A 115343-nucleotide genomic window follows, 5' to 3' on the forward strand; every position below is an offset into this window, starting at 1 on the left:
CTTGTACACTCGTTGTATCCAATGAAAGGATGCCTAGATACGTGCCTTTATACATCCACTTGTCAACCACTTTTATTGTTACTCCCCCCTCCCCCATCAGCAACGAGCTCCCTACAAAAACTTTTGAATAGTTACCTTCAGCATAAGAACCTTATTTTCAGTAGTCTTATATTTTTCAACCTTGTAAGTTTAACCGCCAGGCACTGATTTTTTCTGTTTCATTTGGTTAAAAACCGCTCTCCACTCTGTTTTGTTCGAAGTGATTGCAATTACCGGTATTCTTCGCTGCTTTATACTCTAAACCCGTACCAACAAAACACTTCTGGATCAGTTGCCTCTAAAATAGCATCCCTTCCCCAGTTGATAACCCTATAGACTTTGTTATATCGCAAAATATTGGCGCAAATCTTTCCTGCAAAGATACTAGGCCCGCCATCTCTCTTCAAACCAATTCCAATAATTATTATTATTAGCAGAAGCACTTTTATTAGGATAAAACGAGAAAACCCCCTTATGAAAGCGCATTCATTTTTAACATGTCGCAAATTGACTAACAGCTTGCGTGCAGTCATGCAACATCACCATTAACGGAACTTAATCACTCCCTTCATAAGATGATGGCACATATAAGGTATAGTTCTCCTGCCGTATGAGCCACTAACACTTTGACCATCTGCTAGCACTGATTCTTTTGGTACAGGGTCAAATACCTTACATACTCATAATAAACTAATTGCCAATAAATTGCATAATTTTTTCATGTTTTTTTTTCCTCCTTAAATCTACTCATTCTATTTTAATTTCTAGAAACTACGAAAGAGTTACAAAGAAGTGTCCAGTAGCTGAATTTTTTTACTTCGATTTTGGCCATACAGTTTAATTCTGACCTATTGTAAATATTAAAACAGACTTCCAATCAGATATATGTAAGTAAGTCTAGAATGGGTATTAAACTAAAAAATAAAGCCATCATAAGTGATTTTAAGTGACTTAAGATCACAGGGCGAAGTTAAAGGGGACATTACTGTCGGATTTTTAGTCCTAATAACGAAGCGAATTGTATCGCTTGAGACGTTGATACTATACACCCTCTTAAGTTGTCTATTGAAACAGTTAAAGAATCAAAATCGGATGAGCTAATATCAATTCCTTTTAATGGTGTCTCATCAAAGTTTGCGCCATTAAGGTTGCATGACAGAAATTCTACTTTTTTAAGCTTACAGGCAAAAAGGTCAGCGTTTTTTAACCCAGCATTATCAAAAATCACCTTTTCAAGTTTTGAGTCACCGAACGTAACCATATTAAGAATTGATTCCATAAATCTTGTATTACCGATATAAGACTCTGTTAAGCTGCTGCCAAGTAACTTACAATTAAGAAACTCAACTCGATTCATGGAGGCATTACCCAGATTAGCATTGGATAAATCACAATTCTCAAAGCGTACATCAGTAAGATCAATTCGCCTAAAATCCGTATTTGTGAAATTACAATTCCTAATCACTGTTTTATATAGTCTCACTCGATCAAGTACTTCGTTGGCAAATTCTGAATCGGTAACCATACACATTTCAAATTCCGGATCTTCTTCGTAAAAAATATCTGTAAATCTCTTTTCAGTTAGATCTTCAGGGATCTTGGGTGTGTCAAGCTTCACTGTATACCTACCTACTTTCAAAAGAATAATTCATTTATAAGTTCTTTAGATACAAACTTAAGGGAACATACGTTCTTTTTCAAGACTTGACTTTTAAACATTTTCTGATACATAGGATAATCAATACGCATATCTTAAATGAAATTGTTTGTCCAAGAAATCCCCTTATTATAGTTAAATGGGACCTGAATTCAGAGTAGCTACATCAAGCATTAGACCCTTGTTAAAAGGAAGGTCATAAAGCCAACGATTGTTTCCCCTAATGAAGACATATATATTGAATTTAAACGCAAACTTACTCATCATCCTTTCACCATTGAATAATAGACTGATTATGAAATGGTAACCTCAAAGGATATGACAAAAGAGAAAATAACCTCACCATCCAGGTCGTGGACAAGTAAGATGGGCAAGAAAAAGAACAGCTCAAATAATGTACATTTTTTCTTATTATGATGTTTAAAGAAAACATCGTTTCTTTATGATGATACACCGATCGATTTCTAATCAGTTTAACCTCCCTTTAAACGCTTATTGTCTATATTCTATTGATTATTCCAACATTCAAAAAAAGACATCCCCAAATAGGATGTCTTTACACTCTGTTTGTAAGTAACCAAGTACAATTACCCGACAGAGCTTTCTGTCTCTATTCTTGGCTTGCGACGTAACTTTACTTGATAATAGGTCGTTTTGTTTTTAATAATAAATTCAGGGATTCCGCCTCTATGGGCATGGGCATCTTTAAATTCTCGACTTTTCATCCAGCCTTTAAAGCCTGTTGGATCTTCCCATCTTGTAACAATAGTTATTTCTTCATAGTCTTTCGTATTTTCCGTTAACATCACTTCTAAACCAACGAAGCCCGGCATCGTTTCTACCTTACCTTCTCGATTAAATCTCTCAACAAACATATCAGCATTTCCTGGTTGAAGGTGAACAGTATTTGTTACAATATACATCTCAGGTTCCCCCTTAAAATTGATTTGGTTTAATTAATGGCACTTTACCATCAAATATTACATCAGCATCAAGTTTATATACTTTTTTAAGTAATTCTGCATTTAGGATATCCTTGGGGAGACCGGTTGCGACAATTTCCCCTCCTTGCAGAACTACCATTGAATCACAATACATCGCTGCATATTGGAGCTCATGAAGTACCATGACAATGGTCATTTTAAACTGTTGATTCAGTTCTTTTAGCAATGACATCAGTTCAATTTGGTGTCCGATATCCAAGTAAGTCGTCGGTTCATCCAAGAGCAAAATATTCGTTTTTTGAGCAAGTGCCATCGCAATGCGGACACGTTGCTGTTCTCCTCCCGATAATGTTTGCACAAGACGATCGCTCATATGAGTAATACCAGTTACCTTCATTGCCCAATCAATGATTTCATTGTCTTCTACGTTCTCACTTTTCATCATTTTTTGATAAGGTGTTCTTCCATATGCAACCATTTGTCGCACTGAGAACCCCGGCATCCCCTCCTTTAGTTGAACGAGCATAGCTAACTCTTTCGCTAAATTCTTTCTTGTATAGTTATTGATACTCTCATGATTTATAAGAATGTCTCCTCGGTTAGCGGATATAAGTTTCGCTACCAATTTTAATAGTGTCGATTTACCCGATCCGTTCGGTCCGACAATCCCTGTAATTTGCCCTGTTGGAAATGTCAGATGGATATCTTTCAACTGAAAATTCCCTTGCTTATACGCGACTTGCTGCAAATCAATCATGCAGAAACCCTCCTCTTCCTCAATAAATAAAGAAAGAATGGTGCACCTATGCAAGCGAGCAATATGCCAACAGGTAATTCAATTGGGTCAAACAATGTTCTTGCTACAGTATCGGCAAAAGCTACTAAACTAGCTCCACCTAGGATTGAAAATGGTAAAAGATAGCGATAATCTTCACCAATAATTAATCGAATCATATGAGGTACGACTAGACCAACAAAACCAATTAACCCTCCAACACTGACAGCGGTTCCTGCTAAAAAAGAAGCCAGCAATATCATTTGTAATCTTGCCCACTCTACATTTTGACCAAGTAGTTTTATTGTTTCGTCACCCAAAAGCATAAGATTCGCTTTTTTAATAGCAAAAAAAGAAAGCAGTAGACCAATAACTGCATATGGCAACATGAATTCAAGATGATACCAACTGCGCCCATTCAAGCCACCAGAGAGCCACGAGAGAACAGCTTGCACGCGATCACTATAGATGACCATAACACCATTCATTAAAGCACCTAAAAGGGCATTCATTGCCACACCTGCCAGAATAATTTTCACTGGAGAAGCGCCTTTTTCCCATGCTAGTAAATAGATGAGTATCGTTGTTAGAAATGCGCCAATAAATGCACCTGCCGGCAATAAATAGCTGTAAGCAGGAAAAACGAGCATCGTTATGACAGCAAGTAAACCGCCACCAGCAGAAACACCAATAATCCCCGGGTCAGCCAATGGATTTTTCATCACACCTTGCAACAAAGCCCCCGAGGCAGCAAGACATGCGCCCACTAATAAAGCAACTAGTACCCTTGGTAAACGTAAATCGAATATAATCGTCTGATACATTTCCACCCCATTTCCTTGAAAAGCTTGGAGGATTTCAACTAACGGTATAGAAATGGCTCCGAAGGAAATACCTGCATAGACAGATAGTAGTGTAAGCATAATTAGGACCACGAAAGTCAACACGACTTTCTTATTTTTAACTACATTCAATGACGGTTCACTTCACTTTCAACTTCTCTGAGAGAAAACTGACTGCTTCCACAACCCTTGTGCCAGGATTTGTACCAAATAGGTCAGCCGGTAACACTTCAATTCTGCCGTTTTTCACAGCTTCAATAGAGTTCCAAGCTGCATTTTGTTGCATTTCTTTTATAAACCCATCCCTCACCTCTTCGGGATTCCCGTGGGTCATTAACATGACAAAGTCAGGATTCGCTTCAATAATTCTCTCCGTATTGATTTGTGCATATTGTGGGAAACTCTCTAACGCTTGATAATCTGCAGCAATATTCTCACCGCCTGCATGTGTTAGGATATCCCCACTTAAAGAATTCGGTAGAGCGGCCATATATGTTCCTGGCGCACCATAAACAAGTAAAACGCGAGCTGCAGTCGATGGCTGTTCTACCTCTTTTAACCTCGTTTCTAGATCTGACTTTACACTCTTCGCCTCTTCTTCTTTATCTAACATCGATCCATAAAGTGAAATTTGATTCATAATGTCTTCAATTGAATTTGCTTCCGTTAAAATCACCTCTGCTCCTAATGATTCCAATGAAGGTACATCTTTTTCATTCAACGTTCGATTGGCTAATATTACGTCAGGTTTCAGTAATGCTATTCTCTCTAAATTAACTTCATGTGTAGAGCCAATTTGTTGTTCTTCCTCGGCTTCTTTAATCCACGTATCGGCATTCGGTCTGCCAACTACCTTCTCTCCTAATGAATAAATAATATCGACATCACCATTACTTAATGCAGCTATTTTAGTCGGCTCCTCAACAAAACCAATTTCCCTACCAGCAAAATCTTCTATTGTATATAACGATTCTACTGAAGAGGAGACCGCATGTTCTGTATCTTGTACGCCACAGCCTACTAAACTAATGGATGTGCCAAGCAAAAAAGCGCCGAACCATTTTCTCATCACTTTTTATCCCCTTTCTACTAACTTCGCATGGACAACGAGCCTTCCTTCTGTTCGATCTAAAGAGTAATCACAAGTTGAAAGGGTGACAATTCTATCATTTCCTGTTATTTGCACATCTGTCTCATGTACAGATTTTTCCTTTAACGAATGAATAAAGTCGCCATATTCTTTATCAGATGAAAAATCTGTATCAATATAATAAAAATCAGTCTTCGTTTGATAAACAGAGAAAACTTCCAAATCATAGCCTTGATAAAGCGTATCGTAATAGATGACTTGGTGCTTATTAAAGAAAGATGAATCCAAATACTTCTTCAAACCAGCGAACATTGTACCATCCTTCATTCGATGTCCATATATGACCGTATTAAGATCCTCCTCATCGCTGATATTATTGCGATAATCCATGAAGATACTTCCAGCTCTAGTTTCTTCTCGCAAGTAATTTCTTGTTAAATAGTAGTCATTATCCCGTGTCTGTAATATCGGATAATCAATCGCTGTATCGTCAACCGTAATCCAGCCTATAATATCTTCATTTAATTCTTTTAATGGTTCAAACTGCCCTCTTAATCCCGTTGTTTGCGTATTTGGCTCATGTTCATCTGCCCGATAAATCTCTTGCACATTATTCATGTTTTGCCTGTTCTCATAATAGTCATAAAAAATGATAAAAAGTTGTGAACCAGCATAGAGGAAAACACCAATAGCCAAAAGGTTAACTAATGTTTTGAGCATTTTCATTGTCATGTTCCTAAAGGAACTAAATACAGTCCCGTACGAATATTATGCTCTACACAAACATCTACGCCATATATATCTTTAATTAAGGATTCGTTGACGATTTCTTGGGGCAGACCAGATGCAACAATTTCACCATCACACATGACAATAAGCTGATCAGAATAGCGTACTGCCTGATTAATATCATGAAGAACCATCACAATCGTTAAACCGTATTCTCGGTTAAGTAATTGAATCAGCTCTAATAATTCCAACTGATAATACATATCCAAATACGTTGTTGGCTCATCAAGGAAAAGCATTTTTGTTTTCTGCGCTAACGCCATCGCTATCCAAACTCTTTGCCGTTCCCCGCCAGATAATTGATTCAACGGCCGTTCTCGTTTGTCTTCAAGCTTGGTTAATGAAATTGCCCAATCGATGACTTCCTCATCCTCTAAGGACAACTTTTGAAAGGCTCGCTTATATGGTAATCTACCAAAAGCAATGAGCTTCTCTACTGTTAAATCTATCGGCGCTTCATTTTGCTGGTAGACTGTTCCTACTAACTTTGCAAACTCCTTTGGTTTAAAGGTGTGTATTTGTTTGCCATCGATCATTATCGATCCGGATGTCGACTTTTCATCTCTTGCTAATAAAGATAATAGCGTTGATTTACCGGAACCGTTAGGCCCAATAATGGTAGATATTTTCCCTGCTGGAAAAACCCCAGTATTGTCTTTTAATATTTGTTTTTCTTTATCGTATGAAAATTGAATGGATTTAAATTCCATAAACTTTATCACTCTTTCTTAATAGAAATATTAAGAACGGCCCACCGATGACAGCCATAATCGTCGAAGCTGGTATCTCTAGTGGAGCGATTAGCGTACGACCTAGTGTATCAGCCGTCAAAATTAATAATGCACCTGCAATAGCAGAAAATGGGATTAATCTTTTATGGTCCGTACCGATTAATTGCCTAGCAATATGAGGAACGAGTAAGCCAACAAATACAATGACTCCGGCAACAGACGTTGCAACTGCAGCTAAAAGTACAGCGATGGCTGATATCATTATTCTTGAGACATTGACATTCATACCTAAATTCTTAGCCTTTTTATCTTGCAATGCCAATAGATTACACCATGGGCTGACTAAGAATGCTAGCACGAGACCAAGAATGCCATACATGACAATGATTTCAACCTCTGCCCATGTTTTCATTGTTAACGTAGAGCTATTAGATGGACCGAGTGCGATATTGAAATAACTGCAGATCATTAAGAGTGCTTCTCTTAAACCTGTAAACATTGCGCTAACAGCAATACCCGTTAAAATTATACGTAAAGGACTTAATCCTGATTTCCAGCTCATAGAATAAACGAGAAAACAAGCGATACTTCCCCCAATGAAAGCAAATAACGGCCCACTTATATATAAGCCTGGAAGAAACAACATACCAAACAAAGAAAAGAAGCTCGCCCCGGCCGAAATCCCGATGACCCCTGCATCAGCTAATGGATTCCTCATCACTGATTGAAACAGCACACCCGCTACTGATAGGGCCGCACCAGCAAACATTGCAACGATAATGCGGGGATAGCGTAAATCGCGAATGACAGCTACTTCCTCATTTCCTCCATAAAACAGGTCCATTATTAATTCTTTGATCGTGACAGATACACTTCCACTTAAAACAGAAAAGCCCGTCACTACTAACAAAAGAATGGTCACGATTACAAAATAGAAATTTTTTTTATTCATAAGCTTCTTCCTTTTAATCTACGTATAGTATGTCTACAAGCTCATCAAGTGCGTTTGTTACATTCAAATTAGCGGTTGTGGCAAATAAAGGTTCCCTCAGATCGTATACGCGATTATTTTTAACTGCATTAAAATGTTGCCAAATATTATTGTCTTTGAACTCACTATTAAACATTTCAACTACTTCATCGGGCATCCCATGTGATAATCGCAAAATGACATCAGCATCTGCTTCATGTAAATACTCTGTATTTGCTGATATATATTCTTCGTTAAAGCCCGTAATCGCGTTCTCACCACCAGCAACCTTCACTAAATTACCTACATAAGAGTTTTCTGTTGCCACTAAATAGCTACCAGGAATCCCGAGTAAGATTAGTACTTTTGGAGATTGATATTGTGCGGTTTTTTCTTGTATCTCTTCAATTTTACTTTCAATGTTTTGAGATAGAGCTTCTGCTTGAGCTTCACGATGATATGTACCTCCTAATTCCTTGATTGTTGTGATCATACTTTCTACACTTTGAAAGTTGAGGAAATCTGTTTCAATTCCTGCATTTACAAACGAGTCCTTCAAGTCATATTCTAATGTAGTCACAGATAACACTTTATCGGCGTTTAATGTTTTAATGACCTCCATATCAGGCTTCATAGGATTTCCAACCTCGATAACATCTTGATATCGTTCAGGTAGTGGAAATGAAGTGGTAGGTATACCGACTAAATCCAGCTCCAGTTCGTTCATCACTTCTGCTATAGCAGTAGTTGTTGCAACAATTCTTACTTTTTCCTCTTCTGTTTGACCTTCATCTTTCGCTTCCTTCTCTTCACCTGCAGTCTGTCCGCCTGCACACCCAGCAATGAAAAATAATAGCATGATGCAAAATGTTAGTTGAATTCTTTTCATAAGAAACCTCCAAATGGGACTGCTGTTCAAAATGCGAACAGCAGTTTATTACTAAATTCCTTACATACCCATTCCTTTTAATCTGTATTTTCTAAATAAATAGAATCCAGACAAAAGAAGTAATGCTGCATAAATGCCTACTTGAAGATAATTTAATGAATCACCTGTTTTTACATTGGTTACATTTTTTTGATTATCTTTTGGTTGTTCTTGATTATCATTACGGTCAAATGGCAAATGACTATCATTGTTATTTCCACTTCCGCTACCCTTATCTTCCCCAGGAGTGATTGGAGGGGGTGTTTGACCATTACCATCATCCTCAATTTCGACATCCAAGCTCGATACATCTAACACAAACCGAACAGGATAAAGATGTGGGGCACCAATGGCTTCGATAGCAGCTACATATGTTTCTTGGATTGCTTCGATATCAACTGATAGTACACGTTCTCCTGCCTCTTCGTCTCTACTTATTTCTTCTAAAGCAACGGTTTCACCAGCAATATCAAATTCGATTGTCCCTAACGTATCTAGCCCCGTCACTTGTGTAAATTGCAGGGAATACTCACCGTCATTTACAGTTAATAAAGCTTCATCCGCAAAATACTTCGCAAATTTTGATTCCGTATCAGAATCTACACCAAGAATAGATAATGGTAATGGATACTCACCATCTGCTAACACATCATCATTTGGTGCTGGCTCATTATCACCCGGTTCCTCTGTGCCTGGTTCTTCAGTTCCCGGATTCTCTCCTCCAGGTTCTTCAGTTCCTGGATTTTCATTTCCAATCGGCTGGATGCTGTCTACATCATACTCAAGTGCTACATCATGAGTACTACCATAAGACATAACCATACGTAAATTAGTCAATTGGTTCACATCTGCTATTTGGAATTTAACTAGTTTTGTTTGTTCTGCAGCGTTCTCACTTACTACTTCTACATCTTCAAAAACATCATTTAATTCTGATTGAAGTTTAGTAATTACATGACTTGCCCCTAAGTTGAAAGAAATATAAGGAACACCATTTGCAATCGTTAACGTCGCTGGGCTTTGGAAAAATCCTGCCCAATTTGCAGGTGCTTGTTGCCCATCATATAACACTTGATAATTGATTGTATATTGACCATCTGCTAACTCTTCATTTCCTGGCTCTTCAGTTCCCGGTTCTTCTGTGCCTGGCTCCTCAGTTCCCGGCTCTTCTGTGCCTGGCTCCTCAGTTCCCGGCTCTTCCGTGCCTGGCTCTTCAGTTCCCGGCTCTTCTGTGCCTGGCTCCTCAGTTCCCGGTTCTTCTGTGCCTGGCTCTTCTGGTTTTGGTTCATCAGGTTGATCTAATTCAACTGTTGTAATCGAATTTTCATCAAAGGAAAGTTGAATGGTATGGGTTCCGTAAGACATGAATAATTTCACATTTGTTGACTGATCCAGTCCATCAACAGGAAATTGATATACTCTTGAAGCCTGGTCTTCACTTACAACTTGGGCATCTTGATAGGTACCATTGGACTCTGTTTGTATCTTTTGCATTACTTGGTTGGCACCATTAATTTTTATTGTGATGCTTAATGCTCCATCTTTTGCTGTTAATGATGCAGGATTTTCAAAAAAACTATTCCAGCTTGCATTAGGCTGACCATTATATAGAATTTGATAATTAATGCTATACTTCCCATTTGCTAAATCTTGCGCAGCATTTACTTTTATTGGTGAGGCATTTTGTAAAACAGCTAAAGCAAGGACAAATAGTGCAACTGTTACTCTTAATATGCGTTTCATATTTAACCCCTTTTTATTTGTTTTTGATAAGTGAATAAAATAAATAAAGCTGCACCGATAGCTAGTAGAACATAAAGTTGAACATTGTCTCCTGTCTCTGGATTAGCTACAACTTCTTGTTCTTGATTCTGGCCGCTGGTATTATTATCTTCTTCACCACCAGATGAAGCAGGTGCTGTTTCTTGATTATTCGTTGCCGCCTCAATTAACTTTGCATTCGCTTCATCAAAAGACAGTCTAATAGAATACCAGTGATCATAAGAGGCATCTGCAACGACATGAATTTTTGCATTTACAGGTTGAGAAATACTATTTACTGTAAACTGAACTGTTTCATTTTCACCGCTAGTTGATAGCACAGATACATTTTTTGAGTCAACTTGGAAATCTTTAATCATGCTGCTCGTTGTTGTTAATTGGACCGTTATTTTGCCACCTTCTACTTTTACTTTTGCTGGCTTTGCAAAATACCCATCTGCCATGGATGCTGAGCCACTATCTGGTTTAATAACTGAGTACGACACAGAATATGTACCATCAGTTAGTGCAGCTGACGTATGTAGGGCTGGAGTAATGGCTAAAAATACAATTACTGATAAAAGTAGAGCCGAAATCTTTTTGACTAACAAGTATATACCCTCCTCTATATAATTGATTATCATTCTCAATTATATTGAAATAAAAAAACTTATCTTCACCCTTATACAATAAGCCATAGCAATTTAATTGATTATCATTCTCAATGTTATACAAAAAAATAATATGCCTCCTTCCCCTTTATGGACTAGGTAATTAGGATGATGACCGTTACAACGTAATTGTAGTTGATAATGATTATCATAGTCAATTGTTTTTTCGCAAATATTTAACATTTTTTTCACTTCTTTCGTTCAACACCAAATATTGGTCTGTATTTTGGTCGAATGTATACTACCCTACTTTGTCAAGCAGCACATTACTATCTACTTGATTTCTAAGCTAACATACTCACCTTCCATAGATAGTAAGTAACTTATTTGTGACTTTCCCTTATCCTTCTTAATCATCCTATTTTCTTAGATTTATTTCCTATTCCGGATCTAAGCGATACGAATGATTTTGCCCAGCTCTCATTTCCGTCGTATTCCTGAGTGATGCGCCAAAATGACTATGGCTCACCTTACAACAAAGATAACAAAATGAAGATATTGTTTTATATGGTGTATGCTAGGTTCTCCTGTTTCTATGTCTGGTACTGAAGTAAATATATTTAGTTTTTTCAGCCGCTATTATCTCCACAAAAAACCCTTTAACAACTAATGAATAAATAGTGGTTAAAGGGTTTTTAAAACAGTTAGTTTCCTTGGAAATTTGGCTTTCTTTTCTCTGCAAAGGCTTGTAATGCTTCTACTCTGTCTTTTGTAGGCAGTAACACTTCATAAGCTTTTCTTTCTATATGTAATCCTGTATGTAAGTCAGTATTCATTCCTTGTTTTACAGCAAACTTTGCTTGTTTAAGTGCGATTGGGCCGTTATTAAGCATTTTACTCGCAAATTGTATGACTGTATCGAACAATGTATCTTCATTGCATACCTCATTTACGATACCGTATTGCTCTGCTTCTATGGCTGATAATCTCTTTGCTGTGAGTATTAATTCCATTGCTTTTGTTTCACCAATTAAGCGAGGAAGCCTTTGCGTCCCTCCCGCTCCAGGAATAATAGCTAGACCTGTTTCAGTTAAGCCTACCTTAGCTACATCCGCCGCAAATCTAAAATCACAACATAGAGCAAGCTCTAAACCGCCACCAAACGCAAAACCATTAATAGCTGCAATCGTCGGCTGAGGCAACTCTGCAATCACATTAAAAACGTCCCCCATTTTATATAGGTTTCGCCTTACTTCCTCATCGGTAAGATTTCTTCTTTCTTTTAGGTCTGCACCAACACTAAATGCACGATTGCCTGTCCCAGTTAAAATAACTACTCTCACCTCTGGGTTTGCTCGAACATTTTCTACTTGCTGTTGTAGCTCAATTAATGTTTCATAATTAAATGCGTTTAACGCATCAGGACGATTTAATTTTATTGTAGCAATATAATCGTTGATATCTAATTGAATGTGTTCCATACTCTAGCTCCTTTTCATATATAAAATATTCATAACAATATTCGCCACTAAATCATGAAAACCCTTTCAAATATAAAACAAAGCCATTCACCTATAAAAAATTCAAAAGAAAAACTAGCCTTCCTTATGAAGAAAAGCTAGTTACCTTCTTTATAAACCTTTAATATAGTTATCTACGACTTTGTTAAAAACATCAGCTTCCTCTAGAAAAGGACAATGACAACTTTCCTCAAATATATGCAGCTTTGCATTCGGTAAAGCATTTAAAAGATGCTTGCCTGCCGCTACTGGTATCAACTTTTCTTCTTTACCAAAGCATAGAAGTGTGGGAATGTCGTAATCGGGTAGAGAGCTGCGATAATCAACGACTGATTGATCAAACAGAATAGCACTTGCAACGGAAGCAGGTAATCTTGTCGTTTCTTCAAGCATCCAATCTAGCTCGCTTTGACTTAATTCTTTTTTAAACATTAGTGGAATGAATCCTTTTAAAAAGGCTTTTTGGTCTCTTTGCACTTCTCTCATAAAACTAGTTAAAGTCTCCATATCAAAGGCGCCTATTGAGAAATCAGGCCATTTAAAATCGGAGGCAAGTTCATCTACAATAACTGTCGATTTAATATGTTTATCACCAAATAACTTTAAGTACTCCCATATGACAAATGCCCCCATCGACCAGCCAATAAGGGTCACATTCTCTAGTTTTAAATTTGTGATAAATTGTCTAATATCTTCGGCATACTGTGCAATGGTATGGCCATGATGGACTTTTTCTGATTGACCATGTCCTCGTAAATCTGGTATTAGCACACGATAATCAGTCTTAAAGTATTCTATCTGCTTTTCAAAGAATCGACCACTCATCCATACACCATGAATAAAAATGACCGGTTCACCATTACCTACATCTTCAAAATAAATACTTGTACCGTCACTTAATTTCATTATTGTCACATTATCAACCCCCATTTAAAAAATTCAATGATAATATAATCTATGCCTCAATCCTTAAAAGTAGTGGCAAAAACAATAGCTAAAATTTAACTTCTCGGAGCTATTATGCAACGCTAAATTTCGAAAAAACATTGTATCTCATAGTTTTTTCAAACAATTAAAGGAGCCGAACAAACAGGAGTTGTTCGGCAAAAAATATATTTACACTTATTTTAGTTGTAATTCCTTCATAGACAATAAAGAATGCAGACGATTTAATTCTTTATCTAATCTTTCCTTTACATGATTTTCGACAAAAAAACGATGATCTTCTGTTCTTTCAATCTCTTTATCTAAAACATATACACCCTGAAGGACTGTTTCTGCTCCTAAACTGGATATAACTGGTTTCAATGCATAATCAATCATAAGTAAATGTCCGAATGAGCCCCCTATCACAAGCGGTAATACAGATTTATCAACGAAGCCTTTTTGAGGTAATAAATCCAAATAAGCTTTTAGTACACCTGTATAAGACGCTTTAAATACAGGTGTTAATATAATTACAGCATCTGATTTTTCTACTTTTTCATTCGCTGCGATAATTGCCGGGCTATCAAATTTGGCATGAATTAAATCTTCAGCAGGTAATTCCCTTACTGTAATTTGCTCATATGACACGTCCTTTTTGTTTAAAAAGGCAATCGCTTCTTGCTCTAATCCGTTTAAACGGGAATTGTTTGATGTGCTTCCCGATATGATTACAACATTTGTCATCTTCAGACGCCTCCTATTTTGTAACTGTCAACTTACTAAATTTTTTACCATAATGATGCTCTGGCAAATGGTCATACCCAAATAAATTCTTTCTTAAAGTACCTTCTTCATACTCTCTTCTTACGAGCCCCCTATCTTGTAGGATTGGAATGACATGCTCAACGAACTCTTCGAATGTACCTGGAGTGACGGCATATGCAACGTTAAACCCGTCAACTCCTGTCTCTTCTTTCCATCCTTCTAATTGATCAGCAACAGAGTGTGCTGTACCAACAGCCACTTGACCCATCCCGCCAACACCAACAAATTTGGCAATGTCATCGACCGTCCAACTCTTTGTAGAATCTATATTCGTAAATGTTTCAACGATTGACTGAATGGCGTCATTTTTAACGTACTCGATTGGTTGATTTGCTTTATACTCTGAGAAGTCGATACCACTCCACCCCCCAAATAACGCTAATGATCCTTCATAACTAGCATGGTTTTGATAGTCCTCATACTTAACTCTAGCATCTTCCTCTGTTTCACCGATAATAGGCGTGACGAGAGAGAGAATCTTTACTTCACTGGGGTCTCTCCCCTCCGCTCTTACTGCTTCCCTAATTTTATCGACTATTACTTTACCGGCTTCTTTTGTGGGCACACTTATAAAGACCAACTCTGCATGTTTAGCAGCAAACTTTCTCCCTCTTGTAGATGCACCCGCTTGAAAAATAACCGGTGTCCTTTGCGGAGAAGGTTCACATAGATGTGCCCCTGGCACCTTAAAATATTTCCCTTCATGGTTAATATCGTGAACTTTACTTGGATCTGTATAGAGCCCTTTTTCCTTGTCTAAAACCACTGCGTCGTCTTCCCAGCTTTGTTCCCACAGTTTATATGTGACATCTAAATATTCATCAGCTATCTCATAACGTTCATCATGGCTGATTTGTTGATCTAGTCCTATATTTAGTGCGGCACTATTTAAATAAGATGTGACAATATTCCAACCTATTCTTCCTTTTGTTAAATGATCGAGAGTGGACATCCTCCTTGCAAATACATATGGATGTTCAAAACTAGTTGAAACCGTTAGACCAAACCCTAAATGTTTTGTTACTTGCGCCATTATAGGAACAACGAAAGCAGGATCTTTAACTGGCACTTGTACCCCTTGTTTAACCGCTGCTTCTCTAGAATTTTGATAAACATCATATGTACCAAGCACATCTGCCAGGAAAATGGCATCAAAACGTCCCTTTTCAAGTACTTGAGCCAAATGTGTCCAATATGATATGTCTTTATAAGTGGAAGATTGATCATCCTTATGTGTCCATAGTCCTGGTGATTGATGCCCAGCGCAGTTCATATCAAAAGCATTGAGGTACATTCTTTTCGCGGTCATTTTTAATTCTCCTTTAGTGATCATATTTTATAAAAAACTCATCAAGTGCTTTACTTAAACCACCTTTTCCAAATTTGATTCTCGTTTTATTGTTTCGATTTTCAATTTGATTCGAGGCAAAATCCAAAAACGCGATGACGAACAGTCTCCTAACAATTATTGAATGCAACCCTTTGTCATAAAGCGATTGTTCAACCGTATGGAAGATTCCTTTATTAATATTAAAAGATTGACAACACCATCTAATAAAGTGAAAGTCAGGTAGATTCAAGTACATGCAGCCTGATAGGTTTTTAGCTACATTGGGTGCTTGATTACTAATTGTTGACTGCATGTAACTCACTCCTTTTCATTTGCTCCATTCCATCATTTTTTATTTTGTTGTTTCTTTTTCAGAGCAAATCGTTTCTTCTCGGTAATGTCAATTTGGGTAATATCCCCTTCGTGTTCAGTAATGGTGACACAACCATATTCGAGTTCCTTTAATGTTGTGAGAATGGTATGAATTTTATCTTGATCAATGTGTTTTTCCATAAAATTCTCCTTTATGGGACTTATTTTAGTCTTTTTACAAGCTCCTCTATTTCTGTAAGTGTTAACTGTTCTAATTCATGTCGCTTGAACTTTATTTCATCTATAGTAAACATAAGGTTGATTAAGGTTTTGTTTTCTCTTTGCTATCGCTTTTTGTAAAAACTTAGCCAACCTCTTTCCCCCCCCACTCGGTGTTCTTTTTTTCTTCATTCATCGTATCTAGAAATTCTGTTGTATCCTGAATAATTTTGGTCTGATCATAATCCATGGATGCTACATGGTATGAGTTGTAAAGGACTCGAAGCCATTTATGATCTGTTTGAATTTCGATAAAAATACGATCTGTATTCTCTGGAGGTACAACATGATCATGGATAGACTTAAAGCATAATATTGGGCAATGAATTTGAGATAAACTTTTTCCTGCGTCACTCATTACCTTTTGTAAAGAGTGAACTGCTTTTACCGGAATATTATCGTAAGTAATTTCATGTATAGTCGGATTTTTGATATCTGGGCTACCTTCGTCAATATAGTGTTTCTCATCGTAATATCTTAAATACTCGTAATCTGGTAATGTCAGTGCAGTATTAATTAGGATCAGTCCATCCAGCTCTCCATATTTCTTAGCTAACAACAGCGCTAATGCACCGCCCATAGATTGACCTAAACAATAGACTTGTTTGCACTTCTCCTTTAATTGCTTATAAGCTGTAACAACATCATTGAACCAATCATCATAACCATATAACTCTAAATCTCTGCTTTTTGTTCCATGTCCCGTGAGCCTTGGGGCATGAACAGTAAAACCCCTATTTGCAAGTTCCGCACCCAAGTCCTCAATGCTCTGCGGTGTTCCAACAAAGCCATGAATGAGGAGAATACCAATGTCCCCACCTTCATAATAAAAAGAATCTGCACCTGGTATAACTGTTGATTCTACTCTTTTCATTTTTTCGTCCTCCTTTATATTGCAACATTTTGGTGGACAATGGTTGACTACCATTGCCGATTTTTCCCGTTGATGTAAATCTAGCTGCACTACTGCCTTTGGAGGTCCAATCAGCAACTTTAATTCCAACTTAACAAATAGGTTTAATCAGTTTAAAAACAGCATTTGTATAGAGGAGATCATCCCTTGGTGATTAAATCATGCAAAATAAAAAACCTCTTCTGACAAGAAGAGGTTAAAGTTCCGTTCTTTATCTCTCCTTATCTTTCAAGCAACAGCTTGCTGGAATTGGCACAGTGCAATAAATTGCCTGTTGCCGAGGCTTCAAAGGGCCAGTCCCTCCACCTCTCTGGATAAGAAAAATCATATTAAATTTTATATCATTTACTCTATAATATTTATCAATATTTGTCAATTATTTTTTAAAAATTAAGATGATTTACTCATTCGCCCATCCATTCTGGCTTATGAAAACCTTTAAAGTTCTCTTCAATTACTTTTGCAAATTCCTCCGACTCTATGGCTTCAATGATATCCTTTGCCATTTGGGCGTCTTTATCTTCTTTACGAACAACAATCCTATTTTGGATTTCCTCAGGAATTTGATCCCGATAAATTGCTGTTGTTAAATCTAATCCTGCAGCAACCGCAAAGTTACCATTAACAGCAGCAAGATCAACTGATTCAAGAGACCTTGGCAGTTGGGCTGCATCTACTTCATGGAATTTCAAATTTTTCGGGTTAGATAATACATCATTTACTGTTGCATTGACTGGGTTTATATCATCTTTCAATTCTATTAAACCAGCATCACGCGCAACTGTTAATCCTCTCGCTAAGTTTGTAGGATCATTAGCAATGGCCATCGTGCTTCCATCTTTCACTTCTTCAAGGGAGTTGAATTTTTCTGAATAAATACCAATTGGAGCTGTAGGAACAGAAATAATATCTACTAGATCCATCCCTTTTTCAGTGTTAAAATTCTCTAAGTACACTTTATGTTGAAATAAATTACCATCCAAATCTCCACTATCTAAAGCAATATTCGGTTGAACATAATCATTAAATTCCTTTACTTCTACTTTGTACCCTTTTTCCTCAAGTAGTGGTGCTACACCTTGCTCAAGCATATCACTATAAGGAACTGTCGCCCCTAAGACCATCTCTTTCTTTTCTTCGCCGGATGAACCTGATGTCCCACATGCACTTAAAACAGTGCAACAAGTCAGTACAAAAAATAATAACCAAACTTTTCTCATACCCTTCACCTCTTATTTTAATTATTTATCTTTTCACCTTTACGATATTTACTTCCTGGATGACCACTCGGTAAAAGGGGCGAGCCATGAGTAAAAAGCTTTTCTCTTAACGTACCCTTTTTGTATTCCTTTTTATATAAACCACGTTCTTGTAGAATCGGAATAACAAGCTCAATAAAATCTTCCAAATCTGCTGGCGTTACTAAATGATTTAAATTAAAACCATCGACACCAGAGGCTTCAAACTGATATTGAATTTGGTCTGCTACTTCTGATGGATTGCCGACAATTATATTGTCTCTATCTAATCCTTCTAGTTTTGAAATCGCTTCTTTAATCGATAGTTTTTTCTTCGCATCTTTCGTTAATGAAGCAGCTTTATAATGCCCATGCTCTGTAGCTTTAAATTCAAATGGGTTATCTAACTCATCCTTTGTAAATTCCGCAACATTATAACCGCTTGCGCCCCCAAACTGTGCTTTCGCTGCATCTGCACTCCATAATTGGTTGTATTCAGCAAATTTCTCTTCCGCTTCTTCAGTTGTCTTACCTACGATGACTGTTAGGAAAGTGAATATTTTAATATCTTCCGGATTCCTGCCATATTCTTCCGCTTGTTTTCGAATATCCTCTGTATAATGTCTTACTCTTTCAGGTGTTGGCCCACCTACAAATACACATTCTGCATGTTTTGCTGCAAAAGCACGTCCTTTAGGAGAAGTCCCTGCTTGATATAAAACAGGTGTTCTTTGTTGTGACGGTTCTGTTAAATGCGGTCCTTCGACATCAAAATATTCTCCTTTATGGTGAATTTCATGGATTTTCTTACGGTCGATTAATACCCCTTGTTCTGTATCTTCTATTACTGCTCCATCTTCCCAGCTTGATTCCCACAGTTTATAAACGACATCCATATATTCATCGGCAATTTCATAACGCTTATCGTGTTTGATCATATCTTTGAAACCAAAATTTCTTGCTGCATTAGGAAGATAAGAAGTAACGATATTCCATGCCACTCTTCCTTTTGTCAAATGATCTAATGTGGAAAACCGTCTTGCCTGCCCAAAAGGTGGCTCATATGTTGTACTCACCGTTAATGCAAATGACAGATGCTCTGTCACTGCTGCCATAGCAGGGATGACAAACGCCCCATCATTAACAGGAAACTGTAATCCATCGTTAATTGAAGGTTCTTTACTTTCTTTATACGTATCATAAACACCTAATACATCCGCAAAAAAGACAGCATCGAATTTTCCCTTCTCGAGTGTTTTGGCTAATTCCATCCAATAATTAATATCTTTATAGGCACGATGTCGTTTGGAATCTTTATGCTTCCATAGCCCATGAGAATTGTGCATTGCACTTGTCATTTCAAAAGCATTCAATATCATTTGTTTTTTATAACTCATACTGCCATTACCTCCTCTAATACTTCTACAAAAGAAGCATAATAATGTATTTATCAATTGTGCTAAGAATGTTTATCGCTTTTGGTGGTCCAATCAGCCATAAAAAAACCTCTTCCAAAAAGGAAGAGGTAACGTACGCTCATAAATTTTTCATTCTCTTCCTATCTTTCAAGCTAAATGCTAGCTTGCTGGAATTGGCACAGTACTTGCAATGCTAAGTCTGTTGCCGAGGCTTCGTAGGGCCAGTCCCTCCACCTCTCTAGATAGTGGTTATTTAATTGATATAGTTACTCTAAAATATTTAGAATCTTTTGTCAACATGTTTTTTAACTTATGCTTCCTGATTTTCTAGTACCTTTTTCTTAAGAGCACGTCGCAGTATCTTTCCTGTTGTATTCTTCGGCAATTCTTCTAAAAATTCTATAGAGGAAGGAATTTTGTATTTGGCTAACTTTTCTTTACAATAAGTCAATAAATGTGCCTCTGTTAAATTTTCAGTTTTAGGTACAATATAGGCTAAAACTTTTTCTCCTGTATTCTGATCAGGTACACCTAAAACAGCCGCTTCTACAATGTCAGGATGGTCATAAAAAACCTCTTCTACTTCCCTTGGATACACATTATAGCCACCAACAATTATCATATCTTTCTTACGGTCAACAATGTAGAAGTATCCTTCTTCGTCCCTCTTAGCTAAGTCACCTGTATATAACCAATCTTCCTTTAAACAGGCAGATGTTTCTTCAGGCATTTTGTAATATCCTTTCATAACGTTAGGGCCTTTCACAACAAGCTCCCCTACTTCACCTACAGCGACCTCTTCTCCTAATTCATTAACTACTTTATTTTCAACATGAATAATAGATGTGCCAATCGACCCCGGTTTCCGTGGACGATCTAGTGGGTTAAAGCATGTGACCGGAGAAGCTTCTGATAAGCCATAGCCTTCAGAAATAACCACATTGAATTTCTTCTCAAAATTTTCTAACAATGCAACAGGAAGTGAAGCACCTCCAGAAATACATAATCTCATAGATTGGAAGACACCAGGGTTGCCTTCAGGATATTGATAAAGAAAATTATACATTGTAGGCACGCCGGCAAAAACAGTTGGCTTGTATTTTTCCGCTAAACGGAAAATTTCTTTCGGACTAAATTTAGGGTCTATTAAGATTGTTGCTCCACTTATCAGAGGTGCATTCAAAGCAACAGTTAAGCAAAACACGTGAAACATAGGTAAGGTTGTAATCACCGTGTCACGTTCATTAATTTGCAAATAGTCCGCGACATCACTCGCATTACTATACAGGTTACGATGAGTTAACATGGCTCCTTTAGGTTTGCCTGTTGTTCCTGATGTATAGAGTATAATCGCGACATCATCGGGTGTAACATCTGCATCAACAAATGTTACATCTCCATTGGAAACAAGCTCTGAAAACGATTTCAATTTAGGAAATACCGACTTATCTCCCAGAGCTGGAAGTCCACTTGTTTGACCGGTTTCGCAGACAATATAATGCTTAATATCTGTTAATAAATGATGCATTTTTTCTGCTAATGGTAATAATTGCTCAAGCATAATCACCGCTTTTACATCACCATCTCTTAAAATATAGCCAATTTCTTCAGGCGTATAGATAGGGTTTATCGGTATGACCTTTGCTCCTAGCTTTAACGCACCATATAAACTAATAACAAAATGCGGCGAATTACCAAGTAGCAAGGCAATATGATCACCTTCTTTAATACCTAATGACGAAAGTCCTGATGCAAACCTTGTTACTTGTTCATCGAGCTTTGCGTATGTACATGCTTGATCCATAAAATAATACGCATTTTTTTCCCCATTTTCTAAGGCAATCTTGTGAAGCTGACTTGTTAAATTCAAGTTTCTCCCTCTTTTCTGAATGAATAGTCATTCATTTTTATAATATAAATTTTCTAAATTTATTATATTAAAAGAAATTTCAGGATTCAAGTAGTCTACGGAGATCTACTCTATTTTTTTCTTTATAAATAAAATAAAAAGCATAAAAGTTCTTCATCCTAAACGGTGAAAATACTTATATGCCTTAGTAAAAACAGACTGATACAGCTCTAATAAACTAAATTTACAAAGTCTTCTATAGTGATATTACCGAAATAATGTTTTATATTTACACCAGCTAGCGCCTTTTCAATTTCACTTTTTTCGTAGCGGATGCCTTCTAACTTTTCTTCAATATCGGTTACATCTCCGACACCAAAGAAATCACCGTAAATTTTACATTCAGTAATTTGTCCTTTTGTTACATTCAGTCTAATGTCAATAGAACCCACTGGGAATCTTTTAGAATGCTCATAATCAAATTTTGGTGACTTGCCATAGTTCCACTCCCAATTTTGATATCTTTGTTCTGAGATTTTGTGAATTTCTTCCCAGTCTTTTTCTGTTAGGCGATATTCACTTACTTCACTACCTTCAAAAATATGATGTAAAATTAGCTGTCTAAATTCTTCGATAGAAATTTTTTCAGTTAAAAATTCAGAGATGTTTGCTACCCGGCTACGAATAGATTTGATTCCTTTTGATTCAATCTTATCCTTTCTCACTTTAAGTGCAGAGACAACATTTTCAATTTCTGAATCGAGCATTAATGTTCCATGGCTAAACATTCTCCCTTTTGTAGAGAACTGTGCATTTCCAGAAATCTTTCTCCCATCTACTGTCAAATCATTTCTACCGCTTAATTCTGCATTTACACCTAACTTTTTTAGAGCAGTAATTACTGGTTCAGTGAATTTTAAGAAATTATGAAAGCTTTCGCCATCATCCTTTGTGATGAAACTAAAGTTTAAATTACCAAGATCATGGTATACAGCACCGCCACCAGATAAACGGCGCACCACATGCAGTCCATTTTTTTCAACGTATTCTGTATTGATTTCTTCAATCGTATTTTGGTTTTTACCAATTATGATAGATGGTTTATTTATGTAGAACAATAGATATGATTCATTAATATCTAAATTCTTCAACGCATATTCTTCAATAGCTAAATTAATGCGAGGATCTGTAATTCCTTGATTATCTATAAATTTCATGGTACCACTCCTTTAAATTTCAAAAGTCATGCCAAATGCGGCTAGACTAATCGGTCCTTTGTACTCTGTTAAAGCTTCATCCTTTAACGATTCTATATTACCATAATGGGGCAAATGGGTTAATAGAAGATGCTTCACTTTAGCTATTTGTGCTAACCGACCAGCATCATAGCTATTCATATGTCCCGCATTTTTACCTTCTTGATGTCCAAAAAAATTACACTCACATAGAAGTATATCTGCTTCATGAGCAAACCCTTCTAACTCTTCTTTATATGAGGTATCACCTGTATATACAATTACTTTATTATCTACTTTTATCCGCATCGCAAAGCATAATACAGGGTGGTTGGTCCGTTGAAAAGTAATTGTAAAGGGACCAACTGTTAATGGTAGGCTCTCTTTAATAGGTACACCTTCTGAGATATTTTTATAATTTAATTTTTGGAATTCATATTCATTTTCATCATGCCCATAAATCGGTAAAATACTTGTTTTTCTTCCTAAGTACCCTTGAATTAAACGACCATGTTGAAGTACACCTATATCAGCATGATGATCTGGGTGGTAGTGGGAAAGTATGACTGCATCTAACTCCTCTGGTTGTTTAATCTCTTGCATTTTGGATAAAACAGCACTTCCACAGTCAATTAATAATGTAAAATCATCATGCTCTAATAAATACCCCGCAGTTGCTTCTCCCACTTTTGGATAACCTCCACATGCACCTATAACCGTTAACTTCATTGCATTTCCCTCCTTTTGATTCATCTCTAACTATACTAAATAATGCCCATTTTTTCATTTTTTCTAATTTGTATTGAAACAGTTGTTGACTATATTAAACTGTTATAATACAATGTAAATATCAAAACAATTCAATTAACGATTAGGAGGCTTCAACCATGGTTCAAAACATTTTAGATTTCTTTAGGAATCTCCCACAAAAGCAATGTACTGAATGCGGGAAGTCCATCGAAGAGCAACATGAATGTTACGGTAATAAGTGTGACCATTGTTTAGGTGTCTCAGATTTATAGAATGCTAGTTTCCATCCCTTAATATATAACCATTGGAAGAAGAAGGCCTGCTCCCCTTAGCAAGTCTTCTTTTTGTTTTACTCCAACAAGCCTTCTAGTATGAATGACTTTTGAATCCAGGTGTAAAAAGAATAAATACTGTTACAGGAAACCTCAGCTTGGCATTTCTTTCTGGTTTTTGATCTGAGTGAGACGCAAATCACCTTTGCTCAGCTCTCATTTCCATTTCCGATTTTGACTGACTTGGAAACTCTATTTGCTCGGCTTCATTTCTGTTATTCAAACAGAATTACTTATTTAAGTCAGGACTCTCTTACCCCGCTGAGTGAAGATTGGTTTTGCTAGAGTAAGCTAATTCTCACAATATTTTACCGCTGCTTAGATTTACCTTTTAAATAAACACGATGCAAATAACTGTTATCTAAAATCACTTTATTAGAAACAAAAAACCAGCCCACACTTGATGTGCGAGCTGATTTGATGATGATTCCATTCTACATTCATGATTTTATAAGCCCTTTAAACACATACCTTTCCATAAGCTCAGCGATTTCACTTTTCGAAAGTGGAGCATGCTGTCTTTCCCAATCAAAAATGAGTGATATGTATAACTTTAACATAATAAAGGCAGTCAATTCAGGGTCGCACGGTTCTATTTCTCCTTTATCAATACCTAATGTTTTTACCTTTTCTCCTATATAAGAAATGATTTCTCTTTCTATTTTGTTCGTCATCTCTATAACTGCAGTGGTCCCCATTTCTTTTCCCTCTTGGAACAGCTTAATTGTTAATTGATGCTCTAGTCTATATTCCAAAATACGATATAGAGCTAAATGTAAATTTTCTTGTAATGATAAATCCGATGACAAAACCTGCTCTGCCTCTATTTTCATTTCTCTAATAAGTGCCGTAATAATTTCATCGAATAATTCTTCTTTATTTTTAAAGAAAGTGTATATTGTCCCTTTTCCTACATTAGCGATTTTGGCTACCTGCTCCATTGTTGTAGCTTTATAGCCAAAAAGAGAAAATGATTTTGTGGCAGCTTGAATAATTAATTGTTTACGGTCAATGGCCATCTACTTCTCCCCTCTCTATGACCAAACTGTTCACATTGTCAAAAAATCCTTAAAAAAGTAACCGCTCCTTTATGAAAATAAAAAAAGCGGTTGCAATCAACTCATTACTTATTTTTCATTCTGTCTAAGACAACTGTTGCTAAAGAATCAATAAACGCTGGATGACTATTTGGCATTTCTGGACGATAGTAGGCAGCTCCTATTTCATCTGTAACCACCTTACATTCATAGTCATTATCATATAAGACTTCTAAATGATCAGCGACAAAACCGACTGGTGCATAAATAAATGCTTTATAGCCTTTTTTTGCATGTAAATCTCTTGTTAAATCCTGCACATCAGGTCCTAGCCATGGGTCAGGTGTATTTCCTTCGCTTTGCCAACCGACAGCAAATTCACGAACGCCAGCTTCTTTAGCAATTAACTCAGCCGTTTCTTGTAGTTGTTCAGGATATGGATCACCATATTCTTTAATCTTTTCTGGTAAGCTATGTGCAGAGACAATTAAAATATATTGCTCTCTTTCTTCACTTGACATTTTAGCAATTTGCTTCTTCACACCATCTGCCCAAAATTGAATAAATTTCGGTTCCTTATACCAACTATCGACTGAGTAAATAGTTGGACCGCCAAGCGTCTGAGCTTTATCTTCTGCTCGTCCATTATAAGATTTAATGCTAAAAGTAGAATAATGTGGTGCAAGAACAAGACTGACAGCTTTAGTAATCCCATCATCATGCATTTGTTGAACTGCATCTTCAACGAATGGTTCTATATGCTTTAATCCGATATAAGCTTTAAACTCAAATTGATCTTGAATTTGATTTAAATGCTCTTGAAGTGATAGCGCTTGATTCTCAGTTATTTTTGCTAATGGCGATATTCCTCCAATCGCTTTATAGCGACTCTTTAGATCTTCTAACATCTCTTCCGATGGAGTTCTACCATGTCTAATATGTGTGTAGTAACGTTCAATATCTTCTTCTTTATAAGGTGTTCCATAAGCCATTACTAACAAACCAATTTTTTCTTTATTCATTCTTACACCTCTTTAAAAATGATTACTTTTTCTTTTTTATTTCCCAAATTGTTCCTTAGAATAACTGTGGATAAACGATGTGAGTTTTTTTAATGTTTCAGGATTTACTTCTGGGAAGACGCCATGTCCTAAGTTGAAAATATATCCGGGTTGACTCATTCCTTCATCAAGAATAGTACGGACCTTTTTCTCAATTACTTCCCACGGAGCAAGTAGCAAGGCTGGCTCTAAATTCCCCATCACTGTCTTTGAAATACCTCTTGACCTTGCTTCACTAATTGGCAACCTCCAATCAAGGCCTACAACATCAATTGGAAGGTCATTCCATTCATTTGCTAAATGACTCGCGCCAACACCGAACATAATAAGTGGTACCCCTTCATCTTTCAAGCCAGAGAAGATTTTTTCCATGACAGGTTTAATATAAATACGATAATCTTCTACATTTAATGCACCAACCCACGAATCAAAAACTTGAATGGCACTAGCACCTGCTTTAATTTGTGCTTTTACGTATGTAATTGCCATTTCACCTAATTTATCCATTAGTGCAAACCATGCTTTTGGTTCTGAATACATAAACGCTTTTGTCTTATAATAATTTTTAGAAGGTCCACCTTCAATCATATAACTCGCTAATGTGAATGGTGCACCGGTAAAACCAATTAACGGCACAGTTAATTGCTCTTTTGTTAATAACTTAATCGTATCTAGAATATATGGAACATCTTCTTCAGGATGTATCTCGCCGAGCTTCTCAACGTCTTGCATCGAACGAATTGGTTCATCAATGACTGGACCCACACCAGGTTTTATGTCAACTTTCACACCGAGGCTTGGAAGCGGTGACATGATATCCTTGTACAAAATAGCGGCATCATTGTTATACTGTTCTACAGGAAGTCTTGTTACATATGCGCATAATTCAGGTTGATGTGTAATCTCGAACAAAGAGTATTTTTCCTTAATTGCGCGATATTCCGGCTGTGATCTGCCTGCTTGTCTCATATACCACACAGGCACATAATCAGTCTTTTCTCCTCGAGCCGCTTTAAGGAATGTATCATTTATAGTCATTAAATTAAGTCCACCTTTCATTTGCCTTATGTATTTTCCATACAAATAAGCTTAGAATTATTCTTATTTAGTAAATGTTCACATTAACTATAACTTTTTTCGGTGTTTATTGTACAGTACCCGCTTCAAATGTCGAAAATTTGACGTTTTTATCATCAAAATCGAGGTGAAAGTAATGAATCTTTATATGACAAGCGGCACTAAAAATTTTCTACTTCCACTGATGGAAAAATTCAGTAATGAGAATATCGTTCTCATGCAAAATAGTCAGAATACCCTATTAGTACATGAAACAGAAAGCAAAAAAAGTAAGTTTCAACAACCAAAATCTTATCACATCCATGATTCAACTGGAGACCTTCATAGAAGTAAATTTATTGCTATTCAATATATCCCCTTAACTGATGAAGGAAAACCCATTTTCGAATTCAAATTTCAGCAATTCTCTTCAAACTTTACAAATACAAATGGGTTCCAAGCAGCTAGGGTTTTAACTCCGATGAAAGGTCATACTTATGTAATTATTACAGCCTGGGACTCCGAATCTTCATATAAGAACTGGGAAAGTACAAATCCTATAGCAAAAAAAATACAGGAAGAACAAAGTAGTAAGAAAGAATTACTATCAGATCCTGCATATACCAGTTTTTATTATATACAAACGGCAGATAAATAAAAGCTTTCCCACTTAAAAAAACATCAGTCAATTACAGTAATAGACAAAAACGCTCGCGACGAGAATGTTTATAAAAAGGCTGAGGCTACTTCACTTCGCCTCAGCCCTATCAATTTTTTATCACTATATTAAAAACATCGCTACAATTGTTGTCACAATCAAACCAATGACGACAGGAAGAAAATTACGTCTCGCTAACTCAAATACATCCACTTTACATATAGCGGCAACGGGAATCATTGCCCATGGAATTAACGCCCCGCCACCTACCCAAATTCCTGCAATTTGACCTAAAGCAGTTAATGTTGCTGCACCACCACCAATCGCTGTACCAAACAAACTACCAATAGATCCAGCCAAAGATATTCCTGAAAAACCTGATCCATCCAAACCAGTTATTGCTCCTACTACCGTTAATGTAATCGCACCAACTTGTGCAGTTAATGGTACAACAGATGCAAGTGCAACGCCTAAATCGTTGACGATTCCATGTGAATGTTGAGGAAGCTGCTCTCCGATGATTGCCTGAAACCCAGCATCTCCCAAATAAAAGAATGCAGCAATTGGAATCACTGGTCCAAATACTTTAAACCCGAATTGAAATCCTTCGACTAAATAAGTGGTTATTTTTTCGAGGCCTTTTTGTCTATGAGAAAATAATGTAATCGTGAGTAAAATGAGAATGGCTGTACCCCCAATTAAAGCGGTCGCATCTCCTCCTTGAAGGTCGAATAAAAACATAACAACCACATCAATCACAAATAAAATGGGAATAAGAATAGCAAAAATCTTTTTTTGTATAGGTGTAAGTAGGTTTGCTTGCGGTAAATCAGTTGGTAAATCTGTACTTTCCGTCATAGCTGTTGACATATTAAGTTTGCCTGAATTCATATCCCTCTTAATAAAGAAAAACGCTGTTAAGGTGGTCACAACCCCCATAACAATGACGAGTGGAATACTTGCTGAGATGACATCACCAACTGGTAACCCTGCTGCGTCTGCAGTCAGTTTAGGGGCAGCCTGAATAACAAAGTCTCCTGATAATGCTATACCATGACCAAATAAGTTCATTGACATCGCTACTGCTAATGCAGGCAGACCTGCTCTTAAAGCCACTGGTAATAACACTGCACCAATTAAAGCAACTGCTGGAGACGGCCAAAAGAACCATGAAATTCCCATCATTAAAATACCTATTACCCAATAAGCTAATGTTGGTGTTTTAATCAGTTTAGTAAATGGTGAAATCATGACATCATTAATGCCAGTTGATGTTAATGTTTTGCTCATACCTACAATAATTGAGATGACTAATATTGTAGGTAATAATTCCGTAATAGCAAAAATAAAACTGTTAAAAATTCCACTGATCGAAGAATTAATCGAATTCGTTGCTGTGATCGCGATTAAGAATATCCCGACTATACAAATAAAGGTTGTATCTCTTCTAGCGACCATAAATCCAATAATTAACAAAATAAACACAACATAAATCCAATGTATTGCTGTTAATTCGACGCCCATGTTCGTCATTCTCCCCCCTCATCCATTTATTAGGCATCTGCCCTAATGGATTACTTTAAAATATGTTTGGGAGAAAAAGTTGTGTGTATCACCATTCGACATGGCCAATTTTTTTGTCGGAATTCCCCGGGAAATATGTTTTAATAACAAAAAACCACAGAGTAACATCTGTGGCACTTAGTTCAGTTATTTTGTTGGATTCTTCTTAACCGATAAGCATTTTTAGCGACCGCCCCTAATTGTTCTAATAAGTGAAAATTAGCATATGCACCAACGACCGCACCAATCCCAGGAATCATTTGTAGCATTTTAATTAAGTCAATATGGTCCCTGTATTCTTGTTGAAATACCTGCCAATCCATATCTACAAGTTCTGCTTTTCTATTTTCCCAATCTTCAATGATATCCATTGTTTCTCTGCGTTTATCATCACTTGAAAATGCTAATTGGAAAATATGAAGTAAAAATAATCTTTCTTCATATTCTGAAGTATCAAAGCCATATATCATTGCTGCTTCAAATAGGAACTTCATTTTTATGCTAAGAAGCAGTGGGAAATCTGCTAACCCACCTATAAAACCTACAGCACCTGTACCTGCTCCTTCAACGGAAGCCGTATTTCTATATTTAATCAACGTCTCTGTTAACTTTTCATCTTGTTCCTGTAATGTAACCACTATTTGAGAAGGTCTCTTTGTTGTATATTCACTCCCCCATAATGTAGCTTTTACCATATGCTTTATCGCATCTGTTATCAAGTAATGAGCTTTTTCTGGGATTAATCCATTGAATTTATCTTGGGCCTGTTTGGAGGTTCTTTTCCATAATCTTGACTTTTTCCGCATTTGATAAAGCCAATCTTTTACTTCTCTTGAGACAGCCTCCTCATAACTCCCCATAATATCACCACACTCCATTATCAATTATTACTTTCTATCAGCTTACGGTTGAGAACGCAATGTTTTCATCATATAAAGATATGCATAACCAACGGCTACTGACCCACTTAAGACGAGCACACCAAAACCTACAAAGAAATTCCCTTTTATCATAATGAGTAACGCATAAATGATGGCTTGAATGATTAGCACACGAGCAATTAACCATTTAAATGAATTTTCTCGAATTTTAAAATCGACTGGGTATAGATCTATCCATAATTTATTTTGATGTTGTCTCCACAATGGCACGAGTTGAAACCCAGTTAGATAGATAAAAAGCATGGCAATAACAATTTGCGCGATTCCATTATTAATAAAATAAATCAACACACCGCCGATGGCTGTTAAACGGAAAAAGATGCCTAGATAATCTCCCGTTCGGAGAAAAGTTCTTAAGTATAAATAATGAAAGGTGTTTTCCTGCTGATAGGAAACCGATTGTAATAACCAGTCCAACCATTTTCTCCGCTTAATTTGATCACGTAAATGTGGTACATCTGTAAACATATTTGCCACACGATAAAACTTGGCCATTTTTCTCTCTTCCGATTGAATTAAGAATTCCCACTTTAATCCTTTTCCTTTTGTTTTCTGATAAAAATACAAATAAAGTAATAAGAGAATACCTATAGTGGCGATCGTGAACCCAATATGTGCTGAGCTAAATATGAAAAATAACAACGCAACATTAATGACGAATCTAACAAATGAGTCAATTAAATGGGTTGTATAATCCATCTCATATTGGACTCGCCAACGAATAAGCATATTCACACCTTTTACTAACAACAAAATAATTAAAAACGGAAAAAACGAACTGAAATCTCCTTGATTTACACTTGCATACAACGGCATTAACACGGCCAAGCCAATAAGAATTAAGTAGGAGGATAATAAAAAGCTAGTTAAAATTGCTTTCTTGAAATACCTACCTAGTTTATTCTCTAATGGCAGTAAAAACACACGATCTGCTTCTTCTAAAAAGGTATAAATCGGGCTATATGTAACGATAAGACCAAGTAGAATGGCCATAATTTCTGCCACTGGAAAATCCGAAGTGAGCGTTTTTAGCCACTCTTGATAATAATAGGCCACTGTACCAATAAGAAATACCATTACAATAACGATGTGGCCATTGAAAATATATTTTAAGTAGCGACTTAGTTCCTTTGTTCTATTCGCTAAGCGATTCTTCCAGATACTTTGTATATCATTCATAATTTTCTTCCTTTGTTAACTGGATATATAAATCATCTAATGTAGCACCAGCCATATTAAATTGTACCCTTAGCTCTTCTAATGTGCCTTTCGCTCTAATTTCACCTTCATGTATGATCACAAAGCGATCACAATATCTTTCTGCAGTTGCTAAAATGTGAGTGGACATCAGGATACCTGCGCCGGTATTTTTCATTTTCTCCATTAAATTCAATAGTGATTGAATTCCGAGCGGATCGAGCCCTACAAAAGGTTCATCAACAATATATAAGGAAGGTTGTACAAGGAAAGCACACATAATCATTACTTTTTGTTTCATTCCTTTAGAGAAATGGGCAGGAAACCATTTTAAGCGCTTTTCCATCCTAAATTCTTTAAGTAACTGTGCTTTTCTTTCTTTTAAGGTTTCACGTTCGAGTCCATAAGCCATAGCTGTCATTTCTAAATGTTCATCTAAAGTTAATTCATCATACAAAATTGGCGTTTCTGGTATAAAGGTATATTGTCTACGATACGCATCTTTGTCACTTAAGAATGTTTTCCCATTAATTGTTATCTCACCTTTATTTGGCTCCATAAGACCAATAACATGCTTGATTGTTGTACTTTTACCTGCGCCATTCAGTCCAATTAATCCTACAATTTCATTCGGTTTGACATCAAAGGAAATACCCTTTAATACGGGATTTCTCGTATAACCACCTGTTACCTCTTTAATATTTAATAAAGTCATTTGATCGACCTTCCTTGTAAAAAGTTATTCTTATTGTAAGTAAATTAAAACCATATTGTAAAGAAAACAACTATTTTTTTGGGTGACGCATATCTCTTCTTATTACGGGCATTCTATTTTATGAAGGGGAATACAAATCAACATTCATTATCTTAATGAATGAACTTGAATGAGGTGTCTACGGCAGACAATAATCTTTCAAACCGATTGTAGCTTCAAATGCAACTATTAAAGGAGATGTTTTTATTGCACAAATGTAATGAAAACGCATTGAGCTTTTTTTAAACATTTAAATCGCTTTACCGAAAGTGGTTTAAAACATCATTTCTAAATGAGGTGTTTATTAAAGATACCAATTACAAGTAGTTTGTGATGGTAGTTATTCAATGCATTTAACAAAACTGTCAAATGAGGTGTTTGTTAAAGAGTATTTCCAAGAGTAGAAGCCAAGAAGCATTCCCCTTCAATTTCGGCAGGATTCTTATTGAATCCTGCTTCTTTTATTTATGATTGGTCTTAATTTATGATAAAATATGGTCAATTCAAGTATAAGGGAGATGAAAAAAATATGAGTGACTGCATCTTTTGTAAAATAGTAGCTGGGGAAATCCCCTCAGCAAAAGTGTATGAAAATGAGCATGTCGTTGCATTTCTAGATATCAGTCAAGTAACCAAAGGACATACGTTGATTATTCCGAAGGTTCATAAAGAAAATATCTTTGAATTAGATGAAGAAACAGCCCGTCACGTATTTGAAGCTGTTCCAGCCATTAGCCGTGCGCTTAAAGCAGAGTTCCAGCCTGATGGATTAAACACGATTAATAATAATGGGGAAATTGCTGGCCAAACGGTCTTTCATTATCATATGCACCTTATTCCTAGATATGGCCAAGGTGATGGTTTAGGTGTCGTATGGAAAACACATACTTCAGAATATACGCCTGAAGATCTCCAAAAGATGTCACAGCAAATACATAGTCATTTATCATAAACCTTTTATCAGGCACAGCAAGATATCTGTGTCTGATAAAACCTATTTACAATATTTCTATCAACCTTCCATGTAGTTGTATCTACACTCAAGACCCCAAAGCCAATAAATATATATATTTTCTCCTCTCCATCTCACTTTCCTTTAACCATCGTCCTGAAAGAAACCTTACTTAAAATATTTCTAAAAAAATTCAAAATCTTTTTAATTAATTCTGTACAAATGTGTTTTTTTTGATAACATAATGATATCTTTATTTCGCTACAGCGATATAGTACAACATTGTGAATGATGGAGGGAAAAGCATGAAACGAGCATTTAACTTTAATGCAGGTCCAGCAACTTTGCCATTTGCGGTCCTAGAAAAAGCAAAAGAAGCTTGGCTAGATTTTAATGGAACAGGTATGGCTTTAATGGAGTTAAGCCATAGAAGTAAAGATTATGAAATAGTACATAACAAAGCTATTGCCTCATTAAGAAACATCCTTTCCATCCCAGATGATTATGAAGTTCTTTTTCTACAAGGTGGAGCGAGTTTACAATTTTCTATGATCCCAATGAATTTGTTAAAGCCAGATCAGACGGCAAACTATATCCTTACTGGCTCATGGTCAGATAAAGCATTAAAAGAAGCCAAAAAGGTTGGTTCCACCCATGTTGCTGCTTCGACGAAGGAAACGGGCTATCATCGCATTCCTGAGCTAGAGGAAATTAATTTGTCAGAAGATGCAGCTTATCTTCATCTAACGAGTAATAATACGATCTTTGGAACACAATGGCACCAATATCCAAATACACAAGTCCCGCTTATTGCAGATATGTCAAGCGATATCTTGTCCCGCCCACTTCAAATAGAGCAATTCGACCTTATTTATGCAGGTGCACAGAAGAATTTAGGACCTTCTGGGGTAACAGTAGTTATTATTCGTAAAGAACTCATTCAAAGTCAACCAGCACTACCTACTATGTTAAACTATGAAACGTTTGCAAAAAATAACTCTTTATATAACACACCTCCAACACTAGCGATTTACCTTCTCTCTCTAGTTTTAGAATGGGTAGAAGAAAATGGTGGGATAGATGCAATAAGCAAGAGAAATGAAGAGAAGTCTTCCCTCTTATACAATATGATTGATAATAGCAATGGCTTTTACATTGGGCATGCTGATGAGAAGAGCCGATCTCATATGAATGTCACTTTTAACTTAAAAAGCGAAGAACTTTCTACCAAATTCCTTGAAGAGGCGAAACAAATAGGATTTGTTGGGTTAAATGGACATCGCTCTGTTGGAGGATGTAGAGCATCTATTTATAACGCTGTTCCATTAGAACATGTAGAAGCTTTAGTATCATTTATGAAGAACTTCAAAGAAAAATATTAACCATAAAATAGATATGTTCATATGATATTTGTGATGTTATAATAAATAAAAGTTCTCGCTGCAAGCAATGAGTGCATTGTAGGAGAATACAGTTCAAAATGAGATTAGTTTGAGGAGAGATGAGAAAATGAAAAGTAAAAATATTGTTGCCCTTGCCCTTTTGGCAGGAATGGGTGTTGTCCTACATGCCATAACTCCGCCGATTTTTATGGGTGTAAAGCCTGACATGATGTTAGTCATGATGTTTTTAGGCATTTTATTATTTACCGACGTCAAAAGCGTTGTTCTTATTGGACTTGTAAGTGGTATTCTTTCAGCCTTGACTACAGGATTTCCAGGAGGACAAATTCCTAATATTATTGATAAGCTGATAACTGCCTTTATATTTTATGGTCTTTTGTCACTGTTAAAAAATATCAGCGCTAAATCAATTGTCGCTATTGTCTTAACAGCGATTGGCACACTGATATCTGGATTTTTATTTTTAACATCCGCTTACATCATTGTAGGTCTACCAGGTGCCTTTATCGGGTTATTTGCAGCAAGCGTCTTACCAACCGTATTATTAAATGCCGGTTTAATGGCAGTATTGTTCCCAATTACAAAATCTATTAATAAACGTACTAAATTAAATGAACACGCGATTCATTTATAAACTTCCCCACCTGTAGTAGACTACAGGTGTTTTTTTTATGTTTAATATAGCTATTAAGCGTGGAATATAAGGGGTAATAGATGTTCTTTTTACTGGATTCATGTATGATATACGTAGACATTAAAATTGAGAGGAGAGTTTAGATTGAAAGCGAAATCACTTTTTTTAGGCTTTGTCGTTGGCGGGGTAGCAGCTGCTGCAGCTACACTCTTTACTGCACCTGCTTCTGGTAAAGATACCCGAAAATATATTACTGTACAATCAAAATCGGCTTCTATTCAAATAAAAGAATTAGGTAAACAACTAACTGATATCAAGAATCAGATCGTCCATGTAGGTGAAGAAGGGAAAGTAGCTCTTTCCACCTTAACCGAAGACGTATCATCTTCCATTAAACAATGGAAAAGTGAAATACTTCCCCATCAACAAAACTTACAACAAGAAATCGCAAATATTGAAAAATCAATAGCTGAATTAGAACAAACCTTAAAACATGCCAATCCAATGGACAAAGAATAAATAGCCTTCTGTTTTACAATCCTTCTTTTTTCTCTAATTATTTTAGAAAAAAAGAAGGATTTCTTATTTTAAAAAAGAAATCTAATATATTATGTTATAAAAATGGTTTGCTTTAAGATTATGCCAAATGCTAACAGAAGTATTACTCCTAAAAACAAGAAACAAAATCTAAAAATTATGCAAATTAATATCTTTATTAATTTTTGCTTTATTGGCATAATAAATATACAATAATAAAAAAGTAGGTGAAGCGAAATGTCAGAAACGAATTTCTCAATCAAGGAAGCCATGCTTTTCAGTCAAAGGGTTGCTCAATTGAGTAAAGCTTTATGGAAATCTATTGAAAAAGATTGGCAACAATGGATTAAACCATATGACTTAAATATCAATGAACACCATATTTTATGGATTGCTTATCATTTAAATGGCGCATCCATTTCTGATGTAGCGAAGTTTGGCGTTATGCATGTATCTACCGCATTTAATTTTTCTAAAAAGCTTGAAGAAAGAGGATATCTTGAATTTTCAAAAAGAGAAAGTGATAAAAGGAATACTTACATTAAATTAACGGATAAAGGTGAAAGCGTTTTTCTAGAATTAATGGAAACATATCATCCAGATAAAAATTCTGTTTTTTCAGGTGCGATGCCTTTAAAAGAATTATATGGAAAATTCCCAGAAATCATTGAAGTGATGGCCATTATCCGCAACATTTACGGAGATGATTTTATGGAAATATTCGAAAAATCATTTTCAAATATTGATAACGAATTTGAGGAAAAAGATGGTAAACTATTAAAGAAGAAAGAATATACAAAAGAATTAGTATAATTTTGTACGATAAAAGCGGAATTATAAACAAACTTCTCCGCTTTTTTATTTTGGTATAAAAGACAATATATTCATTGATTAAAAATAAAATAATGAAAACCCTTACATCCCTTCACTTTTATGTTGAAATATAACAATCATTTTTTTATCGAAAAAATGGTATTGATTTTTCTTAAAGAGGAGAGTAAAGTAGTGTTTGAATTTAAAACATGAGCGCTGAACTGCGAGGGATTATTTTGTTTATGAGCTGTGTAAAGGAGATAAATGTTAACAAGCAGTATGGACAATTATGGTTGGACTTCATGTCTGCTATACTGGCATTTACAGTCTTTATTATCACATATTTACCAATGAATTATTTGTTTCCTGATACAGTGATTAATACAGAAAGTTTAAGTATCTTTACCCTCTTTCTGATTGGATTGTATCCTATCCATAAATTGATTCATTATATTCCATTAATGCCGGTAAATAAAAATATAAAGAAATCGTTGGAATTACGATCAAAATGTGTACCCATGATACAATTAAAAGTCAATGAACCAGTACCTAAATTGATGTATCTAAGTGCTTTAATCGCACCAATACTATTTATTAATGGAACACTTTTGTTGTTAATGTTATCATTTCAACAATATGGAGCGTTTTTCATCATTCTTTTATCTTTGCATATTGGATTATCATGCCGTGATTTAATCTATATAAAAATCGTAATGAACACACCTAAATTTTCATATATTGAAGAGAATGAGGTTGGACTCAATATATTAATACAAATCAAGGAAACTAGATAAAATCCACTCTTCCAACCTTTTATACTATCTTTTTATGATTATTTTTGATATTGTAAAACAATAGACTACGATTGACTAGGGGAGGGAATCATCGATGATCTCCATTTTTATTATTTTTGCTGTATTTATTCTATACAATATTAACAGACTTACTTTTTCCTTATGTTTACAAAAGGAAATCCCAGAGGAGAAACAACCGAAAGTATATCGAACAATTAATGTTTTAATTACGATACTGCTTATTTCTTCCTTTGTTGAAATTGCATTTACTTAAAATAAATGTAAAAAAAGCGGCGAGATTTTCGCCGCTTTTTCTCTGTATGGAAAAGCTTGAGGTATGAATTAATTAGCAAACCCAAGAAGCTCCAATAATGACTAATAAAATGAAAAGGACAACGAGTAAAGCGAAACCTCCACCGTATCCAAATCCTCCACCGCCGTGTGACATGGATTTTCCTCCCTTCTATCGTCCGTTATAAGTTCTTTCTTTATTGTCTTATAACGCTATTTTTTATAACCAAGCAGCACCTACGATGACTAATAGAATGAAAAGAACAACAATTAAAGCGAAGCCTCCGCCGTATCCAAATCCTCCACCCATGATAACACCTCCCTTATTAGGTTGTTACCACATACTATTCAAACACTCTGTCGTGCGAATAGGCGCGTATCTCGTCTTTTTATATTTTCTATAAACTTCTTTGGACGAAATATCATTTTCAATTTCTTTATATCCTATGTTGGACTCTCTAGAATGGTTAGTCTAATACCCAAAATTTTCTTAAATAAACCTAATTTTGTAGTAAATATTTTTGTTAAGGAAATGATTTGTGTTATAGTATTTACTGTGTATATACAACAATAAACGTGGGAGTGTTCAACATGAAAAAATGGATTTTATCCCTTTCTGTTGCAACAGGTGTATTAGTTTTAAGCGCTTGTAGTTCAGGAGATTCTGAAGTAGTAGTCGAAACAGGAAACGGAAATATTACACAAGAAGACTTTTATCAAGCCTTGAAAGAACAATATGGTGAACAAGTTCTTCAAGAACTCGTTTATGAGAAAGTCCTCTCAGAAAATTATGAGGTTTCCGAGGACGAACTTAATGAACAAGTAGATACAATGAAAGAACAATTAGGTTCTAACTTCCAATTAGCACTTGCACAATACGGTATGGAAAGTGAAGAGGACCTAAAAGAAATGTTAAGAACAGGTCTAATGCAAGAAAAAGCGGCAATTAAAGATGTTGAAGCTACCGAAGAAGAAATGAAGGAATACTATGAGAATTATAAGCCAGAAATCCAAGCGCGTCATATTCTTGTAGCGGATAAAGAAACAGCTGAAGAAGTGAAAAAGAAATTAGATGATGGCGAAGACTTTGCAAAAGTGGCGGAAGAATATTCAACTGATACCGCATCTGCTGCCAATGGTGGCGATTTAGGTTGGTTTGGAGCTGGCCAGATGGTTGCAGAATTTGAAGAAGCTGCCTATGCATTAGAAGTAGATGAAATTAGTGATCCTGTTGAATCACAACATGGTTTCCATATCATTCAAGTAACTGACAAAAAAGAAAAAGAATCATATGAAGATATGAAAGAAGAAATTGAATATCAAGTGAAAGTAGCGAAAGTTGATAGTACGATTATTCAAGAAGCAATGCAGAGGGAATTAGAGAATTCAGGTGTGGAAGTAAAAGATAATGATTTTAAAGAGTTATTCAAAGCTCCTGAAGCAGAAGCCGATGATGCAGAAGCAAAAGAAGAACAATAACATAAAAGACCTGGTTATATGACATAACCAGGTCTTTTCTTTGGTCTTAAAACCATTAGACTATTTATGTGTATATTTTCTTTCGTATCTATGGTTCAACCTTTATTATCCTTCTTGCCTTTCATATTGTTCTCGTTTGTCATCCCTAGCGGATTCTAACCTTTGCATATAAACTTCACCTTCCTGCTCAATTTGAGCATTTTCCGCCATTCTTTCATCCCTACCTGTCTTAATCGCCATAAATGCGCTAATGAAAATACCTGCAATCACAAAATAAAGCCATATAGGTACCATTGGACTCCTCCTTACTCTCTTATTAGAAAATATGTCTGCTCGTCCCATAATATGCAAAAAATTTTTCATAACCATTTTGCTCACCTTACTCTCATTTCCATAGGCATGACGAACATACACCCGACTGTTAAACCGCAAAAAAAGCAAGTTATGTGACATTCTTACATTCCACATACTTGCTTTTTCTCATTTATTCATGAAAGGTCGGCTTATAAAATGCCCGATTATCTAAAGCAAAAACTCTTTCAGTGTATTCACCTGGTTTGACTCTAGATAATGATCGGTCAAGCATATTCATTTTCGCATCTAAATTATCAATATAATGAATGATTTCCGCTTCTTTAATTAAAGGCGGTTTCGGGCTACCCCATTCTGCTTTACCATGGTGAGACAGAACAATATGCTGTAAAATAACGACCTCTTCTCCTTGAATTGATAGCTCCTCAGCCGCTGTCTCAATCTCACTAACCATGATGGAAATATGGCCGAGTAAGTTTCCTTTTACTGTATAGGTTGTGGATATAGGGCCAGATAGCTCTGTAACTTTACCTAAATCATGCAGAATGATACCTGCATATAATAAATCCTTATCCAATGTAGGGTAAAGGTTTGCAATCGCTTTAGCGAGATCTAACATTGAAACAACATGATAAGCTAAACCTGAGACAAATTCATGATGATTTTTAGTCGCTGCAGGATATTCTAGAAACTCAGCTTGATATTTCTTTAATAAATGTCTAGTGATTCTTTGAATATTAGGGTTTTTCATTTCAAAAATGTATTGTGTGACTTTCCCCATCATTTCTTCAGCGTCAATAGGAGCAGTTTCTAAAAAGTCCGCTAACTTTACCGTATCGTTTTCATTTGACGGACGAATCTGTCTTATCCGTAGCTGTTGTCGTCCACGATAATTTAAGATATCTCCCGCCACTTTGACAATTGTTTCTGGCACGTAATTATTTTCATCCTGTTCGGAAACATCCCAAAGTTTTGCTTCGATATCCCCACTTTTATCTTGAAAAATCAAAGTTAAAAAAGGTTTACCGTTACTTGCCACACCTTTTGTAGCATTTTTTATTAGTAAGAACAATTCAACCTGCTCTCCTGTATCGTAATAAACGATTCCTTTAGTCATCGTTACACCTGCCTCCTCTAAGTCTTACCTTTAAGTAAAAGTATACCATATCTATTTTACAGCCTTCATTTTTAAAAGCTTGTTGCTGTTTGTAGTTCACTTAAATCAATCACTTCATCCCCGTTAAAACTTTGCAACATGCCTTTATGACAAGTAAAGAAAATAATCTGCTGCTCTTTACCTCTTAGTACTCGCATGACTTCTTCCACTCTTTTATGATCAAAGTTCACAAATCCATCATCAATTATAAAAGGGAGCTGATACCGATGGAACACAATTTCTGCCAAGCTCAACCGCAAACTAATATAAAGTTGCTCAGCTGTTGATTGACTTAACGATCTTGGCTCAAAAAACATCCCTTCCTTATGCTCTAATAATAAATGGTCTTTGTCGCTATCATAAAAAATCCTCTTATATTGACCTAATGTTAAATCAGAAAAATACCTCTCAGCTTTCTTTAATATTTTAGGGAATTCTTCTTCTTTAAAGGTGTTCACCGTTTCAGATAGTAAGCTCTTTGCTGTTGCATACACGGCCCATTCCTTTGCCAACTCATTCCATTCTGCTTTTAATTGTTTGTATTTGTGTAATAGTTCAGCATAAATCCCACCTTCTTCTAATTGTTTAATTTCATAAGAAAGATGATGTAGTATTTCTTGTTGCTTGGTAATTCTTTCTTTCCTCGTATCAATGCTTATTTGGTATTCTTTTAATTGTTCTTCTGTCGGTCTTAATTCAACATATTTATTTAATTTCTCTTGTGATAAATTTGTCATATTTAACTTTAATTTTTCGGTTCGTAGCTCTTCTTTAATGGCTTGCTTCCTTTTAGCAGCCATCCCTTTTTCTTTAAAAGCTATGATTGAAGACACATCTGCTTCTTCTAGTAACGATTGAACATGCTTTTCTCTATTTGCTATTTTCTCGTCTATAATCGTAATATCTGATTGGATTGATTCTTTTATTTCCTTATTTTTTTCAAAGTTTGCAAGTTTGTTTCTTTCTTTATCGATGATATCTTTTAACTGAATCACGCCATCAGCATATGAGCGTGGTTCGATAACCAATAACGAGAAATAATGAGATAGTTTCTCCTCTATATTAGTAATAGATTGGCTTAAGTCATCCAATTTCGTTTTCTTTATCTTCTTTTTTCTAATCGTGCCCTTCATCTCTTCAATCAATAAGAAGGCATCAAGTAATTGATTTTTCATAGTTGATTTATTTAATTTATATGGCTCGGCAATGAGATCTATCTTACTATCAATTTCTCTCATCTCACCTTCCCACACTTCATATGCGGCGATGATTTTTTCATACTGACTATTGACATAATCTAATCGCCGAGCGTATTCGGCAACTTCGGCTTCTTGCTTGTTATCTCTTTCAATTTGTTGCTTCCATTCATCCACCTGCTCTTTAGCTGCGATGGGCTCATCTCTTTCTAATACCACTTTTTGTTGTCTTAAATAATCCAATTCATCCTTTATTCCATCAGAGTAGACTGCCTTCTGTTTAAAAAAAGAACTAATAAAGGTAAGACAGATTCCCCCAATCGCTAATGCTTGGATGAGGAATGAAGCTTCAAAAAATCCCCATATGCCAATGAAAATAAATAATAATATAAGTGAACTTATCTTCATATATTCAATTTTTTGGGCTTTCTTATCCTTAGTAATTGCTTGTTTATGTTTCTCCGTGAGCAATTGTATATTGACATTGATTTCAGTTAATCTCTGATGGTGACTTTCCTGTTGCTCAAAAGTAGTGATTTGTTTAACAATGTTTGCTCTCTCTTCCCTTGATAGTAACTTCTTTCTACTTTCATTTATTTTATTTTCTAATTCATTTAATTCAGTTCTTATAGTCTCCGACTCTTCATCCAATTGCAATTTTCTATCGGTCAACCGCGACTTTTTCTTCATTACATTAGAGATGAGCTCTTTTTGAAACATACTCGTATCAAAAGATAAAATTTCTTCCTCAGATATTTGCATATGCAGCTTATCTGACATATGCTGCAATTCTTCCTCCAAAGCTTTTATTTCGAGTTGCCATTCGTTTTTCGTCTGCACTTGATTCTCTCTGACAGTATTCAGTTCGCAAACAGCTTCAATTTCTGCTCTATTTTCAAGTATTTGCTTCTGTAACCCTGCATTCATTAATTTTTCGTCAAGGTTACTTCTTTTCATGATGAGTTCATTTCTTTGGTCTTCTAATACTTCCTTACTCTGTTGTATAGCCTCTAATTGCTTTAACCCATCTATTGGAAATTCATCTACGTCTAATTGACTTTCTTCATCTAGTAAACTTAAATAATGAAGATATACTTTCTCAACCGTAAACCACTTCCTTAAAGAGCTTAGCATCGCTTCTAACTGTTCCACTTCTTGTTCAAGTAGTTCGTTACTATGAATTAATTCTTCTTTTTTCTCCGTTCGTTCTTTATAAAGGTTATTCGTTTTTTCCGCTTTTTTTAGATTTTCATATGCTTTTTTTAGCTCTTTTAAACCTCTGTTTAAAACTGGCTTTGTTCCAGATGGCTTAAAACGCAAATCCAGTTGCTTTTGCAAATATTGTTCTGCCTTTAAAATGCCATCTGTTCCAACAACCCCGGAAGAAAATAAAAAATGCCCTAAATCTTCTTTACTAAATGATTGCACATTTTGAATATCAAACAGGTCAAAAGAAAAGATTGCTCGGTATAATGATTGGTCCATCCCTTGGATCAATTCCTCTAATAACGTAGAACCACCGCTTCTTCCAGAACTGAGCACAACGTTCACTTCATCTGGTGTTCTTTCCTTTACTCTCTCAATCATTGCTTCATGCCCATCTGGTAAAGTGACAATTAATTTTCCACCATATTGATTACTATTCTTAGGTTTATAATTTCTTTCATTTCCTTTTTTAGATGGAAAACCAAATAACATACTATGAATAAAAGACATTAGTGTTGATTTACCCGCTTCATTTTGCCCGTAAAAACAATGAAAATCGTTTAACTGTTCAATTTTGATATTTTCCCATTTTCCGTAACCATAGATCTCCATCCCTTTAAGCTTCATTCGTTCACCCCCTCCACTAATAGTTCAAGTAACAATTGTTTTGCATCTGCAACAATTTCTTTTTGATCTGTTAGTGATAATTCATCTATCCATCGACTTGCTTGTTTATGTCTATATAATGGGGATAATGCCTTCAGAACTATTTCTTCATTTGCAAGATCTAACATTTCTTTATAAAAAGGTGACTGACTTCGTAAACTTTCCTCATCCCACACTAACTGCTTTTTAACTTTTAACTCATTTACCCAAACGAAGGATTGTTGTATTCGTTCAGTTTCTTGGAGAAATTCTATTAATTCACCTGACCGAATGGCTTTTTCTTCTATTTCACTCATACTTAAGTGTTGTAATTCTAATTTAAGTATAATGGCTTTTCCTTCTCTTCTTTTTGATTCTAACAATTTGATACAATTTGATAATAAAACCTCAAAAGAATTGAATGAACTACAATCAAGGACCACTTCATCCCAAACCACATCATTTGTCTCAATAAATCGCTTCTCGCAAATATGCTCTTGTAATTCTATTAAATAACAACCCTTTATACCTGTTTCCTTTTTATGTCTTCCTTGTATATTCCCTGGATAAATAATTGGCGGTACTGTATTGATTTCAGCTCTTTTATGTATATGACCAAGGGCCCAATAATCAAACTGCTTTTCTATCAAGTCAGAAATCGTAAACGGTGCATAGTTCCCGTGTTCTGTTAATCCTTCCAAATTGCCATGTAAAATGCCGATATGATAACCAGCCGCTTCTTCTTTCTGATAAAGCTGAACCATTCTTTCATCGACATGTCGTTCTTTGTAACTAAAGCCATAAAGATGAATAATTGTATCGTTTTTTTGAATTCTAGTTACTTCTGGTATTTCACCAAAAATAAATACATTCTCTGGCATCGTTAATTTAATCCACTCTCCACCAAGATGATCATGGTTACCATGAACAATAAATGCACGAATGCCAGCCTTATGTAAACGTAACATCTGTTCTCGCAAGATGTTTTGTGCCTTTATACTCCGATCGCTTGCATCGTATAAATCTCCCGCTAAGATAACAAAATCAACTTTTTCACTTATTGCAACATCAATGAGCTTAATAAATGAACGAAATGTACTTTCCTTTAACCGCTCAAATATGAAGTCGGGTAAGTCTTTTAATCCAACCATCGGGCTGTCTAAATGTAAATCTGCAGCATGAATAAATTTGATAGGCTCCATTTTTTATCCCTCTTACATTTTTCTTTTATTTTAACGCAAACCAAAAGCGAATGCACGTTCTTACTTGATTGATCGTAGAATTGAAATTTAATGAAAGGATCAGAAGACTCAGCTCAGTCTCTTGTTCACCTTAATGGTAGTTTTGCCCTTTATATCAACTTGCTAAATACTAACCATCATGCTTATTTAAGAAATATTCGTTTCTTATCGCATAAAAAAAACCGGACTCATCCTCCCGGTTTTTGTTTAGATAATAGTCAACGGCTTTTCTCTACATGCAATGTAAGATGCTAGTTGACATCCTATTTTTGCCGTTGCCAATAGTAAATGGCTAGTTGTGTACGATCGCGTAGCTCCAGTTTATCAAGAACAATAGATAGAACATTACGAACGGTCCCTTCACTTAAATAAAGCTGCTTCGATATTTCTTTATTCGATAAACCTTCCACCACAAGCTCCATCACGTCTTTCTCCCTTTCAGTTAATAACCAGAACCCATCTGACTTATTTTGTAGCACAAGTTTATCAAGTACTTCCGGAGTAAGAACCCTCGCATTTGATCCGATTGCACGGATCTGTTTGGCCATATCTTTAATCGAACTAGATTTTATGATGTAGCCCTCAGCACCTGCTTTTAAAGCAAGCCGAATATTCATTTCGTCTTGAAAGGTTGTCAACATCATTATTTTAATATGTGGCCAGTTTCTTTTTATAACCTTTGTACTTTCTATTCCATTCAACACCGGCATTTGGATATCCATTAGAATAAGGTCTAGCTGCACTTTCTCACAAAAAGAAATCGCTTCACTTCCATTTTCAACCACACCAACAATTTTTATATCTTCTTCTTTATCGAGAAGTAATTGTAAGCTCTGACAAATTAAACGATCATCATCGACAATTAATATATCCATAGCTACTTCCCCCTTCTCTGTATAGGTAAAACACATACGAGCAAGTACCCATTTTGACGATCAATTGTAAAGCTTCCTTTTAACATTCTTGCTCTTAATTGTAAACTTCTTAGTCCACTTCCGTTCACTGATTTTTGGGTAATGGTGCCGTTATCATGGATTTTCAACCTTACAAGTGTTTCAGTAATATCAAGTTCAACTTTCGTTTTCGTCGCATTACTATATTTACTTACATTTGTAATAGCTTCCTTAAGACAAGCTTCCAACATCAGCCAATATTGAGAAGATACATTATCCACATTTCCATTATATTGAAATTCTATGAGTAATGGCTCTGAATCTGCTACGATTCTTTGCAACCTATCAACACCTATATAAGTAACAGGTGTGAGATTATGAACTGTATTTCTTAATCTCGTAGTACTCCTCGAAAGCCTAATTTTCACCTGTTCCAGAAGGGAGTGCGCTTGATTTTCATTTTCCACTTGTTCATATGCCTGAATAGCTAGAAGGGCACCTGTTAAATCATGCCCTAGGTGGTCATGCAGTTCTCTTGAAATCCGATTTCTCTCCTTCAATTCAGCTGCCTTTTCCACCTCAAAATAAGCTTCTAAAAGCTCCATTTTGATCTGTTCAAGCTCATGCTTTTCTTTTCTTTCCTTGTCTAAAGTCTTTTCTAGTTGCTTACGTTCTTTCATTGACTGATAAGTGAAGCTTCCGACTAATACTGTGAGTAAACTATACCAAATCAAAGTGATATCAAAGGCAGGGTAAGCAATCATGAAAATCGTCATTGGGAAAATCAACCACCACTTCCCGACTATTGCTGCTTCGAAAATAGCGATGGCTAAACCATATAGGGCAAACGGAAAATATGGAATGAAAACGATACAGAGGACTATTTCAATAAGAAAACTCCATTTTGGTATTGAAAATCTTATACGTATGCTCATAACAATGAGCAAAAGCAGGATAAAAACAATCGCCTCAAAGCCAGCAGTACTTATGAGCCAAAGATGTGCTAGGATAAGTAATTGTGCTATTCGCCAAAATATCACAAATCTAAAATATCGCTCGTACACTCTCATATGCACACCTCTCCTCAGCTATCAATGCAATTTTTTCACACTTCCTGTAATTAAAAATAAAAACATATACAAAATAAGCATTCCATTCACAAGCAGAAACTCCTTCAGTTCGCCACCAAAAACAACCCAATCTATTCCCCAAGCTAGCCAAAAAGTCGGCAACATAATCGCTATTTTTTGTAAAATTTCAGGTAACAACTCAATTGGAATCAAGACGCCACCGATTAAAGCAATGACACTGATAATTGACATAAAAATTAACATGGATATTTCTTTATTACGAAAAAATGAAATCCACATTAGTGCAAAGGCAATCGATGCCATACTAAATGTAATAAATAAAATGAATAACCAAAAAGGCTGATAAAGTTCTTTCCCAACTAATACGCCTCCAAAAACTAAAATCAGACATTGTAATATTAAAATGGAAAAATACGCTAGCAAATTCTGTGCTAGATAACTAAAATGACTGATGGGGGCAATTGATACCTTTTTAGCAATTCCTCTCATTCTATCTTCTAAAATTAATCCGGAGAGCTTCAAACTAATAAACAAAATAAAAATACCAAAATATTGATATCCGTATGGAAGATGTGGCCAATACTCTCCTGATGGCAGAAAGATCGCAACAACTGGAAAGAGAAATAGAATCAACAAACTTGTTTTATTCGCAATACTTCTCTTCAGTACAAAGTGGAAAACAGTCATTTAAATCTTCCTCCTACCGAGCACAAACACAATAATAAAAGTAATTACAATTCCGACTCCTAACCGAAACATATAAATATAAGCATCAGGAAATAAATTGCTTTGTGCATAGCCAATTGCATTAGCAGCTAACAATAAAGGATTAAGGTATTCATTAATGAATGTGATAACCTTATAATCAGGAATTGGAAAAAACAATCCTGCCAACACAATACATCCAATGCCATACACTTCACTTAACCGTTCTGCTAATTTAAAGTTCTTTACAGCAAAAATAAGAATTAAACTTACAAGGCTTGATAGTACAGCCAATAAGCCAATGATGTACATTACCCAAAATCCATTACCCCACTCCACCTTTAAGCCTATTCCTGTAAATAGAAATAACAAAAAACCCAGAAAAATGGAATATAACATGCCACATAAGGAGATTGAGAGAGCATAAAAAGGTCGACTCATCGGCGCCACCATTAAACGTTGCCGTCTTGGAGAAAATAAATCATCTTGAATATGAGCAATCACGATTGAACCGCCGAACAATTGAAACACGAGTGTCATTAACTGTGCTGTATCATAGAACGCAGGATCACCGTATTGATTTTTTAAGTCTCCTAATACGAAGTAAAAAATGGTAATAAGGATAATCGGAACAACTAAGAGCAACAATAGCGTAATATAGTCTCTACTCATTCGAATCACTGTATAAGGAATGGTTCTTAGGACACGCATCATGCACTACCTCCATCCCTTAAGGTTCTTCCAGTCAAAGTTAAGAAAACATCCTCTAAATTTGCTTTTTCTACATTAATGCCGACAACACCAGAGTCCTCTTTTATAATCGTTAAAATACGGTCAAGGTGTCCTGAATTAGCAGAAGATACAACCAAAATTTGATTCCCATCTTTAATGACTTGTTTTACATCTGGCAGTGCCTGAATACTCTCCAAAGAGACTTCTTCAGGATGACTTACTTCTACCTTGATTCTCTCTTCATGCTGAATGTTGCGAATCAAATCTTGAACTGTTCCTCTTGTAATGATTTGCCCTTTATCTAATATCACAACCTCTGAGGCAATCGCCTCAACCTCTTCCATATAATGCGTTGTATATAGAATAGTCGTTCCGTTTCTTTGTAATTTCTTTACAGCTTGCAAAATATGGTTTCGCGATTGAGGATCTATCCCCACCGTCGGCTCATCCATAATTAAAAACTTAGGATCATGAACTAAGGAACATGCAATATTCAGCCGCCTTTGCATTCCTCCAGAAAAATTTTGTGCCCTTCCCTTTGTATGTTCTGCTAATCCAACAAACGCTAAGGCCTCTGCCACCCTTCTTTTTCTCACTTCCCCTTTTAACCCGTAAATTCCGGCAAAAAAGTTCGCATTCTCCTGTGCTGTTAATTCTGGAAATATCGATATTTCCTGCGTGACTAAACCAATTTTTTCTTTATTTTTATTCTGAAATGGTTTTTTTCCATCCCCAAATAACGTAACATTCCCTTGATTAACTGTCTCCATTCCTGTTAGGCATCTAATTAATGTTGATTTTCCCGCTCCATTAGGACCAAGTAAACCAATAATTTGACCCTCATTTATATCCAAATCAATGTAGTCCAACACTAGTTTCGAATCATAACGTTTCACAATCCCATTTAGTGAGGCAATCATCCGCTCACACCCTTTCGCCTTGTTAGTGTAAGTATGTCAAGAAAGGCAAAAAGCAAATAGTTACATTTGTCATTATTTTATTTTGCTTCACTGCCTCTTTTTCAATAAAGTAGGAAGGTTGTTACGAACCGATAAATAAACATTAGCATAGCCCGCAGATTAGTTGTCTTATCATTATTTTAATAAATGTAAATTGGTCACTACTACATTTATCAATTCTTTTTTGCTAAAAAAGCTTCTTCATACACAAGTATGAGAAGCTTGAATGTAAATAACTACTTATTTTTCTTTCTTCGTTAATTGTATCGCTTTTTTAATATCTTTATACGAAGATGAGCGACCATACATTAAAACACCGCCACGATACACTCGTGCACCGAATATCGCCAAAATAATTGTCGTCACAATAAGAACGGCCATGCCTAATATTGGTTCCCATACCGGCAATGAAAGCATTCCTACTCTTAAGAACATCAGCATTGGCGTGAAAAAAGGAATATAAGAGGCAATAGTAATAAAAGTTGTATCTGGGTTAGATAGACCATACATTGAGAGTAAAAAGCCCACAACTACTAACATCGTCATTGGCATAATCATTTGTTGAACATCCTCAATCCGACTAACTAAAGACCCAAGAAAAGCGGCTAGGGTCGCATATAAAAAATAGCCTAATAAGAAAAAGATGGCTGCATAAACCAATATACCAAGTGATAAGTTGCTAAACCCAAACGCTTCGAACCAGCCACCTTCAAGCTTAGACATGCTTTCTCTCAATGCAAAGAAACCAATGGAACCTAAAATCAGCATTTGTGTCACACTCAACAGAGCGATTCCGAGTATCTTAGCAAACATTTGCTGAACAGGTGGGGTACTTGATATAAGAATTTCCATGATTCTAGATGACTTTTCAGTTGCCACTTCATTAGCAATCATACTCGCATACATGATGACAGCAAAATAAATTAAAAATAAGACCACATAAACAAGACCTCTTGCCTGACTTAATTCTTCTTGAGACTTCGCATTTTCCTCAAGTGCAGTCGTCTCAAACGATACAGGTGCATACAATGTTTGCAATTGCTCTGGTGATAAATTTATACTCTCTGCAGTTAATTCCGTCTTTATTTGCTGCAAAGCTGTTTGCAATAAGCTAGAGATAGTAGTGTCAGCTATACTCAAGGATTTATATTCACCGTTAATGAGATCTTCACCGTTAGAAGTTAAGTAAAGTGCACCTGTAAATTCCCCAGATATCACCTTCTCGTCCACTTCAGCTTCTGACTGTTGTACACTTTCTAAGATAACTTCCTCCGATGTATATGCCTCTATGCGTTCTATTGCTTGGATGGAACTGTTTGTTTCATCTATCACTGCCACTTTCGGTGTTTCTTCATTTGAAAAAGTATCGATAATGGTTGTAATATTGGCTAACAGCACAAATAAAAGTGCCGTAATGATTGTCGTAATAAGAAAAGACTTTGTTTTTATTTTTGTCCAATATGTATGCCATAGAATTGTCCAAAAATTACTCATAAGAAGCACCTGCCTTTTCGATAAAGATATCATTTAAAGATGGTTCTTCAAGCATAAACTTGCGAATAAATCCTTTGCCAACAATATCTTTTAGTATATCGTCAGCTGCCAATTCATTTTCAATTTGCAGATGCACCCCTTCTGTTGTCATTTTAAATTTCTTCACAGCAGGATGGTCTTGTAAAAAAGCCATCGAAAAATCACCATGAATGATTAATGTTTTTTTTCCATAAGAACGCTTAATTTCCTTCAATTCACCATGTACGACTGGTCTACCTTTTTGCATGATACAAAGATGCTCACATAACTCTTCAACATGTTCCATGCGGTGGGAAGAAAATACGATTGATGTACCACTATTTTTCAAGTCTACAACTGCGTCTTTTAGCAGCTCTACATTTACTGGATCTAGCCCGCTAAACGGCTCATCAAGAATCAATAGTTTAGGTTTATGTAAAATACTAGATATAAATTGTATCTTTTGTTGATTCCCTTTTGAAAGCTCCTCTACCTTTTTTGTTTTGTAATCCGGTACTTTAAAGCGATCAAGCCAGTTGTCTAACTCCTTTAAGGCAGATTGTTTATCCATCCCTCTTAGCCTTGCTAAGTATACAAGTTGTTCTTTTACTTGTAATTTTGGATATAACCCACGCTCTTCAGGTAAATAACCAATTTGACCACTCACTGAATAATTAATGGGTTTACCTTGCCAACTGATGTTTCCTTTGGTTGCATCAATTAACCCTAAAATCATTCGAAAAGTAGTCGTCTTTCCAGCACCATTCGCTCCTAAAAAACCAAACATTTCCTTTTCAGGTATTTCTATAGATATATCATCTACTGCGGTAAATTGACCAAACTTCTTCGTAACATTTTCTAATTTTAAAGACATATAAATTTTGTCCCTCCCTTTCATTTATTTACGGTATAAAACTAAAAAAGATTCATTAAATAAGGATGTTTCTTTTTGCAAGATTGATGGAATTATGCCAAAATATAATTAAATATCGGAATATTCAACTACATTACAAGGAGTCTTTATGATGAAAACTTATAAATTAACGGCATTCGAACCAACCGGTGAAAAAATTCTTGACGAATCATTCGAATCAGCAAATGATCAAGAAGCCAAGGTGACCGGAGAAAACCTCCTGAAAGAAAAAGGATTAGAAGAGAAAACACATCGTTGCTCTTCTCCAGCAGGAAAGCTTATATTATTTCACCGGTAGACCTCAGGTTATACTATACACCACGTATCAAATAAAGACACGCATGTTTCTGATAAAACATGCGTGTCTTTCATTCCTGTTATTTCCCTGTGAATCGAGGCTGCCTTTTTTCAATAAAAGCGTTTATGCCTTCTTTATGATCAGCTGTTTTCCTCATTTGTGCTTGACCACTTTTTTCGAGCTCTAATAATTTTAATAATAATGGGCGATTCTTATCTGTCAGTATTTTTTTTGTTTTAATCATCGCAAGGATTGGAAGATGACTCAGATGGTACACTTTTTTATTTACTGCTTCGTCAAGATCATCTACGACTTCATGAACAAGTCCTCTCTCCCATGCTTCTTCAGCTGCCATCGGTTTCCCTTCCCATATGAGGTGCTTTGCTTGGTCGGGCCCTAACTTACTTTCAAGGAAAAAGTGGGAACCACCGTCCGGGATTAACCCTATACCAATAAAGTTCATCGCTAATTTACTATCCTTATGAGCATAAATGAAATCCGTAGCTAAAGCTAAACTTAATCCGAGCCCTGCAGCTGCACCTTTTATTGCGCTAATGGTGATTTTAGGCATACTATACAATGTAACAACTAACTCATTAATCGCATCCATTACAACGGGGAAATCGTTTTCATTCGCATCCATCAGCATCGTTTTAATGTCTCCGCCTGAGGAGAATGCTCTACCCGCCCCTTTCAAAACAACGATATCTATTTCTTCTAAATTACTTAACTCTTTCATAACAGCAGCCAGCTCATGAATCATTTCCACATTTAGTGCATTTAATGACTCAGGCCGGTTCATTTCCACATGCGCCACTCTTCCCTCAATCGAATAATTAACGGTCTTTGTATCAAAATCAAGCGCCATTCATTTTCCTCCTTAAGTTTGGATACCTCTATTATAAATAAAATATTTTTTATTTTCCAAATATAATTGAGTTTTTTTACTAGAAAATGAATGACTCTTCATATTGCAAATAATTACTGATTAATTTTATCCATTTGATATTTCTCTCGTAAATCACGTTTTAAAAATTTCCCTACAGATGTTTTGGGAATTTCATCAATAAAAATGACATCATCTGGAATCCACCATTTTGCAAATTGAGCGCTTAATGACTGAAGCACTTCTTCAGCTGTTACTTTCCCTTTATATTGTTCATGTAATACAACATAGGCTAATGGACGCTCTTGCCACTTTTCACTCGGAATACCAATAACAGCAGCTTCAAAAATGGCTTCATTAGCCATGAGCGCATTTTCTATGTCAACAGAAGAAATCCACTCCCCACCACTTTTTATTAAATCCTTCGTGCGATCGACAATTTTCAAAAGTCCTTCTTCATCTATCGTGACAACATCACCCGTATGAAGCCAGCCATCTTTAAAACTAGAGGCAGTCCTCTCGTCATTATAATATTCGGTTACAATCCACGGACCTCTTAAGCAGAGCTCGCCCATCTGCTTTCCGTCCCACTCCACTTCAACCCCTTTTTCGTCAATCACTTTCATTTCTAATCCCGGAACCAATAATCCTTGCTTGCTTCTTAACTCCAGTTTCTCTTCAAAATCTATATTTTCTTGATAGCTTTTCAAATTGGAGACAGTCGCGAGTGGACTTGTTTCTGTCATTCCATAAGCATGAAGAAACGGTATCTTATACTTTTCTTCGAACACTCGAATCATGCCTTTTGGTGCAGCAGATCCGCCACACAGAATGCTTCTTAAAGAACTTAAATCATATTTTTTCGCTTGCAATTCCTTCAATAATCCAAGCCAAATAGTTGGGACACCTGCAGTAATTGTAATTTTATATTCTTCTATTAGTTCGGCAATTAATTTAGGCGTAAATGCAGGTCCAGGCATGATCAATTTTGTGCCAAACCACACACCTGCAAAAGGTAAGCCCCATGCATTGACATGAAACATCGGGACGATAGGTAGGGCAATATCTTTTTCACTTACACCAACACTATCCGCTAAACCTAATGCTAAGCTATGGAGCACAATTGCCCGGTGAGAGTAAATGACGCCTTTAGGATTTCCGGTGGTCGCGGAAGTATAACACATCCCTGCCGGGTCATTTTCATCTAGATCATCGGGATATTGATAATTGGGATCTGCCTCTTCTAGTAGACTTTCATAATTATATGCTGGAGATAAAGTTGTAGTTGGAGGTTCCTTATGGTCACTCATAATGATAAATGCTTTTACATTGGAAAGTTCGTCCCTACATTGTTCAATTAATGGAACTAACTCTTCATCTATGAGGAGAATTTTATCTTCTGCGTGATTAATAATATAGGTGATATGCTGAGATGAGAGTCTAATATTAATTGTATGCAACACCGCTCCACTACAGGGAATCGCAAAATATGCTTCCAGATGGCGGTGGTGATTCCAAGCAAATGTCCCTACCTTCTCCCCTCTTTTAATACCAAGCCTTTGTAAACTTGAAGCAAGTCTTCGTGTTCGTTCTGCCATTTCCTTATACGTAAATGTTTGAATACCACCTGCTGTTCTAGATACAACCTCTTTTTTTGCGAAAAACGTTTCTGCTCTTGTTATCATCTGTGCCATCGTCAACGAAGAATGATTCATCACCAATCGCCTCCCTTATAGTAACCGTTTACATTATCATAGATGTATATGCGCTTTTGTACCTATTACATTCTTGTTTTTTTACTAAAATCCTCTATTAAAGTTGCCATAATTAAATCTAGTCTATTTTCACAAACAAAAAAGCTGCACCTCTAACCTAGGTACAGCTCACATTATTCTGCTTATATAGAGTTTGCCTCAATATTAAAGAGCTCATTTAACATAGCGATTTTTTTATCCGTGTATTCAACAAAACTTTCATTGTAGGATTTAGGGTCTTTCGGATTTGCAAAATGAGTAATTTTACCTGTCTCAGGATGGATAAACTTACTTGCTGCCCCGCAGCCAATTCCGATAATCGTTTGCATTTCTTCCATAATCATAATATTGTAGAGACTTTCTTGTTTCGGTAACGCATAGCCAACGTTTTCTAAATTTCCTAAAATATTTTTTTGACGATATAAATAGTAGGGCTCATAATGATGTTCAGCCGTCCACTCTTCTGCCATATTCATCATTCTTTCTGCTTCTTCACGATCTGCAACCTTATATTTCTGCCGGTTCTTTGTCATTTCAGAAGCTCTTTTAAAAGATAATGTATGGACAGTCAGTGACTCGGGTAGTAACTGCTTTGTTTCATTTAATGAGTGTGCAAACTCTGTTGTGCCTTCATTTGGTAAGCCAATGATTAAATCCATATTAATGTTGTTCATACCCATACTTCTCGCCAGGTGGAACTTATCGATTGTTTCCTCAACCGTATGATGCCTACCAATCGCTTTTAACGTTTCCTGCGTATAAGATTGTGGGTTGATACTGATACGATCAATATTCCATTTTTTTAGTACATTTAACTTATCTGCAGTAATCGTATCCGGTCTACCTGCCTCGACCGTAATTTCCCGAATGTGACTCACATCTGGAAACGACTCATACATTTCTTCATATAGAAGATCCATTTCCTCTGCTGTAATACTTGTTGGCGTACCTCCACCATAATATACGGTTGTCACTTTGATCCCATTTTCCTTTAACCATTCTCCCATATGTCTCATTTCATAATGCAGACCAGCTAAGAAGGAATCGACTCTACCTTGTTTACCTCCAATTGCATAAGCAGGGAATGTACAATAAGCACATTTTGTTGGGCAAAAGGGAATGCCAATATAGATACTGACTTCTTTTTTTAAATCATAAAGGTCAGGAATCGCCGTTAATTGTCGTGCAACGATTTTTTCCATTAGATTAATTTTTTCATCTGAAATCAAATAATCTTTTTTCAAAGCGTGATGAGCATCTTCCTTACTACTTCCAGACATCATATGACGATGATAAAGCTTTGTTGGCCTTATTCCTGTTAATATGCCCCATTTCTGCACAATACCTGTCCAATCTTGTAATACAGATAAATACACATGGGAAGCTGCATACTTTAATTGATTAAAGAATTCCTTTTCTGTCTCAAACGCCTTAAGATGCTTTCTATAGTTAGCGGTAAAGACTTCTTCCTCGCTTGTAGTAAGCTGAACACTCATGTTAATCTCTTCACTTACTTCATAGTGGAAAGATACTACTACATCTGCACCTTCATTTTTATCAAGTTTTACAGAGCATTCTTCAAAAAACAAATTACCAATTAACTGCAATGGTCTTATATAACGGTTATCATTCAAACCTAAAATAGATATATTCATTGTTAATCACCTTTATACTTTCTCTTCATCAAACTTCTTTAAGTTTACAAAAAAAAGACCTTACGGGTCAATCTCCATTCACAGGTCGTTTTGTATTTTAGTATATCATTTTGTTCGCTATATTTGGGCTATGCTACTAAAAGACCAACCCCCCTTAAATTAATGAATACGAATAAGAAGCTTTGAAGGTAGCAACCGTTCTACCACCTTCAGAGCTTCTACTTTACTTCAAGAGATTCATTTTCCTTAAAAATTGGATGGGATGTTGTTTGCGAAAATGCTCTTTTACCATATATGTTACACCATGTTCATCATTTGTTCTTGTTACCCAATCAGCTTGCTTTTTTAAGACATGAGGGGCATTCCCCATCGCTACACCTAAACCCGCACCTTCAATCATCTGCAAATCATCATAGCCATCTCCAATGGCTACAATTTCTTGCGGTGCAATACCAAGTTCCTTACTTAATCTGAGTAAACCATTCCATTTGGATACACCATAAGGGACAATATCTAAACGAGAGTCATTTAGTTGGGTAATAGCAATTTCCTCATCATACATGACATCTAATGCTTTTTTGGCATGTATAAGATCATCGTTATTTTCAAAGTAAATTTCAATTTTTGGTGGCTTAACTGGATCTTCTAGCAAATTTTCACTCAGGGACTCAACAAACTGATGGGAATAAAAAACAGGATCACCTGTTGAGAACACCGTTTTAGCGAGGATATTATTATTTGTTTTTGTCTTATTTGCTAGTGAAAACTTTTCATGCACAAGTCTTATTTGACAAGGGAATCCTTCTAATAAGCGTACAATATCAAAGGTTACTTCTTTTTTGATGCGTTTCACTTCAATTGGTTGTTCCAATTTATCCGCTGTATAAGCTCCAGCTGATGTCACAAGGATGGAATTTAATTTTAATGCTTTAGCCACTTTCTTAGCCGATGGAAAACTTCTTGCTGTTACTAACGTCACATAAATTCCTTTTTGCTGGACGTATTCGATTGCTTCCTTTGTTGATTTATGCAGCCTTCCATTACTTTGAAGAAGGGTACCATCAATATTTATAGCTAAGAGACGATAAATCATCTTTTTGCCCCCTATTCTGGATGAAAATTGTCCTTATGACACTTTTATGTATCCGCAACAGAAAATAGAACAGGAAGAATAGAGATAAAGAAGTCTGTTCTCTTTGCGTTTTAAAATTATTTACGTTTCCTGCTGTTCCTTATTCTTTTTTTCATCAAAAATCCGCGACATTCGTATTTGTATATTAGCCGTAACAACCTAGAGGTTTTTACATTTGCGCACGAAAAAAAGCACAACTTTGCTATTGAAAGCAAGGTTGTGCTTTTATGAAATAGAACTAAGTCTATTACTCATGAATTACTCGGCAGCGCCGTATAAATCTTCGAGAGGTTTCATGATTGTTTTATTTAAGTCTGTGATAACTTCGCTCATTTTTTGTTCATCTGCCATAAGTTTAGAAATCAGTTCGTGTTGTTGTACAAGGGCAACTGTTTTTTGCGCTTGATCTACTTCTTCTTGTGTGATTTCTTGACCAGACATTTGCTTCTGTTGTAACTGAATTTGAATATTTCTAAAGTTATCAAACATTGATTTAGCTGATGGATCTGCATTCACCTTATCATAAGAATCCTTTAAGCTTTGATATTCATTGCTTTCACGGATTGCTTTTTCTAATTCGATTGCTGCGTCTTGTAAATTATTTGCCAAATTGAACACTTCCTTTTCATAGACTTCCCCCACTATAACAGACAATGGAAGTAAAATCGAGGGAAAACCTATAAAATATAAGCATTTATAATATCCATATGGCAGTAATACCTTGAAACACACCTACTAGACCGCCGAGTAAGGCTCCAAGAAATGTAATCATTCTTAATTCCTTATTAATAATCGAGAACACCATTTGCTCTAACCTTTCAACAGAAAATGAGTCTACCTGTTCCTTTACAATTTCATTGAGCTTCATTTTTTCCATTAAAACAGATATTCTATCAGCCAATATTTTACTTATTCCTACTGTTGCTTTCGGGATAAGTTCAGTAATAATATAAGGTCTTATTGTTGCTGTTAATTGACTAATTGGCATTTGAAATATTTCATGAACTTGAACAAATCGAAACACCGTTTGCTTTATGATTGAAAGGAGGCTATCTCTTCCTATTTTACTTTCAAACTCAGCAATATTTTTATCTAATAATTTTCGCCATTCTTTTCTAAGGAGTGATGTTAAAAGCTCCTCTGTTCCAGGATGATTTAAGAATTTTATGATTTCAGGTTGTAGTTTTTCCCCTAATTTCACATTGCCTAAAAACATTTGTAGCATACTTTTAATCATACCACTTCGTTTTTGGACAAAATCATCGGCCATCCTTTGAATACTTTCTTTTCCTTCTTCACTTGCGAAATAATTCTTTGCTGACTGTACAATCCAGTTGCTTAGTTGGGGCAACTGTTCCTCCACTTTACCTACCAGTTTTTGTGGCAAGATTTCTTTCATTGCTACATCTTGATTTGTACGCATCCAATTCTCATATTTCACCTCTAAGAACGCACCAATCTTATCCTCAGCCATTTTTGCAGGTTCGTTTATATCTATTTGTGCCAACAGTTGCTCTAACGTTTCTTCTGTTTTCAATTTCTTTTCTACTTCTACAACAGCAAATTGTGTCAGCATTGATTGAAAACGTTCATTTTGTAGTTTCTTTTGTATCCCTTCTGGTGTTAACAAATGATTAATGACAAGCTTACCCATTTGTTCGGCCATCTCACCTCTACGTTTAGGAATCAAACCTGGAGTAAAAGGAAGACGCCATTTCCCAATATAAATCGCCCTATAAGGCTTAAATATCATTTTAATAGCTAAATAATTTGTAACTCCTCCAATGATGGCACCAGTAGCAACCATGATAAGTAGGGTCGTAAAAATTTCTGTCATTCCGCTCTCTACCTTTCTTCTTTCACCAAATTCTTTGTGCAATCGCACCAATTTATCTTGCCATTCATAAGATAGCGTATCAGCATTCGCCTAGATTTATTATATAATTACTCGCTTCGTGCGAGCAAATGGGGATTAATGATGTCACGATATACTAATATTAAAATGAGAGTACTTCCGTATGAAAATAAGATGGTTCTAGCGCTCAACCCTGCATTAGCAAAACATTTACTAATTTCTAATGAGGAACATATCCGTTTATCATTAGGGCAAAAACAATTAACCATACGCCTCATTTATCGTCAAGTAGATGAAAAGGAACTGTTCATTAGTCAATCTGTATTCGATTATTTCAATATACCACTTGAAGGGCACCTTATGCTTGTTAATTATATTGTTCAAAGCAAGGTATTGTCACTCGGGCCAATTATTGCTATCATGACTGACTTTTTTGAAATGGCAGATCAATCTCCTCCACATTTTCGCACCATCCATCAATTTTGCCAAGAAATCAATCAAACTGTCGAACTTTTAGGAGGAATTGCTTATGTTTGTCATCCCAAAGATATTAAAGAAACAGAAGTCCATGGTTATCTAAATATCGAGGGTGAATGGAAGAAACAACTACTGCCACTTCCTGATGTTATTTATAACCGCGTTCATTCTAGAAAGATTGAAAGCTCACCTAGCTTTACAAACCTTAAAAATTTACTATATAAAAATGCCATCCCTTTTTTTAATGAACAATTTTTATCAAAGAAAGATGTATATGATTTCTTATTCGACGAAACCCATTTACGTACCTATTTACCAGAAACAGATGTTTATTCGAAAGAACAGTTACTTTATTTTATAGAAAAGTATCCATCTATCTTCATAAAGCCTGTAAATGGTAGTCAAGGAAAACAAATTATTCACATACGTAAAAATAAAGATGTGTACACCGTGGGTTACTCATCAGGGAAAAAGGCAAAAAAAATCCACCCATTCCATGATATTGATAGCTTCATATCCCAATTCGAGAAAGAGCATAGTACAAGTAACTATATTATCCAAGAAGGCATAGCGCTCATTCAACTCAACAAAAGACCGATTGACTTTCGCATTCTATGTCATAAAAATAGGCAAAACATTTGGAAAGTTACCTCTGCTGTAGCCCGAATCTCTAATGCAGAACAATTTGTTTCCAATCTTGCCCAAGGCGGGGAAATGAGAAAACCACTAGCACTCCTCACTACACTATTTGATAAAACCACGGCAATACAACTATTGGCGTTAATGAAAGAAATTTCTATAGAACTATGCACGATGATTGATCAAAAAACATTTGGCCTATACGGTGAACTTGGCATTGATATAGGCGTTGATTATGAGGGGCAATTGTGGATGATTGAAGCAAATTCTAAACCATCTAAGCAAATTGATGGTGAATTTGAATTCAATCAGATTAGACCTTCTGCAAGAGCACTTGTAGAGTACTGTACTTTTCTAGCTTTTTCAACAAGACAATAAGGAGGAAAAACCAGCATGAAAACACTTGGTATTATGACACTTTACGAAACAAGTGAAAGGACCTATATAACAGCTATTGCTTCACAAGCTAAACATCACGGCTATCAGTGCTTTCGTTTTATTCCGAAAAACATCCTACCACACAATAATGAAGTAAATGGAGAGCTATTTAATGAAGAAACCGAACAATGGGAGTCTACTGTTTTTCCATTACCTGAACTGTTATATGACCGTTGTTTTTATCAAGAAGATGATCATTCAAAAAAATGCAAAGTCATAACAAATTGGTTAAAAAAGAGTGGTAAGACCCAATTCTTAGGTCAAGGACTTCCAAATAAGCTTGAAATATATGATGCCCTAAAACATTCTAGACTCGCTCCATATTTACTGCAATCAGATCCTTTCACTTCAGCGAAATCTTTCATAAAACAGTTAAAAAAACAGTCACCACTCGTATTAAAACCAGTAAATGGGTCACAAGGTGTCGGGATTTATGTTATCTCAATCGAAGGTGACTCAATGATTATCAAAACTGACAAAGGCTCAAAGCAAATTCAACAAACGCTTCCCATTCATAAAGCAACGGTCTGGTTAGAGAGGCTGACAAAGAGATATCAATATCTAATCCAACCTTTCTTATTACTCGTTGATGAACAGAATCGCCCCTTTGATTTACGCGTTTTTCTGCAAAAGGATGCTAACGGTGAATGGCAAGAACAAGCAAGAGCCATGCGAACTGGCCATGAAAATGGCATTATTTCTAATTTAAGTGCCGGTGGAACAACTTCTTCCTATGAGCATTGGTTAGATAGTATTCCAAAAAACCAAAAGTCGTTTTTACAGGAAGAATTAAAGGAAATATTAATTATTCTTCCCTCAATTATGGAATCATGCTTTTCAACACTATTTGAATTAGGTATTGACATCGGAATTGATCAAGAAGGTGGCATCTGGATTCTTGATATTAACTCTAAACCTGGCAGGAAATTGGTCTTACAAACAAATCCACAATTAGCAAATGTCCTTTACACTTCTCCATTTAAGTATGGAGATTATCTATTATCACAACGGGCAATAGCTGAAAGGAAGTGAAAAAATGATGAATCAAACATTTATGATAGAGATCACATCAGATAATAAAGGCTGTGTATTCTTGCCAAACCATATAAATCTAAATACTGCCCTTTACAAATTAAATTTCGGTACAGTTACCATTAATGCTAAATTCAAGCAACAACCAAGCTCAAAACAAGCAATCACCATCAGTGAGGATCTCGCTAAAGATATTTTCTTCCCTTATGTCAAGCATCCTCTTCATATTTTTATACATGATGAAACATTAACCATTGGACCCCTTGTTGGCATTTTCACGTCAGGGTTCACATCATTTCCCATGCGGCCTATCGGTGATCGCTCTATTATTTTTTCTAAACTCTTATCTGTAAGTACTAGTGTCGGTGCACTTCCTTTTGTATTTGGAGAGAGGCATATCAATTGGGATTCAGGTACTATACAAGGTTTATTCTATTTACAAAATGGGTGGAAGACAATTGAAGTGCCTTTTCCAAACGTCATCTATGATCGTCTTCCAAATAGAAAAAGTGAACGGCAAAAACAACAAAAAGAAGTAAAATCACGACTAGAACAAGAATATTTAATTCCTTGGTATAATCCAGGTTTTTTTAACAAAATGGATATTTATGATCGTTTGTTTCAAGTCGAGGAAATTTCGGAGTATTTACCTGAAACACAGCCGTTTAGTTCTTATTCCGCCATCGAAAACATGCTCGCCAAGTATGGCCATATATACCTTAAACCAATGAATGGCAGTTTGGGATTAGGTATTCATCAGATTATTTATAACAGAGAAGACAGTGCTTATTATTGTCGGTACAGAGATTTAAAAGCCGGTTTGAATAAACTAAAGAAATTCTCTAGTCTAGAAGGGTTAATGAAACATATTTTTGCAGGTAAAAACCTCGAAAGAATGATTATCCAACAGGGTATATATCTGTTGAAGAAAGAGAAATGCGCCATTGATTTTCGGTTACACACGAATAAAGATTCAACAGGACAATGGAATGTTACTGCTTGTGCAGCAAAAGTAGCTGGAAATGGTAGTGTTACAACCCATGTAAAAAGTGGAGGTACGATTCAATCATTAGATGAAATTTTCGAAGATCCAATTGAAAGAGAAGAAATTGCAAATAAATTGCAAACAGCTTCCTTAAAGTTAAGCGAAGCAATAGAAAACAATATGGAAGGTCTTGTCGCAGAAATAGGCTTTGACTTAGGCATAGACCACTCGGGAAAAGTTTGGTTTTTTGAAGCGAATTCAAAACCAGGACGTTCAATCTTTACACATCCAAGTATGAAAAAATTTGATTTCTTAACACGGAAACTTTCTTTAGCATATAGTATCTACCTAACAGAACAAGCAATGAAAAGCCCTGAGGCATTGTTTAGATGACTACTACCTACTATGACCCTTTATCTCAAAAGTGGTATCATGCGCAGGAAAAAATGTTTGGAAACAATAAAATAAAAACGGAAAAACTCTTTCATTATTCAAAAAAATGGGTGCCATTCTCATTAAATGAAGATTCTCACCGAATCGGTCCAATTATAGGAATCTTAACAAGCAAAGGAAAAAACAAAAAATTAGCGGGCAATGGTCCGCTATTTTTATCTCTTGTACAACAATTTTCAAAAATAGGCGCATTACCCATTGTCTTTACGCCAGATGATTTTGGCGTATCACTTGTAACTGGTTATACATTTCATCCATCTCTAGGAAAATGGATACAGGTCTCATCCCCGTTACCTGATGTCATATATAACCGTATTCCTTTTCGCAACCTAGAAAAGGAAACTGATTTTACTGCACTTACATCGTTCTTACAAAAACATAATATCCCATTTTTCAATCCCTGTTTTATTAATAAATTGGAAATGCATCATTTATTAAAGGAATCTTCCTCATTAAAACCTTTATTACCAGAAACTTCGTTATTAACTTCTGAAGAAATGCTACATGATTGGATGAAAGACAAACAAAAAATATATATCAAACCCGTTAGTAGTGCAAAGGGAAAAGGAATATACCGAATTTTCCCACAGGAAAATCACTACTTAATGGAAGGAGTTCATCTAACAAAAGAGTTCGCGTCCTTAAACGAATTATGGAATGAGTTAAAAGTTCATTTAGCTAAGGACCCATATATCATACAAGAAGCAATTGAACCAGCATTATATGATGGATCAAGATACGATTTCAGAATATTATCGCATAAAGAGAAAAACAATTTTGTCATTTCTGGCATTGGTATAAGGCAATCTAGCAGTCACCAACAAGTCACAACACATGTACCTAATGGTGGAAAGATATTACCTTATGAACTATTTGCTAAAGAAGAAGACTATAAATTTTTCAATTCAATCATACAGGAGGTGGGGCATTTATTAAATGAACATCTTGGTTTATTCGGAGAATTCTCATTAGATATAGGTGTGGGTGCGAACGGTAAATTCTACTTGTATGAGGTTAATTCCAAGCCTATGAGTTTTGATGAAGAGCATATTGAAAACAAACGAATAAAAGCAATCTGTCACTTATGTATGCAATTAAGCGGTTTTCCCACTTTTCCTTATTAAATGATGTTTATTTTCATTTCAGAACTCCTCTATTCAAGTTAAAATGAGAATAAGGGGGAATAATCATGATTTCACATTTTCAATTTCAATCATTATATGAAAACAAAGAATTACCAGGATGGAAATTTTCTTTTTTTCATCATGGCAAAAAGTATTTAGGTATATATCATCGTGATGGAAAAATTGAATGGTTATCCACTGTTCCGGACCAAAATCATGAAGACAAGTTAAAAAGCCATATTCACGAACTCATGCTTTACCATGTGTATGACCGGTAAAGAATTGTGGAAGAATATGAACCATTCTTCTGAAATTAGGGAGGTTCAATTATGGCAAACAAAAAAGACGATTTAGAAAAAGATTTACCATATGAAGGACGCGATGAAGCCTTTCTCGATGTTGATCGTTATATTAACGAAGGGATGTCCGGAGGTACTGTGCATGTTAGTGGAGGACATACGAATATCGAAGAAGCAAGAGAACTAGAAAAAGAACAACCTCCGCATTGCTGTGATGAAGAATAGACTAGAAAGGAACGATTGTGAGCAATCGTTCCTTTCCTTTTACACAAAAAACACCTTACCTACTTTTCACAATCATATTAACAGCTTGTTGTATCGCTTCTTCTGCATTTCTACCTTCTGTATTTGCTTCTCTTATACAAGCTTCCAAATTCTTTGCGACAACATAACCAATCGTTCGGTCAACGCCCGAGCGAATAGCTGAAAGCTGAGTAACGACATCTTTACAATGTTGCTCTTCTTCCATCATCCGTAATACGCCTCTCATTTGACCTTCTAATCTTTTAAGCCTGTTTTTCATATCCTCTGTATAATCCATTTATTCACCTTCTAACCTCATTTTCAATGATTAGGGTCATCATTAATCATCTGTGTAAGCGAATGTAAAAGCATATGCAATAATTTTTAATGACGATTAAATTGATGATTTATATTATATCATGTTTCTACTGTTCCTCCCTATGCACAATAAAAAGACAACAAAACATTTATAAGGAAATAATTCCCTAAAAATATTCAAGCATAATCTTTTAAATATCAACCATAATAACTATTACAAGCGGCAAACACGCTTAAAACTTCTACTATCGATGGGTTAAACCAAATATGGTGCAAAGAAAATTGCGTTGGTTCAATGCCAACTAACCCAGCCAAAAAAAAATTTAGAGGAGTGGAAACACATTATGGCAAACCAATCTTCAAATCAATTAGTAGTACCAGGAGTAGCTCAAGCTTTAGATCAAATGAAGTACGAAATTGCAAGTGAATTCGGAGTTAACCTTGGCGCTGAAACAACATCTCGTGCGAACGGTTCTGTAGGTGGAGAAATCACTAAGCGTCTTGTTCAAATGGCTGAACAACAACTTGGTGGCGGAAAGTTCTAAGCTGCAAAACTTAATAATATGGAATTGCCCCCTATCACCTAGGGGGCTTTATTTGTTTAGATCATTTTTTCTGGTACGACCCATTTATCATATTGATCTTCAGTAATATATCCTGATTTTAATGCTGCTTCCTTCAATGTTAGCTCCTCTTTAAAAGCTAACTTAGCAATTTCAGCTGCTTTTTCATACCCGATATGGGGGTTTAAAGCTGTCACTAACATGAGGGATTGATTGACAAACAGAGAGATTTTTTCAGTATTAGCTTCTAAACCAACAATGCAATTTTTATTAAATGAATTCATCCCATCACTAAGTAATGTAATACTTTGAAGCAAATTAAAAATGATTACTGGCTTAAAGACGTTTAATTCAAAATTGCCTTGACTGGCAGCAAAGCCTATCGTTGCATCATTTCCAAAAACTTGACTTGAAATCATTGTCAACGCTTCACTTTGTGTTGGGTTTACTTTTCCTGGCATAATTGAACTTCCTGGTTCATTTGCAGGTATCGTTAATTCTCCAATCCCACTTCTTGGTCCACTCGCAAGCCATCTAACATCATTAGCAATCTTCATTAAATCTGCAGCTAAACCTTTTAAAGTTCCATGCAGATGCACAATCTCACTATGACTTGTTAGTGCTTGAAATTTATTAGGAGAAGAAGTGAACGACAGCTTCGTTAATTTAGAAATCTCACTAGCCATCTTATCACCAAACGAAGGGTCAGCATTAATACCTGTTCCGACGGCAGTTCCACCGATAGCCAGTTCCCCTAGCGCTAGTTTCGCTTCATTGATAAGGCGCTCATCCTTCTCTAACATATAACGCCAACCGCTTATTTCTTGTCCTAATGTAAGCGGAGTTGCATCTTGAAGATGAGTTCTTCCTATTTTTACGATATCTGCAAAATCGTTTTCCTTCTGTAGAATGACATCCTTTAAACGAATAAGCGCAGGAATTAAATGTTTATCCACACTGTTCAGTGCTGCAATATGCATCGCTGTTGGAAAAGTGTCATTAGAACTTTGCGACATGTTTATATCATCATTTGGGTGAATGGAAATATCTTCATTATCCAATAATTCATTTGCCCGTCTTGCCACTACTTCATTCACATTCATATTTGTTTGCGTTCCACTGCCTGTTTGCCATACAGCTAAAGGGAAATGTTCATCAAATTTTCCAGCTAACACCTCATCACACGCTGCAACAATTGCATTTTTCTTTTCTGCTGATAACTTATTTAATTCATGATTGACTATCGCTGCTGAGCGTTTAATCGTAGTAAAAGCATAAATTAACTCTAATGGCATTTTTTCAATACCTATTTTGAAATTATTGCGACTTCTTTCTGTTTGTGCACCCCAATATTTTTCAGCAGGCACTTTCATTTCACCAATCGTATCTTTTTCTACACGATATTCAGTCATCTTACTACCTCCCAAAAATTCCTGTCTATCTATTACTTTCCTAATTCAAAACATTTTAAAATAGGTTGATAAAAGCTCCATCCTTAGTTTTACATTCCTAATCAACAGAATCAAGTTATTCGACTTTTCTATTAATAAATTCAAGAATGATTAAACGTAAAACATTCTATTTATAAAATGTTTAACTTAAAAATAAAGGGGTAATTTTTTATTAAATTCTTTTAAAAGGAGTTACATATCATGAATAGAAAAATTATCTCTTCCAGTTTAAAATTTGAAAAATCATTAACTATAAAGAAAATGATCGCTATATACCAAACTGCATCTAAATACGACGGCACAATTTACTTTCTTTATCAACATAATGTAGTGATACCTTCTCACTTGTCAAAACTCGTAACCTTTCTGATGATGGTCCGCCCGAAAGACGAATTGAAAGTGATTGTGGAAGGTACTGAGCCAGAAGAAATACTTAATCAAATTAAAACGTTGTGTACAGATGATGTTCACTTTACCGCCGAGCCTAAAAGTTTATTATTGAACAGAAGTGTTCATGTATAAGATTTCTTATTCAGTAAAAGTATAGGGAAATAAGAAATATTCTCCATGAGAATAGTAGATTTTCTTATTTCCCTTTATATATCATGTTTAATTAAACCAGTCAAAAAACTGATTCCTTTTATCTTCTAACCAGTTTCTTATTTCATCCCTCTGTTCCTTTTTCTCCTTGTTACGTTGCTTCTTTTTATATTCATCATCGATTTTATTGACATTAAAGCTTTCAATCGGTTTTCCTTGCAGTACTTTTCCCATTACTTCCTTGAAAATCGGCGCTGTGCCTTCACTACTACTCGTCGTCAAATAATGATTACGATCACTTTGATCATAGCCAACCCAGATGGCACCTACTAGATGAGGAGTATAACCAACAAACCATTGGTCCTTTGTTCCACTTAAACCTTCAATCCCTAACTGTGTTGAACCAGTTTTCCCTGCGATTTCAACTCCATCAATTTTAGCAGCTTTCCCTGTACCATAATCGACGACACCTAATAGCATTGCTGTCACTTGATTTGCTGTTTGTTCAGAGATTACTGTTTCCTTCTTACTTTCCCATTGAACGAAAGGCTCATCAGATTGGGTTTTTATTTCAATAATTGTATGAGCTTCTTCTTTCTTACCACCATTAGCAAAAACACTATAAGCTTCAGCCATCACTTTAGGAGACACAGGACGGCTTGTCCCACCCAAAGCAAGAGCTAGGCCTCCATCCAATACATTCTTCGGGATGCCGAATTGCTCGGCCATCTTCTTTCCTCTATCTATACCTATTTCATTATATAACCATACAGCCGGTAAATTGATAGAATGCATCACAGCCTCATACATTGGCACCTCACCTAAATATTGGTTATTATAATTATTGGGAGCATACTCACCGAATGATAATTTCTCATCTTTCAACATATCTGTATTTTCCCATCCAGCTTCAATTGCAGCAGCATAAGGAATAATCGGTTTCATCGTTGAACCTGGTTCTCCCACAGGGTGAATGGCTCTATTATGTCCAAGGAGCGTATGCTCACCTCTCCCACCAACTAAAGCACGAATTCCACCAGTTTCAGGATCCATTAATATCATCCCACTTTGAACCGGACGCTCCCCTGTTGTTGAAGGAAAAATGGCATCATTTTGATAAGTAGACTCTATATCAGCTTGCATACTAGGATCTAATTCGGTAAATATTTGATAACCTTGCGTTAACAACTCATCTAATGAGAGATCATATCGATTCATTGCTTCTTCCAGAACAGCATCAACATAATAAGGGTACTTTCCTTTCATTGGATCAGCTTCCCCTTCTTTAAAACTCATTTCTACATTTATTGCCTGATTCATTTCCTCTTCACTAATATATCCATGTTGCTTCATTTGCTTTAAAACAAGATTTTTTCTTGCTATTGCCTTTTGTTTGTCATTGTATGGATTAATCGCAGAAGGTGCTTTAATTAAACCAGCCAACATTGCAGATTCACTTAAAGATAATTCGTCTAAATCTTTAGCAAAGTATTTATTAGCTGCTTTTTTCACCCCATACGCACCCTCACCAAAATAAATTCTATTCAAATACATTTGTAGTATTTCTTCTTTACTATATTGGTGTTCTACTTCTCTAGCTATAAAAAACTCCTGAAGCTTTCTGTCATATGATTTTTCTGCAGTTAGAAGTTCATTTTTTACAAGTTGTTGAGTGATTGTGCTTCCGCCTTCAACAATTCTGCCAGCTCGTATATTGGTTAAAAAAGCGCGGCCAATCCCTTGATAATCGACGCCTTCATGTTGAAAAAAACGATGATCCTCAATAGCAATAACAGCGTGTATGAGTGATTCCGGTATCTCTTCAAAGGCTACTCCTTCATTTTTGTTAGCAGAAACCTTACTAGCTACTTCACCATTTTTATCATAAATAATCGTTGGCTTGCTTAATTGACTATTTAGACCTTCAATATCATTGTTTGTTGCAAATGGAATGATATAGATTAAACCAAAAAGGACCCCCAGTGATAGGAGTAATAATATTACCTGCCATATATGCAATTTCTTTATTATGTTTTTCAACCATAAAAATGGTGTTTTTTCCCTTTTCATAACATCTCCACCTTATGTTCCTAGCAAGAAAATTTCTATTATTATAGGATTATACTTCATCAATAAGGGTAAAGTATAACATAAGACGAAAGGGTGATAAGATTGTTAAACTTTCAAACAATTATTGTCGGGTATGATGATTCCGAAAACAGCCGTCACGCATTGGAAAAAGCACTTTCTTTCTCTACGACTGACACAAAAATCATTCTAGCTCATGCTGATGAAGAAGTGATTGAAAATTCTTATTCAGCAACTGAAAAAAACCCTCAGTTAAGATCGAATAATATGATTGTTGAAGGCATGCAAATACAACCGCTCCATATTAGTAATCACGCAGAAGAAAAGACTACACATTCAACAGTAATTAACAGCGTCGACCAAGCGATTACACATGCTAAACAAATTGCTGATGATGCTGGAAAAAAATTAGAAATAAAGATATTGGGAGGCAAACCGGCAGATGCCATATGCGAATTAGCTGAAGAATTAAAGGCAGACATTATATTCGTAGGAAGTTCCTCAAAAGAAGGATTAAAAAGAATTTTCTTAGGAAGCAATAGTGAAAAAATAACAAAAGAAGCGCCATGTAGCGTAATGGTCGTCAAATAATAAGCAAAAAACCCAACTTTGTTGGGTTTTTTGCAGCTATGTATTAAATGAATTAATATTGATGTTGAAGTTCTTCAATGACTTCAGCGAATCTCTCCTTGGCAGAAGTTTCATCAAAGCTACTATAAATACGGAAATGCTCTTCATCAATAATTCGGTAATGTTGACTAATGATATTTTGTTGCAAAACATAACCGCTTTTATTCTGTATTTCTTTCCACCAAATCTTTCCACCTAGAGTTTTCTCTTTACGAAAATCAATTCCCTCTCTCACTACTGTTTCAATCACTTCTAAAGGCTCGTTTCCGAACAAAAACCTTACTGTCTCCGTTTCTCTAAACAGAGCACATACAGCAACGACAGTCGACCAACCAGCATTGGCCCGGCCTTTTTCAATTTGTACAAGTGTTTTTTTTGAAACACCAACGATTTCTGCCATTTTATCCTGTGTGTAACCAGCTTCAGTACGAATTAAGCGCATCTTTTCCGAAACTTTTAATATGATTTCATCTCTAGTCAAAATCATTTCATTCCCTTGATTTATTTTTCGTGTATTTTTACACCTTTTCACATCGATTATAATTAAATTTTTCGAACCTTTCAAATAAAAATCGAAATGAATACCCATATACATCATACATTTTTTAACAAATGTCATTTTGTGTTATAAAAATATTTAAAAGTCCAATACACATCGATTGATAATCATATTAACATTGCAAGAAAGATTACTCAAATGAACATAACCTAATTGCATATAATTAAGAAATACGGACTATATGAAATGGACTATTTTTATATGATGCAGGCAATTTTCACCATCAAAATAAAGCTATTTATTTAGCAAAAATATTTTTTTGATTTGGGAATAGATAGACTTTTCTTACTTTTTTGTAACCATCAATATTTTATTCCAAAAAAAAACCGAACACATGCTCAAATCCTCTTTTTTGAAGAATTCACATGTGTTCGGATCTTTATGAAGCGATTTTAGAAAAGAACTTTTATTGTATTATCTATTTAGCCAGCTTTTTTTCGCGTCTCTCTTCTGCTGCTGTATTGTATACAGCACAAGCTGCATCGCCCGTAATATTAACAGCTGTACGTGCCATATCTAATAGTCTGTCAATTCCGAGAATTAACGCAATTCCCTCTACAGGTAAACCAACTGATTGTAAAACCATCGCAAGCATAATTAAACCTACTCCCGGTACGCCTGCTGTCCCAATACTAGCAAGGACCGCTGTTAGAACTACTGTCACTAATTGACCAATACTTAAATCAATACCATATACTTGAGCAATAAAAATAGTCGCTACACCTTGCATAATCGCTGTTCCATCCATATTAATCGTTGCTCCCAAAGGTTGAACGAAACTACTAATATGCTTAGGTACTTTTAAGTTCTCTTGAGCTACTTCCATTGAGATTGGTAAAACAGCATTACTGCTAGATGTACTAAATGCTACTCCCATTGCCGGTGTAAACCCTTTAAAGAACTTCAAAGGATTTTTTCTTCCACCTAAGAAATACACTGTACCTCCATATACTATGAATAAATGAATCATAAGTGCAGCAACTACTAAGATAAAGTATAATCCCATTGCTTTAATAGCTGAGAAACCTTGACTTCCAATTGCTGAAGCAATCAAACCAAATGTACCATATGGTGCAAACTTCATCACCACGCCAACAAGATACATCATGATCTCATTGCCTTGTTCAATTAATTTGATAACACCTTGTGTTTTTTCTCTTAACATGGTTAATGCAAAACCAATAAATGCTGCGAAAACAATGATTTGTAACATATCACCAGAAGTCATCGCTGCAAATGGATTAGCAGGAATCATATTAAGTAAGGTATCACTCACTGGTGGTGCCTCTTCTGCTTTGAATTCGGCATTTGCTGTGTCAAACGTGCCCACTTCTCCAGGTTTAAAAATTAACGATAAAGAAATAGCAATGACAATAGCTATTGCAGTTGTTACTAGAAAATATGAAATGGTTCTAACACCGATTCTCCCTAATTTTTTTGGATCCCCTAATCCAGTAAATCCGAGAATTATTGAGAATAAAACTATTGGTACAACTAACATCTTAATTAAATTAAGAAAAATTTGTCCAAGTGGATAAAATAACCACGTATCTAGTACTTCAAATACGTTTGGAGCGGTTACATTTAAGATAATTCCAACAACTGCACCGACAAGTAACGCAATAATAATTTTTGTGGTAATTTTCATAGAAGTCCTCCCATAAAATAATATACTCGAATTACAATCGTAATATATAAAAGTGTGTTTCTGCAAAACATTTTGTCCATTTGCGATAAAAAATAGAACTTTATACCCATAATAATGGTTTTATTTTACTTTTACATGTCGAAAGGGTGAGAATTTTGTCGAAGTGGAAAATGAATATCGATTCCTCTCTTAAACTTCACTTATTAGAGCCTTATCATTCAGAGGATTTTTATTTATTAATTGAACAAAATCGCGCATATTTAGCTGAGTGGTTGCCATGGGTGCAATTCACAGATAGTATCGAAAAAACAAATGCAGTGATCTCCTCATGGCTCCAACAATTTCATACACAGAACGGGATTTTCTTAGGTATATTTATAAATCAAAAATTAATCGGTTCCATTAGTCTTCATACAATAGACTGGAAAAATAAGCAAGCAAGCATTGGTTATTTATTAGACCAGACACATCAAGGAAAAGGTCTTATTACGAAATCAGCTAATCACCTCATTAACTATACGTTTTCTCTTTTACATCTTCATCGCCTAGAAATCAAATGTGCTGTACAAAACGAAAAAAGCCGGAAAATACCAGAAAAATTAGGTTTTACTCAAGAAGGTATTCTCAGAGACAACGAGTACATTAATAACCATTTTCATGACCTTGTTCTTTATTCTCTGTTAAGTACAGATCGCAATTGGTAAAAGATGTATGGATATTATACCCTTAATAGAACTTAAATGGAACAGGAATTCGTTCTTTCGATCTTCATATTTACAGAATTTTCGAATAAAATAGTATTAAATAAGAAGTTACCCTTTGACTGATTATATTTTCTTAAAGTATAATTATTTTTAAAATATTCAAACTGAGGTGGTAAAATGGGATATTCTATCGCATCGGTGGTTTAGCAAAATTGAGCTTTTGCAGGAAATAGTCTAATAAGAAGTTTTTTCTATTTATGATGATGAACTTACTATGGAAAAGAAAAGAAATACAGTGGTTTACATGATAATCGAAGCTATTCCATATTTTTTAAAATTAAAGACGATAAATCTTTACCTCTAAATTTGAAATAGGAAAATTTAAGTATATATCAAATAGATACTTAACTCATTGATTGCTTCGATTGCTTGTAATAGGAGCTCATCTATTTTTCAATTCTCAGGAGGTGACACCCTACCCTCTGTTGGGTTTAGGGGAATTTATTTGGACATATTAAACTTGGTTATTGTTGCCATTTTAATTGGCTTAACGGCATTCTTTGTCGTTTCAGAATTTGCTATTGTGAAGGTACGAAGCTCAAAAGTGGATCAATTAATCGAAGAAGGTAGCAAGAGAGCCATCTCAGTAAAAAAAGTAACTACTCATTTAGATGAGTATTTGTCTGCCTGTCAATTAGGTATTACGATTACGGCATTAGCTCTCGGTTGGCTTGGTGAAACAACATTTGAAAGTCTGCTTTTACCGATATTCCAGTTGTTTCATATACCTGCCTCATTATCTCATATTTTGATTATTGCATTCGCCTTTACCATCGTTACATTTTTACATGTTGTTGTTGGAGAGCTTGCGCCGAAAACAATTGCTATTCAGAAAGCCGAAACGGTCACATTAATGGTAGCCAAGCCTTTAATTTGGTTCTATCGCATTATGTTCCCATTTATCTGGGTGCTAAACGGATCTGCCAGATTGTTAACAAAATTGATTGGGCTAAAACCTGCTTCTGAACACGAAATGGCTCACTCTGAAGAAGAATTAAGAATCATTCTTTCAGAAAGTTATGAAAGCGGAGAAATCAACCAATCGGAATTTAAATATGTGAACAAAATATTTGATTTTGATGACCGCATTGCGAAAGAAATTATGGTTCCACGCACAGAGATTATTTCTATTTCTAAAGATGATACCCTAGAGGAATTTTTACCTACTGCCAAGAATGAAAAGTTCACACGGTATCCCATTATAGACGGTGATAAAGACCATATCATCGGTATGATTAATGTGAAAGAAATCTTAACGGACCTCATTTCGTCTAAGTCTCAGTCAACAATAAAACCTATATCCACTTATATTCGTCCTATCATACGTGTAATCGATTCTACACCGATTCATGATTTGTTGTTAAAAATGCAAAAAGAACGTATCCATATGGCTATATTGATGGATGAATACGGCGGAACTTCAGGATTGGTGACAGTTGAAGATATTATCGAAGAAATTGTCGGTGATATTAGAGATGAGTTTGATGTGGACGAAGTACCAAGTGTTCAAAAAGTGAAAGATCATCATTATATCTTAGATGGAAAAGTATTAGTTAGTCAAATTAACGATATTTTAAATATTTCCATCAATGATGAAGACGTTGACACGATTGGTGGTTGGTTGTTAACTGAGAATTATGAAGCCAAAGAAGGCGACTTTATAGAACAGGAGAACTTTGTGTTTACTATTGTAGAAATGGAAGATCACCATATCAAATTAGTGGAGGTATACAAGAAACCAGTAATTGAAGAAATAGCTCCTTCACAAATTCCTTTGTCTACAGAATCACAAGTCCAAATGTGAAATAAAAAACCGCGCTGAAATTCAGCGCGATTTTTTTTATTTTCCCATTCACTTTTTAGGAAAAAACAATCGAAAAATGGTTCCATTATTTGTTTCACTTTGAACATCTATTTTACCACGGTGTAAAGAAACTAATTGTTTTACGATTGACAAACCAATCCCAAATTCACCAAAATAACTGTTCGTTCTTGAACTGTCCGCCTTGTAGAACCTTTCCCAAATCCAATCTACTTCTTTTGGATCGATACCAATTCCATTATCTTCAATTTCAATACAAATATCATGCTCATTCTCAAAGGCACGCATGGATATCCATCCGTTTTCTGTGAATTGAATACTATTTTTAACAATATTAATAAGAATTTGGATCAAGCGGTCATAGTCAGCATGTATAAAGATATCTTCTGCTGCCTCAATATAAATTTGGTTATTTTTTTCATCTGCTTGCATTAAAAGCTGTTCACTTACGACCTCAAATACCTCAATAGCTTGAATATCAATCATATGTAATTCTAATTGATTTGAACGAATCTTCTCATAGTCTAAGTTTTCATTTACTAATCTAATCAACCTTTTAGCTTCACGGTCAATTAAATTCATCCCTTTATCAACTTCCTCTTCAGGAATCAATTGATTTTTAATTCCTTCTGCTAATCCACTAATAGTCGTTAAGGGTGTCCTTAATTCATGTGAGACATCGGCAAGAAATTTTTGTCTGCGATTTTCTAGCCTTTCAATTTCCTCATGAGATTTTTTTAATTGCACAACCATCTCATTAAAATCCCTTGCTAAATAACCTAAATCATCCTTGGAATCATCGGGCACATTTACATTATAATCGCCTGATGAAATCATTGAAGTTGCTTTTCTAAACGCTCTCACTCTCGTTGATAAGTTACGGGAGAAGATTAAACTTAAAAAGATTGCTGCAGTTGCAGCTATAGCAATCGTATATAATAAATATTGATTAAGCTGTCCAATCATTTTTAAAGACGTACTTATCGGCGAAAGTAATAAAATTCCACCGGTTATGTTTTCACCGTCCATTGACGGTAAAGCTACTAATGATACTTCCTGTTCAAACCGTTTAATATCATGAAGGATTGTTACAGACTCACCTTTTGACAACTTTTCCCACTCTTTTTGAGAAAGTCGTATACTAGGGTCCATAGAAACATTGGGGTAGATAATATCTGCATTACTATCGAATAAAATATATTGAATATTTCTTGCTTCAAGTAGCTTACTATATTTATTCAAGAAAGTTTGTGGACTTTCTTCATGAATGGATACATCTTCTAAAATTTGCTGGCCATATTCATTTAATTCTTCCACTTTGTTTTCAAAAATATAACTTCTTACAAATTGTGAAAAAATCAAACCCATTAATAAAAACGCCAATATTAAAATAAGAACATGACTGGATAGCAGTTTAAGAAAATATTTATTTCTCATAGGTATCCGTCGACTCATCAAATTTGTAACCTACACCCCACACAGTATGGATAAATGGTTGATCTGCACTGCCTATCTTTTTCCTTAAACGTTTAATATGAACATCGACTGTTCTTTCATCTCCATAAAATTGGTATCCCCATACTTTATCGAGTAATTGTTCTCTGGAAAATACTTGTTTTGGATGGGTAATAAAGTAATACAATAAATCGAACTCTTTAGGTGTTAAATTTGAAAGCAGTTCATCTTTAAAGTAGACTTCTCTAGCTTCTTTACTAATTTTGAAAAAATGGCTTGTCGTAAAGTGATGATCCTTCTCTGTTGTATCTGATTGAAATCTTCTAGTTACAGCTTTAATCCTTGCCATTAAAGTTAACGGGCTAAATGGTTTCGTCACATAATCATCCGCACCCATCTCAAGTCCGAGTACTTGGTCAGATTCACTGTCTTTCGCTGTTAACATAATAATGGGCACACTGCTAATATCACGGATCTTTCTACATAATGTTACACCATCCATAGCTGGGAGCATCCAATCGAGTATGATTAGATCCCATTCCCCTTTATTAAACGCCTCAAATCCTGATTGTCCATCGTGGACAAAGGTTCCTTTATATCCTTCTTTCATGAAAAACATCTCGAGCATTGTACAAACACTTTCATTATCTTCAACTACTAATAAATTCATGTATAAACACCATCCTTTAAACAGGTAATCTAAGTTTATTGTATAGGCATATTTTCATTTTAATAAAAGAATTATATCTCATTTATGTGTCAAAACGGTGTTAAAAATATGAAAGTCACATTTCGCCCCCACTAAACGCAATTGAAAGATGACTTCGATATTTATTTTCAATTTTAACAAAGGTATACTTATGATATATAGGAAGGTGAATAAAATAATGAACGACAATCCAGCTTACAAAGAATTAGACGAAGAAACTCTTTTTTTAGTCACACAAACTTTTAAAGCCTTATCTGATCCGACAAGGCTTAGAATCTTACATTTACTTTTTCACGAAGAACACTCGGTAAATGAGATTGCCGAAAAGCTCTCTCTGTTGCAATCAACTGTCTCCCATCAATTAAGATTCCTAAAAAACTTGAGGCTAGTTAAATTCCGACGTGAAGGAACTACTTTATATTATAGTCACGATGATGAACATGTTATGCATTTATTAAAACAAACAATAGAACATACTCGTCATTCTTAATTACACACGTCCTCATGGTTTGGACAACCGCTGCTTCTGCCTTCAACTTGGATTGTACTATGATTGATGCCAAATTGATGAGAAAGTAATACTTTGGTTTCTTTGAGCACAGTATCATGGTGCCCATCCTCATTTAAGACAATATGGCAACTAAAAGCAGGGAACCCTGAAGTAATCGTCCAGAGATGTATATCATGTACATCGTCTACATTATGAAGGGTTTTGATGGAAGCTTTAATTTCCTCAATTTGCATTCCGTCAGGTACTCCTTCCATCAATACATGAAAGGCTTCTTTTGTCACTCTATAGCCGCTATTAATAATCAAAATAGCAACAATTAAACTTGCTATTGGGTCAGCAATACCCCAGTCAAAAAAGTAAATCAGTAAACCTGCTATAATCGCTCCTACAGATCCAAGTAAATCTCCAATTACATGAAGAAACGCACTTTTCACATTCAGGTTTTCATCTTTGTCACCTTTCATTAAGATAACAGCTGCTACTATATTGATAAGAAAACCAATTGTAGCAATTGTTAACATACCTAAGCTTGCTACTTCGGGCGGTGAGATAAACCTTTTCACACTTTCAATCATGATAAGAATAGCGATAACTATTAATGTTACCCCGTTTATGGCCGCCGCTAAAATTTCAAACCGTTTAAATCCGAATGTTTTTTTGTTGGTTGATTCCCTTTTAGCTACCTTGATGGCAATATAGCTTAACCCTAACGCTGCTGCATCACTTAACATATGCCCTGCATCCGATAAAAGTGCTAAACTATTCGTCCACAGACCACCAATAAACTCAATAAGCATGAATCCAAAAATTAAACAGAAAGTAAGTAATAATACATTTTGATTGTTAGACGAATGATGATGATGAGAATGGGAGTGATGATGACTCATTTTAATTCACCTCTTCTATATATATGAATATATGTTCATATATTACATTATGAAGAACAAAACGGAATTGTTCAACTGTTTTGTATGAAATCGAATGAAAAGTTTGTTTATAGTCCAAAATATGGTATTGTTTACAAAAATAATATTTTACACATAATAACAAAAATCATACGAACAAAGCTTCTTCAACAGAAAGTAGGATTTTTCATGATAAAAGCACTCTTCAACCGTAAAGCATATTTTATCTATAAGTTCATAATGATCATCGCTGGTGCTACACTTGCTGCTTTATCAATTGAATTATTTCTTATACCAAACCTGATTATAGATGGTGGCATTATTGGTATTTCCTTAATCGTTAACCATTTAACAACCATCCATTTCGGTGTATTATTTATTTGTTTTAATATTCCTTTTTTAATTGCTGGCTATAAGCTATTAGGAAAAAGTTTTTTTCTTGCTTCCTTAATAGGCATTATCTCTTTAGCAGGAGTCGAATCACTCTTTCATCATACCTCTCCTTTTACATCTACCCCGTTACTGGCAACAGTATTCGGAGGTGTCATCCTAGGAGCAGGAGTGGGGCTAGTCATTCGACATGGTGGTGCGTTAGATGGGACTGATATTATGGCTATTCTTTTAACAAAAAAAATCCCCTTTTCTATAGGGGAATTTATCATGTTCTTTAATATTTTCGTTTTTGTCTGGGCAGGATTCGTCTTAGGGTGGGAACAAGCCATGTATTCAATCATCACTTACTATATTGCTTCTAAAACGATTGATATGGTTGTACAAGGTTTTGAAGGAGATACAAAAGCTGTGCTCATCGTTTCTGACCATTATAAGGAGATGGCTGATTGTATTATTACAAAGCTAGGAAGAAGTGTGACGAAGTTGAACGGCAAAGGTGGATATATTAATACTGATAAAGAAATTATTTATGTTGTTGTGACTCGATTAGAAATATCTAAACTTAAAACTATCATTGCTGAGATTGATCCTCTTGCTTTTACAACCATTATGGACACACAAGAAGCACGAGGTAGTAAATTCAAATCTGCTCTTCATTAGTTTTAAAATACTGCCATTCATCTATTGCAGTTTAACCCCACCCATAAAAAATACGAACAGATGAGAATTTCAACTGTTCGTATTTGTCATAATTATTGAATTTTCAGCGGGCATCTTTATAGATATTTTCTATGAAGCGCCTTTCCATCATAAGTAAAAACCATTTCCTTCTCTTCTACAATTGTTTCCATATGAACCGCTCTCCCCCATAACTGATATACATAAGGCAGAACTTTCTCTAAATATTTCAAATCAAGCTCAATCCCTTCAAACCAGTGCTTTAAATACAATTCACCGTTTTTCATATAATCTCCATCATTTACCGTCAGATAAGGAAATCCTCCATTGACTCTCATACTAACTAGCTGATCACGCACATTTTCCCATCCTTTATCGACAACTTTATAATCTTTTCCTTGCTTTTGGAATAAATACATATCCTCTCTCATCACTAAATCTTTTGTTAAGTAATTACGGATAAACGAGATATCAGATTCAATTTCTCGTACTTCAAACATTTTTTCCCTACCAGAGCCAACCTCTACTCCTCTCTTAATCATTTCTTCCGTAGGGTGATTATATCGCTCTTCAATATCCTCAAAGATCTTCAAGCCAAGGTAATAAGGATTGATACTTGTTTTTGATGGTTGCACAACACCAGCATTTAATTTCGCAAATTCCAAAGCTTCTCCAGAAGTAAGATCCATCTCCCTTAAAATTCGTTGATGCCAAAAGGATGCCCAGCCTTCGTTCATAATTTTCGTCTCAAGTTGTGGCCAAAAGTAGAGCATCTCTTCTCGCATCATTGTTAAGATATCTCTCTGCCAATCAGTCAATTCACGGCTGTATTGTTCAATGAATAAAAGAATATCTTTTTCTGGCTTAGGTGGGAACTTCTTCATTTTTTTCTTTTTCTGTTTTACTTCTTTTTGATCAAGTCCCCATAAATCGTCATAAGGCGTTTCAACATGGAAAGACGAGCTCTCTTCTTCTTCTTCATGATCCCAAATAAATTTCGGACGCATAAGAGAAGGATCTATATGTTCTTCGATAGCTAAAATGGCATCTAAAAATGTCTCTACTTCTTTTTTTCCATAGTCAATTTCATATTTTCTAATACGCTCTGCCGTAGCAGACATGCTTTCAACCATATCTCTCTTTGTATTTTGGAATCGAACATTATTTTTAAAAAAGTCACAGTGAGCAAGAACATGTGCGACAATTAATTTGTTTTGAATTAAAGAGTTGGAATTTAATAAAAAAGCATAACATGGATCAGAGTTAATCACCAATTCATATATTTTCGACAAACCGAGATCATAATGTAGTTTCATCTTAAAAAATTGCTTTCCAAAACTCCAGTGTGAAAACCTTGTTGGCATCCCATAAGCACCAAAAGTATAAATGATCTCTGCTGGACATACTTCATATCTCATCGGATAAAAATCCAGCCCAAAACCTGTGGCGATTTCTGTGATTTCGTCTATTGCATACTCTAACGATTTGTGTTCACTACCAAGCATTCTCTCACTCCCTATCTTCACCTTTAACATAATCTATGATAGAAAAAAGAGAATGATGAGTATACTTCAGTCTTTCAAACAAGACTTTTAGTGTTCTATTTAATCCTTATTTAGACAAACAAAGGATGCCCTTAAAATGAGCATCCTTTGTGAAATAATTATTTTTTTCTAAAAGAAGTCGATAGGAGTTTACTACATTCTATTCACTTTCGCTCCTGCTCTTCTACCGTTAAATTTAAGAATTTACTATCGTCTAGTCGATGAGTTACTTTAACAAGCACAGTCAAATCTTTTCCATCCTCTTTTACTTGAAATATAAAAGTATCAATGACTTCATTTTCTGAAATCATCCGTCTTCCAGCATACTGATAATCAACAACTTCTTCTTCTGGGTAATCTTCCTTCACAACCGCTGTTGCAATTCTGCCGTATTTTTTATAATCGACTTTTTCTTTATGTTCTCCATGTGTATGTACGTCGGCAAATACCGGTGCCTGAATGTAGTTTAAACATACTACAGTAAGTAACAATAAAAGTAGCTTTTTCATACAATAAACCCCCGTTTATCTAAAATTACTACTTCTATCTTTTTCAAATTGCAACTCGATTATGTATCAATGAAAGAATTTATTTTTATACAGGTAAAACTTGATAAACGTGAAATAACAGGTTGACCAAATTTTTGGTTGAAAAAATAATTCATTATGGCTCAAACTATTCTTAACTCCCAAGGGAGGAGAATGAAAATGAATAAAGTGGATTATGACCGTGCGTTATATTATACTCACCGTTCCGAATGGGATAATTTACTCATTCTTATGGTTAGAACAAGTGATCAATTTTTAGCGAAAAAAATCGAGCATTTTCTACATGCGTACAATTTTGAAAAAGATTACACGATTATCGAACAGCATCTATATACACTTCTACGTTATATTGATCACGCCAATCAATTATCGGAAGAAGAAATGAAAACAGCTTCACCCTATTTTATGTAGAATTCCACCAATAATGTAAGAGCACTATCTATTTATAGTGCTCTTCTTTTACATGACAAAGTTATTTTTCACTGCAAAAATGGCCGCTTGCGTGCGGTCATCGACGTCTAACTTGGATAATATATGAGACACATGTGTTTTTACCGTTTTCTCTGTAATAAATAATTCAGCCGCTATTTCTTTATTGGATTTACCTTTTCCCATTTCGGATAATACTTCTTTTTCTCTTTTTGTAAGTTCATGCCATAAATGTATATCCTCATTTTCATGTGAGAATTTTGACATTAAATGAGTTGTCGCTTTAGGATGAATATAATTTTCCCCATCCATTATTTCATTCATCGTTTTTACAAGCTCATCTGGTTCAACATCCTTAAGTTGATAACCTGATGCACCAGCTGCTATTGCAGGGATACAATGGCTTTGATCTGAATAACTTGTCAGTATGAGTATTTTTACTTGGGGAAATTTCTTCCTAATTGCTTTAGTTGCTTCGATTCCATTCATGTCAGGCATATCAAGATCCATTAAAATAAGATCTGGCATACATTGTTCTGTTAATTTTATTGCTTCCTCTCCAGTACTTCCTTCACCAACAATATGGATATCCTTTTGTGTATTCAAAAAAAAGATAAGCCCTTTTCTTACAACATGATGATCGTCAATAATTAATACATTCACCCGTTAGACCCTCCTCTTAATTGAACAGGCGTATAATGATTTTCGTTCCCTTCCCTTCACTAGTAGATACATCCATGGTACCATTCCGTCGTTCAGCTCGTTGACGCATATTTCTCAATCCATGAGAAGGTAAGAATACAGATGGACTGTAATTAAAACCTACACCATGATCAGTTATACTCATCTGTATTATCTGTTTATCCTGGTTGAAATCAATTGCAATATCAATCTTATCCTGACCAGAATGCTTCTTACAATTCATCATTGCCTCTTGAGCTATCCTCCATAAAGTTTCTTCTGTTTGTGGAGAAATATTTGTTAATGTATTAACATGACAATGTAACTGAAGCCCAAGCATTTCACTGTATTCTTTTAATGATGTGAGCAACCCGTTTTCTAGACTTTTTGGTTTTAACTGCCAGATCAGATCACGCATTTCATGAAGGGCTTGTTGGGAAAGCTCTTGTATATAAGTAAATGTTTCTTGAACAGTTTTAGATTTTGTTATTTCCCTTCCTCCTCGAGCCGTTAAACTAACCGAAAATAACAACTGATTGACAGAGTCATGCAATTCCTGTGCAAGACGATTTCTTTTCTCAATAAGTGCCATTTCTCGTTCCCTCGCAGTTAATGCCATTCTTTTTAATGTCGACCCTATTTGAAAAGCAACAGATTCTAATAAAGAAAGTTCCTTTTCTGAGAAATGAATTTTATTCGGAGCTCCTACATTTAAAATGCCGAACATTTCTTCACCAAAGCGAAGGGGAACTGTTGCATGGTGGGTTAAACCTTCAATGTCAGCATATCCATTCTTTTTTGCCTCTTCAATTCTTTTACAATTGATAATATTACTCGCACGATTTAATTCACCGTTATTGTAACGGTTTACACACCAGCATTCTTTCGAACACATCGGAGCGAACTGATTCGTTGTTAATGCTTGGGGCAATTGATGATGTGCGATTAGCGTTGGTTCATGCTTTTTGATTAAAAAAAGCCAGCCTGTTTGTAATTGAGTGACTTGTAGCAATCTTTCTAATACAGCAGACAATGTTTCTTTCATTTCGCTTCCTTCATTAAGTAATTCCGCTATTTCCTTAAGTATGACTGCTTCACGAATTTGTTGATTCGCCATTCTCTTTAACCCTCACTTTATGACTATTATAACGAGTATTTATGTAATGATCTTCATTCACAACGATGAAATTTTCTCAGCCTAAGGTCGTATATATGAAGCTTATTTGATACTACTTCTAACTGAAATTAGTGAATGTTCAGCAATTATCCACGACACGCAAATCTACTTTCCTTGGCTTCTCAGCTAGTGCTAAAACAAATCTTTACTACAATGATCTCTTTAATGTCCTTTACTTTTATTTACCCTAGGGCTAATGAGGGGTTAACAAAGCCATTACTTGAATAAAAAAATCGAACATATTCTCATCCTTTAAGATTTGAATGATGTTCGAATTTTTTAGTTTTACAATTCCTCTTGTATCAACTGTTCCACTTTCTTCATTAGTTCCACTTGAACATGGTCAAGCTTTTCTTGACTCAAGCTTAATGATTCGCTTTTAACACCAAAATAAAACTTAATTTTTGGTTCCGTTCCTGATGGGCGTAAACAAATCCAAGTACCATCAGCGAAGAAGTACTTTAATACATTAGATTTCGGAAGATGAATAGCCGAACGACGACCATTTTCTGTGCGAATACTTGTTAAATAATCTTCTGTCGCGATATGACTAAGACCTTCTATATCAATTGAAGATGTATTTCTAAACGTGGAGAGTATGTTTGCAATTGTTTCTGTACCTGCTTTGCCTTTTAAAGTTATCGACTTTAATCCTTCACGGAAATAACCATACTTTGCATAAATCATCATTAATACATCATATAGTGTTTGGCCCTTTTCTTTATAAAAAGCAGCTGCTTCAGCAATTAATAGTGCAGCTTGAACAGCATCCTTATCTCTAGCAAAATCACCAATCAAATAACCATAGCTTTCTTCATAACCAAAAAGGAATTTATACTCACCTGTTGTTTCATATTCTTTTATTTTCTCAGCAATAAATTTAAAGCCTGTAAGTACATCTTTTGTAGTTAAACTAAACGAAGCTGCAATTTCTCTTCCTAGCTCTGAAGTTACAATTGTTTTCAGGACAATTCCATTTGACGGAATGCTATCTTTATCCTTCTTTTGTGTTAGCATGTAGTAAAGAATTAGAGCACCTGTCTGATTGCCTGTCAGAAGCTCATACTCATTCTTATCATTTTTAACTGCTATTCCTAATCTATCCGCATCAGGGTCAGTAGCAATAAGTAAATCCGCATCTACCTCTTCCCCTTTTTTTATAGCCAACGTAAATGCAGACCTTTCTTCAGGATTAGGGCTGTCTACTGTAGGAAAATCACCATCAGGTTTTTCTTGTTCCTCTACAATATGAACATGCTTATAATTCAAGCTTGCAAGCCCTTCTCTAACCGGTTTATTGCCCGTGCCATGTAATGGAGAAAATACGATAGAAAGATCCGTTTTTTCACCTATAGAACGGTCTTCTGAAATTGTCTGTAACTTTTGAACATAAGCACGATCAATAGATGAACCAATCGTAACAATCAGTTCTCTCTCTCTTAACAGTGCTTCTTCTTCTACTTCAATAAGTAACTCGTTTTCAATTTGATTTACTTTTGCTATAACTGTATCGGCATCTTCTGGTATCAATTGTGCTCCATCCGGCCCATATACTTTGAAACCATTGTATTCTTTTGGATTATGACTAGCCGTAATGACAATACCAGCATATGCATGCAAATATCTTACAGCAAACGAAAGTTCAGGTGTGGGTCTTAACTCATCGAAGATATATGTTTGAATATCATTTGAAGCAAGCGTTTTTGCCGCTTCTAAAGCAAATTCTGGTGACATATGTCTTGAATCATGGGCAATCACTACACCTCTTGCTTTTGCTTCCTGTCCCTTTTCAATTATGTATTTGGCTAAACCGTAAGATGCTTTTCTAACGGTATAAATATTCATTCTATTTGTGCCTACACCAATCTCTCCTCTCATCCCACCTGTTCCGAACTCGAGGTCTTTATAAAATGCATCTTCTAAGTGGTTTTCATTGTCATTTAATTGAATTAATTCTTCTTTCATTTCAGTAGTCAATTGCGAATATGTATTCCATCTATCTACATTGCTTTTCCAATCCATCGTTTTCCCCCCTAGTTAAATACCTCTTTCCATTATCGACTAAATTAATCCATTTTGTAAGCTATTCTCTCTTATTAAAAATAGTGGATTTTTATAAAATTTTCAATCAATTACTGCGGTTTCTATTTCAATTTCTTTAAAGGATCTATCCCTAAGAGTCGACATTCATCATTTCCCAAAAAGAACACGAACAAATAAATTTGTTCGTGCAGGATAGCTGTCTATAGAATTTATTTATGATTACGATATTGAATTTGATAAATATCATGCCTTCTATCTTTCAAATGTCTTACTGTACCGTCTTGTCTTTTCCTTCTTAATACCTCTAAGTCTACATCACCAATTTGCACCATTTCAATATTTGCATTCGTCTCCCCGACAATTCCATCCTTAGCAAACTCGAAATCTGAAGGTGAAAAAATCGCTGATTGTGCATACTGTATATCCATATTTTCTGTTTGTGGTAAATTCCCGACTGTACCTGATATTGCTGTATAAATTTGATTTTCAATGGCCCGAGCTTGTGCACAGTATCGAACACGTAAATAACCTTCTCTGTCCTCTGTACAAAAAGGAACGAATATAATTTTTGCTCCCATATCAGTCGCAATTCGCGCTAATTCTGGGAATTCAATATCATAACAAATTTGAATCGCAATTTTTCCACAATCCGTATCAAAAACGCGGACAGCGTCACCAGGGGATATCCCCCACCATTTTCTTTCATTAGGCGTAATATGGAGTTTATATTGCTTTTCAATCGTACCATCACGTCTAAATAAATAGGCTATATTATAAATTTTATCCTCATCCTCTTTTACAAAATGAGATCCACCTATAATATTTATGTTATACCTAACTGCTAAATCAGTGAATAATTGAATATACTCTTCTGTATACTCAGTAAGCTTCCTTATAGCAAGACTCGGTACTTTCTCGTCCAGAAATGACATTAATTGCGTCGTAAATATCTCTGGAAAAACTGCGAAGTCCGCTTCTGCATCTGAGGCAACATCTGTGAAATACTCGACTTGACTGGCGAAGTCTTCGAACGATTGAATTTGACGCATCATATATTGTACAACACAAATTCTAACTGGATAACTTGTTTTATAAAATCTTTTCGTTGTTGATTTATAATCAACATTATTCCATTCCATTAACGTTGCGTATTTATTGGATTGCCTATCATCTGGCAAGTAATTAGGATTTATCCTCATTAGTGTAAAACCATTTAATAATTGAAAGGATAGTACAGGGTCATATATTTTATGAAGCGATACTTCATTAACATATTCTCTCGGACTCATCTCTTTTGCATGCTTATGATAATTAGGGATTCGCCCTCCAATAATAATACTCTTGAGATTTAACTCCCGAGCTAGCTCCTTTCTTTGCTCATATAGACGGTGACCAATCTTCATTCTACGATATTCAGGATGAACCATTACTTCAATACCATACAGATTGTAGCCATCATCATTATGGTTAGTTATATAACCGTCATCAGTGACATCAGCCCAAGTATGGCGATCATCATATTCATCAAAATTAATAATTAAACTGGAACAAGAACCAATGATTTCACCATCATACTCTGCTACAAATTGTCCTTCCGAAAATATATTTAAATGGCTTTCAAGGTGATCTCTTTTCCATGGATCCATTCCTGGAAAACATACCTCTTGTAGCGCAATAATTTTATCGATATCTTCTTCTCTCATGTTTCTAATAATCATTTTTTTCTCAAATTTGCTTAAATCTAATTTTCTCATAAATACTCCCCTTATTTTCATTGAAACAAACGTTTGTTACTCTTATACCCCTATTTACCCTTTTCTAATCTTGGTCAAATGTTCTCCCTATAGATTCGTTTGTCAACACATAACTATGCTTGATTTGTGTTGATTTTATGACTTTTTATAGAATTTTCTCAAGCATCGTTTATTTTTACGTTAAAGAGACGTATAATTTGTTAAAATACGTTAGTATACATATTTTTCATTTCGCCTATAAATATGAAAAAAGGGAGAACGTTATGAAACCAACAGAAAAGAAGGATGCTAGGGAAAGTATTCTGTTTACTGCATGGGCTGCCTCAGTCATTGCTGTTTTCGGCAGTTTATATTTTTCCGAAATTAGACAGTATGAGCCATGTGAATTATGCTGGTACCAAAGAATTCTTATGTATCCTCTAATTGCCATTTTAGGCATAGCAGTAGTTAAAAAAGACTTTCGAATCAGCTTTTATACTATGATTTTATCTGGAATTGGAGGACTCATCTCTATTTACCATTACGGTATTCAAAAGCTTTCTTTTTTAACTGAGAGTGCTCCAGCATGTGGCAGAGTTCCTTGTACGGGACAGTATATTAACTGGTTTGGCTTTATCACTATTCCATTTCTAGCATTGGTTGCATTTATTATTATTTTTATTTGTAGTGTCATGATATGGAAAAAAACAAAGGGGGAGAAGACCAAATGAAAAAAATCATCATATTCTTAGCAGTCATTATTATTCTTTTTGGCGGAGTTGCACTGTTAACAAAAATGCAGAACGATCAAAAAGTTTCAGGGGACAACCCTTATGGAACAACTGATTTAGAGCAAGAAACGATTGATCAGTTAGATGATCCTAATTATAGCAATATTGTGTTACCAGAGGATTTAGAGAGTCAATTAAGTGAAAGCGGCGAAGCTACGGTATACTTTTTTAGCCCAACATGCCCTCACTGCCAAAGAACAACTCCAATTGTTGCTCCTTTATCTGATGATATGGGCGTTGACTTATTACAATACAACTTACTAGAGTTCGATCAAGGTTGGAATGACTTTGGTATTTCAGAAACACCAACTATTGTGCATTATGAAGATGGAAAAGAAGTAGCTCGTATTACAGGATACCAAGAAGAAGCTGTATTTCAAGATTGGTTTGAAGAAAACGTAACAGAATAAAAACGGATAAATAAAAAAACGACCAAATGTTCATAAATAAATTTGGTCGTTTTTTGTATTTCCCTTTTAAATGATTCTTACTGTAAGTAAGCTTGGTCTATATTTATTGGCTCTTTCGTTTGTTCAGGAAGGAAATGATGAAAGGAAAATGGAAAAGAGATATCAAAACGATTTAAAATCTCAGTATTTCTTTTAAATAACTCACAATGTTCTTTCTTCAGCCCTGCATCTTCAAGGAGGTGCATTAAAGTTTGTAAACTAGCCAATACCGAGTAAGCATCTCCTAAAGTTTCCATACACTTCTCTGTCGGCTTTAAAATATTCATGTCACCAAATGTCTGTAATTCTTTTTCTGAAAAATAATGAGGTAAAACATGATGAAACATTTTATCGACCAATGCTTCAATTTGCTCCTCTTGTTCTGTTGTTGCCGCAAAAACTACTTTCACAAGTAACCCACCTTTGTTCACTAATACTTCATGATTACCAATAGAATAGCATAAACTACTTTTGCCTCTCGGTGGTAATTATCACCATGATTTTATATACTATTGATGCAAATATCGTTTTCTACAAGAGAACTTGAATAATCCTTGTTAAATACACTTTCATCTATATGAATAAACACTATATGATATGCTTAAAAGGAAGGAAGTAAATAATGGTAACAGTAAGTAAAAAAGGAGAATGGTTTGAATTAACCATTCCAAAAAAATGGGCTGGTCAATCCGCAACGCAATTGTTTAGAGAGATTTGGGGCGCCCCTAAAAAGCTGACCCATCAAATGCGCATGGAGGGATGCGTAAAAAAGAATAACAACCCTATTGTATGGGAAAAGCCACTAATCCAAGGAGATCGGTTACAATTCAAACTTTTAACGGACCCTCAGGTAGAAACGCTTGAGAATGATGGTTTCTATACAGATGTAGATGTTAGGTACGAGGATGATCATTTAATCATTTTTAACAAACCTGCTGGGATGGAAACACACCCACACACCTTAGTTCAAAAAAATACCCTTTTAGATGCAGCCAAATATTATATGCAACTTCAGGGTGAATCTACTTACATTCGACATATTCACCGATTAGATAAGGAGACATCTGGAGTGATACTGTTTGCTAAACATTCTTTAGCAGGTGCTATCCTTGATACAGAACTTGCACAAAGATCTATCAAGCGCACGTATATGGCTCTCGTCCATGGCCAACTAAAAAATAAACATGATAGTATTGAACTCCCTATCGGAAAGGATCGCCATCATTCCAATAAGCGGAGAGTCTCAACTACAGGGCAATATGCCAAAACGACCTATGACGTCCAAGCTTATGATAGCAAAAACAATATTTCACTCATTACTTGTCAACTCGATACAGGCAGAACCCATCAAATTCGTGTCCATTTAAGTCATATCGGACATCCACTCGTTGGTGATCATTTATATGGAGGAAAGAACCTGCTAACTAGACAAGCATTACATGCTTATAAACTTGAATGGCAGCACCCCTTCACAAAAGAAAAACAGGAGATCACTTGTCCGGCACCAGCAGACTTCCGCTCATTATGTCCATAAAGGAAACAAAGTACAAAGTCTATTATCAGCTCTTTTATTTATCTATTTACAATCGATAATAAAAACACAAAACAACGAGCAATTCGAAGTGAAGTGCTCCTTAAATTTAGCCATAAAAAAACTGCACCTCCAATTGTTAGCTCATGTTTCTAACAATTGGAGTACAGTTCAAATTGTTCGTTTTACTTATTTTAATCTGTCGATTTCCTCATGGACCTCATGATGAAACTTACGATAAAGGCAAGCACAATCGCACCAATGATCGCTGGAATTATAGCAAAATCTGCGATTACTGGTCCCCAGTCTCCTAAAATAAGAGTCCCTAACCAAGCTCCGATGAAGCCAGCAATAATATTGCCTATAACTCCTCCTGGGATATCTCTACCTGCGATTAAACTCGCTACCCAGCCGATAAGTCCACCTATAATTAATGACCATAAAAAGCTAAACAATGCTCTTCACTCCTTCATTACATCTATTTCATCTTCATTAGATGTACACTTAGGTTGTGAAAGCACTCAACGAATCATTCATTCAGTTTTTTCCTAATATGGAAATAGCAATTACAAATCGTCAGGATTTTTACCCATCCGTTTATTTTTATTATAATCGTCAATAACGCTCATATCCTCGTCAGACAGAGCAAAATCAAATATAGCTTGATTTTCCTCTAGCCTCTTTAATTTCGTTGTTTTAGGTATAACGATTACCTGTTTTTGTATATGCCAACGCAGAATAATTTGCGAGACTGTTTTATTATATTTTTTACTTAAGGTAACAAATTGTGGCTCCGAAGAAAGTTCACCTCTTGCAATTGGCGCCCACGCCTCAACTTGAATGTTGTTACTCCAGCAATATTCACGAAGTGGTTGTTGTGATAATTGCGGGTGCAACTCAACCTGATTGACCATTGGCATTATTTTTGCGACTTTTTTTATTTCTTCTAAGTGATGTTCGTGAAAATTACTAACGCCTATTGCCTTTACTAACCCTTCTTCATACAAATACTCAAGTGCTCGCCACGTATCTTTATACTTATTTGGCATAGGCCAATGGATTAAATATAAATCAATATAAGATAAATGTAATTTTTTCAAACTTTTCTTAAAAGCTGCAATCGTCTGCTCATATCCATGATCATCATTCCAAACCTTTGTCGTAATAAACAGCTCTTCTCTAGGTATGCCACTTTGTTCAATTGCTCTACCAACACCTTCTTCATTATCATAGAAGCTTGCAGTATCGATTAAGCGATAACCTAGTTGAATCGCATTCCTTACGACATTTTCCACTTCCTTCCCTTCTTCTACTTTATATACACCTAAACCAAATTGGGGCATCAAGACCCCATTTGCTAATTTTACATTAGGTATTTTTACCATCTCTCATCCTCCTCAAATAAAAAGTCTGTTTTTTTATTTCCATAAAAATATAAACGATGAAGCGGTCTAGTCATTGCCACATATAACAACTGTATTTCTAAAGGAGCTTTTGAGGTAAATACTTCATCAATTGAAAAGATAAATACTACGTCAAACTCTAAACCTTTGGCTAAATAAGCCGGAACAATGACGACTGATTCTTTAGGAATTTGTCCATGTTCTCCTAGTAAATAAACCGGCATTTCGCCATTTTTTTCAAATTGTTGATAAAGCTTCATACAATCGTTCATCGTTTTCCCAATTAATGCAAAAGTTTTAAACCCTTCTTCTTTGACTTTAAGTAATTTAGCCTCTAGGACATGTATATAGTGCTTGCCTTCGCGGGATGGAATAAACTGCGGATGCTCTCCATGTCTAACAACTGGCTTTACTTCAGGAAAGGTATACGGCAGTTTTTTTAATATATGATTAGCTGCTTTCATAATTTCTACAGTAGTCCGGTAACTCTTCTGCAATTCTGTATAAGTGGCTCGAGGGAAAATCTCGGCTTTTACGTCCGCCCAAGATGTAAGCCCTCTATAAGAGTGTATACCTTGCGCTAAGTCTCCAACTAATGTAAACATATCGGTATCAGCTGCTTTCTTAAGAGAAAGAAGTTCCATGAACGTATAATCTTGCGCCTCATCGATGACTATGTTTTTTACTTTCCACTCTTTTTCAATTCCAAACAAATGAACCTGCAAATACAATAATAAAGCTAAATCTTCTCTTTCATACATTCGCCTCTTAAACAAGTCTTGTTGATAACGAATAATATTTTCTGCTTCTACTTGTGTTAACTGATTAAGTGAACGTTTCACTAATTGCTGTGGGTTTTGAAATAAATCTTTATAATAAGTCCAAATATTCTTTTTAGGAAATTGCTTCATATATGTAGCAACCGATGTCTTTATTGCCGTTGTCATCTCTTTCAACCTTGCTTCTTTCTTATCAAGGGCTTGTGAGACATATTTTTTTCTCTTCACGGGATCTTTCGCTTGATATAATGCTCTTTCAATTTTGTCATCATAAAACATTTCAATTTTCTCAAGCATTTTCTTTTTTTTATGTTTTATTTCATTTTGTAAAATCGAACGTAACTTATTTAGTCTCTTATACAAAGGTAAATAATAAAAATCTTCTTCCAATAATTTTACAAATCGCGCACTTTTATATAATCGATACTTATCAACATAAAAATCAGTAGGCGGATGAAAAGTTAGAAATATTTCTTTCATATATTCATTCAGTATGGTTTGAAAAACTTTAGATCCCTTCAATTTTGATATTTGAAGCGCATGAACTGTTTCCTTTTGATGATTTTTCTCTAACAATTGAATTAACTTATCGTCTTTTTTCAATTTTATATTTTTCTTTTGTAATGCTCCTATGACATAATCCTCGTACGTTTTTTGCTTAATATTCTCAACACCAAGCTCAGGTAGCGCTTCGGAAATATAATCAAGGAATAGATTACTTGGGGCAATAATCATCAATTGCTCAGGTTGAAAGTTTTCTTTGTATTGGAAGATAAAATAACTAATTCGGTGTAAAGCAATCGTCGTTTTACCACTTCCCGCACCGCCTTGAACGATGATAGGTTTATTCAAATCAGCTCTGATAACTTTATTTTGTTCCTCTTGTATAGTAGCTACGATTTCTGTGAGGCGATTACTTGCACTTCCAGCTAGCGTTTCTTGTAGCAATTGATCATTTGTTGTCAAATCAATATCACGAATCTCAGTAAGGAGGCCACGCTCCATCATAAATTGTCTTTTTAATAAAAGCTCACCGTTAAAATTCTCTCCATTAGAGACATATGAAACATCCCCTAGTCTGCCTTCATAATAAAGATTTGCTATTGGTGAACGCCAATCGACAATTAATTGATCCTGATTTTCTCTTGAGTATAAAGATGTTTTTCCAATATAGATGACTTCTTCCACTGGTTGATCATCTCTGGAAAAATCAATTCTTGCAAAATATGGTTTCAGTCGGGACTTTTTCAAGCTTGATAGCTCTTCTTTTGACATATCAAAAAAGCGAGCATTCGTTAATAAAGACGAATAACCCAAACTGGAATCGACGTCTTTAAAGGCTGCTTTCATATTGTCTTGAAAATTATCCTTCGATGTCTCTGCTGTTTTAATAACAGCTTCCATATATCTTTTGGTATATTCTAAGCGCTGGTTTTCTTCATTGTAATCGGGGTGTTGATGTACCGTTGTCATATCATTTACCTCCATTTTTATAATTAGCCGCTGATGGAGAGTAATCTGACGTTGTGTAAGTGAGAAGAAATATATATTATCAGAAAAATGCATAACAATCAAATAAATGCGCAGTACTTTTAAGTCGCTCTAATATGAATAGATATTAATTAAGTTAAGGAATAATGTAAAAGTAAAGAAAAACTTTATTAATTTTTTGTAAAGGCGAACACAACAAATTCATGAAAGATAGAATAAATTTTACCCACTCACACTCTTATAAAGTCAGTAGTAACAGGGGATATGAAGATTTTTATTGAATAATAAGAAACATTACAATATGATTACAATTAAACACAATTCGACATTTTTCTTCTAGACCCGAAAATTACGCTTTATACAATAAAATTTTTCGTTTAAAATAATAACGTTTGAAGGGTTTATTTTCCGAAAATTACTGGGGGTATTAATGATGGTTTTTAAAAAACAAGATAAATTCAATAAATTGTTAAGTGATATTGCAATCAACTTAAAAGAAGGAGCAATGTATTTCGCCGATTATAAGCTAAATAACATTAGTGACTTGAAAATTTTCTCAGAAAAAATGAAAGAATACGAAACAAAAGGCGACACACTTGTTCATGAAACAATTAAAGAATTAAACAATGCCTTCATTACACCAATTGAAAGAGAAGATATTCTTCATCTTGCAATGGCTATGGATGACGTATTAGATGGTTTTGAACAAACAGCAGATTTATTTGAAATGTACTCCATCATTAATGCTGATGAATATATGTTGAAGTTTGTAGAAGCTATTCAACAAAGTGCAGTAGAAATTGAAAAATCAGTTGAGCTATTATCCTCTAAAAAGTTGCTAAAAATACGAGATCATGCAATTAAAATCAAAGACCTCGAATCAAAATGCGACGGCGTATTACGCCAATCTATTAAACATCTTTTTTCCGTTGAAAAAGATCCAATTCGCATCATTCAGAAAAAAGAAATTTACGAAAACCTAGAGGAAATTGCTGACAGCTGCCAAACAGTTGCCAACGCATTCGAAACAATTATAATGAAAAACGCGTGAGGAGCAATAACTAATGGATGCAATTTTAATTATCACAGTATTAATCGTCATTTTCGCTTTAATTTTTGACTTTATTAACGGATTTCACGATACAGCAAATGCTATTGCAACTTCAGTGTCAACGAAAGCTTTGAAACCTAGACACGCTATTATACTAGCTGCAACAATGAACTTTGTAGGTGCAATGACTTTTACAGGTGTAGCGAAAACGATTACGAAGGATATTGTCGATCCTTTCACATTACAAAATGGCTCAATTGTCATACTATCTGCCCTTATAGCAGCGATTTTCTGGAACCTATTGACTTGGTATTTCGGCATACCAAGTTCATCCTCTCATGCTTTAATTGGCTCAATTGCAGGTGCTGCCATTGCGTCAGCTGGGTTTTCTGCATTAAACTATAGTGGATTTATCGGTATCATACAGGCACTCATTTTTTCGCCACTGATTGCTTTTGCAGCCGGATTTATTATTTATAGCATTTTTAAAGTTGTTTTTAGAAATAATAATTTAACAAAGACAAATAGAAACTTTAGAACGATACAAATTTTCACCGCTGCATTGCAATCATATACCCACGGTACAAATGATGCACAAAAAGCGATGGGGATTATCACACTAGCGTTAATCTCCAATAACTATGTAACTTCTACGGACATTCCTTTTTGGGTCCAATTATCTTGTGCAATCGCGATGGGACTAGGTACATCTGTTGGTGGTTGGAAAATCATTAAAACAGTTGGCGGTAAAATCATGAAGATTCGCCCTGTTAACGGAGTAGCAGCAGACATTACGGGGGCAATGGTCATTTTTGGTGCAACCGCACTACATATGCCAGTTAGTACAACTCATGTTATTTCTTCATCTATCCTCGGTGTAGGTTCAGCCCATCGAGTAAAAGGAGTCAAATGGGGAACAGCACAACGTATGTTAATAACTTGGGTTATTACTTTGCCGATTTCAGCAACAATAGCTGGGTTAACTTATTTGATTTTGAGTTCTTTCTTATAATGCATACAAATCCTTAAGGGTTTACATCCTTAAGGATTTTTTTGTCTTCTTCTAATAAGAACTCATATATAACAAATACTATAAAGAACTTGAAAATCTTCATAAAAACGAATACTATAGTCCATGTGACCTTTTTTCGTTCGTATTATTACACACGACCATGTATTTACAGCTTGGAGGATTCTAATGTTTAAGTTAAAAGAAAACAATTCTACAGCAAAAACAGAAATACTCGCCGGTTTTACAACTTTTTTAACAATGGCATACATTGTTGTTGTTAACCCAGTCATTCTCTCTGACGCTGGTGTCCCATTTGATCAAGTCTTTACTGCAACAATTATTGCAGCAGTAGTTGGTACACTTTGGATGGCCCTTTTTGCTAATTATCCAATTGCTATCGCTCCCGGTATGGGATTAAATGCTTATTTCGCGTATTCTGTCGTTGGTGGGGGCTTAGATTATGTAACAGCTTTCGCTGCCGTATTCGTAGCAGGTCTCATCTTTGTGATTTTATCTTTAACTGCTTTTCGTGAAAAATTAATTGAAGCCATTCCAGAAAACTTAAAAGCAGGAATTTCTGCTGGTATTGGTTTATTTATTGCATTTGTTGGACTGCGAATGTCCGGCATTATTACAAGTGATCCTAGCAATCTTGTGGCTTTAGGGGATTTAACAGCAACTTCAGCAATATTAACGCTAGTTGGTTTAGTCATCACACTCATTTTAATCGCATTAAATGTATCTGGAGCTCTGTTTTTCGGCATGATTATAACAGGCTTAATCGCGTTCTTTACTGGGCAACTACAGTTTAGTGACGGGCTAACATCTTTACCTTCGCTTCCAGAAGGCATTTTAGTATTCAATCCCATTTCAGCTATTGGGGACGTCATCACTCATGGTCTTTATGCGGTTGTTTTCTCGTTTTTATTAGTAACAATATTTGATACAACCGGAACAATGATTGGTGTTGCCCAACAAGCTGGTTTAATGAAGGGGAATAAATTGCCACGTGCAAGACAGGCTTTATTATCTGATTCATTAGCCACATCTGTCGGTTCTATGTTCGGAACAAGCCCTACAACTGCTTTCATTGAATCTTCTAGTGGGGTTGCAGCCGGTGGTCGAACCGGACTAACTTCTTTGACAGTAGGTATCCTTTTTATCGTTGCTGCATTCTTTAGTCCGCTTGTCAGTGCGGTTTCAGGCATTGCTGCCATTACTTCGCCTGCACTCATAATTGTTGGTAGCTTAATGATGGGAAGCTTAGTTAAAGTTAAATGGGGTGAGTTTGATGAAGCTTTCCCAGCGTTTTTAATTATTTTGACGATGCCGCTCACTTCTAGTATTGCTACAGGTATTGCACTCGGGTTTATAACACATCCCATCTTAAAAATATTTAAAGGCAAAGGTAAACAAGTTCATCCACTCGTTTATATTTTCGCTGTATTATTTCTCATTCAATTACTCTTTTTACCACATTAAAGTGGAAGGAATAGAAACATCTATTGGCTAAATAAAAAATCCGAACACCTCTTCAAATGCTAAAGCAATGCAAGCATCTGATTAATGAGTGTTCGGATTTTCTTTTTTACCAGTATAGGATTGAATGAGTTAGACTTCTACTTCTTCAATTTTATTATGTGGGTCATTATAAACTTCTTGGTCGATATCTTTCGTCATTTTACTCGTTAATATACCCGAAGTCATAGATCCACTTACATTTACCGCTGTTCTCCCCATATCAATTAATGGTTCGATTGAGATTAATAAACCCGCAAGAGCAATAGGTAAATCTAAGGCTGAAAGGACGAGAATGGCTGCAAAAGTTGCTCCTCCACCTACTCCCGCAACGCCAAATGAGCTGATAACAACTATAGCGATAACTGAAAGGAGAAAACTTGGTTGTAATGGATTAATCCCAACCGTAGGTGCAATCATAACAGCTAACATAGCCGGATAAATACCCGCACAACCATTTTGTCCAATAGAGAGACCAAATGAACCTGCGAAATTGGCTATTCCATCTGATACCCCTAATGATTTTTGCGCCTTAATATTTAAAGGTAATGCCCCAGCACTTGTTCTTGACGTAAAGGCAAACGCAAGCACCGGAAATGCTTTTCTTAAGTATTGTAGTGGACTTAATCCGACAAATAGTAATAATAACAAGTGAATTAGCATCATAACCGCTAACGCTACATATGAAGCAATAACAAATTTCCCTAAATTGTAGATTGCAGAGAAATCACTTAACGCAACTGTCTTTGTCATAATAGCAAGCACGCCATAAGGAGTTAATCTAAGGATTAGTGTAACCACACGCATAATAATGCTATAAAAGGCATCGACAATTTTTGCAAATATCTCTGCTTGCTCAGGTGTTTTTCTTCGTACGCCCAAGTAGGCAATACCTAAAATTGCTGCAAATATAACGACTGATATCGTTGAAGTCGCTCTCGCTCCTGTTAAGTCAAGAAAAGGGTTTGCAGGAAGTAACTCTAAAATTTGTTGAGGCAATGTTTGAGCTGCTAGTGATTGAGATGTTTCTTCCATTTGTGTCCCTCTACTGACCTCTGCATCTCCCTCTTCAATTTGGATGGCTTCTAAATTAAAGACGGTTGCCGAACCAATACCCACAATAGCAGCCACAGCTGTAGTCCCAAGTAGTATTCCGATAATTAATACACTTATTTTACCAATATTACTTGAGAGGCTCAATCTTGTAAACGCTCCTAAAATGGAAATAAACACGAGTGGCATCACAATCATTTGTAAGAATTTAACATAACCCCCACCAACTAGTTGAAACCAATCCGTCGACCTTGCCAATACTTCTGAAGTTGATCCATAAATCAGTTGCAATGCTAAACCAAACAATATACCTATTCCCAATGCCGTAAAGACTCTTTTAGAAAATGAAATATGTTTACGTTGCATAATAAATAATAAACTAATAAAACCAATCATTAATGCTAAGTTAATAATAAACCATACATTATCCATCATTACCCCTCCTAATATCTTACTTTTGCACAATTTTATATGATAATACGATTATTCCTATACGTCAAGTATGAATTACGATTTAATTATCCTTTATGGTATATGCTTTTTTCATGAATATATACCAATCTATCTATAGGCCTTTCTTACTTAACATTTTCAACTGTTTTTGCCGATTTTTTTAATCCCCTTTGAAAGCCAAAAAGCTGCAGCATCGCTTAAAATAAGCTAACGATGCTACAGCTAAAATAAAAACTCTTATTGCTTATAAGCTTCTTACCTTCTCGCTGCATGCTTTCATAGCAGTGAGAACAGATGAACGAAATCCTGTTTCTTCTAACTTGCTGACCGCATCAATAGTCGCACCTCCAGGGGTACAAACCTCATCTTTTAACATTCCAGGATGTTTACCAGATTCAAGCACCATCTTTGCTGCACCTAATACTGCCTGAGCACCTAGTTTATAAGCAATGTCTCTTGGTATACCGTCTTTTACCGCTCCATCGGCCAATGCTTCTATAAATAAAAACACATATGCAGGAGAAGACCCGCTAATTGCTGGAATGCCATCCATTAATGACTCATCCACTACTTCCACTTTCCCGATAGCAGAAAAGATGCGTATTACTTTACTTAATTTCTCTTCATTAATATACTGGTTGCTACTTAGCACACTCATTCCCTCACCAACCAGTGAAGGTGTATTTGGCATTGTACGTACTGCCATTACATTTCGTTCAAAGTACTTTTCGATATCATGTAGAGTAATGCCAGCAGCAATGGTTACGATAATGCTATGTTCATTTACTTCCCCTTTTATTTCATCAATTACTTCCTTATGATTATTAGGAGGAACCGCTAAAAAGATTACTTCGGCGCTTCTCGCCACTTCTTTATTGGAGTGGGTTGTATGAATCGCATACTTTTCTTCTACCTTATGTAGTGTTTCTTTCGTTCTTGCACTTGAAATCATTTCATGATGACTGACTAAACCGTTTTTTAATATGCCGCCAATAATCGCTTGTGCCATTTTTCCACAACCGATAAACCCTATCTTTTTTTCCATTGTTATCACTCACCTTTTCCTTACTCTGGTTCATTTTAACATTATCACAGCTGCATTGAAAAAAAGTTTAATACACTTCTTTAAGGTAATCGCAGAACTAATGATAACTATATTTGCTACAAGCTACCCTTATTTATTAGATAAACTTCATGAAAAAAATAACCCAAAGCATCAATGCTTTGGGTTATTTATTAATTAATTATCTTGAACATCTTTTCGATTCTTTTTAAACATTTTTGATAATACTTCATACACAATAGGAACAACGACTAGAGTTAATAAGGTCGAACTTGCAAGACCACCGATAACTGTGATACCTAATCCTTTAGAGATTAAGCCTCCACCGCCTGAACCAAATAATAATGGAACCAGCGCACCCATTGTAGCAATAGCTGTCATTAGTATCGGACGAAGACGAGTGGCACCCGCTTCTAGAATAGCGTCTCTCATCGTCATACCATCTCTTTCCATATGAATGATCCGGTCAACTAATACGATAGCGTTCGTAACAACGATACCGATTAACATGAGTAGACCCATCATAACCGTAACAGAGATTGTTTCCCCTGCAATGTATAATCCGACAAAGGAGCCAATGACTGCAAACGGTAGTGAGAACAGAATGGCAAACGGTGCAACACCCTCACCAAATGTAACAACTAAGATGAAATATACAATCGCAATAGCGGCAAGCATTGCTAAACCTAATTGCGTAAACGTTTCGTTCATATCTGCAGTTACACCAGCAACATCAAGAGTTACCCCTTGTGCCAAGTCTAAATCATCGATACCTTTATCCAGTTCACTCGTAACTTTGGATAAATTATCTGAAGTTACTGTGGCAGAGACAGTTGCATAGTACTCACCTTTACTACGAGACAATGTATTTAATGTTGTCCCTTCTTCTACATTAACAAGCTCAGATAATGGCATTTCTTGGCCTGTTGCAGTCGGAACCTGTGTATCTAATAACTCATCAATTGATTTCGCAGGCTCAGCAGCTTCAGTTTGAATAATGACATCTATTTCATTACCATCACTTTGAACAGTTGTCAGCACTTCACTATTACCTTTATCGTTTAACGCCATAACGATTTGACCTGTCGTTAAACCATACTGCATAACGTCTGCTTGCTCAACTTTTAAGATATGTTCTACATAAGCATCTTCTGCTGTAGATGAAATATCTTCTAAGTTATCGGTATCATGCATGACATCTTCCACTTGTGCCACGGCATCATTTAGTTTATCTAAATCCTCACTATACAATGTATAGCTTACTTCACTAGTATTCGCACCCATTGAAGAAAAGTCCTGAGATTTCCACTCACCAGATTGTTCAATATTGAATACATATTCTTCAATTTCTTCTCTTACCTCTGGGAAGTTCTTCATATCTGGATCAAAAATCAGATACATAAGAGCCCCACTAGCGCCGCCACCCATCATCATAGCAGCAGGATCTACATTGTCTGGGTCATTAATGGACAATTGTAGTATATCAATATCATCGCGTTTTAATAATTCTTCTTCTACTTCAGAAATATTCTCTTCCGTTATATCCATCTTCTCGCCGGTTTCAGGTGTATATGTTAAATACATTACCTTCTCTTCTTCACTTCCAAGGAAGCTAAAACCGATTAATGGAGTCAATGCTAATGATCCAGCTAATAAAAGAATAGCAATAGCTGACGTAATAATTTTATGGTTTAACGCTTTACTTAGAATGCCTTTATACCATAAAGCAAGTTTACCTACTTCTTTATGATTGCTCTCCTCTTTCTTACCGTAAAGTTTTTTCTTAAATAAGAAATGAGAGAGGGCTGGGACAATTGTAATCGCAACAATTAATGAAGCGCCCAATGCAAATGTCATCGTTAAAGCAAACGGAACAAATAGTTCACCAACCATTCCACCTACGAAAATTAACGGCGCAAAAACGGCCACAGTTACTAATGTAGACGAAAGAATCGGCTTAAACATTTCAATAGTCGCTTCCCTTACTAAAGCACGACCATTTAATTTTTCCTCTTTCAAATGTAAGCGACGGTATATATTTTCCACAACAACAATCGAGTCATCAATTACACGACCAATTGCTACTGTAACCGCTCCAAGAGTCATAATATTTAACGTAATATCCAACCAATTAAGCACTAAAAATGCCATAAAAATCGACACCGGAATAGAAACAATGGATATAATCGTTGACTTAAAGTCTCTTAAAAAGAGTAAAATAATTAATACAGCAATTAAACCACCAAAAAGTGCTTTTTCAACCATTGTGCTAACAGACTTTTCAATCGGTTCACCCTGGTCTAAAGAAATATCAATGGCAAGGCCATCATACTTTTCTGTTTCTTCTTCAACATAATCTTTTACACGATTAACTACATCTACTGTGTTATCCTGTTGTCCTTTTACAATTTGGATCGCAATCGCATTTTCTCCATTTGTACGAGAAACAGACTCTACTTTACCTACTTGTTCAATTTGAGCAAGTTCACTTAGCTCAACAAATGGTTGTGGGTGGTCGGCAGTTGGTGTTACTGGGATCATCATTTCTTTCAACTCATCAATAGTTGTTACTTTCCCATCTACCGAAACAGCTTCTTCAGCTTCTTCAAAATCAAATAACCCTAAAGATAATGCCATATCACTTGCTTGAATCAGTTCTTTTACATCATCTTGATTCAATTCAAACTTGGCTAGCTCTTCTTCATCCCAAGTAAATTCAACTTGTTCAATATGTTGACCGGTCATTGTTGCAGATGCTACACCTTCAATCTTTTCAATATCAGGCAAGATTACATCTTCAACTAATTCAGTCAGTCCAACAATATCTTCTTCTGTACTACTAATTGAAAGTGCAACTACTGGCATCATATTCATGCTGATAGATGTCACAGTCGGCTCTTCCACATCTTCAGGAAGATCTAAATTAGCAATCGCTCTTTCTAGCTCAACCTTTTTATCATCCATATCAGCGCCATATTTATATTCTACTTGAATACTTCCTACATTCGCACTTGAATTAGAATAAACAGCATTGACATCTTCAAGTCCTTCAACTGCCTGTTCAATTGGCACTGAAACCTCTTCCATCACCTGCTCAGGGGTGGCACCAGGATAAACACCATTTACCATTAAAAATGGAATAGAGATATCTGGGATTGTTTCAGTTTTCATCTGTGTAGTTGAGTAAACACCTGAAACTGTAATAATTATGGTTAATAACCACACAGCGAGCTTATTCTTTAAAACGAAATTGACTATGCCCTTCACATTGACACCTCTTTTTTTAAAAATTCGATTCTCCTTTACCCGATAACCATTATGTATATAGTAGAAATCAGTGTAAACGAAGTCTAACAAATAAGAATACTAACTATCATACCCAAAAAGAAGCCATTACTGGTTCTATAGAATCTATTTTGTTTGTTTTCTTGACGACAAACTCGGGTATCCTATAGAATATGACTAGTGGGTCACATCACCAATAAATATAACTGACCGGTCAGTCATGTGTCAATTATATTATTGTGAAGTTTTTGTTAACACGGAGATACTTCTTCGGTTAAGGAGTTGTTACAGATGAAAGAAAAAGAAAAAATAATTATTGAAGCTGCGATCAAATTATTCGCTAAAAAAGGATATACTGCCACATCTGTACAAGATATCGCCACTGATAGCGGCATTTCCAAAGGTGCATTTTATTTATATTTTAAATCCAAAGAAAAATTGTTAGAGTCTTTATTAATATATTATTTTGATCAATTAACTGAAGAAATCATGCAGTGGGACAACAAGAACCTTACTGCAAGAGAAAAATTCAAGGCACAAATCAATACAACCATTGATATGTTAATCCAACATAAGGATTTTATTATTACTCAAACAAGAGAACAAACCATACCTATTAATGAATCAATAAAAGAATTATTATTCACAAAGCAAATTGAAATGAATGAATTTTACCGCAAAAGTTTATCTTCTATATATGGAGAAGAAATGACTCCTTATTTATGGGATTTATCTCAACTTCTTGATGGTCTTTTTCATTCATACGTAAAAATATTAATTATTGACAAAGAAATATTTAAGCCTGAGCATGTGACTGATTATTTATTAAATAGAATGGACTCTTTAGCAGAGGGTCTAAAAAAAGAAGAACCTTTGATTACTGAAGCTAAGATGAACCGTTTTCTGCAAAAATTTAATATATTTTTACCAAATACTAGTCCATCGACTACCATTGCAGATATTAGACAACAAATACAAGAATGCGATGATAAAGAAACATTAGAGGTTTCCCTCGATATGATAGAAGAAGAAACCCAAAGGGAATATCCCAGACTTCCTGTCATTAAAGGAATGATTACTAACTTTAATCAATATCCTGATTTAAAGAAGCAACTGAATGATTTATTACAATTATAGAATGAGAGAAATTTGTCGATAAAAAGACCAACCTTTTTACTGGACATTTTCACTTTAAACGTTTATTTTACTATAAACAGGTAATATAAAGAGATATAGTGTAAACGAAGTAGAAAACTTCTGTACTTATAATTTATAAGAATGGATGGTGGAGAATATGGCAAATAACAAAGTTACGAATATCAGAAAGAATGAAAAGAAAGATGTAAGTATCGGAACAAGCGTGTCTTTAAATGGTCTCGTTACAGCAGTCTTTGATAATATGGTTCACGTACAGATCGGGGCTAAAATTGTCACTGTCAATATAAAGGATTTATATTCAGAAATCAACCAAACGCTACTTCCAAAACAATCAGTAAAAACACCATCGCAATCCGTCTAAAAACTGGTAAAGATTATATTTCCTAGGATAGTTAGCCTATAAAAATAAGGCTAGTTATCCTTTTTTATTTAGATAATGAACGATACATATATGAAATTAAAACAGTTGGTTGTTGATGATGTAAAAGTTTACATAAAAAATTTATTCATCCTTCGCTTATTTTCACTAGATATTTTTATTTTTTAACAATATGACATTGCCACAAATGAATTTCAACTCTATTATTTTATATACTTTGATGAATACGGGGATTCTTCTTTTCTTCATTTTAGGTAAGCAGGACTACAAAAAGAACCATATAAATATTCGTATCATTCAAATATTACATGGATGATTTCTTTTCACTGCATAGTTATTGTTATTGACCAATGCAAACAGAGCCATAAAAATACTTACCTTGTTCAACGAACGATTCCTCAAGTTGAACAAGGTAAGTAAAATAGACCATGATCCTTGCAATTGTCTAGTTTTTTCAATAGAACTATAAGGTTTTATCATTTACTACTTTAATGGATTTTTTTCATTTCTTTTAATCTTGTAGCATCACCTAATATTTGAATAAAGGAAGCATCTTCTATACGTAAATCCCCCTCTATTTCTACTACCCATGTATCATCAGCAATCATCTTCATAATTTCTGCTCCTTCAGGTAACTGCTGTAAGACTGAACGTCCATAGGCAATCCAACTCGTTTTCGCACTACGGTGTTGATCAATGGTGGACTCTTCATTAAAAGTATACTCCTGATCCTTTTCTGTTAAATGAATCAAATCTTCTATAATTGCACTTGCTGTTGGATACATACCTGCACCTGGCCCCTGCAAACTAATACTCCCGACAATATCCGCCTCGATATGGATAGCATTTTGCACACCTTCCACCTGATATAAAGGATGGTTACCCTCAACTAACACTGGCCGAACAGCACATTTCACTTGAGAATGAGCGTATTCAATAGTTGCCACGTGCTTGTATCTAAGACCTAATTCATTAAAGAAAGTAATATCTGATTTAGCAATACTCGTAATCCCGTTTCTTTCAATCTGTTCGCTTATTGGTTTCTCTCCATAAATCAATTCACTTAAGATAGCTGCTTTATAATACGCATCAAAGCCTTCAACATCATTCGTCGGATCCGCTTCCGCATAACCTAATTTTTGCGCTAGCGCCAGAGCATTATCAAATGATAATTGCTCTTCTCTCATTTTGGTTAATATAAAATTAGATGTACCATTCAATATGCCTTCAACCTTCGTTACTTTATTAGCATTTAGCAGTTTTTTTAAAGTTTGAATAATAGGAATACCGCCTGCCACAGTAGCCTCGTAGCCGACTGAGACGTGATATTTTTTTGCTAATTCTCTTAAGATATTACTTTTTTCAGCAAACATCTCTTTATTTGCCGTAATCACGTGGCGACCTTTTTCAATCGCACTTTGTAAATAAGTTGCAGCCGGTTCAATACCAACAATTGCATCAATTACTACATCAATATTCTCCAGTTGTTGGATTTTTTCATATTGGTTTGTCAAAATAACTGACTGATCGGGGGCAGTATGCTTCTCAATGTCTCTCACTAAAATAGCAACAACCTTTACTTCTTCACTTAATAACTTTTGCAAACGCCCTTGATGCTGTTGAATTGTACGGTAAACGCCTTTACCAACAGTACCATAGCCAAGTAAAGCGATATTAATCGTCAAACCTTTTACCTCCCATTACATCATATTACTGTACTTTTTGACTAAGTTTGGCAAGCTCTCTTGCCTTTAATTCTCTGCGCAATATTTTGCCACTGATTTTTGTTTTAGGAAGTTCTGTGACAATTTCCATTTCTCGTGGGGCAGAATGAGCAGCTAATCTTGTTTTTACAAACTTTCTAATCTCTTCAAGTAAGACATCACTGCCTGTATATCCTTTTCTTAGGACAATAAAGGCTTTGACGATTTCACCTCTTAATGCATCTGGTTTACCAATAACTCCAGCTTCTGCTACAGCAGGGTGTTCAATGAGCTTACTTTCAACCTCAAAAGGTCCGATTCTCTCCCCGGAAGAATTGATCATATCATCACTTCTACCTTGGAAGAATATATAGCCATCCTCATCTTGAACAGCCAGATCTCCTGATACATACCAACCTTCAAAAGGAAAATATGACTGGTATTTCTCCTCATTCTTCCATACTTCTTTCATGATTCCTGGCCATGGTGCTTTAATTGCTAAGTGACCAATCGACCCTCTTGATTGTTCGACTCCATCATCATCGAGGATAGCGATGCTTATACCAGGAAATGGTCGACCCATTGATCCGGGTTTAATTACTTCTGAAGGTAAATTGACAATTAATTGTGCCCCTGTTTCAGTCATCCACCATGTATCATGTATTCTTTTCCCTAACGTTTCTTTTCCCCAATAAATGACCTCAGGATTTAACGGCTCACCCACACTTAATAAATGTCTTAAGTTGGATAAATCATAATCATTTGGTAGATCATTTCCTTCTGCCATTAACATTCTGTATGCTGTCGGTGCACTATACCATACAGATACTCCAGTTGTTTCTAATGTATGATACCAACCCTTTGCATCAAATCGGCCACCATTAACGACAATTGTCGCTCTATTCAACCAAGGTGTAAAAATGCCATACACAGTTCCCGTAACCCAACCTGGATGTGCGGTACACCAATACACATCATCATCTTTTAAATCCAGTACCCATTTCCCTGTTTGATATTGATGAACCATCGCTCTATGAGCATGAATAATTCCTTTTGGCTTTCCCGTTGAACCGCTTGTATAGTGGATGTTTAAACCATGCTCAAGATCAACCCACGTCGTGATATCTTCTTCCTTTACTGTTTTCTCTAATTCTTTGATGAGAGAAATTTCCTTTTCACCTAATAATTGTACGTCATCCGCATCAGTAAGAAATATCTTCTCTAAACAAGGTAGTTCGTTTTTGGGTACTCTATTAAGTAAGTCAGTATCCGTAATCAAAAACCTTCCATCACAATCAGAGATTCGATCTTTTACTGCTTCCTCCATAAATGCTTCAAAAAGAGGACCCGCAATTGCGCCGAGTTTAATGGTGGCAATCATTGTAAAATAACAATCGGGGTGTTTAGGTAGAAAAATAAAAACGAAATCACCTTTTTTCACCCCTTGGTTCCTTAAAACGGTGGCGATATGATCTGTTTTTTCTTTAATCTCTGCGAATGTGTATGTCTCTTCATATGCACCATTCACATAATGCAATCCTATTTTGTTTCCATAACCGTCAACCACATGTTTATCAATACATTCATGAGCCATATTGACTAGACCTGATTGGCTCCAGCTAAACTGTTGTTTAACCTCATCCCATGAAATATTTTGACATGCCTCTTCATAGTTCGTTAAGTTGTAATCTCCTTCAATGGGGGCAAGCTGTTGCCGCTCTATCACTGTCATAAGTCATTAGCTCCTTTATTTTTAGATTGCTTTCGAATGAGATAAATCTAATAATTGCAAAATCTCATCTTTTAGTACAGCAAGATCTTTATCTACTCTTGATCTTGGTTTTGATTTATCAATTTTTATTTCTTGATATAATTCTCCCGGCTGTCCCCTAAGAATAATAATGCGATCGGCTAAATATAATGCTTCATCAATATCGTGCGTTACTAAGAGGATAGTTGATTGATAGGTTTGCCAGAGATTCAGTAATAAATCTTGTAATTGCATTTTTGTAAAAGCATCTAATGCACTAAACGGTTCATCTAAAAGTAATATTTCTGGTGAGGTAACGAGAGCTCTGGCAATGGCCACCCTTTGCGCCATCCCGCCAGATAAATCTTTCGGGTAATGGTTTTCAAACCCTACTAGCCCAACGGCTTTAATATATTGCGCTATTTTACTTTGAACTTTTTTTTGTAGACCGAATCCAATATTGTCATAAACTTTTAACCAAGGCATCAGTCTAGGTTCCTGAAAAATCATCCCGATTTTCTTATGAACATCATGGACAGTTTCGCCATCTATTACAACCTGACCATCATATTGTTTATCCAAGCCGGATAATACACGTAAGAGCGTACTTTTACCGCAACCACTTGTTCCTAAAATCCCAATGACTTCACCCTGTTCTACCTTCAAGTCAATATTTTTGAATCCCGTTGTTCCATTTGAAAAAGTTCTAGACACTCGCTCAATTGATAACAATCTTGCCACCTCCTACTTCTTGACGATCGTATCTTGCCAATGCAATGTTTTTGTCTCTAAACCTTTTAAAATGGCATCTGTTATTTTTCCTAATATGGCAAATAAGACGATACTAGAAATAATTAATTCCGGTGCATAAGTGTTTTGGCCATAAACAAGCAAGTAACCAATACCTGTAGAAGCTCCCATTAATTCAGCTGCAACAACGAACATCCAACCAAGTCCCAATCCGCTTCTCAGCCCTACTAAAAAAGATGGCAAAGCTGCTGGTAATATAATCTTCGAAATTAATTGCCATGAGCTAAAATGATAGATTTTCCCCACTTCAATTAGTTTACGGTCAATTCCTTGAATGCCTGAAACGATATTTAAATAAACTGGGAAGAAAACACCGACAGCGATTAAAACCACCTTGGAAGGTTCTCCAATTCCCATCCAGAGAATAAATAAGGGCACCCATGCCAATGAAGGTATGGAACGAAAAGCTTGAATTAGTGGATCTAATAAACTTTCGACTGTGGAAAAGTAGCCAACAGCGGCGCCAATAATTAATGCTGCAACAGTGCCAAATAAAAAACCAAGCACAAGGCGATATAATGTAATGCTCGTATGTGTCCATAAACTTCCATCTGTCGTCATTGTCATAAGTGATTGCAAAATGATTGATGGAGCCGGGAGTAAATGAGGAGGGAACACACCGATCCGACTCAAGTACTCCCATGCAAGAATAAGTAAGATTGGCACGATACTTCCAAGTAACACCCTTTGAATACTAGGATTAATTTTTCTATGCTTCTCCTTACCCTCATTTACTTTTGGGATCGCTATGACTTCCTTCATATTCATTCTCCTTTACCAACCCTACTGAATGACCTCTGTTGAGAAATCTGGGTTTATTAATTCATCAACCACTTTACCTACGTCATCACTCTTAATAATGCCTTCTTCTTTTAAAACCTCACCAGCCGCATTTAATGCTTCTATTTGCACTTCACCAGGAATTGGCTCATTAAAGTCATTTCTCTCTAATTCTTTTTTCGCTACCTCAAGGGTGATTTGTGCTTCTTCTGCCAGTATCTCTGCCGCTTCTTCAGGATTTTCTAATACCCACGTACGAGCTTTTTCATAAAGCTCAATTACTTCTTTTACTTGTTCAGGATATTTCTCAGCAAATTCGCTTCTCACATTTAATGTGCCATACGTGTTAAAGTCGATATTTCGATAAATAAATTCTGTGCCTGCTTCAAGTTCTAATTTAGCCATATGTGGATCTAAACCAGCCCAAGCGTCTACTTGCCCTGTTGTTAATGCCGTTCCACCGTCAGCGTGTTGCAAGTTAACGATTTCTACATCCGTTGATGTCAATCCGGCTTCATTTAAAGAGCGCAGTAAAAAGATATATGGATCTGTTCCAATCGTTGCTGCTACTTTCTTTCCCTTCAAGTCTTCAACCGATTTGATAGCTGATCCTTTCGGTGCAACTAATGCCGTCCATTCTGGTTTTGAGTATATATAGACTGATTCAATTGGAGCACCATTTGCTTTTGCAATTAATGCCGCTGCACCTGCAGTTGAACCAAAATCAACACTGCTGCTATTAAGAAACTCAAGTGCCTTATTACTCCCTTGACTGAGGACAAACTCAACATCAATATCATCTTCGGCAAACGCTTCTTCTGCCCAACCGAATTTCTTTAAAATGACACTTGTTGGAGAATAATGGGCATAGTCTAAAACAATTTTTTCTGGTTTTCCTTCGCCATTGCTATCATTAGTGCTGGCCTCACTATCCCCGCAAGCACTAATGAATCCAATTGATAAAACGACAATTAAAAATACGAACCATTTCTTCATTGATGACTCTCCTCAACCTCGGTTTTAAATTTCACAAGCAAAGGTTACAATAGAACCTCTTAATCTCTGTGCCTCTTTATATGTGCAGCGATTTTGTACCGCTTCAAGTCCAGCTTCTTTTGCTATTTCAACTGCTTTTGGAGAAATGACACCTTCTTGCAGCCAGAACACTTTTGGTTGGATTTCTACTGCCTCTTTCGCCACTTCTATCGCAGCTTCAGGGCTTCTAAATACTTGCACAATATCAATGGTATAAGGAATGGATTTTAAATTTGGATATGCCTGTTCACCTAATACTTCTGTTTCTCTTGGATTAACTGGCACGATTTGATAACCTAATCTTTGCATTTTTCTTGCTAAACGGTAACTTGGTCTAGCAGGATTTCCACTTAAACCAACAACAGCAATCCTTTTTGCTCTTTGCACCTCTTCGCCATCCACATCTTCTTTTAATGAGGATGATTGTAATGCCCACCGAATAACACCTTCATCATTTACTGCTGTTTCTCCTTTTTGTTCTCCCTTCGAAGAAATACCAGTCGCTTCAAAGAAGGCTTGATCTAAGTCATTGGTTAAATCTCTAACCGATTCAATCCCAACTGATAAACGTATGAGCTCCTCACTTACACCGCTTTTAATTAAATCTTCTGCACTTAACTGTTGATGTGTGGTTGAAGCCGGATGAATAATGAGTGACTTCGCATCCCCTACATTGGCTACATGAGACCACAATGCAATGGTATCTATTACTTTCTTACCTGCATCTCGACCACCTTTAATACCGAAGTTCACAATGGAACCGAAGCCAGTGTTTAAATATTTCTTCGCGAGTTCATGCGCTGGATGCTCTGCTAAACCTGGATATGCGACCCAATCGACAGCTGGATGGGCGTTTAAGAAATGAGCTATCTTCGCTGCATTTTCCGTATGTTTCTCTATACGTAAATGGAGTGTTTCCAATCCTTGGAGTAAAAGAAATGCACTATGTGGGCTTAATGATGACCCAAAATCGCGCAGCAACTGAACACGAAGCTTTGTACTGAAAGCGAGAGTACCAAACTCATTCGCATAAACAATACCGTTATAACTTGGGTCTGGCTGAGTAAAACCAGGAAACTTATCATGATTCCAATTAAATCGTCCGCCATCAACTACAAGTCCACCAATTGTTGTTCCATGACCTCCAATCCATTTTGTTGCCGAGTGAATGACAATATCTGCACCCCATTGGATTGGTTTGCAAAGATAAGGTGAAGCGAAAGTATTATCAATAATAAGAGGAATATCATTTTCATGAGCAATATTTGCAACTGCCTCTACATCTAGGACATGAAGACTTGGGTTCCCAATAATCTCTCCATATAAAGCCTTAGTTTTTGGCGTAATCGCTTTACGGTAATTCTCAGGGTCAGAACCATCAACAAAATGAACTTTAATCCCATATTTCGGAAGTGTTATAGCAAAAAGATTATATGTTCCACCATAAAGGTTCGAAGCTGCAACAATCTCATCACCCGCTTGGGCAATATTCATAATCGAAAGAGCTATAGCTGCCATTCCAGATGAAGTCGCTACTGCCGCTACCCCATCTTCTAATAAAGCAATACGTTTTTCTAATACATCTACCGTTGGATTACCGATTCGTGAATAGATATTTCCCGTCTCATCCAATGAAAATAGGCTTTGCGCATGATCTGTATTATGAAAAACATATGAACTCGTTTGATAAATAGGAACTGCACGAGATCCCGTTGTCGGGTCTGGTGATTGACCTCCATGTAATAAAATCGTCTCATCATCATAAGTGTTAAATTGATTCGTCATTATATACTCTCCTCTACTTTTTAGTCGGATAATTAAAATAAATAACCCCCTCTTCATAAGAAGAGGGGGTTGCCTCATCTTATCTTCCAGACATTCACTGCCTGCAGGATTTAGCACCTTTTCAAGCATTTGCTTGAAGGTTGCCGGACTTCATAGGGCCTGATCCCTCCGTCACTCTCGATAAGAAATATTTTATTTTTTAAAGCGTTAATACTTTAATTACAAATAGAATTATATCCAAAAAACAAATTGTCGTCAATATAAAATCTGAATATATTTTATATTCCAATAAAATATTGGCTCTATCACATAAAAAGCCCTTCCACCAAGAAGGGCAGAAGGGCTTTGAATTCACACGCTCACCTTCTCCTTATCTTTGGATAATATCCTCTGAAATTGGCACCATACAAAAGATTGCTGGTTGCCGAGGCTTCACTGGGTCAGTCCCTCCGCCTCTCTGGATAAGAAGTTCTATTTATTTGTTTAACATCATATACCCTTTTATAGGGAATCGTCAATAACATTTTGAAAATTTATTTATTTTCATCCTGGATAAGTGTCAAAAAATGATACAGTATCTTAGCTGTTAACCCCCATATCACATGACCTTTATAAGTATAAAAAATTTCTTGCATCCTTCGCGTTTGCCATTTATATTTTTCCCCATTAGGAATGAGATGATAAGGGAAGCTACTATTAGGCTCTGGCTTCATCTCAATATAATGAATTGATGGTCCCTCTTTCAAAAAATAAGTAAGTGGTACTGTGAAAATTTGATCCACTTCCTCTGGATTTAGCTTAAGATCACTGATGCTCTCTATTGTGCCTACAAACGGATAAATCACTGTATCATAAGGTGTCACTACATAATCAAGTTCTGAAAAAACAGAGACTTCTCCAATTGGGATACCTAACTCTTCACTGGTCTCCCTTTTTGCCGTCTCAATCAAATCCACATCGTCTTGATCCATTTTCCCCCCAGGAAAGCAAATTTCCCCTGGCTGTCTTCTCATAGATAAAGACCGTACTTCAAACAAAATATGTATTTCTCCATCTTTTTCTATTAGGGGAAGAAGAACAGCGAATTTAACCAATCTAGAGCTACCCAATATATCTGATTGACGATGCTGTATCTCTGATCTTATTTCTTCCAAATCCATGTTAATTACCTCCAAACCACACGACTTAAATCTTTATTTCTCTTTCTGCAATCTATCAATCATCCCCATTGTGCAGACATTTAAATCTAAGCCTATTAGCTTCTTATCCTCTGCACTAAGTTCAACATCGTGCGCTGTTAATAAATAATGTTTTACTTGTTCCAACAATTCCGATTGTATGGCTTCCTGCATTTTTATTATGTCATTTCCTTGGAGAAAAACGTCATCTGCAACTGAAGTAAATATAGGTAACCAATAACGAATTTGTGTAAAAACATCCTTTGGTTCAGGGCCCTCACCATAATGCCCAAAAAAGATATGTTGTGGTTGAAGTGATTCGATTTTTTCAACAGAAGATAACATCGCCTCTGGATCAAACTGATTAGGAGAAGTCGATGGCAGGACTAATGGATATCCTTTTCTTGCTATGCCAGGATAAAATACGCCAATTGTATCGCCAGTAAAGAAGCCATTACTTTTCGAATCATGGATTGAAAAGTGGTGCTTTGCATGGCCAGGGGTATCATAGAAAGTTAACAAACGTCCACCGATATCCAATGATTGTCCCTCTTCCATCGCGACTAACCTCTTCTCATCAATTGGCACAATCGGATTAAATAGTTGATCAAACTCATCGCCATATACCATT

At 35.6% G+C, this 115343-nt stretch carries 111 protein-coding genes and 4 riboswitches (1 of these 115 only partly in view); of the genes, 33 read left to right on the forward strand and 78 right to left on the reverse strand.

The genetic code is table 11. The features are described 5' to 3' along the window. Window positions 1–1021 precede the first annotated feature (1021 nt). The 23 genes from MKX29_RS00570 to MKX29_RS00680 all read right to left on the reverse strand — a co-directional run bounded on the left by MKX29_RS00570 (window position 1022) and on the right by MKX29_RS00680 (window position 23712). The gene (locus MKX29_RS00570) at window positions 1022–1657 is read right to left on the reverse strand and encodes a pentapeptide repeat-containing protein (protein WP_341103330.1); all 636 of its coding nucleotides are present in this window, start codon (window positions 1655–1657) and stop codon (window positions 1022–1024) included. A gap of 626 nt (window positions 1658–2283) precedes the next feature. Beyond that, window positions 2284–2619, reverse strand: a complete 336-nt coding sequence (gene isdG / locus MKX29_RS00575) for a heme oxygenase (RefSeq protein WP_289433299.1) — start codon at window positions 2617–2619, stop codon at window positions 2284–2286. 13 nt (window positions 2620–2632) lie between these two features. Further along, window positions 2633–3397, reverse strand: a complete 765-nt coding sequence (locus MKX29_RS00580) for an ABC transporter ATP-binding protein (protein WP_224937686.1) — start codon at window positions 3395–3397, stop codon at window positions 2633–2635. Beyond that, on the reverse strand, window positions 3394–4338 hold the full coding sequence (locus MKX29_RS00585) for a FecCD family ABC transporter permease (protein WP_289435146.1): 945 nt from the start codon (window positions 4336–4338) through the stop codon (window positions 3394–3396). Before MKX29_RS00585 ends, MKX29_RS00580 begins: the two co-directional genes overlap by 4 nt. A gap of 58 nt (window positions 4339–4396) precedes the next feature. Beyond that, window positions 4397–5326, reverse strand: a complete 930-nt coding sequence (locus MKX29_RS00590; RefSeq protein WP_341103334.1) for an ABC transporter substrate-binding protein — start codon at window positions 5324–5326, stop codon at window positions 4397–4399. Window positions 5327–5332: 6 nt separating this feature from the next. Then, complete coding sequence (srtB, locus tag MKX29_RS00595) at window positions 5333–6073, reverse strand: class B sortase (RefSeq protein WP_224937684.1); 741 nt, start codon at window positions 6071–6073, stop codon at window positions 5333–5335. Between the two features lie 2 nt (window positions 6074–6075). Further along, the gene (locus MKX29_RS00600; protein ID WP_224937683.1) at window positions 6076–6846 is read right to left on the reverse strand and encodes an ABC transporter ATP-binding protein; all 771 of its coding nucleotides are present in this window, start codon (window positions 6844–6846) and stop codon (window positions 6076–6078) included. After that, entirely contained in the window at window positions 6836–7819 is a 984-nt protein-coding gene (locus tag MKX29_RS00605) for a FecCD family ABC transporter permease (protein WP_095369883.1), read from the reverse strand. The genes MKX29_RS00600 and MKX29_RS00605 overlap by 11 nt, the downstream gene beginning before the upstream one ends. Window positions 7820–7832: 13 nt before the next feature. After that, a complete protein-coding gene (gene isdE / locus MKX29_RS00610) occupies window positions 7833–8726 on the reverse strand; it encodes a heme ABC transporter substrate-binding protein IsdE (protein WP_341103339.1) in 894 nt (297 codons plus the stop codon). A 60-nt stretch (window positions 8727–8786) separates the two neighbouring features. Next, window positions 8787–10508 (reverse strand): NEAT domain-containing protein, encoded by a 1722-nt coding sequence (locus MKX29_RS00615; protein WP_341103342.1) that lies wholly within the window; start codon window positions 10506–10508, stop codon window positions 8787–8789. A gap of 2 nt (window positions 10509–10510) precedes the next feature. Next, window positions 10511–11137, reverse strand: coding sequence for an NEAT domain-containing protein (locus MKX29_RS00620; RefSeq protein WP_341103345.1), 627 nt, complete (start codon window positions 11135–11137; stop codon window positions 10511–10513). A gap of 704 nt (window positions 11138–11841) precedes the next feature. Then, window positions 11842–12618, reverse strand: a complete 777-nt coding sequence (locus tag MKX29_RS00625; protein ID WP_341103349.1) for an enoyl-CoA hydratase-related protein — start codon at window positions 12616–12618, stop codon at window positions 11842–11844. A 150-nt stretch (window positions 12619–12768) separates the two neighbouring features. After that, window positions 12769–13572, reverse strand: coding sequence for an alpha/beta fold hydrolase (locus MKX29_RS00630; RefSeq protein ID WP_251161301.1), 804 nt, complete (start codon window positions 13570–13572; stop codon window positions 12769–12771). Window positions 13573–13779: 207 nt separating this feature from the next. Then, on the reverse strand, window positions 13780–14328 hold the full coding sequence (ssuE, locus tag MKX29_RS00635) for an NADPH-dependent FMN reductase (protein ID WP_224937677.1): 549 nt from the start codon (window positions 14326–14328) through the stop codon (window positions 13780–13782). Between the two features lie 13 nt (window positions 14329–14341). Next, the gene (locus MKX29_RS00640) at window positions 14342–15718 is read right to left on the reverse strand and encodes an LLM class flavin-dependent oxidoreductase (protein ID WP_341103355.1); all 1377 of its coding nucleotides are present in this window, start codon (window positions 15716–15718) and stop codon (window positions 14342–14344) included. Between the two features lie 13 nt (window positions 15719–15731). Next, the gene (locus tag MKX29_RS00645) at window positions 15732–16052 is read right to left on the reverse strand and encodes a hypothetical protein (protein WP_095369891.1); all 321 of its coding nucleotides are present in this window, start codon (window positions 16050–16052) and stop codon (window positions 15732–15734) included. A gap of 32 nt (window positions 16053–16084) precedes the next feature. Next, window positions 16085–16252, reverse strand: coding sequence for a YezD family protein (locus MKX29_RS00650; protein WP_341103358.1), 168 nt, complete (start codon window positions 16250–16252; stop codon window positions 16085–16087). A 163-nt stretch (window positions 16253–16415) separates the two neighbouring features. Next, window positions 16416–17204, reverse strand: a complete 789-nt coding sequence (locus MKX29_RS00655) for an alpha/beta hydrolase (RefSeq protein ID WP_095369893.1) — start codon at window positions 17202–17204, stop codon at window positions 16416–16418. 257 nt (window positions 17205–17461) lie between these two features. Next, window positions 17462–17564, reverse strand: a riboswitch (SAM riboswitch). 83 nt (window positions 17565–17647) lie between these two features. Continuing rightward, complete coding sequence (locus MKX29_RS00660) at window positions 17648–18463, reverse strand: MetQ/NlpA family ABC transporter substrate-binding protein (RefSeq protein WP_095369894.1); 816 nt, start codon at window positions 18461–18463, stop codon at window positions 17648–17650. A gap of 17 nt (window positions 18464–18480) precedes the next feature. Next, a complete protein-coding gene (locus MKX29_RS00665; RefSeq protein ID WP_095369895.1) occupies window positions 18481–19878 on the reverse strand; it encodes an LLM class flavin-dependent oxidoreductase in 1398 nt (465 codons plus the stop codon). A gap of 158 nt (window positions 19879–20036) precedes the next feature. After that, window positions 20037–20148: riboswitch (SAM riboswitch) on the reverse strand. A gap of 61 nt (window positions 20149–20209) precedes the next feature. Further along, window positions 20210–21769, reverse strand: a complete 1560-nt coding sequence (locus MKX29_RS00670) for a fatty acid--CoA ligase family protein (protein WP_341103361.1) — start codon at window positions 21767–21769, stop codon at window positions 20210–20212. A 209-nt stretch (window positions 21770–21978) separates the two neighbouring features. Beyond that, complete coding sequence (locus MKX29_RS00675; protein ID WP_095369897.1) at window positions 21979–22965, reverse strand: lipoate--protein ligase; 987 nt, start codon at window positions 22963–22965, stop codon at window positions 21979–21981. 12 nt (window positions 22966–22977) lie between these two features. Continuing rightward, a complete protein-coding gene (locus MKX29_RS00680; RefSeq protein WP_341103365.1) occupies window positions 22978–23712 on the reverse strand; it encodes an MBL fold metallo-hydrolase in 735 nt (244 codons plus the stop codon). Between the two features lie 158 nt (window positions 23713–23870). On the opposite strand from MKX29_RS00680, the gene yhfH reads away from it, so the two are divergent. Further along, the gene (gene yhfH / locus MKX29_RS00685) at window positions 23871–24005 is read left to right on the forward strand and encodes a protein YhfH (RefSeq protein WP_095369898.1); all 135 of its coding nucleotides are present in this window, start codon (window positions 23871–23873) and stop codon (window positions 24003–24005) included. Between the two features lie 500 nt (window positions 24006–24505). On the opposite strand, the gene MKX29_RS00690 is transcribed toward yhfH, so the two are convergent. From MKX29_RS00690 to hemE, 3 genes are all read right to left on the reverse strand, one after another. After that, window positions 24506–25084 carry a TetR/AcrR family transcriptional regulator gene (locus MKX29_RS00690; protein WP_251161295.1) on the reverse strand — a complete coding sequence of 193 codons (579 nt, stop codon included), beginning with the start codon at window positions 25082–25084 and terminating at the stop codon, window positions 24506–24508. A gap of 104 nt (window positions 25085–25188) precedes the next feature. Next, window positions 25189–26124, reverse strand: a complete 936-nt coding sequence (hemH, locus tag MKX29_RS00695; protein ID WP_341103369.1) for a ferrochelatase — start codon at window positions 26122–26124, stop codon at window positions 25189–25191. 36 nt (window positions 26125–26160) lie between these two features. Further along, window positions 26161–27201: a uroporphyrinogen decarboxylase gene (gene hemE / locus MKX29_RS00700; protein WP_224937665.1), complete on the reverse strand. Its 1041-nt coding sequence runs from the start codon at window positions 27199–27201 to the stop codon at window positions 26161–26163. 175 nt (window positions 27202–27376) lie between these two features. Here hemE and MKX29_RS00705 point away from each other — a divergent pair, with 175 nt between their 5' ends. After that, the gene (locus MKX29_RS00705; RefSeq protein ID WP_224937664.1) at window positions 27377–27877 is read left to right on the forward strand and encodes an antibiotic biosynthesis monooxygenase family protein; all 501 of its coding nucleotides are present in this window, start codon (window positions 27377–27379) and stop codon (window positions 27875–27877) included. 123 nt (window positions 27878–28000) lie between these two features. Here the strand turns inward: MKX29_RS00705 and MKX29_RS00710 are convergent, their stop codons facing one another. From MKX29_RS00710 to MKX29_RS00725, 4 genes are all read right to left on the reverse strand, one after another. Then, complete coding sequence (locus MKX29_RS00710; RefSeq protein WP_224937663.1) at window positions 28001–29401, reverse strand: hypothetical protein; 1401 nt, start codon at window positions 29399–29401, stop codon at window positions 28001–28003. Window positions 29402–29583: 182 nt separating this feature from the next. Further along, on the reverse strand, window positions 29584–30300 hold the full coding sequence (locus MKX29_RS00715; RefSeq protein WP_341103377.1) for an EcsC family protein: 717 nt from the start codon (window positions 30298–30300) through the stop codon (window positions 29584–29586). 42 nt (window positions 30301–30342) lie between these two features. Next, window positions 30343–31560 carry an ABC transporter permease gene (locus tag MKX29_RS00720; protein ID WP_341103379.1) on the reverse strand — a complete coding sequence of 406 codons (1218 nt, stop codon included), beginning with the start codon at window positions 31558–31560 and terminating at the stop codon, window positions 30343–30345. Continuing rightward, window positions 31553–32293, reverse strand: coding sequence for an ABC transporter ATP-binding protein (locus MKX29_RS00725; RefSeq protein WP_095369905.1), 741 nt, complete (start codon window positions 32291–32293; stop codon window positions 31553–31555). The genes MKX29_RS00720 and MKX29_RS00725 overlap by 8 nt, the downstream gene beginning before the upstream one ends. Before the next feature lie 568 nt (window positions 32294–32861). On the opposite strand from MKX29_RS00725, the gene MKX29_RS00730 reads away from it, so the two are divergent. The 7 genes from MKX29_RS00730 (at window position 32862) to MKX29_RS00760 (ending at window position 37739) form a co-directional block, all read left to right on the forward strand. Further along, window positions 32862–33284 carry an HIT family protein gene (locus tag MKX29_RS00730; RefSeq protein WP_251161292.1) on the forward strand — a complete coding sequence of 141 codons (423 nt, stop codon included), beginning with the start codon at window positions 32862–32864 and terminating at the stop codon, window positions 33282–33284. 305 nt (window positions 33285–33589) lie between these two features. Next, entirely contained in the window at window positions 33590–34666 is a 1077-nt protein-coding gene (serC, locus tag MKX29_RS00735) for a 3-phosphoserine/phosphohydroxythreonine transaminase (protein WP_341055044.1), read from the forward strand. A gap of 127 nt (window positions 34667–34793) precedes the next feature. Continuing rightward, window positions 34794–35321, forward strand: coding sequence for a tryptophan transporter (locus MKX29_RS00740; RefSeq protein WP_224937658.1), 528 nt, complete (start codon window positions 34794–34796; stop codon window positions 35319–35321). A 144-nt stretch (window positions 35322–35465) separates the two neighbouring features. Then, window positions 35466–35840, forward strand: a complete 375-nt coding sequence (locus MKX29_RS00745) for a YtxH domain-containing protein (protein WP_224937657.1) — start codon at window positions 35466–35468, stop codon at window positions 35838–35840. Between the two features lie 255 nt (window positions 35841–36095). Beyond that, a complete protein-coding gene (locus MKX29_RS00750) occupies window positions 36096–36671 on the forward strand; it encodes an HTH-type transcriptional regulator Hpr (protein WP_224937656.1) in 576 nt (191 codons plus the stop codon). 242 nt (window positions 36672–36913) lie between these two features. Further along, window positions 36914–37465, forward strand: coding sequence for a DUF3267 domain-containing protein (locus tag MKX29_RS00755; RefSeq protein WP_180316987.1), 552 nt, complete (start codon window positions 36914–36916; stop codon window positions 37463–37465). 94 nt (window positions 37466–37559) lie between these two features. After that, complete coding sequence (locus MKX29_RS00760; protein WP_095369911.1) at window positions 37560–37739, forward strand: hypothetical protein; 180 nt, start codon at window positions 37560–37562, stop codon at window positions 37737–37739. A 72-nt stretch (window positions 37740–37811) separates the two neighbouring features. Here the strand turns inward: MKX29_RS00760 and MKX29_RS00765 are convergent, their stop codons facing one another. Together MKX29_RS00765 and MKX29_RS00770 are read right to left on the reverse strand one after the other, a co-directional pair. Further along, window positions 37812–37913: a YjcZ family sporulation protein gene (locus tag MKX29_RS00765; protein WP_095369912.1), complete on the reverse strand. Its 102-nt coding sequence runs from the start codon at window positions 37911–37913 to the stop codon at window positions 37812–37814. A 63-nt stretch (window positions 37914–37976) separates the two neighbouring features. Continuing rightward, complete coding sequence (locus tag MKX29_RS00770) at window positions 37977–38066, reverse strand: YjcZ family sporulation protein (RefSeq protein ID WP_095369913.1); 90 nt, start codon at window positions 38064–38066, stop codon at window positions 37977–37979. Window positions 38067–38347: 281 nt separating this feature from the next. On the opposite strand from MKX29_RS00770, the gene MKX29_RS00775 reads away from it, so the two are divergent. Continuing rightward, the gene (locus tag MKX29_RS00775; RefSeq protein WP_095369914.1) at window positions 38348–39235 is read left to right on the forward strand and encodes a peptidylprolyl isomerase; all 888 of its coding nucleotides are present in this window, start codon (window positions 38348–38350) and stop codon (window positions 39233–39235) included. A gap of 105 nt (window positions 39236–39340) precedes the next feature. Here the strand turns inward: MKX29_RS00775 and MKX29_RS00780 are convergent, their stop codons facing one another. The 11 genes from MKX29_RS00780 to MKX29_RS00830 all read right to left on the reverse strand — a co-directional run bounded on the left by MKX29_RS00780 (window position 39341) and on the right by MKX29_RS00830 (window position 51757). Continuing rightward, a complete protein-coding gene (locus MKX29_RS00780) occupies window positions 39341–39529 on the reverse strand; it encodes a sporulation YhaL family protein (protein ID WP_341103385.1) in 189 nt (62 codons plus the stop codon). A gap of 190 nt (window positions 39530–39719) precedes the next feature. Beyond that, the gene (gene yhaM / locus MKX29_RS00785) at window positions 39720–40664 is read right to left on the reverse strand and encodes a 3'-5' exoribonuclease YhaM (RefSeq protein WP_224937652.1); all 945 of its coding nucleotides are present in this window, start codon (window positions 40662–40664) and stop codon (window positions 39720–39722) included. A 71-nt stretch (window positions 40665–40735) separates the two neighbouring features. Beyond that, the gene (locus tag MKX29_RS00790; RefSeq protein ID WP_341103389.1) at window positions 40736–43732 is read right to left on the reverse strand and encodes an ATP-binding protein; all 2997 of its coding nucleotides are present in this window, start codon (window positions 43730–43732) and stop codon (window positions 40736–40738) included. Further along, on the reverse strand, window positions 43729–44952 hold the full coding sequence (locus tag MKX29_RS00795) for a metallophosphoesterase family protein (RefSeq protein ID WP_341103392.1): 1224 nt from the start codon (window positions 44950–44952) through the stop codon (window positions 43729–43731). Before MKX29_RS00795 ends, MKX29_RS00790 begins: the two co-directional genes overlap by 4 nt. Window positions 44953–45254: 302 nt before the next feature. Further along, window positions 45255–45866, reverse strand: a complete 612-nt coding sequence (locus tag MKX29_RS00800; protein WP_341103394.1) for a response regulator transcription factor — start codon at window positions 45864–45866, stop codon at window positions 45255–45257. A gap of 2 nt (window positions 45867–45868) precedes the next feature. Continuing rightward, complete coding sequence (locus MKX29_RS00805) at window positions 45869–46954, reverse strand: sensor histidine kinase (protein WP_251161287.1); 1086 nt, start codon at window positions 46952–46954, stop codon at window positions 45869–45871. 21 nt (window positions 46955–46975) lie between these two features. Then, window positions 46976–47662: an ABC transporter permease gene (locus MKX29_RS00810; RefSeq protein ID WP_341103399.1), complete on the reverse strand. Its 687-nt coding sequence runs from the start codon at window positions 47660–47662 to the stop codon at window positions 46976–46978. Continuing rightward, window positions 47663–48391, reverse strand: a complete 729-nt coding sequence (locus tag MKX29_RS00815; RefSeq protein WP_341103403.1) for an ABC transporter permease — start codon at window positions 48389–48391, stop codon at window positions 47663–47665. It abuts the gene before it with no gap. Then, complete coding sequence (locus tag MKX29_RS00820) at window positions 48391–49332, reverse strand: ABC transporter ATP-binding protein (protein WP_251161285.1); 942 nt, start codon at window positions 49330–49332, stop codon at window positions 48391–48393. Before MKX29_RS00820 ends, MKX29_RS00815 begins: the two co-directional genes overlap by 1 nt. Before the next feature lie 279 nt (window positions 49333–49611). Next, complete coding sequence (locus tag MKX29_RS00825; protein ID WP_281203057.1) at window positions 49612–50865, reverse strand: ABC transporter permease; 1254 nt, start codon at window positions 50863–50865, stop codon at window positions 49612–49614. Beyond that, complete coding sequence (locus MKX29_RS00830; RefSeq protein ID WP_224939103.1) at window positions 50858–51757, reverse strand: ABC transporter ATP-binding protein; 900 nt, start codon at window positions 51755–51757, stop codon at window positions 50858–50860. Before MKX29_RS00830 ends, MKX29_RS00825 begins: the two co-directional genes overlap by 8 nt. 151 nt (window positions 51758–51908) lie before the next feature. Between MKX29_RS00830 and MKX29_RS00835 the strand changes: the two genes are divergently transcribed. Beyond that, window positions 51909–52094, forward strand: a complete 186-nt coding sequence (locus tag MKX29_RS00835; protein ID WP_095369924.1) for a YhzD family protein — start codon at window positions 51909–51911, stop codon at window positions 52092–52094. Window positions 52095–52173: 79 nt separating this feature from the next. Here the strand turns inward: MKX29_RS00835 and MKX29_RS00840 are convergent, their stop codons facing one another. The 6 genes from MKX29_RS00840 to MKX29_RS00865 all read right to left on the reverse strand — a co-directional run bounded on the left by MKX29_RS00840 (window position 52174) and on the right by MKX29_RS00865 (window position 59358). After that, window positions 52174–52962 carry an enoyl-CoA hydratase gene (locus tag MKX29_RS00840; RefSeq protein WP_224939102.1) on the reverse strand — a complete coding sequence of 263 codons (789 nt, stop codon included), beginning with the start codon at window positions 52960–52962 and terminating at the stop codon, window positions 52174–52176. Window positions 52963–53075: 113 nt separating this feature from the next. Next, window positions 53076–54695 carry a long-chain fatty acid--CoA ligase gene (locus MKX29_RS00845; protein ID WP_341103408.1) on the reverse strand — a complete coding sequence of 540 codons (1620 nt, stop codon included), beginning with the start codon at window positions 54693–54695 and terminating at the stop codon, window positions 53076–53078. Window positions 54696–54877: 182 nt separating this feature from the next. After that, window positions 54878–56389 carry a coproporphyrinogen III oxidase gene (locus tag MKX29_RS00850; protein ID WP_341103410.1) on the reverse strand — a complete coding sequence of 504 codons (1512 nt, stop codon included), beginning with the start codon at window positions 56387–56389 and terminating at the stop codon, window positions 54878–54880. Window positions 56390–56612: 223 nt separating this feature from the next. Further along, window positions 56613–57482, reverse strand: coding sequence for a Cof-type HAD-IIB family hydrolase (locus MKX29_RS00855; RefSeq protein WP_281203058.1), 870 nt, complete (start codon window positions 57480–57482; stop codon window positions 56613–56615). 297 nt (window positions 57483–57779) lie between these two features. Beyond that, complete coding sequence (locus MKX29_RS00860; protein ID WP_095369928.1) at window positions 57780–58130, reverse strand: YlbF family regulator; 351 nt, start codon at window positions 58128–58130, stop codon at window positions 57780–57782. A gap of 85 nt (window positions 58131–58215) precedes the next feature. Beyond that, on the reverse strand, window positions 58216–59358 hold the full coding sequence (locus tag MKX29_RS00865) for a DUF445 domain-containing protein (RefSeq protein ID WP_251161282.1): 1143 nt from the start codon (window positions 59356–59358) through the stop codon (window positions 58216–58218). 141 nt (window positions 59359–59499) lie between these two features. On the opposite strand from MKX29_RS00865, the gene MKX29_RS00870 reads away from it, so the two are divergent. The 6 genes from MKX29_RS00870 to MKX29_RS00895 all read left to right on the forward strand — a co-directional run bounded on the left by MKX29_RS00870 (window position 59500) and on the right by MKX29_RS00895 (window position 65048). Continuing rightward, window positions 59500–60870, forward strand: a complete 1371-nt coding sequence (locus MKX29_RS00870; RefSeq protein WP_341103415.1) for a YheC/YheD family endospore coat-associated protein — start codon at window positions 59500–59502, stop codon at window positions 60868–60870. A 15-nt stretch (window positions 60871–60885) separates the two neighbouring features. After that, complete coding sequence (locus MKX29_RS00875) at window positions 60886–61962, forward strand: YheC/YheD family endospore coat-associated protein (RefSeq protein WP_224939096.1); 1077 nt, start codon at window positions 60886–60888, stop codon at window positions 61960–61962. Between the two features lie 7 nt (window positions 61963–61969). Further along, window positions 61970–63340, forward strand: coding sequence for a YheC/YheD family endospore coat-associated protein (locus tag MKX29_RS00880; RefSeq protein ID WP_445662701.1), 1371 nt, complete (start codon window positions 61970–61972; stop codon window positions 63338–63340). After that, window positions 63337–64524 carry a YheC/YheD family endospore coat-associated protein gene (locus tag MKX29_RS00885; RefSeq protein WP_341103423.1) on the forward strand — a complete coding sequence of 396 codons (1188 nt, stop codon included), beginning with the start codon at window positions 63337–63339 and terminating at the stop codon, window positions 64522–64524. The genes MKX29_RS00880 and MKX29_RS00885 overlap by 4 nt, the downstream gene beginning before the upstream one ends. A gap of 65 nt (window positions 64525–64589) precedes the next feature. Continuing rightward, window positions 64590–64802: a YheE family protein gene (locus MKX29_RS00890; RefSeq protein ID WP_251161279.1), complete on the forward strand. Its 213-nt coding sequence runs from the start codon at window positions 64590–64592 to the stop codon at window positions 64800–64802. A 51-nt stretch (window positions 64803–64853) separates the two neighbouring features. Beyond that, window positions 64854–65048 (forward strand): hypothetical protein, encoded by a 195-nt coding sequence (locus tag MKX29_RS00895; RefSeq protein ID WP_095369935.1) that lies wholly within the window; start codon window positions 64854–64856, stop codon window positions 65046–65048. 55 nt (window positions 65049–65103) lie between these two features. Here the strand turns inward: MKX29_RS00895 and MKX29_RS00900 are convergent, their stop codons facing one another. Continuing rightward, window positions 65104–65364 (reverse strand): metal-sensitive transcriptional regulator, encoded by a 261-nt coding sequence (locus tag MKX29_RS00900; RefSeq protein ID WP_224939093.1) that lies wholly within the window; start codon window positions 65362–65364, stop codon window positions 65104–65106. Between the two features lie 364 nt (window positions 65365–65728). Between MKX29_RS00900 and MKX29_RS00905 the strand changes: the two genes are divergently transcribed. Further along, the gene (locus tag MKX29_RS00905) at window positions 65729–65929 is read left to right on the forward strand and encodes an alpha/beta-type small acid-soluble spore protein (RefSeq protein ID WP_157733752.1); all 201 of its coding nucleotides are present in this window, start codon (window positions 65729–65731) and stop codon (window positions 65927–65929) included. Between the two features lie 56 nt (window positions 65930–65985). On the opposite strand, the gene fumC is transcribed toward MKX29_RS00905, so the two are convergent. Beyond that, window positions 65986–67359, reverse strand: coding sequence for a class II fumarate hydratase (fumC, locus tag MKX29_RS00910; RefSeq protein WP_341103428.1), 1374 nt, complete (start codon window positions 67357–67359; stop codon window positions 65986–65988). 240 nt (window positions 67360–67599) lie between these two features. On the opposite strand from fumC, the gene MKX29_RS00915 reads away from it, so the two are divergent. Beyond that, a complete protein-coding gene (locus MKX29_RS00915) occupies window positions 67600–67920 on the forward strand; it encodes an HPr family phosphocarrier protein (protein WP_224939091.1) in 321 nt (106 codons plus the stop codon). Between the two features lie 87 nt (window positions 67921–68007). Here MKX29_RS00915 and MKX29_RS00920 read toward each other — a convergent pair whose 3' ends face one another. Then, entirely contained in the window at window positions 68008–70008 is a 2001-nt protein-coding gene (locus tag MKX29_RS00920) for a transglycosylase domain-containing protein (RefSeq protein WP_341103431.1), read from the reverse strand. A gap of 102 nt (window positions 70009–70110) precedes the next feature. On the opposite strand from MKX29_RS00920, the gene MKX29_RS00925 reads away from it, so the two are divergent. After that, the gene (locus MKX29_RS00925) at window positions 70111–70617 is read left to right on the forward strand and encodes a universal stress protein (RefSeq protein WP_224939089.1); all 507 of its coding nucleotides are present in this window, start codon (window positions 70111–70113) and stop codon (window positions 70615–70617) included. A 52-nt stretch (window positions 70618–70669) separates the two neighbouring features. Here MKX29_RS00925 and MKX29_RS00930 read toward each other — a convergent pair whose 3' ends face one another. Both MKX29_RS00930 and MKX29_RS00935 read right to left on the reverse strand, forming a co-directional pair. Then, entirely contained in the window at window positions 70670–71137 is a 468-nt protein-coding gene (locus MKX29_RS00930) for a helix-turn-helix transcriptional regulator (protein WP_191815030.1), read from the reverse strand. Window positions 71138–71633: 496 nt separating this feature from the next. Then, on the reverse strand, window positions 71634–72863 hold the full coding sequence (locus MKX29_RS00935) for a dicarboxylate/amino acid:cation symporter (RefSeq protein ID WP_281203064.1): 1230 nt from the start codon (window positions 72861–72863) through the stop codon (window positions 71634–71636). 155 nt (window positions 72864–73018) lie between these two features. On the opposite strand from MKX29_RS00935, the gene MKX29_RS00940 reads away from it, so the two are divergent. Together MKX29_RS00940 and MKX29_RS00945 are read left to right on the forward strand one after the other, a co-directional pair. Continuing rightward, window positions 73019–73567 (forward strand): GNAT family N-acetyltransferase, encoded by a 549-nt coding sequence (locus MKX29_RS00940; protein ID WP_341103436.1) that lies wholly within the window; start codon window positions 73019–73021, stop codon window positions 73565–73567. 505 nt (window positions 73568–74072) lie between these two features. After that, on the forward strand, window positions 74073–75431 hold the full coding sequence (locus MKX29_RS00945; protein ID WP_224939086.1) for a hemolysin family protein: 1359 nt from the start codon (window positions 74073–74075) through the stop codon (window positions 75429–75431). 48 nt (window positions 75432–75479) lie between these two features. Here MKX29_RS00945 and MKX29_RS00950 read toward each other — a convergent pair whose 3' ends face one another. After that, window positions 75480–76886 (reverse strand): HAMP domain-containing sensor histidine kinase, encoded by a 1407-nt coding sequence (locus tag MKX29_RS00950; RefSeq protein WP_341103439.1) that lies wholly within the window; start codon window positions 76884–76886, stop codon window positions 75480–75482. After that, a complete protein-coding gene (locus MKX29_RS00955; protein WP_251161274.1) occupies window positions 76876–77574 on the reverse strand; it encodes a response regulator transcription factor in 699 nt (232 codons plus the stop codon). The genes MKX29_RS00950 and MKX29_RS00955 overlap by 11 nt, the downstream gene beginning before the upstream one ends. Before the next feature lie 217 nt (window positions 77575–77791). Between MKX29_RS00955 and MKX29_RS00960 the strand changes: the two genes are divergently transcribed. Beyond that, complete coding sequence (locus MKX29_RS00960; protein WP_224939083.1) at window positions 77792–78103, forward strand: ArsR/SmtB family transcription factor; 312 nt, start codon at window positions 77792–77794, stop codon at window positions 78101–78103. Here MKX29_RS00960 and MKX29_RS00965 read toward each other — a convergent pair. Beyond that, a complete protein-coding gene (locus tag MKX29_RS00965; protein ID WP_341103444.1) occupies window positions 78100–79011 on the reverse strand; it encodes a cation diffusion facilitator family transporter in 912 nt (303 codons plus the stop codon). The genes MKX29_RS00960 and MKX29_RS00965 overlap by 4 nt on opposite strands. 207 nt (window positions 79012–79218) lie before the next feature. Here MKX29_RS00965 and MKX29_RS00970 point away from each other — a divergent pair, with 207 nt between their 5' ends. Then, on the forward strand, window positions 79219–80082 hold the full coding sequence (locus tag MKX29_RS00970) for a YitT family protein (protein ID WP_289433266.1): 864 nt from the start codon (window positions 79219–79221) through the stop codon (window positions 80080–80082). A gap of 116 nt (window positions 80083–80198) precedes the next feature. Here MKX29_RS00970 and MKX29_RS00975 read toward each other — a convergent pair whose 3' ends face one another. Then, a complete protein-coding gene (locus MKX29_RS00975; protein WP_224939080.1) occupies window positions 80199–81605 on the reverse strand; it encodes a SpoVR family protein in 1407 nt (468 codons plus the stop codon). 203 nt (window positions 81606–81808) lie between these two features. Continuing rightward, complete coding sequence (locus MKX29_RS00980) at window positions 81809–82153, reverse strand: DUF3889 domain-containing protein (protein WP_224939079.1); 345 nt, start codon at window positions 82151–82153, stop codon at window positions 81809–81811. Window positions 82154–82351: 198 nt separating this feature from the next. On the opposite strand from MKX29_RS00980, the gene MKX29_RS00985 reads away from it, so the two are divergent. Beyond that, window positions 82352–82603 (forward strand): YhdB family protein, encoded by a 252-nt coding sequence (locus MKX29_RS00985; protein ID WP_095369951.1) that lies wholly within the window; start codon window positions 82352–82354, stop codon window positions 82601–82603. Between the two features lie 48 nt (window positions 82604–82651). Here MKX29_RS00985 and MKX29_RS00990 read toward each other — a convergent pair whose 3' ends face one another. The 4 genes from MKX29_RS00990 to MKX29_RS01005 form a co-directional block, all read right to left on the reverse strand. Next, window positions 82652–83284: a response regulator gene (locus MKX29_RS00990; protein ID WP_224939078.1), complete on the reverse strand. Its 633-nt coding sequence runs from the start codon at window positions 83282–83284 to the stop codon at window positions 82652–82654. A 16-nt stretch (window positions 83285–83300) separates the two neighbouring features. Then, window positions 83301–84419, reverse strand: coding sequence for a GAF domain-containing sensor histidine kinase (locus tag MKX29_RS00995; RefSeq protein ID WP_341103455.1), 1119 nt, complete (start codon window positions 84417–84419; stop codon window positions 83301–83303). A gap of 345 nt (window positions 84420–84764) precedes the next feature. Further along, entirely contained in the window at window positions 84765–86501 is a 1737-nt protein-coding gene (locus MKX29_RS01000) for a phospho-sugar mutase (RefSeq protein ID WP_289433264.1), read from the reverse strand. Window positions 86502–86731: 230 nt separating this feature from the next. Then, complete coding sequence (locus MKX29_RS01005) at window positions 86732–88276, reverse strand: bifunctional GNAT family N-acetyltransferase/carbon-nitrogen hydrolase family protein (RefSeq protein ID WP_224939075.1); 1545 nt, start codon at window positions 88274–88276, stop codon at window positions 86732–86734. 263 nt (window positions 88277–88539) lie between these two features. Between MKX29_RS01005 and MKX29_RS01010 the strand changes: the two genes are divergently transcribed. Continuing rightward, window positions 88540–88986, forward strand: a complete 447-nt coding sequence (locus tag MKX29_RS01010) for a disulfide oxidoreductase (protein WP_251161268.1) — start codon at window positions 88540–88542, stop codon at window positions 88984–88986. Beyond that, on the forward strand, window positions 88983–89456 hold the full coding sequence (locus MKX29_RS01015; protein ID WP_224939073.1) for a thioredoxin family protein: 474 nt from the start codon (window positions 88983–88985) through the stop codon (window positions 89454–89456). The genes MKX29_RS01010 and MKX29_RS01015 overlap by 4 nt, the downstream gene beginning before the upstream one ends. A gap of 77 nt (window positions 89457–89533) precedes the next feature. Here the strand turns inward: MKX29_RS01015 and MKX29_RS01020 are convergent, their stop codons facing one another. Continuing rightward, window positions 89534–89905 carry a DUF5365 family protein gene (locus tag MKX29_RS01020; RefSeq protein ID WP_224939072.1) on the reverse strand — a complete coding sequence of 124 codons (372 nt, stop codon included), beginning with the start codon at window positions 89903–89905 and terminating at the stop codon, window positions 89534–89536. 212 nt (window positions 89906–90117) lie between these two features. Between MKX29_RS01020 and MKX29_RS01025 the strand changes: the two genes are divergently transcribed. After that, the gene (locus tag MKX29_RS01025) at window positions 90118–91029 is read left to right on the forward strand and encodes an RluA family pseudouridine synthase (protein ID WP_341103467.1); all 912 of its coding nucleotides are present in this window, start codon (window positions 90118–90120) and stop codon (window positions 91027–91029) included. Between the two features lie 191 nt (window positions 91030–91220). Here MKX29_RS01025 and MKX29_RS01030 read toward each other — a convergent pair whose 3' ends face one another. From MKX29_RS01030 to MKX29_RS01040, 3 genes are all read right to left on the reverse strand, one after another. After that, entirely contained in the window at window positions 91221–91481 is a 261-nt protein-coding gene (locus tag MKX29_RS01030) for a GlsB/YeaQ/YmgE family stress response membrane protein (protein WP_224939070.1), read from the reverse strand. 111 nt (window positions 91482–91592) lie between these two features. Then, complete coding sequence (locus MKX29_RS01035) at window positions 91593–92411, reverse strand: aldo/keto reductase (RefSeq protein WP_224939069.1); 819 nt, start codon at window positions 92409–92411, stop codon at window positions 91593–91595. Then, window positions 92405–94681, reverse strand: coding sequence for a HelD family protein (locus MKX29_RS01040; protein ID WP_341103471.1), 2277 nt, complete (start codon window positions 94679–94681; stop codon window positions 92405–92407). Before MKX29_RS01040 ends, MKX29_RS01035 begins: the two co-directional genes overlap by 7 nt. Window positions 94682–95132: 451 nt before the next feature. Here MKX29_RS01040 and MKX29_RS01045 point away from each other — a divergent pair, with 451 nt between their 5' ends. The 3 genes from MKX29_RS01045 to MKX29_RS01055 all read left to right on the forward strand — a co-directional run bounded on the left by MKX29_RS01045 (window position 95133) and on the right by MKX29_RS01055 (window position 98244). Then, entirely contained in the window at window positions 95133–95750 is a 618-nt protein-coding gene (locus MKX29_RS01045; protein WP_095369963.1) for a DUF47 domain-containing protein, read from the forward strand. Between the two features lie 13 nt (window positions 95751–95763). Next, a complete protein-coding gene (locus MKX29_RS01050; protein ID WP_224939067.1) occupies window positions 95764–96762 on the forward strand; it encodes an inorganic phosphate transporter in 999 nt (332 codons plus the stop codon). Window positions 96763–96948: 186 nt separating this feature from the next. After that, complete coding sequence (locus MKX29_RS01055; protein WP_095369965.1) at window positions 96949–98244, forward strand: NCS2 family permease; 1296 nt, start codon at window positions 96949–96951, stop codon at window positions 98242–98244. Window positions 98245–98373: 129 nt separating this feature from the next. Here MKX29_RS01055 and MKX29_RS01060 read toward each other — a convergent pair whose 3' ends face one another. The 3 genes from MKX29_RS01060 to MKX29_RS01070 all read right to left on the reverse strand — a co-directional run bounded on the left by MKX29_RS01060 (window position 98374) and on the right by MKX29_RS01070 (window position 104116). Then, complete coding sequence (locus MKX29_RS01060; protein WP_224939066.1) at window positions 98374–99765, reverse strand: L-cystine transporter; 1392 nt, start codon at window positions 99763–99765, stop codon at window positions 98374–98376. Window positions 99766–100030: 265 nt separating this feature from the next. After that, window positions 100031–100831 carry a pyrroline-5-carboxylate reductase gene (gene proC, locus MKX29_RS01065; RefSeq protein WP_341103474.1) on the reverse strand — a complete coding sequence of 267 codons (801 nt, stop codon included), beginning with the start codon at window positions 100829–100831 and terminating at the stop codon, window positions 100031–100033. Between the two features lie 195 nt (window positions 100832–101026). Further along, the gene (locus tag MKX29_RS01070; RefSeq protein ID WP_341054963.1) at window positions 101027–104116 is read right to left on the reverse strand and encodes an efflux RND transporter permease subunit; all 3090 of its coding nucleotides are present in this window, start codon (window positions 104114–104116) and stop codon (window positions 101027–101029) included. Between the two features lie 309 nt (window positions 104117–104425). On the opposite strand from MKX29_RS01070, the gene MKX29_RS01075 reads away from it, so the two are divergent. Both MKX29_RS01075 and MKX29_RS01080 read left to right on the forward strand, forming a co-directional pair. Continuing rightward, window positions 104426–105271 carry a TetR/AcrR family transcriptional regulator gene (locus MKX29_RS01075; RefSeq protein ID WP_224939063.1) on the forward strand — a complete coding sequence of 282 codons (846 nt, stop codon included), beginning with the start codon at window positions 104426–104428 and terminating at the stop codon, window positions 105269–105271. A 157-nt stretch (window positions 105272–105428) separates the two neighbouring features. After that, window positions 105429–105653 carry a hypothetical protein gene (locus tag MKX29_RS01080; protein ID WP_191814601.1) on the forward strand — a complete coding sequence of 75 codons (225 nt, stop codon included), beginning with the start codon at window positions 105429–105431 and terminating at the stop codon, window positions 105651–105653. A gap of 506 nt (window positions 105654–106159) precedes the next feature. Here the strand turns inward: MKX29_RS01080 and MKX29_RS01085 are convergent. The 8 genes from MKX29_RS01085 to MKX29_RS01120 form a co-directional block, all read right to left on the reverse strand. Continuing rightward, window positions 106160–107356: a homoserine dehydrogenase gene (locus MKX29_RS01085; RefSeq protein ID WP_289433259.1), complete on the reverse strand. Its 1197-nt coding sequence runs from the start codon at window positions 107354–107356 to the stop codon at window positions 106160–106162. A 25-nt stretch (window positions 107357–107381) separates the two neighbouring features. Continuing rightward, window positions 107382–109106, reverse strand: coding sequence for an acetate--CoA ligase (acsA, locus tag MKX29_RS01090; RefSeq protein ID WP_224939061.1), 1725 nt, complete (start codon window positions 109104–109106; stop codon window positions 107382–107384). A gap of 21 nt (window positions 109107–109127) precedes the next feature. Next, window positions 109128–109856, reverse strand: coding sequence for an ABC transporter ATP-binding protein (locus tag MKX29_RS01095; RefSeq protein WP_341103478.1), 729 nt, complete (start codon window positions 109854–109856; stop codon window positions 109128–109130). A 12-nt stretch (window positions 109857–109868) separates the two neighbouring features. After that, window positions 109869–110696 carry an ABC transporter permease gene (locus tag MKX29_RS01100; protein ID WP_341103480.1) on the reverse strand — a complete coding sequence of 276 codons (828 nt, stop codon included), beginning with the start codon at window positions 110694–110696 and terminating at the stop codon, window positions 109869–109871. Window positions 110697–110717: 21 nt separating this feature from the next. Continuing rightward, window positions 110718–111710 carry an aliphatic sulfonate ABC transporter substrate-binding protein gene (locus MKX29_RS01105; RefSeq protein WP_341103482.1) on the reverse strand — a complete coding sequence of 331 codons (993 nt, stop codon included), beginning with the start codon at window positions 111708–111710 and terminating at the stop codon, window positions 110718–110720. Window positions 111711–111734: 24 nt separating this feature from the next. Further along, window positions 111735–113534 (reverse strand): PLP-dependent aspartate aminotransferase family protein, encoded by a 1800-nt coding sequence (locus MKX29_RS01110; RefSeq protein ID WP_251161255.1) that lies wholly within the window; start codon window positions 113532–113534, stop codon window positions 111735–111737. A 76-nt stretch (window positions 113535–113610) separates the two neighbouring features. After that, a riboswitch (SAM riboswitch) is annotated at window positions 113611–113721 on the reverse strand. 180 nt (window positions 113722–113901) lie between these two features. Further along, window positions 113902–114002: riboswitch (SAM riboswitch) on the reverse strand. 65 nt (window positions 114003–114067) lie between these two features. After that, on the reverse strand, window positions 114068–114694 hold the full coding sequence (locus tag MKX29_RS01115; RefSeq protein WP_289433254.1) for an NUDIX hydrolase: 627 nt from the start codon (window positions 114692–114694) through the stop codon (window positions 114068–114070). A 33-nt stretch (window positions 114695–114727) separates the two neighbouring features. Continuing rightward, window positions 114728–115343, reverse strand: the 3' portion of a protein-coding gene (locus tag MKX29_RS01120) for an MBL fold metallo-hydrolase (protein ID WP_341054949.1). It continues 335 nt past the right edge of the window; 616 of the gene's 951 nt are visible here — the last part of the coding sequence; its start codon lies off the right edge, out of view — the gene reads right to left on this strand; it ends in the stop codon at window positions 114728–114730.

Source organism: Cytobacillus sp. FSL R7-0696 (assembly GCF_038006865.1).
Taxonomy (GTDB): Bacteria; Bacillota; Bacilli; order Bacillales; family Cytobacillaceae; genus Cytobacillus; species Cytobacillus kochii.

Coding starts and splice junctions, on each gene's coding strand:
- isdG (WP_289433299.1), bottom strand. CDS start 2,619: ATGTATATTGTAACAAATACTGTTCACCTTCAACCAGGAAATGCTGAT.
- MKX29_RS00580 (WP_224937686.1), bottom strand. CDS start 3,397: ATGATTGATTTGCAGCAAGTCGCGTATAAGCAAGGGAATTTTCAGTTG.
- MKX29_RS00585 (WP_289435146.1), bottom strand. CDS start 4,338: ATGCTTACACTACTATCTGTCTATGCAGGTATTTCCTTCGGAGCCATT.
- MKX29_RS00590 (WP_341103334.1), bottom strand. CDS start 5,326: ATGAGAAAATGGTTCGGCGCTTTTTTGCTTGGCACATCCATTAGTTTA.
- srtB (WP_224937684.1), bottom strand. CDS start 6,073: ATGAAAATGCTCAAAACATTAGTTAACCTTTTGGCTATTGGTGTTTTC.
- MKX29_RS00600 (WP_224937683.1), bottom strand. CDS start 6,846: ATGGAATTTAAATCCATTCAATTTTCATACGATAAAGAAAAACAAATA.
- MKX29_RS00605 (WP_095369883.1), bottom strand. CDS start 7,819: ATGAATAAAAAAAATTTCTATTTTGTAATCGTGACCATTCTTTTGTTA.
- isdE (WP_341103339.1), bottom strand. CDS start 8,726: ATGAAAAGAATTCAACTAACATTTTGCATCATGCTATTATTTTTCATT.
- MKX29_RS00615 (WP_341103342.1), bottom strand. CDS start 10,508: ATGAAACGCATATTAAGAGTAACAGTTGCACTATTTGTCCTTGCTTTA.
- MKX29_RS00625 (WP_341103349.1), bottom strand. CDS start 12,618: ATGGAACACATTCAATTAGATATCAACGATTATATTGCTACAATAAAA.
- ssuE (WP_224937677.1), bottom strand. CDS start 14,328: ATGACAAATGTTGTAATCATATCGGGAAGCACATCAAACAATTCCCGT.
- MKX29_RS00640 (WP_341103355.1), bottom strand. CDS start 15,718: ATGACCGCGAAAAGAATGTACCTCAATGCTTTTGATATGAACTGCGCT.
- MKX29_RS00645 (WP_095369891.1), bottom strand. CDS start 16,052: ATGCAGTCAACAATTAGTAATCAAGCACCCAATGTAGCTAAAAACCTA.
- MKX29_RS00650 (WP_341103358.1), bottom strand. CDS start 16,252: ATGGAAAAACACATTGATCAAGATAAAATTCATACCATTCTCACAACA.
- MKX29_RS00655 (WP_095369893.1), bottom strand. CDS start 17,204: ATGAAAAGAGTAGAATCAACAGTTATACCAGGTGCAGATTCTTTTTAT.
- MKX29_RS00660 (WP_095369894.1), bottom strand. CDS start 18,463: ATGAGAAAAGTTTGGTTATTATTTTTTGTACTGACTTGTTGCACTGTT.
- MKX29_RS00665 (WP_095369895.1), bottom strand. CDS start 19,878: ATGAGTTATAAAAAACAAATGATATTGAATGCTTTTGAAATGACAAGT.
- MKX29_RS00675 (WP_095369897.1), bottom strand. CDS start 22,965: ATGAAATTTATAGATAATCAAGGAATTACAGATCCTCGCATTAATTTA.
- MKX29_RS00680 (WP_341103365.1), bottom strand. CDS start 23,712: ATGAAGTTAACGGTTATAGGTGCATGTGGAGGTTATCCAAAAGTGGGA.
- yhfH (WP_095369898.1), top strand. CDS start 23,871: ATGGTTCAAAACATTTTAGATTTCTTTAGGAATCTCCCACAAAAGCAA.
- MKX29_RS00690 (WP_251161295.1), bottom strand. CDS start 25,084: ATGGCCATTGACCGTAAACAATTAATTATTCAAGCTGCCACAAAATCA.
- hemH (WP_341103369.1), bottom strand. CDS start 26,124: ATGAATAAAGAAAAAATTGGTTTGTTAGTAATGGCTTATGGAACACCT.
- hemE (WP_224937665.1), bottom strand. CDS start 27,201: ATGACTATAAATGATACATTCCTTAAAGCGGCTCGAGGAGAAAAGACT.
- MKX29_RS00705 (WP_224937664.1), top strand. CDS start 27,377: ATGAATCTTTATATGACAAGCGGCACTAAAAATTTTCTACTTCCACTG.
- MKX29_RS00710 (WP_224937663.1), bottom strand. CDS start 29,401: ATGGGCGTCGAATTAACAGCAATACATTGGATTTATGTTGTGTTTATT.
- MKX29_RS00715 (WP_341103377.1), bottom strand. CDS start 30,300: ATGGGGAGTTATGAGGAGGCTGTCTCAAGAGAAGTAAAAGATTGGCTT.
- MKX29_RS00720 (WP_341103379.1), bottom strand. CDS start 31,560: ATGAATGATATACAAAGTATCTGGAAGAATCGCTTAGCGAATAGAACA.
- MKX29_RS00725 (WP_095369905.1), bottom strand. CDS start 32,293: ATGACTTTATTAAATATTAAAGAGGTAACAGGTGGTTATACGAGAAAT.
- MKX29_RS00730 (WP_251161292.1), top strand. CDS start 32,862: ATGAGTGACTGCATCTTTTGTAAAATAGTAGCTGGGGAAATCCCCTCA.
- serC (WP_341055044.1), top strand. CDS start 33,590: ATGAAACGAGCATTTAACTTTAATGCAGGTCCAGCAACTTTGCCATTT.
- MKX29_RS00740 (WP_224937658.1), top strand. CDS start 34,794: ATGAAAAGTAAAAATATTGTTGCCCTTGCCCTTTTGGCAGGAATGGGT.
- MKX29_RS00750 (WP_224937656.1), top strand. CDS start 36,096: ATGTCAGAAACGAATTTCTCAATCAAGGAAGCCATGCTTTTCAGTCAA.
- MKX29_RS00755 (WP_180316987.1), top strand. CDS start 36,914: ATGAGCTGTGTAAAGGAGATAAATGTTAACAAGCAGTATGGACAATTA.
- MKX29_RS00760 (WP_095369911.1), top strand. CDS start 37,560: ATGATCTCCATTTTTATTATTTTTGCTGTATTTATTCTATACAATATT.
- MKX29_RS00765 (WP_095369912.1), bottom strand. CDS start 37,913: ATGTCACACGGCGGTGGAGGATTTGGATACGGTGGAGGTTTCGCTTTA.
- MKX29_RS00770 (WP_095369913.1), bottom strand. CDS start 38,066: ATGGGTGGAGGATTTGGATACGGCGGAGGCTTCGCTTTAATTGTTGTT.
- MKX29_RS00775 (WP_095369914.1), top strand. CDS start 38,348: ATGAAAAAATGGATTTTATCCCTTTCTGTTGCAACAGGTGTATTAGTT.
- MKX29_RS00780 (WP_341103385.1), bottom strand. CDS start 39,529: ATGGTACCTATATGGCTTTATTTTGTGATTGCAGGTATTTTCATTAGC.
- yhaM (WP_224937652.1), bottom strand. CDS start 40,664: ATGACTAAAGGAATCGTTTATTACGATACAGGAGAGCAGGTTGAATTG.
- MKX29_RS00790 (WP_341103389.1), bottom strand. CDS start 43,732: ATGAAGCTTAAAGGGATGGAGATCTATGGTTACGGAAAATGGGAAAAT.
- MKX29_RS00795 (WP_341103392.1), bottom strand. CDS start 44,952: ATGGAGCCTATCAAATTTATTCATGCTGCAGATTTACATTTAGACAGC.
- MKX29_RS00800 (WP_341103394.1), bottom strand. CDS start 45,866: ATGGATATATTAATTGTCGATGATGATCGTTTAATTTGTCAGAGCTTA.
- MKX29_RS00805 (WP_251161287.1), bottom strand. CDS start 46,954: ATGAGAGTGTACGAGCGATATTTTAGATTTGTGATATTTTGGCGAATA.
- MKX29_RS00810 (WP_341103399.1), bottom strand. CDS start 47,662: ATGACTGTTTTCCACTTTGTACTGAAGAGAAGTATTGCGAATAAAACA.
- MKX29_RS00815 (WP_341103403.1), bottom strand. CDS start 48,391: ATGCGTGTCCTAAGAACCATTCCTTATACAGTGATTCGAATGAGTAGA.
- MKX29_RS00820 (WP_251161285.1), bottom strand. CDS start 49,332: ATGATTGCCTCACTAAATGGGATTGTGAAACGTTATGATTCGAAACTA.
- MKX29_RS00825 (WP_281203057.1), bottom strand. CDS start 50,865: ATGAGTAATTTTTGGACAATTCTATGGCATACATATTGGACAAAAATA.
- MKX29_RS00830 (WP_224939103.1), bottom strand. CDS start 51,757: ATGTCTTTAAAATTAGAAAATGTTACGAAGAAGTTTGGTCAATTTACC.
- MKX29_RS00835 (WP_095369924.1), top strand. CDS start 51,909: ATGAAAACTTATAAATTAACGGCATTCGAACCAACCGGTGAAAAAATT.
- MKX29_RS00840 (WP_224939102.1), bottom strand. CDS start 52,962: ATGGCGCTTGATTTTGATACAAAGACCGTTAATTATTCGATTGAGGGA.
- MKX29_RS00845 (WP_341103408.1), bottom strand. CDS start 54,695: ATGAATCATTCTTCGTTGACGATGGCACAGATGATAACAAGAGCAGAA.
- MKX29_RS00850 (WP_341103410.1), bottom strand. CDS start 56,389: ATGAATATATCTATTTTAGGTTTGAATGATAACCGTTATATAAGACCA.
- MKX29_RS00855 (WP_281203058.1), bottom strand. CDS start 57,482: ATGATTTATCGTCTCTTAGCTATAAATATTGATGGTACCCTTCTTCAA.
- MKX29_RS00865 (WP_251161282.1), bottom strand. CDS start 59,358: ATGACAGAAATTTTTACGACCCTACTTATCATGGTTGCTACTGGTGCC.
- MKX29_RS00870 (WP_341103415.1), top strand. CDS start 59,500: ATGTCACGATATACTAATATTAAAATGAGAGTACTTCCGTATGAAAAT.
- MKX29_RS00875 (WP_224939096.1), top strand. CDS start 60,886: ATGAAAACACTTGGTATTATGACACTTTACGAAACAAGTGAAAGGACC.
- MKX29_RS00880 (WP_445662701.1), top strand. CDS start 61,970: ATGAATCAAACATTTATGATAGAGATCACATCAGATAATAAAGGCTGT.
- MKX29_RS00885 (WP_341103423.1), top strand. CDS start 63,337: ATGACTACTACCTACTATGACCCTTTATCTCAAAAGTGGTATCATGCG.
- MKX29_RS00890 (WP_251161279.1), top strand. CDS start 64,590: ATGATTTCACATTTTCAATTTCAATCATTATATGAAAACAAAGAATTA.
- MKX29_RS00895 (WP_095369935.1), top strand. CDS start 64,854: ATGGCAAACAAAAAAGACGATTTAGAAAAAGATTTACCATATGAAGGA.
- MKX29_RS00900 (WP_224939093.1), bottom strand. CDS start 65,364: ATGGATTATACAGAGGATATGAAAAACAGGCTTAAAAGATTAGAAGGT.
- MKX29_RS00905 (WP_157733752.1), top strand. CDS start 65,729: ATGGCAAACCAATCTTCAAATCAATTAGTAGTACCAGGAGTAGCTCAA.
- fumC (WP_341103428.1), bottom strand. CDS start 67,359: ATGACTGAATATCGTGTAGAAAAAGATACGATTGGTGAAATGAAAGTG.
- MKX29_RS00915 (WP_224939091.1), top strand. CDS start 67,600: ATGAATAGAAAAATTATCTCTTCCAGTTTAAAATTTGAAAAATCATTA.
- MKX29_RS00920 (WP_341103431.1), bottom strand. CDS start 70,008: ATGAAAAGGGAAAAAACACCATTTTTATGGTTGAAAAACATAATAAAG.
- MKX29_RS00935 (WP_281203064.1), bottom strand. CDS start 72,863: ATGAAAATTACCACAAAAATTATTATTGCGTTACTTGTCGGTGCAGTT.
- MKX29_RS00950 (WP_341103439.1), bottom strand. CDS start 76,886: ATGAGAAATAAATATTTTCTTAAACTGCTATCCAGTCATGTTCTTATT.
- MKX29_RS00955 (WP_251161274.1), bottom strand. CDS start 77,574: ATGAATTTATTAGTAGTTGAAGATAATGAAAGTGTTTGTACAATGCTC.
- MKX29_RS00960 (WP_224939083.1), top strand. CDS start 77,792: ATGAACGACAATCCAGCTTACAAAGAATTAGACGAAGAAACTCTTTTT.
- MKX29_RS00965 (WP_341103444.1), bottom strand. CDS start 79,011: ATGAGTCATCATCACTCCCATTCTCATCATCATCATTCGTCTAACAAT.
- MKX29_RS00970 (WP_289433266.1), top strand. CDS start 79,219: ATGATAAAAGCACTCTTCAACCGTAAAGCATATTTTATCTATAAGTTC.
- MKX29_RS00975 (WP_224939080.1), bottom strand. CDS start 81,605: ATGCTTGGTAGTGAACACAAATCGTTAGAGTATGCAATAGACGAAATC.
- MKX29_RS00980 (WP_224939079.1), bottom strand. CDS start 82,153: ATGAAAAAGCTACTTTTATTGTTACTTACTGTAGTATGTTTAAACTAC.
- MKX29_RS00985 (WP_095369951.1), top strand. CDS start 82,352: ATGAATAAAGTGGATTATGACCGTGCGTTATATTATACTCACCGTTCC.
- MKX29_RS00995 (WP_341103455.1), bottom strand. CDS start 84,419: ATGGCGAATCAACAAATTCGTGAAGCAGTCATACTTAAGGAAATAGCG.
- MKX29_RS01000 (WP_289433264.1), bottom strand. CDS start 86,501: ATGGATTGGAAAAGCAATGTAGATAGATGGAATACATATTCGCAATTG.
- MKX29_RS01005 (WP_224939075.1), bottom strand. CDS start 88,276: ATGAGAAAATTAGATTTAAGCAAATTTGAGAAAAAAATGATTATTAGA.
- MKX29_RS01010 (WP_251161268.1), top strand. CDS start 88,540: ATGAAACCAACAGAAAAGAAGGATGCTAGGGAAAGTATTCTGTTTACT.
- MKX29_RS01015 (WP_224939073.1), top strand. CDS start 88,983: ATGAAAAAAATCATCATATTCTTAGCAGTCATTATTATTCTTTTTGGC.
- MKX29_RS01025 (WP_341103467.1), top strand. CDS start 90,118: ATGGTAACAGTAAGTAAAAAAGGAGAATGGTTTGAATTAACCATTCCA.
- MKX29_RS01035 (WP_224939069.1), bottom strand. CDS start 92,411: ATGGTAAAAATACCTAATGTAAAATTAGCAAATGGGGTCTTGATGCCC.
- MKX29_RS01040 (WP_341103471.1), bottom strand. CDS start 94,681: ATGACAACGGTACATCAACACCCCGATTACAATGAAGAAAACCAGCGC.
- MKX29_RS01045 (WP_095369963.1), top strand. CDS start 95,133: ATGGTTTTTAAAAAACAAGATAAATTCAATAAATTGTTAAGTGATATT.
- MKX29_RS01050 (WP_224939067.1), top strand. CDS start 95,764: ATGGATGCAATTTTAATTATCACAGTATTAATCGTCATTTTCGCTTTA.
- MKX29_RS01055 (WP_095369965.1), top strand. CDS start 96,949: ATGTTTAAGTTAAAAGAAAACAATTCTACAGCAAAAACAGAAATACTC.
- MKX29_RS01060 (WP_224939066.1), bottom strand. CDS start 99,765: ATGGATAATGTATGGTTTATTATTAACTTAGCATTAATGATTGGTTTT.
- proC (WP_341103474.1), bottom strand. CDS start 100,831: ATGGAAAAAAAGATAGGGTTTATCGGTTGTGGAAAAATGGCACAAGCG.
- MKX29_RS01075 (WP_224939063.1), top strand. CDS start 104,426: ATGAAAGAAAAAGAAAAAATAATTATTGAAGCTGCGATCAAATTATTC.
- MKX29_RS01080 (WP_191814601.1), top strand. CDS start 105,429: ATGGCAAATAACAAAGTTACGAATATCAGAAAGAATGAAAAGAAAGAT.
- acsA (WP_224939061.1), bottom strand. CDS start 109,106: ATGACAGTGATAGAGCGGCAACAGCTTGCCCCCATTGAAGGAGATTAC.
- MKX29_RS01100 (WP_341103480.1), bottom strand. CDS start 110,696: ATGAAGGAAGTCATAGCGATCCCAAAAGTAAATGAGGGTAAGGAGAAG.
- MKX29_RS01105 (WP_341103482.1), bottom strand. CDS start 111,710: ATGAAGAAATGGTTCGTATTTTTAATTGTCGTTTTATCAATTGGATTC.
- MKX29_RS01110 (WP_251161255.1), bottom strand. CDS start 113,534: ATGACGAATCAATTTAACACTTATGATGATGAGACGATTTTATTACAT.
- MKX29_RS01115 (WP_289433254.1), bottom strand. CDS start 114,694: ATGGATTTGGAAGAAATAAGATCAGAGATACAGCATCGTCAATCAGAT.